At 38.6% G+C, this 115,343-nt stretch carries 116 protein-coding genes, 1 riboswitch and 2 other annotated features (2 of these 119 only partly in view); of the genes, 28 read left to right on the forward strand and 88 right to left on the reverse strand.

Annotated features, from left to right (window positions below):
* From LAV82_RS05515 to LAV82_RS05570, 12 genes are all read right to left on the reverse strand, one after another.
* Positions 1–495: the beginning of a glyceraldehyde-3-phosphate dehydrogenase gene (locus LAV82_RS05515; RefSeq protein WP_013059435.1), read on the reverse strand. The gene continues 537 nt to the left of window position 1, outside the view; 495 of the gene's 1,032 nt are visible here — the first part of the coding sequence; its start codon is at positions 493–495; its stop codon lies off the left edge, out of view.
* A 218-nt stretch (positions 496–713) separates the two neighbouring features.
* Complete coding sequence (coaE, locus tag LAV82_RS05520) at positions 714–1,310, reverse strand: dephospho-CoA kinase (protein WP_016765703.1); 597 nt, start codon at positions 1,308–1,310, stop codon at positions 714–716.
* A 23-nt stretch (positions 1,311–1,333) separates the two neighbouring features.
* Entirely contained in the window at positions 1,334–1,963 is a 630-nt protein-coding gene (gene ytaF / locus LAV82_RS05525; RefSeq protein WP_028410526.1) for a sporulation membrane protein YtaF, read from the reverse strand.
* Between the two features lie 60 nt (positions 1,964–2,023).
* Complete coding sequence (gene mutM / locus LAV82_RS05530; RefSeq protein ID WP_499715715.1) at positions 2,024–2,857, reverse strand: DNA-formamidopyrimidine glycosylase; 834 nt, start codon at positions 2,855–2,857, stop codon at positions 2,024–2,026.
* 21 nt (positions 2,858–2,878) lie between these two features.
* Positions 2,879–5,506 carry a DNA polymerase I gene (polA, locus tag LAV82_RS05535; RefSeq protein WP_211077223.1) on the reverse strand — a complete coding sequence of 876 codons (2,628 nt, stop codon included), beginning with the start codon at positions 5,504–5,506 and terminating at the stop codon, positions 2,879–2,881.
* Positions 5,507–5,834: 328 nt separating this feature from the next.
* Positions 5,835–7,607, reverse strand: coding sequence for a two-component system histidine kinase PnpS (pnpS, locus tag LAV82_RS05540; protein WP_499715716.1), 1,773 nt, complete (start codon positions 7,605–7,607; stop codon positions 5,835–5,837).
* Positions 7,600–8,316: a response regulator transcription factor gene (locus tag LAV82_RS05545; RefSeq protein ID WP_013085192.1), complete on the reverse strand. Its 717-nt coding sequence runs from the start codon at positions 8,314–8,316 to the stop codon at positions 7,600–7,602. Before LAV82_RS05545 ends, pnpS begins: the two co-directional genes overlap by 8 nt.
* Positions 8,317–8,494: 178 nt before the next feature.
* Positions 8,495–8,971 carry a MaoC family dehydratase gene (locus LAV82_RS05550; RefSeq protein WP_029320018.1) on the reverse strand — a complete coding sequence of 159 codons (477 nt, stop codon included), beginning with the start codon at positions 8,969–8,971 and terminating at the stop codon, positions 8,495–8,497.
* Between the two features lie 133 nt (positions 8,972–9,104).
* Positions 9,105–10,043 carry a malate dehydrogenase gene (mdh, locus tag LAV82_RS05555; protein ID WP_013059443.1) on the reverse strand — a complete coding sequence of 313 codons (939 nt, stop codon included), beginning with the start codon at positions 10,041–10,043 and terminating at the stop codon, positions 9,105–9,107.
* 28 nt (positions 10,044–10,071) lie between these two features.
* A complete protein-coding gene (icd, locus tag LAV82_RS05560) occupies positions 10,072–11,364 on the reverse strand; it encodes an NADP-dependent isocitrate dehydrogenase (protein WP_255255780.1) in 1,293 nt (430 codons plus the stop codon).
* Positions 11,365–11,439: 75 nt separating this feature from the next.
* Positions 11,440–12,558, reverse strand: a complete 1,119-nt coding sequence (citZ, locus tag LAV82_RS05565) for a citrate synthase (RefSeq protein WP_013059445.1) — start codon at positions 12,556–12,558, stop codon at positions 11,440–11,442.
* 360 nt (positions 12,559–12,918) lie between these two features.
* Complete coding sequence (locus tag LAV82_RS05570; RefSeq protein ID WP_013059446.1) at positions 12,919–13,380, reverse strand: DUF441 domain-containing protein; 462 nt, start codon at positions 13,378–13,380, stop codon at positions 12,919–12,921.
* 113 nt (positions 13,381–13,493) lie between these two features.
* Here LAV82_RS05570 and ytvI point away from each other — a divergent pair, with 113 nt between their 5' ends.
* A complete protein-coding gene (gene ytvI, locus LAV82_RS05575) occupies positions 13,494–14,603 on the forward strand; it encodes a sporulation integral membrane protein YtvI (protein ID WP_013059447.1) in 1,110 nt (369 codons plus the stop codon).
* 39 nt (positions 14,604–14,642) lie between these two features.
* Here the strand turns inward: ytvI and LAV82_RS05580 are convergent, their stop codons facing one another.
* From LAV82_RS05580 to dnaE, 7 genes are all read right to left on the reverse strand, one after another.
* On the reverse strand, positions 14,643–15,035 hold the full coding sequence (locus LAV82_RS05580; protein ID WP_035438703.1) for an FxsA family protein: 393 nt from the start codon (positions 15,033–15,035) through the stop codon (positions 14,643–14,645).
* Between the two features lie 79 nt (positions 15,036–15,114).
* Positions 15,115–16,875, reverse strand: coding sequence for a pyruvate kinase (gene pyk / locus LAV82_RS05585; RefSeq protein ID WP_499715717.1), 1,761 nt, complete (start codon positions 16,873–16,875; stop codon positions 15,115–15,117).
* Positions 16,876–17,354: 479 nt separating this feature from the next.
* Entirely contained in the window at positions 17,355–18,332 is a 978-nt protein-coding gene (accA, locus tag LAV82_RS05590) for an acetyl-CoA carboxylase carboxyl transferase subunit alpha (RefSeq protein WP_013059450.1), read from the reverse strand.
* Positions 18,326–19,207, reverse strand: a complete 882-nt coding sequence (gene accD, locus LAV82_RS05595; protein WP_013059451.1) for an acetyl-CoA carboxylase, carboxyltransferase subunit beta — start codon at positions 19,205–19,207, stop codon at positions 18,326–18,328. The genes accA and accD overlap by 7 nt, the downstream gene beginning before the upstream one ends.
* Before the next feature lie 227 nt (positions 19,208–19,434).
* Positions 19,435–20,037, reverse strand: a complete 603-nt coding sequence (locus LAV82_RS05600) for a FadR/GntR family transcriptional regulator (RefSeq protein WP_029320009.1) — start codon at positions 20,035–20,037, stop codon at positions 19,435–19,437.
* A gap of 79 nt (positions 20,038–20,116) precedes the next feature.
* On the reverse strand, positions 20,117–21,346 hold the full coding sequence (gene ystJ / locus LAV82_RS05605; RefSeq protein ID WP_013059453.1) for an NADP-dependent malic enzyme: 1,230 nt from the start codon (positions 21,344–21,346) through the stop codon (positions 20,117–20,119).
* A gap of 200 nt (positions 21,347–21,546) precedes the next feature.
* Complete coding sequence (gene dnaE / locus LAV82_RS05610; protein WP_499715718.1) at positions 21,547–24,903, reverse strand: DNA polymerase III subunit alpha; 3,357 nt, start codon at positions 24,901–24,903, stop codon at positions 21,547–21,549.
* A 141-nt stretch (positions 24,904–25,044) separates the two neighbouring features.
* Here dnaE and ytrH point away from each other — a divergent pair, with 141 nt between their 5' ends.
* Complete coding sequence (gene ytrH, locus LAV82_RS05615; protein ID WP_013059455.1) at positions 25,045–25,380, forward strand: sporulation membrane protein YtrH; 336 nt, start codon at positions 25,045–25,047, stop codon at positions 25,378–25,380.
* Positions 25,377–25,895 carry a sporulation membrane protein YtrI gene (gene ytrI, locus LAV82_RS05620; RefSeq protein ID WP_029320005.1) on the forward strand — a complete coding sequence of 173 codons (519 nt, stop codon included), beginning with the start codon at positions 25,377–25,379 and terminating at the stop codon, positions 25,893–25,895. Before ytrH ends, ytrI begins: the two co-directional genes overlap by 4 nt.
* Positions 25,896–25,933: 38 nt before the next feature.
* Here ytrI and LAV82_RS05625 read toward each other — a convergent pair whose 3' ends face one another.
* Complete coding sequence (locus LAV82_RS05625) at positions 25,934–26,872, reverse strand: DHH family phosphoesterase (protein ID WP_499715719.1); 939 nt, start codon at positions 26,870–26,872, stop codon at positions 25,934–25,936.
* Between the two features lie 251 nt (positions 26,873–27,123).
* Between LAV82_RS05625 and LAV82_RS05630 the strand changes: the two genes are divergently transcribed.
* Positions 27,124–27,420, forward strand: coding sequence for a YtpI family protein (locus LAV82_RS05630; RefSeq protein ID WP_013059458.1), 297 nt, complete (start codon positions 27,124–27,126; stop codon positions 27,418–27,420).
* A gap of 26 nt (positions 27,421–27,446) precedes the next feature.
* Here the strand turns inward: LAV82_RS05630 and LAV82_RS05635 are convergent, their stop codons facing one another.
* The 8 genes from LAV82_RS05635 to LAV82_RS05670 form a co-directional block, all read right to left on the reverse strand.
* Positions 27,447–28,763, reverse strand: a complete 1,317-nt coding sequence (locus LAV82_RS05635; protein ID WP_029320002.1) for a CBS domain-containing protein — start codon at positions 28,761–28,763, stop codon at positions 27,447–27,449.
* Between the two features lie 81 nt (positions 28,764–28,844).
* Positions 28,845–29,081 (reverse strand): hypothetical protein, encoded by a 237-nt coding sequence (locus LAV82_RS05640; protein WP_211077220.1) that lies wholly within the window; start codon positions 29,079–29,081, stop codon positions 28,845–28,847.
* A 98-nt stretch (positions 29,082–29,179) separates the two neighbouring features.
* Positions 29,180–29,359 carry a hypothetical protein gene (locus LAV82_RS05645; RefSeq protein ID WP_170960227.1) on the reverse strand — a complete coding sequence of 60 codons (180 nt, stop codon included), beginning with the start codon at positions 29,357–29,359 and terminating at the stop codon, positions 29,180–29,182.
* Between the two features lie 134 nt (positions 29,360–29,493).
* Positions 29,494–30,171, reverse strand: coding sequence for a metal-dependent hydrolase (locus tag LAV82_RS05650; RefSeq protein WP_013059461.1), 678 nt, complete (start codon positions 30,169–30,171; stop codon positions 29,494–29,496).
* 113 nt (positions 30,172–30,284) lie between these two features.
* On the reverse strand, positions 30,285–31,406 hold the full coding sequence (ald, locus tag LAV82_RS05655; protein ID WP_211077219.1) for an alanine dehydrogenase: 1,122 nt from the start codon (positions 31,404–31,406) through the stop codon (positions 30,285–30,287).
* A gap of 150 nt (positions 31,407–31,556) precedes the next feature.
* Positions 31,557–31,724 carry a hypothetical protein gene (locus tag LAV82_RS05660; protein WP_013059463.1) on the reverse strand — a complete coding sequence of 56 codons (168 nt, stop codon included), beginning with the start codon at positions 31,722–31,724 and terminating at the stop codon, positions 31,557–31,559.
* Positions 31,725–31,888: 164 nt separating this feature from the next.
* Positions 31,889–33,277, reverse strand: a complete 1,389-nt coding sequence (gene argH / locus LAV82_RS05665; RefSeq protein ID WP_013059464.1) for an argininosuccinate lyase — start codon at positions 33,275–33,277, stop codon at positions 31,889–31,891.
* On the reverse strand, positions 33,274–34,482 hold the full coding sequence (locus LAV82_RS05670) for an argininosuccinate synthase (protein ID WP_013059465.1): 1,209 nt from the start codon (positions 34,480–34,482) through the stop codon (positions 33,274–33,276). The genes argH and LAV82_RS05670 overlap by 4 nt, the downstream gene beginning before the upstream one ends.
* Positions 34,483–34,796: 314 nt before the next feature.
* Between LAV82_RS05670 and LAV82_RS05675 the strand changes: the two genes are divergently transcribed.
* Positions 34,797–35,111 (forward strand): hypothetical protein, encoded by a 315-nt coding sequence (locus LAV82_RS05675; protein WP_029319996.1) that lies wholly within the window; start codon positions 34,797–34,799, stop codon positions 35,109–35,111.
* Positions 35,112–35,136: 25 nt separating this feature from the next.
* On the opposite strand, the gene LAV82_RS05680 is transcribed toward LAV82_RS05675, so the two are convergent.
* From LAV82_RS05680 to sppA, 8 genes are all read right to left on the reverse strand, one after another.
* Complete coding sequence (locus LAV82_RS05680) at positions 35,137–35,979, reverse strand: EcsC family protein (RefSeq protein WP_029319993.1); 843 nt, start codon at positions 35,977–35,979, stop codon at positions 35,137–35,139.
* 231 nt (positions 35,980–36,210) lie between these two features.
* The gene (locus LAV82_RS05685) at positions 36,211–37,401 is read right to left on the reverse strand and encodes an acetate kinase (RefSeq protein WP_013059468.1); all 1,191 of its coding nucleotides are present in this window, start codon (positions 37,399–37,401) and stop codon (positions 36,211–36,213) included.
* Between the two features lie 196 nt (positions 37,402–37,597).
* The gene (locus LAV82_RS05690; protein ID WP_029319991.1) at positions 37,598–38,590 is read right to left on the reverse strand and encodes a class I SAM-dependent methyltransferase; all 993 of its coding nucleotides are present in this window, start codon (positions 38,588–38,590) and stop codon (positions 37,598–37,600) included.
* A 147-nt stretch (positions 38,591–38,737) separates the two neighbouring features.
* Complete coding sequence (tpx, locus tag LAV82_RS05695; RefSeq protein ID WP_013059470.1) at positions 38,738–39,232, reverse strand: thiol peroxidase; 495 nt, start codon at positions 39,230–39,232, stop codon at positions 38,738–38,740.
* 176 nt (positions 39,233–39,408) lie between these two features.
* Positions 39,409–39,876 carry a GerW family sporulation protein gene (gene ytfJ / locus LAV82_RS05700; protein ID WP_013059471.1) on the reverse strand — a complete coding sequence of 156 codons (468 nt, stop codon included), beginning with the start codon at positions 39,874–39,876 and terminating at the stop codon, positions 39,409–39,411.
* Positions 39,877–39,889: 13 nt separating this feature from the next.
* Complete coding sequence (locus tag LAV82_RS05705; protein WP_013059472.1) at positions 39,890–40,588, reverse strand: DUF2953 domain-containing protein; 699 nt, start codon at positions 40,586–40,588, stop codon at positions 39,890–39,892.
* A 328-nt stretch (positions 40,589–40,916) separates the two neighbouring features.
* Entirely contained in the window at positions 40,917–41,420 is a 504-nt protein-coding gene (locus tag LAV82_RS05710) for an RDD family protein (protein ID WP_013059473.1), read from the reverse strand.
* Between the two features lie 10 nt (positions 41,421–41,430).
* Positions 41,431–42,441 carry a signal peptide peptidase SppA gene (sppA, locus tag LAV82_RS05715; protein ID WP_013059474.1) on the reverse strand — a complete coding sequence of 337 codons (1,011 nt, stop codon included), beginning with the start codon at positions 42,439–42,441 and terminating at the stop codon, positions 41,431–41,433.
* Positions 42,442–42,590: 149 nt separating this feature from the next.
* Between sppA and LAV82_RS05720 the strand changes: the two genes are divergently transcribed.
* Entirely contained in the window at positions 42,591–43,391 is an 801-nt protein-coding gene (locus LAV82_RS05720; RefSeq protein WP_499715720.1) for an NAD kinase, read from the forward strand.
* Between the two features lie 23 nt (positions 43,392–43,414).
* On the opposite strand, the gene LAV82_RS05725 is transcribed toward LAV82_RS05720, so the two are convergent.
* The 5 genes from LAV82_RS05725 to ezrA all read right to left on the reverse strand — a co-directional run bounded on the left by LAV82_RS05725 (position 43,415) and on the right by ezrA (position 49,731).
* Complete coding sequence (locus tag LAV82_RS05725) at positions 43,415–45,007, reverse strand: amidohydrolase (RefSeq protein ID WP_063672769.1); 1,593 nt, start codon at positions 45,005–45,007, stop codon at positions 43,415–43,417.
* 123 nt (positions 45,008–45,130) lie between these two features.
* Positions 45,131–45,319: an alpha/beta-type small acid-soluble spore protein gene (locus tag LAV82_RS05730; RefSeq protein ID WP_013059477.1), complete on the reverse strand. Its 189-nt coding sequence runs from the start codon at positions 45,317–45,319 to the stop codon at positions 45,131–45,133.
* An 88-nt stretch (positions 45,320–45,407) separates the two neighbouring features.
* The gene (gene thiI / locus LAV82_RS05735) at positions 45,408–46,619 is read right to left on the reverse strand and encodes a tRNA uracil 4-sulfurtransferase ThiI (RefSeq protein WP_499715721.1); all 1,212 of its coding nucleotides are present in this window, start codon (positions 46,617–46,619) and stop codon (positions 45,408–45,410) included.
* A gap of 6 nt (positions 46,620–46,625) precedes the next feature.
* Entirely contained in the window at positions 46,626–47,768 is a 1,143-nt protein-coding gene (locus LAV82_RS05740; protein WP_211077214.1) for a cysteine desulfurase family protein, read from the reverse strand.
* 271 nt (positions 47,769–48,039) lie between these two features.
* The gene (ezrA, locus tag LAV82_RS05745; protein ID WP_013059480.1) at positions 48,040–49,731 is read right to left on the reverse strand and encodes a septation ring formation regulator EzrA; all 1,692 of its coding nucleotides are present in this window, start codon (positions 49,729–49,731) and stop codon (positions 48,040–48,042) included.
* 213 nt (positions 49,732–49,944) lie between these two features.
* On the opposite strand from ezrA, the gene hisJ reads away from it, so the two are divergent.
* A complete protein-coding gene (gene hisJ / locus LAV82_RS05750) occupies positions 49,945–50,739 on the forward strand; it encodes a histidinol-phosphatase HisJ (RefSeq protein ID WP_013059481.1) in 795 nt (264 codons plus the stop codon).
* Here the strand turns inward: hisJ and refZ are convergent.
* On the reverse strand, positions 50,731–51,378 hold the full coding sequence (refZ, locus tag LAV82_RS05755) for a forespore capture DNA-binding protein RefZ (protein ID WP_013059482.1): 648 nt from the start codon (positions 51,376–51,378) through the stop codon (positions 50,731–50,733). The genes hisJ and refZ overlap by 9 nt on opposite strands.
* Positions 51,379–51,595: 217 nt before the next feature.
* Between refZ and LAV82_RS05760 the strand changes: the two genes are divergently transcribed.
* Positions 51,596–52,075, forward strand: coding sequence for a free L-methionine (R)-S-oxide reductase MsrC (locus LAV82_RS05760; RefSeq protein WP_211077213.1), 480 nt, complete (start codon positions 51,596–51,598; stop codon positions 52,073–52,075).
* Between the two features lie 416 nt (positions 52,076–52,491).
* Positions 52,492–53,094 (forward strand): 30S ribosomal protein S4, encoded by a 603-nt coding sequence (gene rpsD, locus LAV82_RS05765; protein ID WP_013059485.1) that lies wholly within the window; start codon positions 52,492–52,494, stop codon positions 53,092–53,094.
* Between the two features lie 71 nt (positions 53,095–53,165).
* Here the strand turns inward: rpsD and tyrS are convergent, their stop codons facing one another.
* Together tyrS and acsA are read right to left on the reverse strand one after the other, a co-directional pair.
* Positions 53,166–54,425, reverse strand: a complete 1,260-nt coding sequence (gene tyrS / locus LAV82_RS05770) for a tyrosine--tRNA ligase (RefSeq protein WP_013085222.1) — start codon at positions 54,423–54,425, stop codon at positions 53,166–53,168.
* 75 nt (positions 54,426–54,500) lie between these two features.
* Positions 54,501–54,711 (reverse strand) — a binding site (T-box leader).
* 139 nt (positions 54,712–54,850) lie between these two features.
* Complete coding sequence (acsA, locus tag LAV82_RS05775; RefSeq protein WP_013059487.1) at positions 54,851–56,566, reverse strand: acetate--CoA ligase; 1,716 nt, start codon at positions 56,564–56,566, stop codon at positions 54,851–54,853.
* A gap of 284 nt (positions 56,567–56,850) precedes the next feature.
* Between acsA and LAV82_RS05780 the strand changes: the two genes are divergently transcribed.
* The 3 genes from LAV82_RS05780 to LAV82_RS05790 are packed head-to-tail and all read left to right on the forward strand — an operon-like array spanning position 56,851 to position 59,318.
* The gene (locus tag LAV82_RS05780) at positions 56,851–57,483 is read left to right on the forward strand and encodes a hypothetical protein (RefSeq protein WP_013059488.1); all 633 of its coding nucleotides are present in this window, start codon (positions 56,851–56,853) and stop codon (positions 57,481–57,483) included.
* A 30-nt stretch (positions 57,484–57,513) separates the two neighbouring features.
* Complete coding sequence (locus LAV82_RS05785; protein WP_211077211.1) at positions 57,514–58,155, forward strand: acetoin utilization AcuB family protein; 642 nt, start codon at positions 57,514–57,516, stop codon at positions 58,153–58,155.
* Complete coding sequence (locus LAV82_RS05790; protein ID WP_499715722.1) at positions 58,155–59,318, forward strand: acetoin utilization protein AcuC; 1,164 nt, start codon at positions 58,155–58,157, stop codon at positions 59,316–59,318. Before LAV82_RS05785 ends, LAV82_RS05790 begins: the two co-directional genes overlap by 1 nt.
* Positions 59,319–59,346: 28 nt before the next feature.
* On the opposite strand, the gene motS is transcribed toward LAV82_RS05790, so the two are convergent.
* The 8 genes from motS to LAV82_RS05830 all read right to left on the reverse strand — a co-directional run bounded on the left by motS (position 59,347) and on the right by LAV82_RS05830 (position 65,467).
* Complete coding sequence (motS, locus tag LAV82_RS05795; protein WP_029319972.1) at positions 59,347–60,003, reverse strand: flagellar motor protein MotS; 657 nt, start codon at positions 60,001–60,003, stop codon at positions 59,347–59,349.
* Complete coding sequence (gene motP / locus LAV82_RS05800; protein ID WP_499715723.1) at positions 59,993–60,796, reverse strand: flagellar motor protein MotP; 804 nt, start codon at positions 60,794–60,796, stop codon at positions 59,993–59,995. Before motP ends, motS begins: the two co-directional genes overlap by 11 nt.
* A 53-nt stretch (positions 60,797–60,849) precedes the next feature.
* Positions 60,850–61,848, reverse strand: a complete 999-nt coding sequence (gene ccpA / locus LAV82_RS05805; RefSeq protein WP_013059493.1) for a catabolite control protein A — start codon at positions 61,846–61,848, stop codon at positions 60,850–60,852.
* A 558-nt stretch (positions 61,849–62,406) separates the two neighbouring features.
* Complete coding sequence (locus LAV82_RS05810) at positions 62,407–63,483, reverse strand: bifunctional 3-deoxy-7-phosphoheptulonate synthase/chorismate mutase (protein ID WP_013059494.1); 1,077 nt, start codon at positions 63,481–63,483, stop codon at positions 62,407–62,409.
* Positions 63,484–63,723: 240 nt separating this feature from the next.
* On the reverse strand, positions 63,724–63,858 hold the full coding sequence (locus tag LAV82_RS05815; RefSeq protein WP_499715724.1) for a hypothetical protein: 135 nt from the start codon (positions 63,856–63,858) through the stop codon (positions 63,724–63,726).
* Between the two features lie 103 nt (positions 63,859–63,961).
* Positions 63,962–64,285 (reverse strand): bacillithiol system redox-active protein YtxJ, encoded by a 324-nt coding sequence (ytxJ, locus tag LAV82_RS05820; protein WP_013059495.1) that lies wholly within the window; start codon positions 64,283–64,285, stop codon positions 63,962–63,964.
* Positions 64,286–64,498: 213 nt separating this feature from the next.
* Positions 64,499–64,954 carry a YtxH domain-containing protein gene (locus LAV82_RS05825; protein ID WP_013059496.1) on the reverse strand — a complete coding sequence of 152 codons (456 nt, stop codon included), beginning with the start codon at positions 64,952–64,954 and terminating at the stop codon, positions 64,499–64,501.
* A gap of 27 nt (positions 64,955–64,981) precedes the next feature.
* Positions 64,982–65,467: a DUF948 domain-containing protein gene (locus tag LAV82_RS05830; protein ID WP_013059497.1), complete on the reverse strand. Its 486-nt coding sequence runs from the start codon at positions 65,465–65,467 to the stop codon at positions 64,982–64,984.
* Between the two features lie 281 nt (positions 65,468–65,748).
* Here LAV82_RS05830 and LAV82_RS05835 point away from each other — a divergent pair, with 281 nt between their 5' ends.
* Positions 65,749–66,864: an aminopeptidase gene (locus tag LAV82_RS05835; RefSeq protein ID WP_499715725.1), complete on the forward strand. Its 1,116-nt coding sequence runs from the start codon at positions 65,749–65,751 to the stop codon at positions 66,862–66,864.
* 41 nt (positions 66,865–66,905) lie between these two features.
* On the opposite strand, the gene murC is transcribed toward LAV82_RS05835, so the two are convergent.
* From murC to LAV82_RS05875, 8 genes are all read right to left on the reverse strand, one after another.
* Positions 66,906–68,207, reverse strand: a complete 1,302-nt coding sequence (murC, locus tag LAV82_RS05840; RefSeq protein WP_013059499.1) for a UDP-N-acetylmuramate--L-alanine ligase — start codon at positions 68,205–68,207, stop codon at positions 66,906–66,908.
* A 185-nt stretch (positions 68,208–68,392) separates the two neighbouring features.
* Positions 68,393–69,046, reverse strand: a complete 654-nt coding sequence (locus LAV82_RS05845) for a hypothetical protein (protein WP_013059500.1) — start codon at positions 69,044–69,046, stop codon at positions 68,393–68,395.
* Between the two features lie 338 nt (positions 69,047–69,384).
* Positions 69,385–72,495, reverse strand: coding sequence for a DNA translocase FtsK (locus LAV82_RS05850; protein ID WP_499715726.1), 3,111 nt, complete (start codon positions 72,493–72,495; stop codon positions 69,385–69,387).
* Between the two features lie 430 nt (positions 72,496–72,925).
* The gene (ytpR, locus tag LAV82_RS05855) at positions 72,926–73,531 is read right to left on the reverse strand and encodes a YtpR family tRNA-binding protein (protein WP_013059502.1); all 606 of its coding nucleotides are present in this window, start codon (positions 73,529–73,531) and stop codon (positions 72,926–72,928) included.
* Between the two features lie 2 nt (positions 73,532–73,533).
* Positions 73,534–74,337 carry a DUF1444 domain-containing protein gene (locus tag LAV82_RS05860; RefSeq protein WP_013059503.1) on the reverse strand — a complete coding sequence of 268 codons (804 nt, stop codon included), beginning with the start codon at positions 74,335–74,337 and terminating at the stop codon, positions 73,534–73,536.
* An 81-nt stretch (positions 74,338–74,418) separates the two neighbouring features.
* Positions 74,419–74,736, reverse strand: coding sequence for a thioredoxin family protein (locus LAV82_RS05865; protein WP_013059504.1), 318 nt, complete (start codon positions 74,734–74,736; stop codon positions 74,419–74,421).
* Positions 74,737–74,888: 152 nt separating this feature from the next.
* Positions 74,889–75,413, reverse strand: a complete 525-nt coding sequence (locus LAV82_RS05870) for a DUF84 family protein (protein WP_013059505.1) — start codon at positions 75,411–75,413, stop codon at positions 74,889–74,891.
* Between the two features lie 57 nt (positions 75,414–75,470).
* Positions 75,471–76,544, reverse strand: coding sequence for a M42 family metallopeptidase (locus tag LAV82_RS05875; RefSeq protein ID WP_193424084.1), 1,074 nt, complete (start codon positions 76,542–76,544; stop codon positions 75,471–75,473).
* Positions 76,545–76,696: 152 nt separating this feature from the next.
* On the opposite strand from LAV82_RS05875, the gene LAV82_RS05880 reads away from it, so the two are divergent.
* On the forward strand, positions 76,697–77,008 hold the full coding sequence (locus tag LAV82_RS05880) for a PepSY domain-containing protein (RefSeq protein ID WP_013059507.1): 312 nt from the start codon (positions 76,697–76,699) through the stop codon (positions 77,006–77,008).
* Here LAV82_RS05880 and LAV82_RS05885 read toward each other — a convergent pair.
* Positions 76,977–77,834: a YtnP family quorum-quenching lactonase gene (locus LAV82_RS05885; protein WP_499715727.1), complete on the reverse strand. Its 858-nt coding sequence runs from the start codon at positions 77,832–77,834 to the stop codon at positions 76,977–76,979. The two genes, LAV82_RS05880 and LAV82_RS05885, sit on opposite strands and share 32 nt — an antisense overlap.
* A 75-nt stretch (positions 77,835–77,909) precedes the next feature.
* The gene (gene trmB, locus LAV82_RS05890) at positions 77,910–78,560 is read right to left on the reverse strand and encodes a tRNA (guanosine(46)-N7)-methyltransferase TrmB (protein ID WP_499715728.1); all 651 of its coding nucleotides are present in this window, start codon (positions 78,558–78,560) and stop codon (positions 77,910–77,912) included.
* Between the two features lie 127 nt (positions 78,561–78,687).
* Here trmB and LAV82_RS05895 point away from each other — a divergent pair, with 127 nt between their 5' ends.
* On the forward strand, positions 78,688–78,966 hold the full coding sequence (locus LAV82_RS05895) for a YtzH-like family protein (protein ID WP_013059510.1): 279 nt from the start codon (positions 78,688–78,690) through the stop codon (positions 78,964–78,966).
* A gap of 6 nt (positions 78,967–78,972) precedes the next feature.
* Here LAV82_RS05895 and LAV82_RS05900 read toward each other — a convergent pair whose 3' ends face one another.
* The 4 genes from LAV82_RS05900 to thpR all read right to left on the reverse strand — a co-directional run bounded on the left by LAV82_RS05900 (position 78,973) and on the right by thpR (position 83,809).
* The gene (locus LAV82_RS05900) at positions 78,973–79,797 is read right to left on the reverse strand and encodes a phosphotransferase family protein (RefSeq protein WP_223269002.1); all 825 of its coding nucleotides are present in this window, start codon (positions 79,795–79,797) and stop codon (positions 78,973–78,975) included.
* A 161-nt stretch (positions 79,798–79,958) separates the two neighbouring features.
* Positions 79,959–82,100, reverse strand: coding sequence for a type I pullulanase (gene pulA, locus LAV82_RS05905; RefSeq protein ID WP_499715729.1), 2,142 nt, complete (start codon positions 82,098–82,100; stop codon positions 79,959–79,961).
* A 92-nt stretch (positions 82,101–82,192) separates the two neighbouring features.
* Entirely contained in the window at positions 82,193–83,119 is a 927-nt protein-coding gene (locus LAV82_RS05910) for a hypothetical protein (protein WP_146274129.1), read from the reverse strand.
* 135 nt (positions 83,120–83,254) lie between these two features.
* Positions 83,255–83,809: an RNA 2',3'-cyclic phosphodiesterase gene (gene thpR, locus LAV82_RS05915; RefSeq protein ID WP_211077616.1), complete on the reverse strand. Its 555-nt coding sequence runs from the start codon at positions 83,807–83,809 to the stop codon at positions 83,255–83,257.
* Positions 83,810–83,999: 190 nt separating this feature from the next.
* On the opposite strand from thpR, the gene cysK reads away from it, so the two are divergent.
* Positions 84,000–84,932, forward strand: a complete 933-nt coding sequence (gene cysK, locus LAV82_RS05920; protein ID WP_013059515.1) for a cysteine synthase A — start codon at positions 84,000–84,002, stop codon at positions 84,930–84,932.
* A 31-nt stretch (positions 84,933–84,963) separates the two neighbouring features.
* On the opposite strand, the gene pepV is transcribed toward cysK, so the two are convergent.
* The gene (gene pepV / locus LAV82_RS05925) at positions 84,964–86,367 is read right to left on the reverse strand and encodes a dipeptidase PepV (RefSeq protein ID WP_211077205.1); all 1,404 of its coding nucleotides are present in this window, start codon (positions 86,365–86,367) and stop codon (positions 84,964–84,966) included.
* Between the two features lie 408 nt (positions 86,368–86,775).
* Between pepV and LAV82_RS05930 the strand changes: the two genes are divergently transcribed.
* Positions 86,776–86,997 (forward strand): DeoR family transcriptional regulator, encoded by a 222-nt coding sequence (locus LAV82_RS05930; protein ID WP_013059517.1) that lies wholly within the window; start codon positions 86,776–86,778, stop codon positions 86,995–86,997.
* Between the two features lie 222 nt (positions 86,998–87,219).
* Here the strand turns inward: LAV82_RS05930 and LAV82_RS05935 are convergent, their stop codons facing one another.
* Both LAV82_RS05935 and LAV82_RS05940 read right to left on the reverse strand, forming a co-directional pair.
* A complete protein-coding gene (locus LAV82_RS05935) occupies positions 87,220–87,936 on the reverse strand; it encodes a pseudouridine synthase (RefSeq protein WP_013059518.1) in 717 nt (238 codons plus the stop codon).
* A 51-nt stretch (positions 87,937–87,987) separates the two neighbouring features.
* Positions 87,988–89,631, reverse strand: coding sequence for a putative polysaccharide biosynthesis protein (locus LAV82_RS05940; RefSeq protein ID WP_029319951.1), 1,644 nt, complete (start codon positions 89,629–89,631; stop codon positions 87,988–87,990).
* Positions 89,632–89,841: 210 nt separating this feature from the next.
* Between LAV82_RS05940 and LAV82_RS05945 the strand changes: the two genes are divergently transcribed.
* Positions 89,842–91,113, forward strand: a complete 1,272-nt coding sequence (locus LAV82_RS05945) for a BaiN/RdsA family NAD(P)/FAD-dependent oxidoreductase (protein WP_013059520.1) — start codon at positions 89,842–89,844, stop codon at positions 91,111–91,113.
* A gap of 4 nt (positions 91,114–91,117) precedes the next feature.
* Here the strand turns inward: LAV82_RS05945 and LAV82_RS05950 are convergent, their stop codons facing one another.
* The 8 genes from LAV82_RS05950 to LAV82_RS05985 all read right to left on the reverse strand — a co-directional run bounded on the left by LAV82_RS05950 (position 91,118) and on the right by LAV82_RS05985 (position 98,825).
* Positions 91,118–91,297 carry a sporulation protein Cse60 gene (locus LAV82_RS05950; RefSeq protein WP_013059521.1) on the reverse strand — a complete coding sequence of 60 codons (180 nt, stop codon included), beginning with the start codon at positions 91,295–91,297 and terminating at the stop codon, positions 91,118–91,120.
* A gap of 517 nt (positions 91,298–91,814) precedes the next feature.
* Positions 91,815–92,126 carry a rhodanese-like domain-containing protein gene (locus tag LAV82_RS05955; protein ID WP_013059522.1) on the reverse strand — a complete coding sequence of 104 codons (312 nt, stop codon included), beginning with the start codon at positions 92,124–92,126 and terminating at the stop codon, positions 91,815–91,817.
* 239 nt (positions 92,127–92,365) lie between these two features.
* The gene (gene leuS / locus LAV82_RS05960; protein ID WP_499715730.1) at positions 92,366–94,780 is read right to left on the reverse strand and encodes a leucine--tRNA ligase; all 2,415 of its coding nucleotides are present in this window, start codon (positions 94,778–94,780) and stop codon (positions 92,366–92,368) included.
* 64 nt (positions 94,781–94,844) lie between these two features.
* Positions 94,845–95,063: a binding site (T-box leader), on the reverse strand.
* A 242-nt stretch (positions 95,064–95,305) separates the two neighbouring features.
* The gene (locus LAV82_RS05965; RefSeq protein ID WP_029319942.1) at positions 95,306–95,503 is read right to left on the reverse strand and encodes a hypothetical protein; all 198 of its coding nucleotides are present in this window, start codon (positions 95,501–95,503) and stop codon (positions 95,306–95,308) included.
* Between the two features lie 64 nt (positions 95,504–95,567).
* Positions 95,568–96,890: a GntP family permease gene (locus LAV82_RS05970; RefSeq protein ID WP_029319940.1), complete on the reverse strand. Its 1,323-nt coding sequence runs from the start codon at positions 96,888–96,890 to the stop codon at positions 95,568–95,570.
* Between the two features lie 157 nt (positions 96,891–97,047).
* Positions 97,048–98,235 carry an MDR family MFS transporter gene (locus LAV82_RS05975; protein ID WP_029319939.1) on the reverse strand — a complete coding sequence of 396 codons (1,188 nt, stop codon included), beginning with the start codon at positions 98,233–98,235 and terminating at the stop codon, positions 97,048–97,050.
* Positions 98,236–98,393: 158 nt separating this feature from the next.
* Positions 98,394–98,549, reverse strand: a complete 156-nt coding sequence (locus tag LAV82_RS05980; protein ID WP_013059527.1) for a hypothetical protein — start codon at positions 98,547–98,549, stop codon at positions 98,394–98,396.
* A 12-nt stretch (positions 98,550–98,561) separates the two neighbouring features.
* The gene (locus tag LAV82_RS05985; RefSeq protein ID WP_013059528.1) at positions 98,562–98,825 is read right to left on the reverse strand and encodes a YtzC family protein; all 264 of its coding nucleotides are present in this window, start codon (positions 98,823–98,825) and stop codon (positions 98,562–98,564) included.
* 169 nt (positions 98,826–98,994) lie between these two features.
* Here LAV82_RS05985 and mnmL point away from each other — a divergent pair, with 169 nt between their 5' ends.
* Together mnmL and mnmM are read left to right on the forward strand one after the other, a co-directional pair.
* Positions 98,995–99,957 (forward strand): tRNA modification radical SAM protein MnmL/YtqA, encoded by a 963-nt coding sequence (gene mnmL, locus LAV82_RS05990; protein ID WP_499715731.1) that lies wholly within the window; start codon positions 98,995–98,997, stop codon positions 99,955–99,957.
* The gene (mnmM, locus tag LAV82_RS05995) at positions 99,954–100,523 is read left to right on the forward strand and encodes a tRNA 5-(aminomethyl)-2-thiouridylate-methyltransferase MnmM (protein ID WP_211077204.1); all 570 of its coding nucleotides are present in this window, start codon (positions 99,954–99,956) and stop codon (positions 100,521–100,523) included. The genes mnmL and mnmM overlap by 4 nt, the downstream gene beginning before the upstream one ends.
* A gap of 12 nt (positions 100,524–100,535) precedes the next feature.
* Here mnmM and tbcS read toward each other — a convergent pair whose 3' ends face one another.
* Both tbcS and LAV82_RS06005 read right to left on the reverse strand, forming a co-directional pair.
* Positions 100,536–101,594, reverse strand: coding sequence for a tetraprenyl-beta-curcumene synthase (gene tbcS, locus LAV82_RS06000; RefSeq protein WP_013059531.1), 1,059 nt, complete (start codon positions 101,592–101,594; stop codon positions 100,536–100,538).
* Positions 101,595–101,625: 31 nt separating this feature from the next.
* A complete protein-coding gene (locus LAV82_RS06005) occupies positions 101,626–102,402 on the reverse strand; it encodes an alpha/beta fold hydrolase (RefSeq protein WP_013059532.1) in 777 nt (258 codons plus the stop codon).
* 107 nt (positions 102,403–102,509) lie between these two features.
* Between LAV82_RS06005 and LAV82_RS06010 the strand changes: the two genes are divergently transcribed.
* From LAV82_RS06010 to LAV82_RS06020, 3 genes are all read left to right on the forward strand, one after another.
* A complete protein-coding gene (locus LAV82_RS06010) occupies positions 102,510–103,037 on the forward strand; it encodes a gamma carbonic anhydrase (protein WP_013059533.1) in 528 nt (175 codons plus the stop codon).
* Positions 103,038–103,228: 191 nt separating this feature from the next.
* Positions 103,229–103,753, forward strand: a complete 525-nt coding sequence (locus LAV82_RS06015; RefSeq protein ID WP_025601494.1) for a phosphatase PAP2 family protein — start codon at positions 103,229–103,231, stop codon at positions 103,751–103,753.
* 18 nt (positions 103,754–103,771) lie between these two features.
* Positions 103,772–104,917: a glycosyltransferase family 4 protein gene (locus tag LAV82_RS06020; RefSeq protein WP_013059535.1), complete on the forward strand. Its 1,146-nt coding sequence runs from the start codon at positions 103,772–103,774 to the stop codon at positions 104,915–104,917.
* 31 nt (positions 104,918–104,948) lie between these two features.
* Here LAV82_RS06020 and metK read toward each other — a convergent pair whose 3' ends face one another.
* A complete protein-coding gene (metK, locus tag LAV82_RS06025; RefSeq protein ID WP_013059536.1) occupies positions 104,949–106,151 on the reverse strand; it encodes a methionine adenosyltransferase in 1,203 nt (400 codons plus the stop codon).
* Between the two features lie 132 nt (positions 106,152–106,283).
* Positions 106,284–106,401: riboswitch (SAM riboswitch) on the reverse strand.
* Between the two features lie 374 nt (positions 106,402–106,775).
* Between metK and pckA the strand changes: the two genes are divergently transcribed.
* Positions 106,776–108,365: a phosphoenolpyruvate carboxykinase (ATP) gene (gene pckA / locus LAV82_RS06030; RefSeq protein ID WP_499715732.1), complete on the forward strand. Its 1,590-nt coding sequence runs from the start codon at positions 106,776–106,778 to the stop codon at positions 108,363–108,365.
* Between the two features lie 34 nt (positions 108,366–108,399).
* Here pckA and LAV82_RS06035 read toward each other — a convergent pair whose 3' ends face one another.
* Both LAV82_RS06035 and LAV82_RS06040 read right to left on the reverse strand, forming a co-directional pair.
* Positions 108,400–108,642, reverse strand: coding sequence for a DUF2584 domain-containing protein (locus LAV82_RS06035; RefSeq protein WP_013085261.1), 243 nt, complete (start codon positions 108,640–108,642; stop codon positions 108,400–108,402).
* A gap of 54 nt (positions 108,643–108,696) precedes the next feature.
* A complete protein-coding gene (locus tag LAV82_RS06040; protein WP_013085262.1) occupies positions 108,697–109,479 on the reverse strand; it encodes an alpha/beta hydrolase family protein in 783 nt (260 codons plus the stop codon).
* Between the two features lie 172 nt (positions 109,480–109,651).
* Between LAV82_RS06040 and LAV82_RS06045 the strand changes: the two genes are divergently transcribed.
* Genes LAV82_RS06045 through LAV82_RS06055 form a run of 3 tightly spaced genes read left to right on the forward strand, consistent with a single transcriptional unit; the run spans position 109,652 to position 112,215 of the window.
* Positions 109,652–110,650 carry an ABC transporter substrate-binding protein gene (locus LAV82_RS06045; protein ID WP_013085263.1) on the forward strand — a complete coding sequence of 333 codons (999 nt, stop codon included), beginning with the start codon at positions 109,652–109,654 and terminating at the stop codon, positions 110,648–110,650.
* Between the two features lies 1 nt (position 110,651).
* A complete protein-coding gene (locus LAV82_RS06050) occupies positions 110,652–111,422 on the forward strand; it encodes an ABC transporter ATP-binding protein (RefSeq protein ID WP_211077200.1) in 771 nt (256 codons plus the stop codon).
* The gene (locus LAV82_RS06055) at positions 111,409–112,215 is read left to right on the forward strand and encodes an ABC transporter permease (RefSeq protein WP_211077199.1); all 807 of its coding nucleotides are present in this window, start codon (positions 111,409–111,411) and stop codon (positions 112,213–112,215) included. Before LAV82_RS06050 ends, LAV82_RS06055 begins: the two co-directional genes overlap by 14 nt.
* Before the next feature lie 46 nt (positions 112,216–112,261).
* Here LAV82_RS06055 and ytkD read toward each other — a convergent pair whose 3' ends face one another.
* The 5 genes from ytkD to LAV82_RS06080 all read right to left on the reverse strand — a co-directional run bounded on the left by ytkD (position 112,262) and on the right by LAV82_RS06080 (position 114,826).
* Positions 112,262–112,732, reverse strand: coding sequence for an RNA deprotection pyrophosphohydrolase (ytkD, locus tag LAV82_RS06060; RefSeq protein WP_013059543.1), 471 nt, complete (start codon positions 112,730–112,732; stop codon positions 112,262–112,264).
* A gap of 104 nt (positions 112,733–112,836) precedes the next feature.
* Positions 112,837–113,157: a hydrolase gene (locus tag LAV82_RS06065; RefSeq protein ID WP_211077198.1), complete on the reverse strand. Its 321-nt coding sequence runs from the start codon at positions 113,155–113,157 to the stop codon at positions 112,837–112,839.
* A gap of 74 nt (positions 113,158–113,231) precedes the next feature.
* On the reverse strand, positions 113,232–113,657 hold the full coding sequence (locus tag LAV82_RS06070) for a phage holin family protein (RefSeq protein ID WP_013059545.1): 426 nt from the start codon (positions 113,655–113,657) through the stop codon (positions 113,232–113,234).
* A gap of 91 nt (positions 113,658–113,748) precedes the next feature.
* Positions 113,749–114,189, reverse strand: a complete 441-nt coding sequence (locus LAV82_RS06075; RefSeq protein ID WP_013085268.1) for a Dps family protein — start codon at positions 114,187–114,189, stop codon at positions 113,749–113,751.
* A gap of 163 nt (positions 114,190–114,352) precedes the next feature.
* Positions 114,353–114,826, reverse strand: coding sequence for an S-ribosylhomocysteine lyase (locus LAV82_RS06080; RefSeq protein WP_211077197.1), 474 nt, complete (start codon positions 114,824–114,826; stop codon positions 114,353–114,355).
* Between the two features lie 150 nt (positions 114,827–114,976).
* Between LAV82_RS06080 and yidD the strand changes: the two genes are divergently transcribed.
* Entirely contained in the window at positions 114,977–115,204 is a 228-nt protein-coding gene (yidD, locus tag LAV82_RS06085; protein ID WP_013059548.1) for a membrane protein insertion efficiency factor YidD, read from the forward strand.
* Positions 115,205–115,207: 3 nt separating this feature from the next.
* Here yidD and LAV82_RS06090 read toward each other — a convergent pair whose 3' ends face one another.
* Positions 115,208–115,343: the end of a beta-class carbonic anhydrase gene (locus tag LAV82_RS06090; protein ID WP_013085269.1), read on the reverse strand. The gene runs 437 nt beyond the window's last position; the window shows 136 of its 573 coding nt (coding positions 438–573); its start codon lies off the right edge, out of view — the gene reads right to left on this strand; its stop codon occupies positions 115,208–115,210.

The raw sequence follows: 115,343 nt of genomic DNA on the forward strand, positions 1-115,343 counted from the left end.
GTCTAGTACCTTGACAACTGGAGCTAGACAATTTGTCGTACAAGAGGCATTGGAAATAATGTTATGCTGATTCACATCAAACTCTCGTTCGTTTACGCCCATCACAATGGTGATATCTTCTTGTTTACCCGGTGCCGTTAAGACAACTTTTTTCGCACCTGCTTCAATATGTAACTGCGCTTTTTCTCTTGAATTAAATTTTCCCGTTGCTTCAACAACTAGATCAATCCCAAGCTCTTTCCAAGGCAAATTCAGCGGATCACGTGAATTTAATAGCTGAATTCTTTTACCGTTAACAATTAGCGCATCATCATCACATTTGACATCTCCATTAAATGGTCCGTGTATAGAGTCATATTTGATTAAATGTGCTAACGTTTCTGCTGGATAAGATGCATTTATTGCAATAATATCTAAATTTTCCTCTATAATCGCTGTGCGAAACACCATTCTTCCTATTCTCCCAAAACCATTAATGGCAATACGTGCTTTCATGGCTATACCCCTCTCTATATGTGTTATACTATTTAACTTTTTATATTGAATAGTATAACATAAATATTTAAAAAGTGAATAATATTAATTTTTTTTAATAAATTATTTTAATTAAGTTTTACTATATGTATATAGCGAGAACAGATATTTAACACATTCTTTTTTAGAAGCCCTTAAATATTCCCAATAAAAAAAGAGTGAATGCAATCATTCACTCTTTAATCTAGCCATAGGGCTAATATACTTAAAAGCTGTTGTTTTGTTTCCTCTACAGGACCGTTGTTATTGATCACCGCATCGGCTAAGGCTACTTTTTGAATCAAAGGCAGCTGTGCATGGATACGCGCATAGGCATCCTCCGCCGAGAGGTTATTACGCGACTTTAACCTTTCTAGCTGCACAGACTCATCGACATATACAACCACTACTTTATCCACTAAGTGTGTCAAATCGCTTTCAAACAGCAGCGGAATATCTAATACAACGGCTTCGTAACCTTCCTCTATATAGCTTTCCTTTTGAGAAAGCATTTCTTTTCTTACAGCAGGATGTACAATTGCATTCAACTTTTTACGTTCTTCCTCTTGATAAAACACAATTTCCCCTAAAGCCGCTCGATTGATCTCCGCGTTCTCGTGAAGAATAGAACGGCCGAACGTCTCGACAATTTGTTTGTATGCTTCTTTTCCTGGTTCTACGACTTCTTTTGCAATGTGATCAGCGTCGATTACTGGAATATTGATATCTCGTAGCATTCCGGTTACCGTGCTTTTTCCGCTTGCAATTCCGCCCGTTAATCCAATTACAATTGACATTGGTCTCTCCTTTATCCCTTTATTTAAAATCTAAAAATACCTAAAATAATGAGCAGAACTCCTGGTACAAACGAGAACATTTTCATCCATGATAAACGTGAAAAAACCTTGCCAAACTGTATGCCCGCACTTAAAAAAAGCGAACTCATAAGAGCTACAGCAATTGCTAGAGCATACGGCGAATAACCTAATAAAGCCGCTCCAAACCCTGCTCCAAATGCATCCAGAGATAATGCAATTCCAAGTATAAATGCTTCAATTCCATTGATGGAACCTGAATTATCTAAATCTGCTGCAATTGGCTTTTTCAATACGTTGATGACTAGGCCAATTGACTTAATTTCAATTTTCACTAATGTTTTTTCTTCTTTCACTCGAGATGAATCTGCCGGACAAAAAAACTGGTATAAAATCCACATCCCAAGCAGAACAAGAATACCTCCGCCTACTTTATTTAGTACATCCACTGAAAATAGATGCGTAAGTACTTTTCCTAAAAACATAGAAAACATTAAAGAAAATGCTGAGCAACATGAAATAATAAAAATGGATTTCAGCGGGATTTTCACCTTTCGAAGTCCGTATGTCAGGCCAACGCTAAAGCTGTCAAGACTTACGGCAAAAGCAAGAATAAGTAAAGAAAATGTTATCATGATGAGAGGACTCCTTTCCTTTCTGTCTATACGTAGTATATGAAAGGAGCCCATCCATTGTTATTTTTTAGCTAGCTGACAATTTGGGCAGATATGTGTTCCTCTACCGCCTACAACAAATTTTTCAATTGGAGTACCGCACATTTTACAGGATTCGCCTTTTCTTCCGTACACATAAAGCTGCTGCTGAAACATGCCTATTTGTCCCTGTGTGTTTACATACGTGCGAATTGTGCTGCCTCCTTGCTTCACAGCTTCTTGAAGAGTCGCTACAATTTCTTCGTACAATTTTTCATACTCTTCGTCTGTTAATTGGCTGGCCACTCGTTCAGGATGAATCCCTGCGCGAAACAGTGCTTCATCTACATAAATATTTCCAAGCCCAACCACGACATTTTGATCGAGTAAAACCGGCTTGATTTTTCGAGAGGTTTTGCCGATTCTCATTTTTAATTGACTAGGATTAAATGTTTCGTCAAACGGTTCAGGTCCAAGGCCAATAAGAGGAGGAAACAGATCTTCCTCTCCCTTTTTAAATAAGTGCATAGTACCAAACTTCCTTACATCTCGGTATCGCAATTCCGTTCCATCCGTGAAGTGAAAAAAGACGTGTACATGCTTATCTGGTTCTTCTGCATTCTCATGGAGAGCATATTTCCCTTCCATACGCAAATGAGAAACCATCGTATAATCATCGAGCACAATTTTCAAAAACTTACCTCTGCGTTCAACATCTCGAATGGTTTGTCCAACAAGCGCATCACAAAACTGTTCAACTTGTTCAGGACGTTTGATAATATTAGGCCATTTAACTGTTACACGCTCAATGGTCTTTCCACTGGCTAATTCAATTAACGTACGTCTGACGGTTTCAACTTCTGGTAATTCTGGCACGTTTGTCACATCCTTTTTCCACTACTTTGCTTCGTACCAAGTCTTTCCGTAAGAATAATCTACTTTCAACGGAACTTCTAGCTCTAAAGCGTTCTCCATTACTTCTGGTACGATTTTCTCTAAAATTTTAATTTCTTCTTCTGGGGCTTCAAAAATCAGCTCATCGTGTACTTGAAGCAGCAGCTTAGCCTGAAGATTTTCATCTTTTAAGCGCTTATCCATTTCAATCATTGCTTTTTTAATAATATCAGCTGCCGTCCCTTGGATAGGCGTATTCATAGCCGTACGCTCAGCAAAGCTGCGGAGGTTAAAGTTTCGGCTCGTGATTTCAGGCAAGTAACGTCGGCGGTGCAAGAGCGTTGTTACATATCCCTTTTCTTTTGCATCGCGTACAATCGTATCCATATACTCCTGTACACCAGGGAAGCTTTTTAAATAGCGTTCAATAAAAGTAGCCGCTGCTTTTCTTGTAATTCCTAAACTTTGCGATAAACCGTAATCACTGATGCCATAGACGATTCCAAAGTTAACTGCTTTAGCCTGGCGGCGCATATTCGACGTTACTTCTTCTCTTTCGACGTGGAACACATCCATCGCTGTTTTCGTATGAATATCTAAGTCATGCTTAAACGCATCGATTAGCTTTTCATCATCTGCAATATGAGCCAGTACGCGCAGCTCAATTTGTGAATAATCCGCCGCAAATATTAACCAATTAGGCTGTGAAGGCACAAACGCACCTCTTATTTTTTTACCTTCTTCAAGACGAATCGGGATGTTTTGCAGGTTAGGATCTACTGAGCTTAACCTCCCCGTTTGAGTTAACGTTTGATTAAAGCGGGTATGAACTTTTCCATCGCTTTCATGAATAACCTTTTTTAATCCTTCAATATACGTAGACTGTAATTTTCCTAGCTGACGGTATTGTAAAATCTCTGGGATAATATCATGGGTACTAGCTAATTGCTCTAATACATCGGCTGATGTGGAATAGCCTGTTTTTGTTTTCTTTATGACTGGAAGCTGCATTTTTTCAAAAAGAACAACTCCTAGCTGCTTTGGCGAATTAATATTGAATTCTTGTCCAGCGTATTCGTAGATTTTCGCTTCAATTTTTTCAAGCTGCTCTCGAAGATCTTCGCCCATTTCATCCAAACGCGCGCGGTCAATTTTCACCCCTTGATATTCCATATCAGCAAGGACAATGGCAAGAGGCATTTCAAGCTTCTCAAACAGCTCAAACTGTTCATTTTCAACCAATTCTTTTTCTAAAACTTCTTTTAAATAAGCTACGGCGGCTGCTTTTCTTATAACATGTTCAGCTAGCTGATCAGCTTCCGCAATGCTTCGCTTAGCTCCTTTTCCATACACAGCTTCATCTGATTGCACTTGATGGTATCCTTTTAATTTTGCAATTGTTGCTAGGTCATCATTTGCCTCAGCAGGATTCAAGATGTAAGAAGCAATCATTACATCATGTTCAATTCCTTTAATTTCATGCCCCGCCCATTTTAACGATACAATCGTACGTTTTCCATTAAACACCGTCTTTTTTACACGTCCATCTTCTAACCATGCTTTAAATTTAGAAGATGAAAGAGCTGTATCTTTATCAATAAAATAGTGGCCATTCTTGTTGCTGATTCCAAAACCGAGCAGCTGATTGTGATGGTAGTTTTCTTCATACCCTTCTACGATCAGAGCTGCTTCGCTTGTTAACATATCATCGTGAACTTCCTGCGCTATTTCAAACGTCAGTTCTTCAAAATCTGCTTCCTCTTCTGCTGATTCACCAAATTTAGCAAGCAGAGAATTAAACCCAAGCTCTTTAAATAATGAGATGACCTTTGAAGATTCAAACCCGTCATACTTTGCATCTTCTACAGATACTTCCAGAGGCGCTTCGCAATAAATAGTTGCAAGCTTTTTACTCATGATGGCTGATTCACGATTATCTTCTAGCTTTTCTTTTAATTTTTTACCGCTGACTTGATCGATAGATTTCAATACATTTTCAACCGTTTCGAACTCTTTTAATAGCTTTAAGGCTGTTTTTTCGCCGACTCCGGGCACGCCTGGGATATTATCCGAGCTGTCCCCCATAAGGCCCTTCATATCAATAATTTGTGCAGCCGTAATACCATACTTTTCATCAATGGCTGCAGGCGTATAGGAATCGACATCCGTAATTCCTTTTCTCGTAATATCTACGGTTACATGTTCTGACACAAGCTGAAGTAAATCTTTATCCCCGGAAATGACTTTTACGGCCATTCCTTTTTTTTCAGCTTGTTTTGAAAGCGTACCGATAATATCATCTGCTTCATAATCAGGCAGTTCATAGCGCTTAATCCCATATGCATCTAATAACTCACGAATAAAGGGAAACTGCTCTGAAAGTTCAGGAGGCGTCTTTTGTCTGCCTCCTTTGTATTCTGTAAATGTTTTGTGGCGAAACGTTGTTTTCCCTGCATCAAATGCCACAAGTAAATGCGTCGGCTTCTCTTCCTCTAAGATACGTGTCAGCATTGTAGTAAAGCCATATATGGCATTTGTATGTATTCCTTTATCATTGTTTAAAAGCGGCAAAGCAAAAAATGCACGGTAGGCAATACTATTCCCGTCAATTAATACTAGTTTTTGTGTCATTCATGTTCCTCCATTTCGCTCTCTTCTTATCTTACCTTTATTTTAACAAACAATAAGCTTTAAGGACAAAAAGTAATCTTGAGTTCAACGTTTTATTTTCATGTGGTGATAAGATCTGTACATCATAAAATAAAAACACCGCCTAGTTATTTTAGGCGGTGTAACATGTGAATGGATAGAAATTGTCAAAAAGAATCGGCGAAAATAGCACGGTTAAAGCTATTTTCGCCTTACACATTGGCTCCTTGGATGAAGGGGTTTCCATGAAAAATTGTATCAATTAATTATTAAGCTACATTAAATAAATTGTAAAAGGAACGTAAACATTTTACATCTGCAGCAAATACTTGTGCAGCTTCACTGAAAAAGTTGTCCCTTTATTGACTTCACTTTTCACTTCAATTTCCCCTCTATGAGCTTCAACAAGATGTTTAACAATTGCTAATCCAAGACCTGTTCCTCCGGAATTACGGCTTCTTGCCTTATCTACTCGGTAAAAGCGCTCAAAAATACGTGAAATTTCATCAGAATCAATACCGATACCTGTATCTTGAACATGAACCGTAATCGTTTCTTCTTCCTCTTCAAGCGAAACGTGAACAGTTCCTCCAGGCATTGTATACATGAGCGCATTGCCGATTAAGTTAACAAACACTTGCATAAGGCGCTGACTGTCACCATCAATCCACGCTTCTTCAGGAAGCGTATCTAACGTTAGCGTGATTTCTTTTTCAGTTGCTCGGTTTGATAGCACTGTCGTCACTTCGTAAAGAAGCGTATTCAAATCTACTGAATGAATGCTTAGTTTAAAGCCTTGCTGTTCAACTTTAGACAAATCTAAAAGATCTTGAATCAAGCTCTCCATGCGCTGACTTTCCGTTAAAATGATAGATAGAAACTGCTGGCGCAGCTGTGGATCTTCCATGGCACCGTCTAACAATGTCTCACTAAACCCTTTTATAGACGTAATAGGAGTTTTTAGTTCATGAGACACATTCGCTACAAAGTCACGGCGAACTTGTTCTAGTTTTTTTAGCTCGGTAATATCATGGAAAACAAGCACAATCCCTTTCCATTCATCATTTAAGCCAATAATCGGCGCTCCATAAACATCAAAATATCTTCGTTCAATATTTAAAGGCAGAACCACTTGTTTTCGAACCTTTACTTCCGTCATAAATATTTTTTCCACAAGCTTAATGATTTCTTTATGCTCAAATACCTCGTAATACAAATGATAAAGGAAGTCATCCGGATGTATATGAAACTGCTCTTTATAAGCTCGATTCACTAAGTTTATATAGCCTCGACTATCGATAAGAAGCATGCCGCTTCCCATATTTTCAATTAGCGTGCGCAGCCTGTCCTGCTGCATTTCTTGATTAGTGATAGACTCTTGCAGATTACGAGCAAGTGCGTTAATAGACTGACTCAGCATCCCTGTTTCATCTACATAATCTTCATATGTACGAGCTTTATAATTCCCTTTTGCAAGTTCCATAGCCACCTTGGTTGCCGATTCAATAGGACGGGTATAGCGTCCCATAATCTTTACACCTAAGAGTAAAATCACAATCAAAGCTAGACCTAAGCTTCCAATAAGAAGGCCCCAAATTTGCTGATTTACTTGTTTTAATGAATCAAATGATGTACTTAGCACAACAAATCCCTCTTGCTTACCTTCTATAATCAGCGGGATACCATAGTAATATAAGTCATAATCTTCTTTAATTTGATCAAAGCTTTTTTTACTGTTTAACTGCTTTTTTAATACTTGTTGGATTACGATACTTTTTTCGATTCTTTGCTGCTTGCTGCCTGGATTTGAGTCAATTAATATTTTTCCGTCTTTTTGAACGATAGTCGTTCTTACACTTAACGAATGGCTGATTTGATCAACTTTAGATTTTAAAGCAGGACTTGTGATACCTTCTTCGCTAATGTACATTTCTACAAGCTTTGCCTCTTTTTCCATTCGCTCTTGAAACGTCTGAAAATAAAAGTTTTTAAACAACTGTCCCAGCAGCAGGCCAAGACCTACTAATACAATAATAATAAGTACTAATAGAGCCAAAAGTAGCCTTGAACGAAATTTATTCATCTACCTTTGGTTCCTCCAGCTTATATCCTAATCCTCTAATCGTTTTTATATAAACAGGTTTTCGCGTATTGTGTTCAATTTTCTCACGCAAATGGCTGATGTGCACATCTACAATTCGCGTATCTCCGGCAAAATCATAATTCCACACTGCACTTAGCAGCTGATCACGAGTTAATACCCGTCCTTTGTATTTTGCCAAATATAATAACAACTCAAATTCTTTTGGAGTAAGCTCAAGCTGCTCTTGATTAAAGTAGGCCTCATAATGATCTGGAAGAATTTTTAAATCACCGATCATGATGCGCTCGCCATCTTCCTCTTGTTCATTTTCCTGAGCAATGATTTGTGTTCTGCGTAAAATGGCTTTTACACGTGCTACTACTTCTCGAGGGCTAAATGGTTTCGTCATGTAGTCATCTGCGCCAAGCTCTAGCCCTAATACTTTGTCAAACTCATCGTCTTTTGCAGTTAACATTAAAATAGGCGTCATCACTTTTTGCTGACGAAGCTTTTTACAAACTTCAATTCCATCCATCTTAGGAAGCATCAAGTCTAACACAATTAAATCCGGTTTTCCTTCTAGTGCCTTGTTGTATCCTTCTTCCCCGTCTTCAGCTGTTTCTACTGTAAAGCCAGCTTGTTGTAAATTATATTGTAATAATGTTGAAATTGATTGTTCATCATCTACGACTAATAATTTCTTACTCATATTAACGATATAAGCCTCCATCTAGTTAAATTAAACCGCAGCTTCATCCAAATGATATTATTTTCTATTTATCTTCTCTTATCATACAATGTTTTAGCCTCGTTCTCCAATACATTTCAACATTTTCAGAAAATATGATCAAACAGTTTCTTCTATATTTATAAATATTTAAGGCGTTTTAAAAATTTTCAAAGTCGTGTGTCTCTACTGATGGAAGTCTAAACGGCGGATACACAAGAAACCGCGCCGTTACTACTTTCTCTTTTTGCTCATTGACCGCTTCCACCTCAACCGTAACAGTTCTAGAAGAAACATCTACCTCTGTCACTTCAAATAAAAATTCAATCGTGCTATAATGATGAATCTTTTTGGGGAAGGCTACCGTATGTTCTGCAACGTGGCTTCCAGGTCCGGGCAAATACTTTGAAATGGCTGCTGTCATAATACCGGTAATCATAATACTTGGCACAATAGGTTTTTTAAAAGGGGTCTGAGATGCGTAATCATGCTGAATGTATAAAGGGTTAGAATCATTTGTCAGCCCTAAGTACAATAAGATATCCTTATCTTCAATTCGTTCCGTTAGCGTTAATTTTTCTCCAACTTTTATATCTTCAATACTTCGGCCTATTTTTTGTTTTTTACCTAATACCATCATCATTCCACCTTTTGTATAAAGTAATAGCTTTTCTTTATATACAAGAAAAATTCGAGGTTTCCCTCGAATTTTCCTTGTGACTATTGTTTGAATATTGATAAAAACCTATACTCAAACCTATTTTATTGTATTAAGCTAATACACCCATGACAGTTTTAACTGATTTTGCTGATTGATCTAACGCAGCTTTTTCAGAATCAGTCAGCTCTAATTCAATTACCTGCTCAATTCCTGCAGCTCCTAATACGGTTGGAACACCTAAGTAGATGCCGTTATAACCATATTCACCCTCTAGGTAAGCAATCGCTGGTAAAATACGACGCTGATCTTTTAAGATCGCTTCTGTCATTTCCACTAAGGAAGCAGCAGGCGCGTAGTATGCACTTCCGTTACCTAATAAGTTAACGATCTCGCCGCCGCCTTTGCGTGTTCTTTCAACAATTGCTTCAAGACGCGCTTTTGGAATAAGCGTTTCAAGAGGAATACCGCCAGCATATGAGTAGCGTACAAGAGGTACCATATCGTCGCCATGTCCACCAAGTACAAAACCTGTGATATCTTTTACTGAAATGTTTAACTCCTGCGCTACGAACGTACGGAAACGTGCAGAATCTAATACGCCTGATTGACCGATTACGCGGTTTTTAGGAAAACCAGATTCTTTAAATACTGTATACGTCATAGCATCTACCGGGTTTGTCAACACGATGATGTGACAGTTTGGCGAGTATTTAACAACTTCTTGAGTAACAGACTTCATGATTTTTTGGTTCGTTGTTACTAAATCATCGCGACTCATACCTGGCTTGCGCGCGATACCAGCTGTAATAATGACAATGTCAGAATCAGCTGTGTCTTCGTAGTTGGCTGTTCCTGTAATGTTAGCGTCAAAGCCTTGTACAGGACTTGCTTCTAACATATCCAGCGCTTTACCTTTAGCTGGATTTTCTAATTGCGGAATATCAACTAATACAACATCAGCTAATTCTTTTTGACCAATTAAAAAAGCAGTTGTAGCTCCTGTAAAGCCCGCTCCGATAACAGATACTTTTTTACGCATATTTGCCATTATAATTCCTCCCCTAAATGAATAGCTATTAAACTGTTACTTGTTTTCCTAGATTGCTAATTAATTCATCAGCAAACTCTGAACACTTCACTTCTGTTGCGCCGTCCATTAAACGTGCGAAATCATATGTTACTACTTTTGAAGCAATTGTTTTTTCCATTGATTTCATGATTAAATCCGCTGCTTCATTCCATCCAAGGTGTTCAAGCATTAACACACCTGATAATAATACAGAAGATGGGTTTACTTTATCTAAACCAGCATATTTAGGTGCTGTACCGTGAGTTGCTTCAAAGATAGCATGTCCAGTTTCGTAGTTGATATTTGCCCCTGGAGCAATTCCGATACCACCAACTTGTGCTGCTAATGCATCTGAAATGTAATCTCCATTTAAATTCATTGTTGCTACTACATCGAATTCACGTGGACGAGTTAAAATTTGTTGTAAGAAGATATCTGCAATTGAATCTTTTACAATAATTTTTCCTGCTGCTTCCGCTTCTGCTTGAGCTTTGTTTGCAGCCTGTGCACCTTCTTTTTCAACGATGCGGTCATATTGAGCCCAAGTAAATACTTTATCGCCGAATTCTTTTTCAGCTAGCTCATAGCCCCAATTTTTAAATGCGCCTTCTGTATATTTCATAATGTTACCTTTGTGTACAAGCGTAACAGACTTGCGGCCTTGTTCAATTGCATAGTTGATTGCTGCACGCACAAGACGCTCTGTTCCTTCAGAAGAAATAGGCTTAATACCTAATCCAGAAGTTTCAGGGAAACGGATTTTATTTACGCCTAATTCCGTTTGTAGGAATGAAACAAGCTTTTGTACTTCTTCAGAACCCTTCGCATATTCAATACCAGCATAAATATCTTCAGTATTTTCACGGAAGATAACCATATCTGTATCTTCAGGGCGCTTAATTGGAGAAGGTACGCCGTCAAAGTAGCGAACAGGACGTAAGCATGTGAATAAGTCTAATTCTTGACGCAATGCCACGTTTAGAGAACGAATTCCACCGCCTACTGGTGTTGTTAATGGTCCTTTGATTGCAATTATGTATTCGCGAATTGCATCTAACGTTTCTTCCGGTAACCATTCGCCAGTTTGATTAAATGCTTTTTCACCTGCTAATACTTCTTTCCAAACGATTTCTTTTTCACCATTGTATGCTTTTGCAACCGCTGCTTCTAATACGCGAGAAGCTGCTGCCCAGATATCCGGACCAATTCCGTCACCTTCGATAAATGGAATGATTGGGTTATTTGGTACGTTTAATACGCCGTTTGCTACAGAAATTTGTTCACCTTTTGTCATGAGAATGACCTCCTTAAAAAATTTGTCTACTTTCACTTATGGAAAAGTGCTCAACGAACGTGAGCACCTTCGTCACATTGTTTAGCTGCGCTCTTCAAGCGGAATGTACGTTTGTTTTCCAGGACCGATATAATCAGCTCTTGGACGAATCAAACGATTGTTTGAATACTGCTCTAAAATGTGAGCAATCCATCCTGATACGCGGCTTACGGCAAAGATCGGAGTAAATAGATCGTGATCAATCCCTAAGCTGTGGTATACAGAAGCTGAATAGAAATCAACGTTTGGCGGAAGCTTTTTCTCGCCTGTTACGATCTCTTCAATTTTCACTGACATATCGTATAGCGTTGTATCTCCTGCTTGTTTGGTAAGTTTTTCAGACATTTCTTTCAAGTGCTTGGCACGAGGATCACCCTGCTGATACACACGATGTCCAAATCCCATAATCTTTTCTTTTTTCGCGAGCTTTTCGCGAATATAAGGTTCCGCGTTTTCAACTGTTTGAATGTCAGACAACATTTTCATAACAGCTTCATTCGCTCCCCCGTGAAGAGGACCCTTTAACGCTCCAATAGCGGCTGTAATTCCTGAATAAATATCGGATAACGTTGCCACACAGACACGAGCTGTAAAAGTTGAAGCATTTAGCTCATGGTCAGCGTGTAAGACAAGTGCTTTATCAAATGCCTCTACTTGGATATCAGTTGGCTCTTCGCCGGTTAACATATATAAAAAGTTAGCGGCAATGCTATAGTTTTCGTTTGGTTCAATTGGCTCTAATCCGTTACGGACTCTTGAAAAAGCCGTTACCACCGTTGGTAATTGTGCTTGCAAACGAACAGCTTTGCGATAATTTGCTTCTTCATCCATTAAATCAGCTTCAGGATCGTACAACCCCAATAGTGATACGACTGTTCTTAAAGCTGCCATTGGATGAACATCTTTAATTGGATAAGTTTTGAAATGCTCTAAGACTTCTTGGGGTAATTTAGCGTTTTCTGCTAGTAATCTAGAAAACACAGATAATTCTTCTTTGTTAGGTAATTTTCCGTGCCATAGTAAATACACCACTTCTTCAAATGTTGCATAATTCGCTAAATCATCAATATTGTAGCCTTGATATGTTAAAGTGTCATCAATAATTGAACTTACTGCTGACGTTGTAGCGACTACCCCTTCTAGACCTCGAGTTGCTGTCATAAATCTCCACTCCTTTACAGAAAAAATTCCCCATACCTTTCTGTGTAAAACGTGAAAAACAAAATTGAGCCTCTGCTCAACTAGACATTAAATGATATACGAAGCGCCTCTTTTGAATATATATCTTGGAAGAACATTTCTTCACCCCACGTAAAGAAAATGCTTACATTTCCATTTGTTTCAATAACACACAAAATCAAAACATCTGCATGTGTCATTGCTTTGTTACAGCCCTATAGGTAAAACATACAATTGTATGTAAAAAGATGCGGCCTCAAAATATATTATAAACAATTATCTGACTTTTGTGAATCAAAAGAGAGAAGAAATTTTAAAAAAATTATTATTATACAAAAATTTCTACGAAAAAAGTTCAGTTAATTTCATAAATAAATAAGCGATTCCAGCACCGATTAACGGACCTACTGCTACCCCTTGAAACAGCGCCACAGCAAGAATTGTGCCAAAAACTAAAGCGGTCGTAATATGCGGATCATCTTCCAAGAGTGTAAGTCCATATTTAGCAATAATTGCCACAGCAATTCCGGCTCCTAGAGCAATCCAGGCATAAGAAGATTTCACGGCCTCTCCTAATTGTTTGAATCCTATGTCTCCTGTTGCAATTGGCACAAGAACGGCAATTGTAATAACCGTTACTCCAATATTAATTCCTTTTGATTGTAGAAACGGAAAAACCTTACCGTCTAACCCGATTAATTTTAAAATAAGTAAAAATGCAACTGCAATGATTAATGATTGATTTTTAGCCACTAATCCAATTACGAGTAAAACAGCTAAAAAAAGCATGGGTTGTGAGAACATTTTACTCATCCTTTCTTTTTTTATTGTGATAAATCTAAAGCGTATTACGTAAATATTTTATGAGTAGCTTTTTCTTTTGTTGACTATCGTTTACAAGGAGGCCTCTATTTATTGTGTACAAGCTTCATTTACATCGACTATTTCGCTTAGCTTGTGTGTTGACAATTATTGCAGCATCTATATTTCTTAGTTATTATGTCTCTTCTCTCATATATCCATTTATTATCGCCTGCTGCATCGCTTTTTTTATAAATCCTATGGTTAATCTATTTGAATTGAAGCTGCGCTTACCCCGCTACTTAGCTGTTTTACTGTCAATGGTTCTTATCTTCTCTCTTTTAGCCGGACTTATTACGTTACTTATCACAGAAATCATTGCAGGAAGTACGTATTTAGCGAAAGTTGTTCCCACAAATTTCAAAGAAGTGGTCATATTTATTGAAAATATTGCTACAGAACAAATACTTCCGTTTTATGAACGCATTACTTCTATGTTTAATAACTTAAATACCGGTCAGCAAGCAACTATTTTATCGAACATTAAAGGGGTAGGCAACCATATCGCTCAAACGGTGGGCGATTTTTTGCAAAATGTATTGCAAAGCATCCCAGTACTTTTATCCGTATTGCCTAATGCAGCTACTGTGATTATTTTTTCATTACTGGCTACTTTTTTTATTAGTAAAGATTGGTACAAGCTGATGGCTAAAAGCAGCGTGTTTATTCCTAAAAAAGTAAGGGAAAATGGACAGACAGTTGTTGTGGAGCTTAAAAATGCACTGTTTGGTTTTATTAAAGCCCAGCTTACGCTTATTTCGATTACCACAATCATCGTTCTTTTTGGTTTACTTGTTCTTAGGGTTGATTATGCTATTACAGTCGCTTTATTGATTGGCTTAGTAGATATTCTTCCTTACCTCGGAACAGGACTGGTTTTTGTTCCTTGGATGATTTATGCCTTTGCCACAGATAACGTGTCATTTGCTGTAGGGCTTTCGGTACTATATGCTGTAGTACTTGTGCAGCGACAAATTATGGAACCAAAAATTTTGTCATCAAGCATTGGTCTTGATCCTCTCGCTACATTAATTGCTTTATTTGTAGGATATCAATTGATTGGATTTTTCGGATTAATAGTTGGCCCTGTTATTCTTGTTATTCTAAAAACACTTCATACAACGGGGGTTTTTAAAGAAACGTGGCAATTTATTATAGGAAAATGAAAAAGTGTGTGAAAGAAGCTTCTTTCACACACTTTCTAGTTAACGAATAATCGTCATTCGATTACGTCCTTGAAAAAATCTTCTTAGCCACGTTAAAAGAAAAGGCTTAACGATTCTGCGTGTAAACGGCAGTAAAAAGATAAAGCCTACAACATCTGTCAAGAAGCCTGGAAACAGCAGAAACAGCCCGCCAAATAGTACACACATACCATCAAGGATTTCACCGCTTGGAACATGTCCCTGGCTCATCTGACGCTGTGCCTTTTGAAAAAGAGATGTTCCTTGTTTTTTCGCTAGAAACGCACCCATAAAACTGGTAGCAATAATCAGTAAAAATGTTGACATTACACCAATGAGATGACTTGAATAAATCAAAATCATTACCTCAACAGCAGGTACAATAAGAAGGAGCGGAAGAAGCTTCCTCACCATCATCACCTCTTCGCTTATTGAATTGCCTAAACAAAAAGAGAAGGATTACCCTTCTCTTTTTTCTATCATCTACGTGTTCTTACAGTACGCTTGCGTGTCCGTTGTATACGACACCACGTGAAGCATCAACTGTAATATCTTGATCTTCTGAGAATACGCTTGTTGCGTTTTCTACGCCTACAATGACAGGAATGCTTAAGTTTAACCCTACTACAGCTGCATGGCTTGTTAGACCGCCTTCTTCTGTAATAAGAGCTCCAGCTTTTTCGATTGCACTGATCATATCGCGATCTGTGCTGTTTGTAACAAGGATAGCACCTTCAGTCATTTTTGCATTTGCTTCTTCAGCAGTTTTAGCAATAACTACTTTACCAACTGCTGCTTTACGACCAATTCCTTGTCCTTTAGCAAGAACGTCACCTACAACTTGAACTTTCATTAAGTTCGTTGCACCTGATTCTCCAACTGGAACACCAGCTGTAATAACCACTAAGTCGCCGTGTGCTACAACGCCTGTTTTCACTGCGTCATTTACAGCGTGATCTAACATATCGTCAATTGTATTTACGCGCTCACCAACAACTGGTGTAACACCCCATACTAGAGACAGACGACGTGCAACAGAATCGTTTGCTGCAACAGCTACGATTGGAGATTGCGGACGATATTTAGAAACGATTTTCGCTGTATAACCACTTTCTGTTGGCGCTACGATTGCACTAGCGTTTAAGTTAAGCGCTGTGTGTACAACAGATTGTCCAATTGCATCTGTAATAGATGGGCCAACTTGCTTGCTGCGCTGTTGTAAAATCTCAGAGTAGTTTAGAGCTTGCTCAGCACGAGAAGCGATTGAATGCATTGTTTGTACAGCTTCAACTGGGTAAGAACCTGCAGCTGTTTCACCAGATAACATAATTGCATCTGTACCATCAAAGATAGCATTGGCAACGTCACTTGCTTCCGCACGAGTCGGGCGCGGGTTGCGTTGCATTGAATCAAGCATTTGTGTAGCTGTAATAACTGGTTTGCCAAGCGCATTACATTGTTTGATTAGATCTTTTTGTACTAATGGTACTTCTTCAGCAGGAATTTCTACTCCTAAGTCACCACGAGCAACCATTAAACCGTCTGAAACTTCAAGAATTTCCTTGATGTTATCTACGCCTTCTTGGTTTTCGATTTTTGAGATGATTTGAATGTGAGCTGCATTGTGTTTTTCTAGTAGTTCACGAATTTCTAATACATCAGATGCGCGACGCACAAAAGAAGCAGCGATAAAATCAATGCCTTGTTCGATACCGAATACAATATCGCTTGCATCTTTTTCAGTGATACCAGGAAGGTTTACACTTACGTTTGGCACGTTTACACCTTTTTTATTTTTTAATGTACCAGGGTTAAGTACTTTTGTTTTGATTTCACCATCAGTTTTATTGATGTCTAGTACTTCAAGACCGATTAAACCGTCATCTAAAAGGATTTTTGATCCTACGTGTACGTCATTGATTAGACCTGGATATGTAATTGAGAATTTTTCAGTTGTTCCCACTACTTCTGTCATAGAAACAATGATTTCAGAGCCTTCTTCTAACTCAATTGCACCATTTTCCATTGTATTTGTACGAATTTCAGGTCCTTTTGTATCAAGTAAGATACCTACTGTTTTACCTGTTTGTTTCGCAGCTTCACGAATGTTAACAATACGTGCACCGTGCTCTTCAAAGTCACCGTGAGAGAAGTTTAGACGACAAACGTTTAAGCCTGAGTTAATTAGTTCAACTAATTTTTCTACACTTTCACTCGCTGGTCCAATAGTACATACAATTTTAGTTTTACGCATTCAAATTTCCTCCTATATATTTACTATTTACTCTTTAGATAGGGCAAATAGCTATTTCTTTTACTAACCTTGTACTAGCAGGCTATGAACAAATATTTTGTTGCCCTGACTTGTTCACCTTGCTTTACGTGTAACTTATGAAATACCTACGTAGCGCTGAATCAAATAGCAAACAAATAAACAGCACTTTAACGATGAATTTCTTCATCGTTTGCTTCTTGTTTTACTATTCCCTGCAATTCATACAGCAATACTTGCTGCCTGATTTGTCTTATATATCTCACGTTTTAGAGAAAAGACAAACGCTCGCACAGCTGCTAGTAACCATAGGAAATTTTTTAAAAACACTCATTTTCTACTTTTACTTAAAGGTTTTTGCTGTCTATAAAATACCACGAAGAACTTGTAAACACAATAGAGAAGGGCTATACAAAGCGCACAAAAACGCGCACCCTTATTTTTCAAGAGTGCACGTTTCTTTATTTTATAGTAATGGCATCGTTTTCAGCTGCAAATTGTCCGATTTTTTTGTATTTTAAATAACGCTCTTCCACTAGCTCTTCTTTTGATAAATTCATCAGCTCTTTTAATGATTTCTTGATAATGCCCTCCATGTATCCAGCTTGTGCATCGATATCTCGGTGAGCTCCGCCTTTTACCTCTGAAACCATTTCATCTACAATACCCAGTTCTTTCAAATCTGGTGCTGTAATCTTCATCGTTTCAGCAGCTTTTTTCGCAAGAGAAGAATCTTTCCAAAGAATGGCTGCCGCTCCTTCTGGAGAAATAACTGAATACGTCGAGTTCTCAAGCATATGAAGGTGATTTCCTAAACCTAATGCCAAGGCTCCTCCGCTTCCTCCTTCTCCAATTACAATGCAAATAACAGGTACAGTTAAGCCAGCCATTTCGAAAAGATTTTTCGCAATAGCTTCGCTTTGTCCGCGCTCTTCTGCCGCTTTCCCTGGATAAGCTCCTTTTGTATCAATAAAGCAAATAATTGGGCGGTTAAATTTCTCCGCTTGCTTCATTAGACGCAGTGCTTTACGGTAGCCTTCAGGATGAGGCATACCAAAATTACGGCGAATATTTTCTTTCGTATCTTTACCTCTCTGATGTCCAATCACGGTAACAGGCACGCCATTAAACTTGGCAATTCCTCCTACGATTGCTTCATCATCTCCATAAAAGCGGTCTCCATGACACTCTAAAAAGTTTGTAAACAAGCGAGAAATATAATCGAGTGTTGTAGGACGCTCAGGATGACGAGCAATTTGAACACGGTTCCATGGGCTTAGATGATTGTAAATATCGTTTTCTACTTTTTCTAAGCGATTTTCTAACTTATCAATTTCGCTAGATAAATCCACTTCTGTATTTTTAGCAAACTCTTTAAGCTCTGCAATCTTGTTTCGCAACTCAACAATTGGACGTTCAAATTCTAATTCGCTTACCACTCGATGTCACCTCCTGCTACGTGTATATCTAAAATAGTTGTTAACGTTTCTTTTAAATCATGACGGTCAATAACTCCGTCTAGCTGACCATGCTTCAACAGAAATTCCGACGTCTGAAAATCTTCTGGAAGCTCTTCTCTAATTGTTTGTTCAATAATACGTCTTCCAGCAAAGCCAATTAACGCGCCCGGCTCGGCTAAATTATAATCACCTAACGAAGCAAAGCTTGCTGACACGCCTCCTGTGGTAGGATGTGTCATAATCGAAATGATTAAGCCGCCTTCATCACTGAACATTTTAAGAGCTGCGCTAGTTTTAGCCATTTGCATCAAGCTCAGAACACCTTCTTGCATACGTGCACCGCCTGAAGCTGTGAAAATAAGGAATGGAACATGCATTTCCTTCGCTTTTTCAATGGCGCGAGTAATTTTCTCGCCGACTACAGAGCCCATGCTTCCCATACGGAAGTGTGAATCCATAACAGCAACTACTACTTTAATGCCTTCAATATCTCCTTCACCCGTAACAATCGCTTCACTCAAATTAGTTTTCTCACGATCTTTTTCGAGCTTTTCAAGATAATCAGGGAACCCAAGAGGATTTTCTGACGTCATATCTTTGTCGTATTCAACAAACGTTCCGCTGTCGATTAAGCTTTCGATGCGCTCTGGTGCTGTCATTTGATGATGATATCCACAGTTTAAGCATACTTTTAAGTTTTTATTTAACTCTTTCGTATACATTATTTTTTTACACTTTTTACATTTGGTCATAATTCCTTCAGGTACATCTTGTCTCATATGCTCAGAAGGAATCGTAGCATATTTTCGTTTTTTTGGAGTTTTTGTGTTTTTTGTAAATAAATCTCGTAACAAGGTGTAACCTCCTTTTGGTTCTTTTCTTTATCATAAGAACCTTTATTCTTCCTCTTCTTCTACTATTTACAAGTTGTGAAAATCCGCCTCAAATACAAATCAAGTGACGGATAGACAAAAATTGGACGAATTGTTCGCTTCACTTTATTAGTTGCTATTTACTTTACTAGATGACTGTTTGATTTTGTGTAGAAAGATGGCATGTCTCTTTCGACAAATTCCTTCTTTCACACTTGTTTGTAGCACTGATGGTGAAGATTTAATACAGCTGCTTCATCTTTTTTAGCTAACGCCTCTACTAATTCACTTATCAGAGTGTCGCTTGGCGCTGAGTTTTGTTGAAAAGTTTGAGAAAAGCGGCAAATAATCAGCCAGATTCGGTGTAATAGCCGATTAGGCTGCAAAGAAAACAAATAGTCAAACAAGTTCTTCAAACAATCGTCATTCTGCTTTTGAATTGCTTTCGAAACATTGATTTCGTCCTGTTCCGCTAAAACAAAATACAAACAGCTCTTTTCAAGAATATATCTCGTCTGAATTAAATCTGATTTTGTTTTACCGTCTTGTACTAAAAAAGTAGCTAATAAATCAATAAATTGATGATCCCCTACTTCTTTAATAAACGTACCTTCACCTCTTCTAGTTTCAATCAACCCAATTAGCTCTAACGCTCTGAGCGCTTCTCGAACGGAAGAACGTCCTGCGCCTAACCGTTCAGAAAGCTCTCGTTCTGACGGGATTTTATCCCCCGTAGTTAAACGATCGTCTTCCATTAGCTGGCGAATTTGTTTTAGAATTTCTACATATACTTTTGAACGTTCATTCTTCAAGTTTACTACCACTCACTTTACATTACTTTAACAGGCATGCTTGAAGCATCATGCCTGTCAAAGAACAGTTGATGTAACCTTATTCAATAATCGCTAAGCGACGTGTATTTTCAGCTACGGCTTCTGGCTTTACTTTTATTCGGGCAACGCCTGTTTCCATAGCTGCTTTTGCAACAGCGGCGGCTACTGCCGGAGCCACTCGTGCATCAAATGGACCTGGAATCACATAGTCTGTATTCAAGTCCTCTTCCGTAATTAAATTAGCAATGGCCTCAACTGCAGCCATTTTCATTTTTTCATTAATATGAGTAGCACGTACATCTAGTGCACCTCGGAATATCCCCGGAAACGCTAAGACATTGTTCACTTGATTAGGAAAATCAGAACGTCCAGTGCCGATTACTTTCGCGCCAGCTTTTTTAGCTTCTTCTGGCATAATTTCAGGCACCGGATTTGCCATTGCAAAAATGATTGGATCTGGATTCATCTTTCCAATCATCTCCGGTGTGAGTGCTCCTTCAACCGAAACTCCAATAAATACGTCCGCTTCTTCTAACGCATCAGCTAACGTACCTTCTACTTTGCTTCGATTTGTATAGGCTGCAACTTCATCTTTTATACGGTTCATGCCGTGAGGACGCTTGTCATAAATCGTTCCTTTGGAATCACACATAATGATATCGCGCACTCCATAGCTGTATAATAATTTAATAATAGCAATGCCAGCAGCTCCTGCTCCATTCGCTACCACTTTGATTTGTGACATTTTTCTTCCTGTCAGCTTCAGGGCATTAAGAAGGCCCGCTACCGTAACAATAGCCGTCCCATGCTGATCATCATGAAAAACCGGGATATTTGTTTCCTTTTTCAACCGCTCTTCAATTTCAAAACAGTTAGGAGCCGCAATATCTTCTAAATTAACGCCTCCAAAAGTAGGTTCTAGCAATTTAACAGTTTCTATAATTTTGTCCACATCTGTCGTGTTTAAACAAATTGGGAATGCATCTACGCCGGCAAAACTTTTAAAAAGGACAGCTTTCCCTTCCATTACTGGCAGAGCAGCTTCAGGACCTATATTGCCCAAGCCCAATACGGCAGTGCCATCAGATACAACAGCTACCATATTTCCTTTCATCGTATATTCATATACATTGTTTACATCATCATATATTTCTTTGCAAGGTTCTGCTACACCAGGGGAATAAGCAAGGCTTAAATCCTCTGCGTTTCGAACAGGAATTTTGGACTTTGATTCTAGTTTACCTTTGTTAATGCGGTGCATATGCAATGCTTCTTCACGTAAAGACAATGAATTTCACTCCCAATAAACAAAATGATAACAAATACTGCGCCTGAACCATGTTCTTTCCCACACTCATATGATGTTATAAATCCAATTGCATTTCATTTCAAGAAAAACGCATCTAATTCGTATATTTCATAAAAAACGGTGGTCAGACCACTTTTTTAACTATTTTACCATATAACATCACATGAAATCTGTAAAGACTATATCTTCTTGAACACAACGTGCTTCTCTCCTAGCATTGCTTTTAAAGTTTTTATTAACTCGTCGCTTCGTTCAATAGAATAGTGAACGGGAAGCTTGACCAATTGACGTTCTGCCTCATAATAAATTTTCACGGGGATTTTCCCTCTATGAGACTGAAAGTGCTGGTAAATAGTATGAAGCAGCTTTTCTGTGCCTTGCTTTGTTTCTATACGTAAGTATAATTCTTCTGACGGTAGTTTTTGAACCGCCTCGCTAGCAGCTTCAGCACGTTGACAAACAATTTGCTGCTGCCCATTTCTTTCATCTATCTTTCCTTGTATCAGTAAAACCTTACCTTGTTCAAACAGCAGACGATTCTGCTCAAATACGCGGGGAAACGCAACAACTTCTCCTTCTCCACTTTCATCCGTGATACGTAAAAAGGCCATTTGCTCTCCTTTTTTCGTTCGAATGACGCGAATTTCCAACACAAATACTAAAAGAGAGACCACTTTTCCTGAAGCGTATTCTTTCATATCGTGAAGAGAAACAACAGAATAAAAGGAATTCAGTGCTTCATACTGAGAAGCAGGATGACTTGATAAATAAAAACCTAGCATATCTTTTTCATACTGAAGCCGATCTTCTATTTTCAGTTCCTCTTTTTCCATGTATTTAGGCTTTAACGAAAATTCATCTCCAAATCCAAAGTCATCATCTGGGAGTACCAAGCTTGCATGTTCAAACGCTACATCAATCGTTGCTAATAAAGTAGCTCGATTTTCTCCAAACTCATCAAAGCCTCCAGACAGAATCAAAGCTTCAAGCGCCTTTTTATTCACGGCTTTTTGTGAAACACGGGCACAAAAATCAAATAAGTCTTCAAATCTTTTTTTCTTTCGCTCTTCTGTTATTTCCTGCATAGCTGCTGCACCAATATGTTTAATCGCTGCAAGGCTATACCTTATACTTTCACCTTCTACGTTAAACGAATACATGCTCTTGTTAATAGAAGGCGGGAGAACTTGTATTTTTTTTCTTTTTAGTTCATTAATGTATTGAGCAATTTTCCCTTCGTTTCCAATAACGCTCGTTAGTAAAGCTGAAAAGAACTGTAGCGGGTAATGTGCTTTCAAATAAGCTAACTGATAGGCTACCATACTGTAAGCAACAGCATGACTTCGGTTGAAGCCATAATCAGCAAAACGCACAATAAGGTCATACACTCGATTAGCAACGGATAGGTCATATCCTTTCTTCTTGCTTCCTTGGATAAAATGAGCTCGTTCACGATCCAGCACTGCCCGTTCTTTTTTACTAACTGCTCTTCTCAACAAATCTGCTTCTCCGAGAGAAAAACCGGCCATTTTTGAAGCAATCTGCATAATTTGCTCTTGATACACGATAACGCCGTGCGTGGATTGTAAAATGTCTTTAAGCGTAGGATGATCATATATTACCTTCTCCACTCCATGCTTGCGCTTAATATAGGTTGGAATATTTTCCATCGGACCAGGTCTATACAGCGCGTTAACTGCTACAATATCTTCTAGCTCTGTAGGTTTTAATTGCTGAAGCACTCTTCTCATTCCATCTGACTCTAGCTGAAAAATACCGGTCGTATCCCCTTTACTCAGCAGTTCAAAAGTTTTCTGATCGTTAAATGGTATATGAGACAGTGACAGCTTTCGATTCATGTCCCGCTCAATTTTCTTTAAAATATGATCTAAAATGGTTAAGTTGCGCAAACCTAAAAAGTCCATTTTCAAAAGCCCAACGTCTTGCAGAGCTTCCATTGGATATTGAGTCAGATATACATCATCATGTCCTTCTTGTACAGCTACAGATTGCGTCAGCGGCTTCTCACTAATCACAACGCCTGCTGCATGCGTAGAAGTATGCCTTGGCAGTCCTTCTATCTTCATGGCAATGTTGTACCATTGTTTTCTGGCTTCATTTTCAGATAAATAGTCTTGAAGAACTCTTGAATCACGAAGAGCGCTTTTTAACGTTGTACCTGGTTTAGTTGGAATTGCTTTGGACATTTTGTTTAGCGCCTCTTGATCAAATCCCATCACTCTCCCTACATCACGTACGGCTGCTTTAGCTGCTAATGTTCCAAATGTAATGATTTGAGCTACATGCAGCGCTCCATATTTTTGAGCCACATACTGAATGACTTGATCTCGTTTGTTATCAGGAAAATCAATATCAATATCAGGCATCGAAATACGTTCAGGGTTTAAAAAGCGCTCAAATAAAAGCTGATGCTGAATTGGATCAACATTTGTAATTCGCAAGGCGTATGAGACCAGTGAGCCTGCCGCTGAACCACGGCCTGGGCCCGTTAAGATACCGTGTTCATGAGCATAATTCATAAAATCCCATACGATAAGAAAGTAATCACTAAAGCGCATATTTTCAATAATGTTCAGCTCATAATCCAAGCGTTCCTCGTATTGTTCCGTGATCACTTGAAATCTTTCTTGCAATCCTTTTTCGCAGAGAGTGCGCAAGTAGGCTGATGATGTAACAGACGGGGGAACAGGATATTTTGGAATGGACATTACGCCTAGAGAAATTTCGAGTTCGCATCGTCTTGCGATTTTTATACTTTCTTCTATTAAAAAATGCTGGTCATGAAAGAGATCTTCCATTTCGTCAGGTGATTTGAAATAGTACTCGCTGCTCTTACTTTTTACCTCTTCATCTTCATCGCTATGTAATTTCTCTCCGTCTCGAATAGCTGCTAAACACTCATATGCATCCCGATCTTCTTTTTTTAAATATTTCACTTGATTCGTCGCAACAAGCGGGATATTTTCTTCAGCAGCAAGTTCCGTTAACTGCTGATTTATAAAAACTTCATCCTGTCCGTGGCGCTGTATCGATATATACAAAGACTGCGAATATACTTTTTTAAAGAATTGAAGGACTTGCTTGGCATCTTGAAGTTTGTTTTCTGCTAGCAGGGTTTCAATCTCTCCAGTTACACCGGGTGTAATAGCAATCAACCCGCCGCTGTAATGATGGAGCCATTTTTTATTTACACCGTGTTTTTCCTTGGTTTGAACTAAACTGCTTAGTTTTAATAGATTTTCATATCCCTTATCATTTTCCGCTAACAAAACTAAAGGGTACGCTCGCTCGCTTTCTTCGTGTTCTAGGATTGATAATGTGAGCCCAATAATTGGCTTGATCCCCGCTTTCACGCAGGCTTTATAAAAAGGAATGACTCCGTACATCACGTTTTCATCAGTCAAAGCAATCGCTTCATAGTTCATTTTCTTAGCTGTTTCTACAAGTTCATGAATACGAACGGAACTGCTTAGTAAGCTATAAGAACTTTGAAGCTGCAAGTGAACAAAAGGCACAGGACTTCCCACCTTTCTTTAATTCTTTATTCTTATTATAAATTTTGTTGCCGGCGTAGACAAATTACATAACTCTGAGCGTTTGTCCATATATATGTAGGAAGCGTGATTCATTGATAAAATAGTAAAGGAGGACACGTCATGACAAAAGAGCCTTTTATGTCTCTTTTCATTTGGAGTTACTTCACTTCATTAGGTATTATTTTAGGCGGTTCATTAATTGGAGCATTTGCGGGGTTTTTAATCGGAAAATCTCCTTTATACGTCATGCATACCCTCAGCAATAGTTTGAAAATATGGGCAATTGTCGGAGCAATTGGAGGAACATTTGATACGTTTTACAGCTTTGAGCGAGGACTCTTTGAAGGAGCCACAAAAGATGTATTCAAACAAATCCTTTTAATTCTATCCGCTATGGGAGGAGCTCAGACCGGGGCTCTTATCATCAAGTGGTTAACTCAGGAGCATTTTGTATGAGGGTACCCAGCGAGCGAATGTTCAAGCGCTCCGACTGGCAGCGTTTTTTTGCCGGTATAGTCATTGGAGCAATTGTTAGCTGGGGGGTGTTTTTAACGATTTATGGCGTTTCAAGAGATAAAGAGCTAGAAGAAGTTCGAATTGCTAATGATAAGCTAGAAAAAGCAAATTTGCAAATTAGCGCATGGCAAGAAGATGTAAAAGCATTAAACAAGGAAATGAAGCAGCATTTGATTATTCAGAATGTGAAAGTAAAATTAGTAAACGGCAATCGTTATAAAGTAAACTCTGTGGTTGAATACAATATTCAAAAAAGCGTCGACGAAGAAGCACAGCACTTAATTGCCCAAGATATTGAAAGTGCGTATCGAAGCAGGGATATCTTAAAAAAAGCAATTGAAAATAAAAAATACGAATTCGATAAAACGATTTATGAAGTTGAAGTTCATCAAATTTATTTTTATACAACGCTTTCGATTGAAGTTCGAATTAAAAAGATGGAAAAAGTACTATAAAAAGCCGCTGATTTAAAATCAACGGCTTATTTTACAGATTACTCCTGACTGCAGAGCTCTTCTAAATCAAGTAGTAAAGGCTTTACTTCTTCCCATGAATAAATGGAAGCGCCGGACGCAAGAGGATGGCCTCCTCCGCTGTATTTTCTAGCAATTGTATTAATGACAAGCTCTTTTGAACGAAGGCGAACACGAATTTGATTTTCTTCCTCCACAAAAAACACCCACGTTTTTACTCCATCAATTTGCCCTAACGAACCGACTAGCTGAGAGGCATCAGCTGGTGTCACATCATATTTGCGAAGAATTTCATTTGGAATTTTCATATGAGCAACTCCTGCTGGAGACATCGTAAAGTTTTGCAGCACATATCCATGTAAGTGAGCGACGTTTTCTTTTGTTTTGTATAACTGATCATATACATCTTTAAAATTGAAACCATATTGAATCAATTCACTTGCATAGCAAAACGTTTTCGGCTTTGTATTTGGAAATAAAAATCGACCCGTATCTCCGACGATACCGCTGAAGATCAGCTTTGCTCCTTCATCATTCAGAGATAATCCTTTTTCTTTTCCTTCCAAGTAAAATTCATAAATCATTTCGCTTGTTGAAGAAGCAGACGTCTCAACCCAAAGCAAATCACCATAAGGAGTTTGGTTTGGATGGTGATCAATTTTAATGACCATTTTTCCATTTACGTAGCGCTGATCTGATACTCGTGCTTCATTAGCCGTATCACAAACGATGACAAGCGCATCCTTGTAGGTGTCATCAGCGATGTCATCCATACGGTATAAAAATTTTAATGACTCCGCTTCTTCTCCCGTTACGTATACCTTCTTCTCCGGAAAAGATGTTTTTAACAATTCTGCTAATCCGCACTGAGATCCGTATGCATCTGGATCTGGACGAATGTGCCGGTGAATAATGATGGTGTCAAACTGCTTAATAGCTTCTAATATTTGTGCTTTCATTTTCTCTCTCCTGTCAATACTGTTCTTGTTTTATGTACGCACCACGTGCACTTACACTTCCACAGAGCTGTATCCATATTATTTATTAAATCATATCTCTTCTCTTTTTTAAAAGAAGAATCAATCACTAGTAGAATTTTCTGTCATCGACCTGTAAAATAATAGATACTACTGTAAACACTTTCGACACTACGCATTACTAACATCTAGAAACATTACAGATAGAAATACACCGGACTGGAGGGGCGTCTGTGCCATTTTTTATGATTTTAATCGTTGTGTCCTTTGTTTTCTACATGTATTTAAAAGTAAAATACGTACGTTCGAAACGCCCAATGGAACGAAAATGGATTTCCGCTAAGTCGAGTATTTGTCTTGGCTCTTTTGTATTATTTTTTGGAATCAATCAATGGTTTATTTACGAAACAAGCCTTTCGCTTATCATCGGCATACTATTTGTATTATTCGGTTCAGGCAGCATATTAGCCGGTATCAAAGCTTACAAGTACTATCAGCCTTATGCAATAAAAGAAGCTGATCAAATGTAAAAGAAGCTGCAGAGCAGCTTCTTTTTTTATACTCTTTCCAATAACTGAGCCATCATCATCGCTTTCCCTACTACAACCCCGGCATTGTAGACTTCTACATCTAATTTAGCAAACTTCCGACCAAGTTCTAATAGCTTAGGACGAATTTCAATTACGCTTTCAATTTGCACTGGCTTAATAAAATAAACGGTGATGTTTTCAATAACCAAATCACCTTTTTTATATAAGCGAAGAACACGATTGGCGGCTTCCGTTACAATAGTAGTGAAAACTCCGTATGAAATAGTCCCCATATAATTCGTCATTTGCGGCGTTACTTCACAGCGATACACCGGTGCTTCTTTTGTCTCTTGTACATCCATAAATTGATTGGTTACAATGTCGTCAATGGTTTCTCCTACCTGCGGTTGACGCTGAATCATTTGCAGCGCCTTTAAAACATCTTGACGGCTGATAATGCCCTCTAGCCGGTGGTAATCATCCACTACAGGCAGCACTTCAATCCCTTCCCATACCATCATATGCGCAGAAGAAGCGACCGATGTTTTCCCATGAACCGTCATGGGATTTTTCGTCATTACTTTTTCAATTGAAGTAGAAAGGTCATATCCAATAACATCTTTTGAGGTGACCATACCGTAAACTTTCATATGCTGATCCACTACAGGAAAACGACTGTGGTGAGTCTTATCGTTACATTCATGCCATTTTTCAATCGTATCGGTTAACTGCAAGCTAACCGCTTCAGAGATAGGTGTTAAAATATCCTCTACAAGCACAATTTCTTTTTTTATCAGCTGATCATAAATGGCACGATTAATCATCGTTGCAACTGTAAACGTATCATAGCTCGTTGAAATAATAGGAAGCTTAAGATCATCGGCAAGCTTCTTAACCCATTCTTCCGTATCAAAGCCGCCCGTAATTAACACGGCTGCTCCTGCTTCAAGAGCTAATTCATGAGCGTTTACTCGATTTCCTACGATAAGAAGGTTTCCGGCCTCGGTATATCTCATCATAGCATCAAGCTTCATCGCTCCAATAACAAACTTGTTTAACGTTTTATGCAAACCTTCACGTCCGCCCAGCACTTGTCCATCCACGATGTTTACTACTTCAGCAAACGTGAGCTTTTCAATGTTTTCTTTCTTCTTTCGTTCAATTCGAATGGTCCCAACTCGTTCAATCGTTGAAACATATCCTTTATTTTCTGCGTCTTTTATTGCTCGGTACGCCGTGCCTTCACTGACATTCAGTTCTTTGGCAATTTGGCGCACTGAAATTTTTTCACCAATTGGAAGCGAATCGATATACTGTAAAATTTGCTCATGCTTTGTCGCCACGTGTACTTCACCCTTCTAAAACGTTTTTACGTTTCATATGTCTTTTCTTTTATTATACGGGGGAAGTGAAATGGATTCAATCTAACCTCTTTGACGCAAAGGCTTTCTCGCACTATTTTTTTGAATACCTGCCTTCTTGCGGCTCGGTGCATAAAGCAGTGATGACAAATTGCCTCCGGCTACAAAAAGAGCAAAGGTAAGCCAGCTTATACTAAAAATCCCTTGCAAACTCGAAGTTGTTAACACTAAGTGCGGCATTGCATAGTAAAGCATCACTCCGCATAATAAAAGCGATAAAATAACTCGATTTTTTTCCATAGCTCTCCCTCCTTATTATTACTATCGTATGCAGGGAAGTAAAAAAAGCAGAACGTTTCTTTACAAATAAAAAGAGATTAAGACATAACTGCATCGATTCAATCTAAAGACGAACAAATGTGAGACATGAGCTGAACCGCTTGTGACACCGCAGTTGATTTCCGTGCAAGACTTCGCTTTCCGCGGGCGGCCGGTGAGCCTCCTCGTCGCTTGCACTCCTGCGGGGTCTCACCTATTCCGCTTTTCCCGCAGGAGTCTTCGTCTTGCCCTCCAATCAACAGCTAGAAGCCGCTACATATATGAAACCTACGTTCACCATAACAATAAAAAAAGAACGAGTGATCGATATTATCGATTACTCGTTCTTTTTTAACTTTAACTGAAATCGTTTTGTCCCAGCCTCTATTTATGATTAAAGATCCAATCCTTCTCCAACTTTTAATACTTTTCCTTCAATACCAGATAAAGACTCAATAAATTGATGAGGATCTTGCTTAATTACAGGGAATGTATTGTAGTGAATTGGCACAACAAGCTTTGCCTGCACCCATTCCGCCGCGATAGCCGCATCTTCAGGTCCCATTGTAAAGTTATCTCCAATTGGAAGAAATGCTACGTCAGGCTCATGGCGACCAATTAACTTTAAATCAGAAAATAAAGCCGTATCTCCAGCATGATAAATTGTCTTTCCTTCAATCGTTAAAAGCAAACCAGCCGGCATTCCTGTATAAATAATTTTCTCATTATTTTCTGTATAACTTGAACCGTGGAAAGCTTGCGTCAATTTTACCGTGCCAAAATCAAATGTATAGGCTCCGCCTATGCTCATTGGATGTACGTTTAAGCCTTGCCAGCTAAGATATGTAGCTAATTCTGCTACTGCCACAACAAGTGCACCGCTGCGCTTAGCAATTTCAACCGTGTCGCCTACATGATCATTATGGCCATGAGTCAGTAAAATCACATCTGCTTTTACATCTTCAGCATTTAAATCTGTTAATTCATTTCCAGTGATAAACGGGTCAATTAAAATTGTTTTTCCTTTTGTTTCAATTTTAACAATAGAATGTCCATGGTAAGAAACGTGCATCATTTATTCTCTCCTTTTACACTAACCTTTTCTATATTCTACCCGTCCGTTTTGGTTACAAAACAAGTGAATACGCGGCTATCATATCACAAACTGCGCAAAAACATGCCTTATTATGCTTGCTCTAATAAAGTTGTTGCATCAGCGTAAGTGAGACCGTGTGCATCTGCTACAGCCGCGTAAGTGACAAACCCATTTAGGGTGTTGATGCCTTGAAGAAGGGAAGGGTTTTTTAAGCATGCTTTTTTATATCCCTGACTTGCTATTTGCAGAGCATAAGGCACCGTTACGTTGGTCAGTGCTAAGGTCGACGTGCGGGGAACAGCTCCTGGCATATTAGCAACAGCATAATGCAAGACCTCATGCTTCGAATAAGTCGGGTTATCGTGAGTGGTAATGCGATCAGTTGTTTCGAAAATCCCCCCTTGATCAATAGCAATATCAACTACAACGGATCCTTTTGACATCGTTTGAACCATTTCCTCGGTGACAAGCTTTGGCGCTTTAGCTCCCGGTATGAGAACCGCTCCTATCACTAAATCTGACTCTTTTACAGATTGTGCGATATTGTAGTGATTTGACATTAATGTCGTCACTTCTTTACCAAATAAATCATCAAGCTGGCGAAGGCGATCAGCGTTTAAATCAATTATTGTAACATCAGCCCCTAATCCGACCGCAATTTTAGCAGCATTGGTTCCTGCTACTCCTCCTCCAATAATTGTTACTTTTCCTCTTTGCACGCCTGGAACTCCACTTAATAAAATCCCTTTGCCACCTTTGGTTTTCTCCAAAAATTGAGCTCCAATCTGAGAAGACATTCTTCCTGCAACTTCGCTCATTGGCGTTAACAGAGGCAAGCTTTTGTTTGGAAGCTGTACAGTTTCATAAGCAATGCCTACCACCTTTTTATCAATCAATGCTTTCGTTAATGCTTCTTCAGCTGCCAAATGTAAATACGTAAACAAAATCAGTCCTTCACGAAAATATCCGTATTCTTCTGAAATCGGTTCTTTTACTTTCATAACCATTTCAACATCCCATGCTTCTTTTGCAGTATTTACGATAGAAGCTCCTGCATTTGTGTAATCTTCATCATGGAATCCAGAGCCTTCTCCTGCCTGTGTTTCAATATATACATCATGCCCACCGTTAACTAAAGCTGTAACACCAGCTGGAGTAATAGCCACGCGATTTTCATTGTTTTTTACTTCTTTCGGCACTCCAATTTTCACCTTTATCCCTCTTTTCTTATATCAGTGATTAACTGAAAAAAGAACGCCACACCAAATCCTTTAGAAAACCGGATTTACTATGACGTTACCTTTCGATAGAACTCAGCATAATCCTGCTTTTCTTAGTCTATATACAGTATATGCATCTAGTTATTCATATAGTTCGTTATCACTCTGTGCTTCTGGATTTTCGACTACAGAAGCCATAGCATCGCCAATGACGCCGCTTGAATAAGAATCCATCAGCTGTCTTGATGTCTCTTTTTCTCCTTCAAAATCATATTCATATACATGCTGCGGATGTTTTTTGTCTTTCATATGTCACTTCTCCTTTTTCACTCTATTTTCTTTACGAATGTGAACTTCACTTCATAATCCCTTACATGATCTTTTCTATTTTCTTCTTAAATGCTCTAGTTATACCATTTATCTCACATCAAAAAACGCCCGCAGATTTTTCTGCGGACGTTTTGATAACTTTTTTATATCGATGTTTTTTCGTGCAATTCATCTTTAGCTAGCTGAATTGCTTTTTTTACTTGTTCAAATCCTGTTCCTCCCGCGCTATTACGGCGATTAACAGCTGTTTTTGGACTTAATACATGATAGATGTCTTCCTCGAATAAATCTGACGCTTCCTTATATTGCTCAAGCGGCAAATCCATTAGGTAGATATTTTTCTGAATACAAACGAGAACCAGTTTCCCGACCACTTCATGTGCTTCACGAAACGGCATACCTTTTGAAGCAAGATAGTCAGCTAACTCCGTTGCATTTGAAAAATCTTGTTTCGTAGCTTTTTCCATAACATTTGTTTTTACTGTCATTGTTTCGATCATGCCAGCAAAAATGGTCAAACATCCTTCAATCGTTGTAACCGTATCGAACATGCCTTCTTTATCTTCTTGCAAGTCTTTGTTGTATGTTAAAGGCGTGCCTTTTAACACAGTCAATAGGCTAAATAAATGACCATATACTCGTCCTGTTTTACCACGAATTAACTCCGCCATATCAGGATTTTTCTTTTGAGGCATAATACTGCTGCCCGTTGCGTACGTATCATCCATTTCAATAAATTGAAATTCTTGACTAGACCATAAAATTAACTCTTCACAAAAACGAGATAAATGCATCATTAAAATAGAACTGTTGCTTAAAAACTCTAAAATAAAGTCACGATCGCTGACAGCATCCATACTGTTTTGATAAATCCCATTAAAGCCTAGAAGCTCAGCGCTATAATGACGATCAATTGGGAATGTTGTACCAGCTAAAGCTCCTGCTCCTAAAGGAGATAAATCAATACGCTTCAGCGATTCCGCATAACGTTCAGCATCGCGCTTGAACATTGAAACATAAGCCATTAAATGATGAGCAAAAGAAACCGGCTGCGCGCGCTGCAAATGTGTGTAGCCTGGAAAAATGGTTTCAACATGCTGATCTGCTTTTGTAAGCAATACATCTTCTAGATTTTCAATCAGCCCTACAATTTGCTGAACATGCTTTTTTAAATATAAGTGCATATCTGTAGCAACTTGATCATTACGGCTTCGACCCGTATGAAGCTTTCCTCCAACCGGACCAATTTCATCAATTAATAACTTTTCTAAATTTAAATGAATATCTTCATATTGAGCAGAAAATGTTAATTCTTTCTTCTTAGCTTTTTCAAGCAGTGTTTGAAGGCCTTTTTTAATTTGTGACGCTTCATCTCCAGAAAGAATACTGCATTTCTCAAGCATTGTTACATGTGCTAAACTGCCTTCAATATCTTCTTCTACAAGATGCTGATCAAATGAAATCGACGCACCGAACTCGTCAATCCATTGTTCAGGGCGTTTCGTAAAACGCCCTCCCCAAAGTTTGGTCATACCGTTGTCACCTTCTTTTGATTTACCATGCTGCTCACTTGTGTTGGAAGTCCCCATAATGAGATAAAACCAACTGCTGCATTGTGATCAAATTCATCTTCTTTTGTATATGTTGCAAGTTTTTCATTGTATAAAGAATTAGGAGATTTACGTCCCTCTACGATAGCATGCCCTTTAAATAGTTTTACTCTCACTGTTCCATTCACATATTGCTGCGTATCTTTTAAGAATGCAAGCAGTGAATTTGTTAATGGAGAGAACCATAAACCTTCATAGATAACTTCTGTTAATTTTTTCTCAATCACTGGTTTAAAGTGCGCTACTTCTTTCACTAATGTTAAATCTTCAAGCTCTTTGTGTGCTTTAATTAATGTCATAGCAGCTGGACACTCATATACTTCACGTGATTTAATTCCCACAAGACGGTTTTCTACATGATCAATACGTCCGACTCCGTGCTTACCTGCAATTTCATTCAATTCTAGAATTAACTGAGCTAGCGTGTAAGATTGACCGTTTAATGATACTGGAACACCTTCAACGAATTCAATTTCTACTACATCCGCTGTGTCCGGAGTGTTTTCAAGAGAAGCCGTTAGGTCATATGCTTCTTCAGGTGGAGCTGCCCAAGGATCTTCAAGAACGCCACACTCGTTACTTCTTCCCCACAAGTTTTGGTCAATTGAAAATGGGCTGTCTAAGTTAATTGGAATTGGAATATTCTTTTCTTTTGCATACTCGATTTCTTCTTCACGAGACCATTTCCAGTCACGAACAGGAGCTAAAACTTCTAAGTGTGGATTTAATGCTTTAATTGATACTTCGAAACGCACTTGGTCATTTCCTTTTCCCGTACATCCATGTGCGACAGCTACTGCATTTTCTTGTTCTGCTACTTCTACAAGCTTTTTAGCGATTAGCGGTCTAGATAGTGCAGATACTAATGGATATTTTCCTTCATATAATGTGTGTGCTTGAAGTGCTGCTAACGCAAATGTATTGGCATATTCTTCTTTTGCATCAATCACATATGATGATACCGCTCCAACTGTTAAGGCTTTTTCTTTAACGAATTTCAAATCTTTTCCTTCGCCTACATCTAAACAGCAAGCTACTACATCGTACCCTTTTTCCTGTAACCATTTAATTGCAACTGATGTATCTAAACCTCCGGAATATGCTAAAACAACTTTTGGATTACTCATTATCTATTCCTCCCACAAATTATATATATATTAATACAACCGTTTTAATTTTTATTCATTTAATCTACTATTACTTTAACAACTTTTTAATCTATTTTCAATAGTTATTCAAAAAAAAGTATATAAATTCACATTTATTTTAATTTAATAGGGTAAAATCTCTTAAAATACTGTAAAAATAGACATGGATGAATATTTCTTTCTTACACACTGTGTATATTTATATGCATAAATCAAGTATAAATGATTTATTTTTCATTTACAGTAGCTGTGGCTTTTGTCATTGTATAAAATGGAAGGGAAGAGGTGAAAAAATGGAGCGCTTTTTTACTTATGACAACAGACTCGGTATAAAAATTCCTGCTCTTGAAAGAGAATGGACATTCTATTCTGAAAAAGTTCAGCAGGATATCCTCCTAACATGGGAATCCATTCGGGGACAGATTCCAGACAAAATTCAATCTTTAGAAAAGAGTATTAATCAAAAACAAGCGGCGTTAGAAGATGAGACTAATTTTATCCGCTCTTGTGAATTAAATAGCGAGATAGGAGAACTTGCTTCTATTATTAATGATTTGTGGATTTGGTATCGAACAAATGAGGAAATATCAAAAAAAGTTCACGGATAGACAAAAAAACGAGTCTCATGAAAAATTAATGAGACTCGTTTTTCTTATCCAGCAAATAGCGGTATTGGTAAAAGCGCTTTGCATAATCTGTCACTTGTTTGGCCATTCGATAATTCATCCCTCCGCCAACCATCATACTCACAATTGGCAAACGATTATAAACTTTTCGCTTCGCAGCGAATATAGCTAGCGTTTTCCCGATTTGCACAACGATTTTTTGCAGCCACGTTTTATCTACAATTTGATCAACACCTTCATAAAAATACGGGTCAAATTCTTGGCTTAACTCACTCTTTAATTGATGCCACCCCTGAGCCTGAAGGTGTCTAGGTAACGTTGCTGCATGGAAAACTTTTAGCGTTAGCATAAGCTCTGAAGGAGTCTGGATATGATAGCCGTAGCTCATTGCTGCCTGTTGCACCGCTTGAATATTCATGCATAAAACAGCAGGTATATCAATACCGACTAGCAGCGATTGTCCGGTTCCTGAAAGTGCTCCTTGACTCAGCGCATACAATCGAAGCTTGGCCATTTGCTGTTCGCATATATAAGAAAGCTGATCTACTTGAAGGGAATTCATTTCTGACAGATCTGTGATATCCTCTTTGAATACACGGGCGGTTTCAATAATTCGTTTTGTCGCTTGAGTTTGCATTTCCGTACCTTGAATTAATGCAGTTAACTGAAAGAGTCCCTCATCAATTTTATGTAAATAGGTCTCACGAACAGAAGCTGGAATTAAGTTAAGCCCTTTTTCTAACCACTCTTCGTACAATAACTCCATCTCAGTTGCTTCTACACTCTGTAAGCTCTCTTCCCATTTATAGATTTCTTCTAAAAGCTGTTCTTCGCGATTCGTTAGTATCATCATGTCACCCTTTCAAGAAATAAGTAGTTTTATTTTTATTATAACAAATAATGCATCCGTTACATTTTGCTTCCTATATTATTTCTTTCTTCTATACGTTGTAAACCTTCTTTCAACCGTCAGCTACTTACGCTATATAAAAAAGCTGATTTCCTAACAAGGAAATCAGCTTTTCGTTAGTTTGCCTGACAATTTATGAGAATTCATGCATTGAAGAGGCAGTTTATGAACTTAAATATTCGCTAAACGAGTAACGTCACGTGCAATCATAACTTCTTCGTCTGTAGGAATAACCATAACTTTAACTGGAGAATGAGGGTAGCTAATAAATGCTTCTTCTCCTTGTACACTATTTAAAGCTGGATCCCAATAAACGCCCATAAACTCTAAACCGCGAAGAACGCGAGCACGTACAACATCACTGTTTTCTCCAATACCTGCTGTGAAGATGATTGCATCTACACCAGACATACGAGCAGCATAAGAACCGATATATTTATGAATACGGCTAGCAAATACTTCAAGTGCTGTTTCAGCGCGTTCATTGCCTTCAGCGCTTGCTTTGATTAGATCGCGTAGGTCACTAGAAATACCAGATACACCTAAAAGACCACTTTCTTTATTTAATACATTTAATACTTCGTCAGCAGTTTTTCCTGTTTTCTCCATAATAAATGGAATTAATGCAGGGTCAATGTTACCTGAACGAGTTCCCATTGCTACACCAGCTAATGGTGTGAAGCCCATTGATGTATCAATTGACTTGCCGCCTTCAATTGCAGCGATACTTGCACCGTTACCTAAGTGACAAGAAATTAAGCGTAATTGTTCGATTGGACGGCCAAGAAGCTCAGCTGCACGCTCAGAAACATATTTATGAGATGTGCCGTGGAAACCGTATTTACGAACGCCATACTTTTCATAGTACTCGTACGGTAAGCTGTACAAGAATGATTTTTCTGGCATTGTTTGATGGAATGCTGTATCGAAGACTGCTACAGCTGGAACATTTGGAAGAATATCTTGGAACGCTTTAATTCCCACAATGTTTGCTGGGTTGTGAAGCGGTGCTAAATCCGATAAAGCTTCAATTTCCGCTAGTGTTTCATCTGTGATTAAAACAGAATCAGCAAATTTCTCTCCGCCGTGTACTACACGGTGACCTACACCAGTGATTTCATCGTATGATTGAATGATGTTTTGAGAAAGTAACTTTTCAACTAAAATTTTAACTGCAACAGCATGGTCAGGGATTTCTGTAATATCCGTTTGTTTTTCACCATTTACCGAGATCGTGAAAACAGCGTTATCTAAACCAATTCGTTCTACTAAACCTTTTGTTAATACCGTCTCACTTGGCATTTCAAATAATTGAAACTTAAGTGAAGAACTGCCGGCGTTGATTGCCATGATTTTTGACATAAAAAAACAGCTCCTTCTTTATTATACGTGCATCATAAACATAACGAACAGAACATAAAAGTGTAATCTCTACAATATTCTATGCATTTCGACACGATTTCTATCCTTATTCATTTAATCATTCACGACAATAGATTTCAAGAGCTATACATCATGAAAACGCTACCGGAAAATATTCATTATTTTCGAAAAAGACTTACTTTTTATTAACGCTGAACCATTGGTCCATTTGAGCCATAATATCACTCATTGCTTCTCGATTACTGAACTTCGGCAAATTCACAAGCAGCGCTTGATCAGGCGCTGTTACCCCTTCTCCCTGCTTTTGAAGAATGATAATACTCTTAGCAGCCTGCTCTTGTTTGAACATTGAAAGCGGCAGCTGAACGATTCCTTGAACGATTGCTTCCTCTTTTAGCAACGGCTGTAATAAATGAGACTGTTCAGATTCGAACAAGTTATTTGGAATAAGGGCTACTACGTATCCTCCATCTTTTACATGACGCAAGCTTTGTTCAATAAATAAGTGATGAGCATAGGTGTGACCTTCTTCAGCTCTTACCTTATACTCTTTTGCCCCTTCGTCGTTTGGATAATAACCAACAGGAAGGTCACAGACAACTAAATCAACAGGATCAATAAAAAGCGGCTGTAAGCTGTCTTGGTTGAATAATTGAACGCCATGCTTCTGTAAATTTGCATTTACATATGTCAATTGAAGTAATAAATCGTCCACGTCTACACCGTATACGTGTTCAATTGACGCAGCGTGTGTATTTAAAATTGTTGTTAATAAGTTCCCTGCTCCTACTGCTGGATCTAAAAGCGTATATTTATCTTTTCCTGCCATGAACTTTCCAACTAGGTAGCTGACAAATAGTCCTACAGCATCAGGCGTCATTTGATGGTTAGGCTGAACTGCTTCTTTCATGCCTTTTAAAATAGCCAGCTGATACGCTTTTCGAATCGTTTCTTTTTCAAAATGATCAAGCGTGATTGAATCGTACTCTTTTTTCAAACGTTTTTTAGTTACCTCATCTAGCTCTTCTTGTAAAATAGTTCCTTGAAACAAATTTTCTCCCGTTTCAGCTACTGCTTCTAAATATACGCAGTTTAGTTCTTTTCTTAAAATAATAGCTGTTTGATCAATTACACCAAATAGCTTTTCCATACTAGCTAACTGACTCATGTTCTGCCTCCTGTGTAATGAAATAATATCTATATAAATGAGTAAACGTCCTATTTGGAACAACATATTTTATCATAAAAACTTCTTAAAACACAAAGAAGGCGAAAAACATTGTTTTCCGCCTTCTGCCGAAAGCCACTGACAATCTTACTTAGCTGTTTTAGCTGCTTCGATTGCTGCTTCGTAGTTCGGATGCTCAGTTACTTCTGGTAAGTACTCAACATACGTTACGTTGTCATTTGAGTCTACCACAAAGATTGAACGAGCTAATAAGCGTAATTCTTGAATAGCTACACCATATGCTTCTCCGAAAGATAAGTCGCGGTGGTCAGATAAAGTTTGAACATTATCAATGCCATTAGCACCACACCAGCGCTTTTGAGCAAACGGTAAATCTACGCTTACTGTTAATACTTTTACGTTATCTAATTTAGCTGCTTCTTCGTTGAAGCGGCGAGTTTGCGCATCACAAACTCCAGTATCAATAGAAGGAACTACACTGATTAGGCGAACAGAACCCTTTGTACTGTCAAGCGTTACTTCTGATAAATCATTTGCTAAAACAGTAAAGTTTGGAGCCTTGTCTCCAACCTTCACTTGATTTCCTAATAATGTTACATCGTTACCTTTAAATTTAGTCACGAATAATTCCTCCTTTAAATAAGTATGTACACTGTTCATATTAGCTTGTCTGTCTCTATATTGCAATTAAATGACATACAAAACATGGCACTCCAAGCTAGAAAACAAACCAAACAAAATAAGCTTTGCTTGCTTCTTTTACTATTCAAAGAAGCAAGCAAAGCTTTATTTTATACCTACAAATTAAAATCGTTTGCACTATCATGATGCTGATTTTGTTGATTATGATGATCCTGCTGATGATTGTTTCGTTTAAACATTTGCTGCACGCGTTCAATTGCTTGAGGTGCTGTATCTAAAATCTTTTCATATAAATGTGTACTTTCGTTAAGATGAAGCATTTTAATTCCGCTTCCACTCACAATTAAAAAGGCAATTGGCGTAATTGATACACCGCCACCGCTACCTCCGCCAAATGGATGACCTGATTCTTGCTGATGCTGTCCAGGAGAAGATGATGCATGCCCTTCTACTCCAAACTCGCTTCCGCCCGCTGCAAAACCAAAACCGACTTTTGAGACAGTTAAAATAACACTGCCATCAGGTGTTTCTACAGGATCCCCAATGATTGTATTAACATCAATCATTTCCTTTAAATTTTCCATAGCTGTCGACATTAAACTTTTAATTGGATGTTCTGCCATTAAGATAACCTCCTTATGTTTTCACAGAGTGTGTCTTGTTCTTATTTGACGACTTCCATCTTTTGCGACGCTTTTTGGACGTATGCCGCCAGTATCTCAAGGTCCGTAAACCTACTAGAATAGCTTGACCAACTCGAAAAGAAATTATGCACTCAAATACCGTTTCTGACCAAAGATGTTGAAATACAGGAGTAACGCTCATTACAGGCATATCTTTTAGTTTCATATAACGGCTGATTATACCAACTATGCCCCCCTTTGCAGACCATACAGCCCCGGTAAGTACACCTGTTAACGCAGCGTCACCTAAGCCGAAACGGCTGTGCCATCTAATATCACTTACCGTCACTTTCTGTAAGAAACGACGAAAAATTTTATGAAAACCGACTACCTGTTCAAGGAATTGCTTCGCATTTTCTAACATGCTTAGCCCGTCTTCTACAGAATAATCACTCCATGAATTCTCGTCTTCTTTTCCTTGATCACCCATTCCTTTCTTCTTTTCAACAAGCAAACGAGGAGAATCTTTTTTCACTTTCACTACCGGAATTTCATATGTATAGCGAATAAGACCAAACCAAGCCCTGAGTCTCACTCTGTAATAATCGTTATCTCGGACATGGTGAAGATCTACAAATAGCGTGATTTTTGTCCATACAATAAGTACAATAACAATTAAAAGTGCTAGCAATATCCATAAAAGCCATAGCACATCCTTCACTCCTTCTTAGCTTCACATTATCTCCAAAACACAGAATATTAAACCTTATGGAAACAATACAAAGAGGTTGAGATATGATATAACGAAATGAATCCAATCTCAAGACGAACAAATGGGATACATGAGCTGAACCGCTTGTGACACCGCAGTTGATTGGAGGGGAAGGCGAAGTCTTGCACGGAAATCAACTGATAGAAGAATCTAAACAAATGAAACCTGCGTTTACCATAACAAAAAAAAACGAACCACTAATCAAAAGTCTTGATCAGTGGTTCGTTTTTCACTTCGTCTAAAATCCTTTTATTCCAGCCCCTTTTTATTATCTGCTGATTGTACCTTCGTGTATGACGGTTGTATCTGCGTAGTAATCGTGTGCTCCTTGCTTCTTAGGTAAAAACGCCACTAATAAATATCCTAGTAAAAAAACCGTTTTAGAAATATAACGTCCAACTCCTTCACGAAACAGCACAACAGGCCAAGTTAACGTGGAGTCTTTCAGCGATACTACTTTAAGCCCAAACACCATCTTTCCAAGCGTTTGTCCAAAATACTTGGTCATTAAAACAAAATAACCATAAAAGATAATAACCGTTACAATCGTATAGGGAGAAAAAAATCCATCTCCTCGAGAAATACCTGCTAAATGGAAAATGGGCTTGATCAGCAGGGAGTTCAAGCTAGCTACCACAGCTAGATCTAAAAGATATGCCCAAAAGCGCATCCAAAAGCCTGCATAATGGAATTCACTACCTATTGGCGTACTTACCGCTGGCTCATGTTTTATATTGTCGTTTGATTCGGTTGAATGAGACTGATTTTCCATGTTCCCACCTCTATTCTGCATATAAATACATCAGACGCGGAGAGCTTGGCTGCGCAAATGTTTTTAACATTGCAGTGACTTGTTCATCTCCACCTATTACTTTTTGCATGCTCATTGAAAGCCAAGAAGGCAGTCCGAATCCTTGATTGTATTGAATTACTTGTGCACCTTTTAACTTATAATCTTTCTCCATTCCTGTTACCGCATCTTCAAAATAGCCTAGTTGATCGACCAGCTTCAGCTCTTTAGCCTGACGTCCATCGTACACTCGTCCATCTGCGATAGAGCGCACTTTTTCTTTAGACAAGTGACGTCCCTCAGAGATAACATTGACGAAACCATCGTACGAGTTGTCTACAAGTGTTTGCATAATTTCTTTTTCTTCTCCGGTCATTTCTCTTGTTGGAGACATAATATCTTTATGAGCCCCGCTTTTGATAACAACCGATTCTACTCCTAGTTTATCAGCCAGCTTGCCGTAGTTAACGCTTTGCATAATTACACCTAGTGAACCTGTTAAAGTATCCGGAATTGCATAGATTTTATTAGCAGCTGTTGAAATGTAATAGCCTCCTGAAGCAGCCATTGATCCCATTGAAATATACACTGGCTTTTTCGTTTCTTTCTTCAGCTCTTCAATTTTTTTATGTATTTCAGCACTTTCAACGACGCCGCCGCCCGGTGAATTCACCTTAATAATGACTCCTTTAACTGCCTTATCATTTTTTGCAGCCTCTAGCTGCTTTAAAAATGCTTGGTGGTTATAACCATTTTGGGACATAAGCGGAGAGGAACCACTTCCTGTATCTTGAATCGTTCCATTGACCTCTAGCACTGCAATTTTCTTAGCTGCATTCCCTTTTTCGATAACTGTTTCTGATAGTTCACTGTCGTCTCCTCCAAATATGCCTGCCAGACCGTCATCTTTTTCTTCTTTGACTGAAAAACCAATATTAACAATCGCAGAAAAAATGAATAAGCAGGCCGCAATTAAAAGAGCAATCCACCTTTTTTTGTTCATGAAAATCCTCCTTTTTAGGTGTCAGAATTAAAAGATTATTCTTTTAATTCCTAAAGCAATAATGCTATAATTATTGTAACAAACTTTTTTTAAAAAGTTTACTTTATCGCTAATATTTTACATATCAGACAAACAAGGGGGAACTATCTATGCCAAATCGTCGCAACGTTTATTTCTTTCATCCAAAAAACCAGGAAACAAAGGCGCTCGTAAGTCCACTTATTGAACTTGCAAAACAATATAACTTTCAAGTAGTAGACCATTTCGACAGCGCTAACATCATTGTAAGTATTGGCGGTGACGGAGCTTTCTTGCAGGCTGTCCGTCAATCTGGCTTTCGAGATGACTGCTTATATGCTGGTGTCACAACTTCAGATCAACTAAGCTTTTACTGCGATTTTCATATCGATGAAACGGATAAAATGATTGAAGCTATTACGACAGAAAATATAGAAGTACGTCGATTTCCCGTTTTACAAACTCAAATTGATCAAGGAACTTCTTTTTATTGCTTAAATGAATGTTCGATTCGATCAGGAGTTATAAAAACACTCAGTCTAGATGTTTTTATTAATGAAAATCACTTTGAAACATTCCGTGGGGATGGGATGATTATTTCAACACCAACAGGCAGTACGGCTTATAATAAATCGCTAAGTGGAGCCGTAGTTGATCCGTTAATTCCTTGTATGCAAGTCAGCGAATTGGCATCGTTAAATAATAATAACTATCGTACATTAGGATCTTCATTCATCCTAAGCGCTGAGCATACGCTCACTTTAAAACTATCCAATGACAACAACCACAGTCCAATTATTGGAATAGATAACGAAGCATTAAATGCACGTCAAGTTGATCAAGTTCAAATTCGTTTAAGCGACCGTCAAATTAAAACGGTTAAGCTGAAAGATAACTCTTTCTGGCAACGAGTTAAGCGTACATTTCTATAATAAAAAGCGCCCAAAGGCGCTTTTTATTTTTGATATACAATTTCTCCATTAATAGCAGTCATCTGCACCTGTACCCCTGGAATATCATCTGCAGGTATCTCAAACAGATCTCTTTCTAATATGGTAAAATCAGCTACATAGTCCTTTTGAATATATCCTTTTTTATGCTCTTGATGAATGGCCTGTGCGCTTCCTAATGTAAACAGCCGAACAGCTTCAAATACAGTGAGTCGCTCAGAAGGTATGTAAACGACCGAGCTGTTCGGAGAAGTTTTTCTAGAAACTGCTGCATGAATCGTTAACATGGGATTGATAGGTTCAATAGGCGCATCCGATCCGCCTGCACACATTACGCCCTCGTCCAATAACGTTTTCCACGCATAGCAATAGTCCAAATGCTCTTCTCCAATTTTTTCAATAACCCATGGAAAATCACTGGCTAAAAACCGAGGCTGGATATCCAGCACAACCGGGAGCTTTTTTACACGATGAACTAAATCTTTTCGTAGAATTTGCGCATGAATAATACGATCTCTTTGACCTGCTTGAGGAGGATATTGTTCGATGCTTTCTACTACATATTGAAACGCTAAATCACCAATTGCATGAATTGCAACCGTCATGCCCAATTCTCTTGCTTTTCTCACTAGCTGTTTTAATTCATCTAGTGATTGAATAGCTACACCTCTTGTAGAAGGGTCGCTTTTGTATGGAAAGCTTAAAAGAGCAGATTGACTGCCGAGAGAACCATCAGCAAAAATCTTCATTGGTCCTATTTCAATAAAAGCGGATGTGTCTTTCTTTTCTTCAACGTATGTATACATATCATCTACAGCTTCATGATGAACAAGTAAATGAGCACGAAACAGCTGCTTTTCTTTATGAATAACGTCTTGAAATGCTTGATATGCACGTAAAAAGCCTCCATAATAATTTAAATCTTCCGTATGTCCACCCGTCAATCCGTGCTGAACACAATCTTTAATGGCTACTGAAAGAGCTTGTCGAATGTATGCTTCTGATACTTGAGGAATATGAGCCGTTACTAATTCTTGCGCTTGATCAGCCAAAAAACCGGTAGGATTTCCCGCTTCATCCCTCTGGATAATACCTCCTTCCGGGTCGCGTGTTTCAGCTGTAATCCCGGCTATTTTAAGAGCAGTCCCGTTTACTACTAATCCGTGACGACAGACTCGCTTCAACATAATAGGATGTTCTGTTGAAAGTTGATCAAGATCTTGATACTGAATCAAAGAGGAATCTTCCCACTGATTTTCATCCCAACCTTCTCCAATTACCCATTCTCCTTTTGGTGTACTCTCTACTTTTTGCCGAACGCGCATCAGCACGTCTTCCCTAGAAGTAGCTTGAGACAAATCAAGCCTAAGGAGCTTTTCACCGTGACCAATTAAGTGAAGATGGCTATCTACAAAGCCCGGATACATTGGATATCCTTTGAGGTGTACTTCTTTGTTAATCTCAGCACCCCATTTGATTCTTAGATCTTCTTCTGCGCCTATATCTTCAATGAATCCTTTTTCAACATATACGCTTTCTACATGCTCACCTTCTTTTAGCATCGTATATATTTTGCCGCCGTAAAATAAAGTCCCCATCGCCAACATCTCCTTTACTTTATAAAGCTTGATCTTGTCTCTATTATACGTGACAAAACAAACAAGACAAAAGAGTGAGGTTTCCCCCACTCTTTTTAGCCATCATTATTTAGTTAATATGACTTATTTACCACCAAGTTGTTGCTCAGCCATTTGAACTAAGCGTTTAGTGATTTCTCCACCAACAGATCCGTTAGCGCGAGCTGTTGCTTCTGGTCCAAGATTTACACCGAATTCAGAAGCGATTTCGTATTTCATTTGGTCGATAGCAGCTGCTGAACCAGGAGCTACTAATTTGTTTGTGTTTGCCATGTGTTTTCACCTCCTTGTTGAATATAGATTGTGTCAAAACACATGGCATCATACATTATTTTTTTGGTAATTTTATGAAATTTACCTTTTAAAACAAATCTTCTACGCTGTCTGCGGTATTTGTAGCCGAAGAAGCTGTCATCTCAAGCGTTTCTACATTAATTACCGCTTCTTGAATTAATGTTTCAAAATCATAAAATTGTTCGTATCGATTTATTTTTTCACGCTTTGGCTTCGTTTTTGGTGAGCTTGGCGTAAAAATTGTACAGCAGTCTTCATACGGTCGATTCGAAATTTCATGTGTATCAATTTTGCGGGCAATTTCAACAATCTCCGTTTTATCCATTGTTACAAGCGGACGCAAAATTGGCGTATTAGTCACTTCATTAATCGCATACATGCTCTCAACCGTTTGACTAGCTACTTGCCCTAAGCTGTCGCCAGTTACGATAGCTAACGATTCATTTTTTTCACGAATAAGGTCCGTAATTCGAAGCATCATACGGCGTGTAGAGGTCATGGTATAATTCTCTGGAATTTGCTTTTGAATCGCTTGCTGTACAGCTGTAAACGGTACAATGTGAAGCTTTACTTTTTCGTGATAAGCCGTTAATTTTTGCGTTAAATCGATGACTTTTTGCTTAGAACGTTCACTTGTAAAAGGCGGACTGTAAAAATGAACCGCCTCTATTTCTAAACCGCGCTTCATGGCTAAGTATCCTGCAACCGGGCTGTCAATTCCTCCAGAAAGCATCAGCATCGCTTTTCCACTCGTACCAACTGGAAGACCTCCTGCTCCGCGATAATCAAAACATGTAATATAAGTTGCTTCACTTCTCACTTCTACTCGTACATTTACGCTTGGTTCTTTTACGTTTACCTTTAGATGCTCTGTATTTCGTAGAATATGACTTCCTACTGCATAATTTAATTCGTTTGTATCAAGAGGAAATTGTTTATACGCTCTCCGAGTAGATACTTTGAATGTTTTTCCTTCTATATCAAATTCTTTCATTGCTTCTAACGCTGCTTCTTGAATCGCTTCAAGCTCATTTTCAACTTTTAATGCTAAACTAAAGCTCTGAATACCAAAGATTTGCTGAAGACGTTCGATGATAGGCTCGTGATTTTCACCGTTTAAGTGAATATACATGCGGTCTCTTGTGTATTTTACGTGAATATTTTGGAATGCACTAAGAGCCGTTACGATATTTTTTCTTAGCTGGGCAACAAATTTTTTTCTATTTTGTCCTTTGGTTGAGATTTCTCCGTACCGAATTAAAATATGGTTATATATCATAATCATTTACCTCATTACTTTCTTTAGATCTTCAATTACTGTGAAAATAGCATTTACAATGGGCGTTACTTCATTATAATCATTTAAGCCTGACAAGCTTAATCGAATGGATTGATCTGCTTCTTCGTAATTTTTACCGATAGCTAAAAGCGTTTTGCTTGGCTTTTTTCGCTTTGATGAGCAAGCAGATGTAGTGGATACAAACACTCCTTTTTCTTCAAGAGCGTGAACAAAAACCTCACCTTTAATACCTTGTGCTGTAAAATTTATAATATGAGGTGCCGAATGCTCATTCGGCGTATTAATCGTGATTCTTTCGTGAGCAGAAAGTTTGTCCATCAGTTCTGCTTTTATTTTCCGCATTTTTTGCTGATTTTGAGCAGCATGTTCAAGTGTTAAACGGAGTGCTTTAGCAAATGCGACGATTCCCGGCACATTTTCCGTGCCTGATCGATGCTGCATTTCCTGAGAGCCTCCGCTAAGCAGCGGATGAAGCTGAACTCCATTTCGTTTATATAAAATTCCCGTCCCTTTTAAGCCGTGAATTTTGTGTCCTGATAATGTGCATAAATCAATTTTATGATCCGCTAAAGAAAGCGGAACCTTTCCAATCCCCTGCACATGATCGACGTGAAAAAGCACCTTGGAATAGTTCGTCAGCATCTGTCCAATTTCTTCAATTGGCTGAATGGTGCCAATCTCATTATTTACATGCATAACAGATACTAAAATGGTTTCATCCGTAATAGCTGATTCAATAGCCGCAGGTGATACAAAACCATTGGAATCTACCGAAACATACGTAACGTTAAATCCTAGGGATTCTAACTGCTTGAATGGTTCATGAACAGAATCATGTTCAATATTTGTCGTAATGATATGCTGACCTCGGCTTTTATATTGCATCGCTACGCCTTTAATAGCCAAATTATTCCCTTCCGTTCCTCCAGATGTAAAGATAATTTCATTTGACGATACGTGCAGCAATTCTGCTACTTGCTCACGCGAACGGCTCAACAAATTCTCCGCCTGTACGCCAAATTGATGGAGGGAGGATGGATTGCCATAATAAGTTGTAGCTACTTTGGTAAAAGATTGTATGACTTCATTATAGGGTTTTGTTGTAGCGCTATTATCTAAATAAATCAAGGATGCGCGCCCCCTTCTTCATTTTTTCGGAACAACGTATTATCATAACATACCTTGATACTTTTTTAAATTAGGTTTTGCCTTAGTAATCATAACAAGGATAGACGATCTTTTCAAAGCTATTTGCCACTTTATAAGCAAAGTCTCCCCTTGCTTATCCTAACAGTTGCTGCCGTATTTATAGACTATACCATTAGCATTGAAAGAGATACGAGATAGTATACAAAGAAAAGCATCATAAAAAAGCTCGTGTCCTTTGGACACGAGCTTTTTAACTCTGTGAAGATACAATACGCTGTATACGATCCAGCGCACCAGGATCTACTTGCTCAATAGCTGCAGATGCCTGTTTTAATGCTTCTTTGTATTCATAATGACGAAATGCTTCTTCTGCTTCTTCTAAAGACTGTGCAATTGAGTGATGAGTACTTCTATAACGGTTACCGTATTGAATCACTCTTTCAACGAGTCGCGCTTCTTCTAACATTGCCTCTGTTTCATCAAATGTATCCTGAACAAAACCAACAGCATCTTCAAGTAAAGATTGAACAGCTTGAATATTAAGCGGTTTTTCTTTCAGCTTAGCGGTTACTTCATTTAAGATATGAACCGTTTTTTCAAGCTGCACTTTATATTCTTCAGGAACACCAGGAAGGTTGCTTTTTTGAATAAGGCGTCGTGCTTCAATCAACTGAGATTTCAGTTCTTCTATTTTGTCCTTAGCTGAGAGCTCATCTTTGCGAAGAGCTTGTAGCATATCGCTATAGGATTCCTGAGATTCTTTTAATTGGTTAAGCTGTTTGGAAACGTCTTCGAGTTCTTCTTGGATCACACTGTAGGCTAAATTGTGCTCCGCCACCTTGTCCGAAATATTATAGTACAAGTTAGTCAATCGTTTTAGTTCGCGGTCCATTTTATAATATACGTCTAAATCGCGCTCTTTAAAATGATAGCTTTGCTGTACAAATAGCGTTTCTTCACGAAGTTCACGGTTTCGTTCTTGAAGCATACGAAGGAAGTTAGATACCGTATGAGATTCACGGTTCATTTTATGATAGGAGAAAACCTCATGCTCAAGTGAGTCATATAACTGCTCTAAGCGTTCGTTCACATCATCTAGTTTTGTAATCGCTTCTTCCACATATAATTCTTCAATATCTGCAATAATTTCAGCAGTTTCTTGTTTTAAAAGCTCTACCGTTTCTTCTACTTGCAGATGATCTAACACATAGCCCTGCTCACTCATTTCGCGGAACCCGTCAAGCAGTTCATTGAACTGAACAGGAAGAGTGGTCTGACACTCAACTAACACTTTTGGAATTTGTTCTAAATACGAATCAATAGCTGTTAAATCAGTTTTTAATTGAAGAACAATCTCACGTGCTTGAAGATAATTTCCGTTAATCGTCTCTTCCTCGTATTTTTTAAACTGCTCTTTAGATGTATTAATTGCGTATTCTAACGTTTTTTCAGCATTTCCATAGGAATACCGATGTGCGAGCAATTTTTTCTTCACATGGCGGTGAAGCTGATTTAATTCCTCAATATCATATCGATTATCTTGTTCGCTACCAATTAAATTTTGAAGTTCAGTAAGTATGTTTTCAATATCTATCTTGGTTTGTTCTAAGGCTTGATCAATATGTATAGATAACTGCTTCGCTTTTTTAAATCGGTATTTATCCGCTGCTTCTTCCGTTTCAAACAGTTCTTTATCAATTTTCGGGAGATTAGTTGATATAATTTCATCCCACTGCTCACGCCAACGTTCAAATAGCTCTTCAGTTTGACCTGTCATGTTCAATTCTTTTACTTTTGAAATTTCCTCTGCAACTGGCGTATTTGCTAATTCGACTTTGATCGTTTCCAGGCGATCAATTTCTTGATAAATCTTTTTACGTGAAAACATTCCGTACACAACTAATCCGATAATAAGTATGATTAGTGCTATAATGAATTCCATACTAAGCCCCCTTACAGTGCGTTCTACATGACAAGTTTCTTATTTATAAAAAGGGTGAATTTAATCCTTTAAATTTTTTTGCGTCAATGTTTTTATGATACCATGTAAAGTCCAACTTTTGAGCAAAAAATTAAATTTTTTTATACAAAATATTGGCATGAAGTCACTTTGTGTCGTTACAATGGAAAAAGAAGAAAAAAGGAGGCATTTTTTATGAAAGTTGACAAACATATTCATACTCCATTTTGCCCACACGGTTCACCTGATTCATTGCAACAATATGTTGAACAGGCGATTTCCCTGAACTTTGGGGAGATTTCGTTTACAGAGCATGCTCCATTACCAAAAAGCTTCAGTGATCCGACGCCTGATCGCGACAGCGGAATGGATCCTGACAAACTTGATCGCTACATTCAAAACGTACAGCAAGTTAAAAAAGAATTTGAGCGCGATATTCGTATTAATATCGGATTGGAAGTTGACTTTATTGAAGGATTTGAACACGAAACAACAGATTTCTTAAACGAATATGGTCCTTATCTCGATGACAGCATACTTTCTGTCCACTTCTTAAAACATGAAGAAGGATATGACTGCCTAGATTTTAGCGCTGACGTATTTGCACATATTGTACAGAAGTTTGGCAGCGTAAGCAAAGTATATGATAAGTATTACAACACGGTATTACGCTCTGTACAGGCCAATTTAGGCGTTTATAAGCCTAAGCGCATTGGTCATATGACACTCGTACATAAATTTCAAACTCGCTTTCCATATGAAGACACACTTTCCCCTATTATTTTATCAATACTCGATGAAATAAAAATGAAAGATCTGGCTTTGGATTATAATGGTGCAGGGTTGTTTAAGCCTTTGTGCAAGGAAGCGTATCCAGCTCCCTTTGTCGTAAAAGCAGCCCAACAGAAAAAAATCCCTCTCGTATATGGGTCAGACGCCCACTGTGCGAAGGATTTAGGCCAAGGCTATGGAGAGCTCCATTTAGGATAATTGAACGCGCAGTTTGTTTGTCCGTTCATATGGCAAACATACCGTTGTGTGCACCCATTGCTCAAGCTCAATCGCATATTGCTGAACAAAATACGGTTCGTGAGGCAATATATGAAGAACTTCACTTAGGTACTGAGGATGAAGATAAGGCATAGACAGCATGCCCTTAAGCTCAATGATTGTAAAGGAAACGTGCAGCTTCCGAAATTCCTTTTCTTTCATCCCTCTTTCAAGGATTGTTTTTAAGTAGTATTTTTCTTTGGTTAAATACGTAGTCATAACTTCTCGAATTAAAATCGTGTCAAGAGAGATTTCTCTATATACGAGCCGGGCAATATGCCTATTTTCGTGCTGGTAATGTAAGATAGCTCGAATCATCACGATCATACTTTCTGTTGAAGACAGCTTTTTCATTTCTTGGAATGCTTGCTCCAGTACCCCAATATAACCTTCAAAATAAGAAATCACTAAACTTTCAAGCAATCCTTCTTTGCTATGAAAATAATATGAAATATTCGCTACGTTCACTTTCGCTTTTCCTGCAATCTCGCGCACCGACGTACCATCAAAACCTTTTACGTTAAAAAGAGAAACAGCCGCATCAATAATTTTCTCTTTCGTTTTTGACTGTACAGCCATCTATCTACACCTCATTTCGATTTATTTTTACAAAACACATATGATTGCAAAATTGTGTAGAAATCGTTACAGTATTTAAAAAGGATTTTAGTAGCCTCTCTACATAATTCGTGATAGGCTTTTTAGTTCCTGTAATCTTTTATCGACAAAGTAGCGTTAAAACTGACGTTTCCTGATAAAAACTCATTAAATCTTATGTTGAATGGAGGAGAATACATTGTTTAATGTCGAAAACTACAGCGGCTCAAAACAAAAGAATTATGAATTAGTAATTAAGCAATTACGCGCCTTATCAGAAGGAGAAAGCAATACAATTGCTAATCTAGCAAATGCTTCAGCTTTACTAAATCAATTTTTAAATGAAGTAAACTGGGTAGGCTTTTATTTAATGGAAGACGGCGAGTTAGTACTTGGCCCTTTTCAGGGGCTGCCGGCTTGTGTTCGCATTCCACTTGGAAAAGGCGTATGCGGTACAGCAGCTCAAAATCAAAGAACAGAGCGAATTGAAGATGTTCATGCATTCCCTGGCCACATTGCATGTGATGCTGCTTCTCAATCTGAAATCGTTGTACCAATGGTGAAAGATGGTAAACTTTTAGGTGTTCTTGATATTGACAGTCCAATCAAAAATCGCTTTGATGAGATCGATCAACAGTATCTTGAAGAATTCGTCAAAGAACTCACTTCCTTTCTTTGAATATGAATAAGCAAAAAAACCGCTGCAAATCAGCGGTTTTTGCTTATTAAACAAACGTTTGATTAGCCCATCACCACCGTTTTCTTACGTTCTTTCTTCTTCTTTTATACTTCAAAAGAATATATCCTTTCTTTTACATTCTTTTAATCTTCAATCTTCCTTGACTTTATACGAGGAAACACCTATAATACTCGTTGTGTGAAATATTGCAGCTTATACAATCTTCTTTATGTTTTTTCATTTTGTTCCTCATTAAAAGATTGTTTTACAGAAGTAGCAATTCTTTTAACAAGATGGTGTATCGTGTAACTCTCTGCTGCTAGAGCGATGGTACATGAAAACAAAATGAGCATATCGCTAGAATGTGTCTGTTTTTGTTTTGCATAAAATAAAAACACAAACAAGGAGGAGTCATCATGGCTCGTTATACAGGTCCAAGTTGGAAAATCTCTCGTCGCTTAGGTCTTTCTCTAAGTGGTACAGGTAAAGAATTAGAAAAACGCCCTTACGCTCCAGGTCCACACGGCCCAGGTCAACGCAAGAAAATTTCTGAGTACGGTTTACAATTACAAGAAAAGCAAAAATTACGCCACATGTATGGTGTAACTGAGCGTCAATTCCGTAACTTATTCGTTGCTGCTGGTAAATTAACTGGTAAGCACGGTGAGAACTTCATGATTCTTTTAGAAGCTCGTCTTGATAACTTAGTATACCGTATGGGTCTTGCACGCACTCGTCGTCAAGCTCGTCAATTAGTTAACCACGGTCACGTTTTAGTTGACGGTAAACGCGTTGACATCCCATCTTACCGTGTACAACCTGGTCAAGTGATCGGTGTTCGCGAAAAATCTCGCAACCTTTCAATCGTGAAAGAAGCGCTTGAAGTTAACAACTTCGTACCAGACTACTTAACAGTAGACGCTGAGAAATTAGAAGGTACATTCACTCGCTTACCAGAGCGTTCTGAATTATCTGCTGAAATCAACGAAGCACTAATCGTAGAGTTCTACTCTCGTTAATAGTAAAAAGCCGTTCCTTATGGAGCGGCTTTTTTGCTGTCTATATATAAAAAAGGCCTTTCGGCCTTTTTTTATGCGTATTGAATAAGGGTATATTTTTTCTTGCCTCGACGAATCACTGTGAATTGACCTTCAATACGGTCTTCTGCACCTACTGTTTTTTGTAAATCTTGTTCACGCTCACCGTTTAAGTAAATCGCACCGTTTGAAATATCTTCACGTGCTTGACGTTTAGAAGGAGAAATTTTACTTTCTACAAGTAAATCAATTAAACCAATATCTTCACCTGTATGCGTGTAAGAAGGAACATCCTTGAATCCTTGCTTAATTTCTTCTGCTGTTAACTCTGAAATGCTTCCGCTAAATAAAGCTTGCGAAATACGAATTGCTTGCTCAAGAGCTTCTTCACCGTGTACAAGCGTAGTCATCGCTGCCGCTAGTGCTTTTTGTGCTTCGCGTTTTTCAGGAGCTTCTTTTGCAGAAGCTGCTAATTCATTAATTTCTTCGTGTGATAAGAATGTAAAGTATTTTAAATATTTTATAACATCACGATCATCTGTATTAATCCAGAATTGGTAGAATTCATACGGACTTGTTTTTTCAGGGTCTAACCAAATTGCTCCGCCTTCTGTTTTACCGAACTTCGTCCCGTCCGCTTTTGTTACAAGCGGAACTGTTAATCCAAATGCTTTTGCATCTTCTTCTGATTTACGAATTAATTCTAAGCCAGCCGTAATATTTCCCCATTGGTCGCTGCCGCCAATTTGAAGCTTACAGTTATATGTTTGGTATAAATTCAAGAAATCGTATGACTGTAAAATCATGTAGCTAAATTCCGTAAATGAAATGCCTGATTCGATACGAGATTGAACAGAATCCTTTGCCATCATATAGTTAATACCAAAGTTTTTACCGATATCTCGTAGGAATGTAATAACATCTAATGAGCCAATCCAGTCATAGTTATTTGCAATAACTGCTGCATTTTCACCTTCTTCGAAATCTAAGAAGCGTGAAAGCTGACCTTTAATACGCTCACTAAACATGGCAACCGTTTCTTTTTCATTTAACGTACGCTCTGCTTTTTTACCGCTTGGATCTCCAATAAGACCCGTACCTCCACCAACTAATGCAATTGGTTGGTGTCCAGCTTGTTGAAAGCGACGTAAAATTAAAACAGGAAGCATGTGGCCGATGTGAAGGCTGTCGGCTGTCGGATCGAATCCGCAGTACAAACGAACAGACTCTTTACTCAAAAGTTCACTTAAACCTTTTTCATCCGTTTGTTGGTTAATGAGCCCTCGAAACTCAAGATCTTGTAAAATATCCATGTTATATATTCTCTCCTTTATCTAATTGCTCGTTACAATTTGTTGAACAACATAAAAAACGCCCCTTCTTAAAAAAGAAGGGACGAAAATATCGCGGTACCACCCTATTTGGAAATAAATTATTTCCCACTTAAATGATGTAACGGTCTACCCGTCTTTTGCTACTGTAAGTTCACAAAAGATGCTCAAGGACGTATTTCATATTTGTCTATGTACTGATTTTCAGCAACCATCAGCTCTCTTAAACAGGGAGACAAGTATTACTTCTTCCTATCACTGCAGTTTATTTTATTTAAAAGTTTACACCCCACAATTATGAATGATTTCATTTTAAAATTCAAGTCCAAAAAAAAGTTCAAACAGCTGGCTGTTTGAACTTTATAAAAATCACTTATTTTCCCTACAAAGATTGAAACATTTACTCCTTAGTCTTCCATCGTTGACAAATCGCCCGTTGGCAAATCTAATTCCCACGCTTTTAAAACGCGACGCATAATTTTACCACTTCGTGTTTTAGGTAGCTTATCTTTAAACTCGATTTCACGCGGGGCTGCATGAGCAGCTAACCCTTTTTTCACAAATTGACGAATATCTTCAATCAGTTCATCTGAAGATTCATACCCATCTCTAAGTGCGATAAATGCTTTAATAATTTCCCCGCGCACAGGGTCAGGCTTACCAATAACACCCGCTTCTGCTACAGCAGGGTGTTCAACAAGCTTACTTTCTACTTCAAATGGACCCACGCGTTCTCCTGCCGTCATAATAACATCATCGATTCGGCCTTGGAACCAAAAATAACCGTCTTCATCCATATACGCCGAATCACCTGATACGTACCAATCACCTGGCATAAAATATGACTCATACTTTTCTTTGTTGTTCCAAATCGTATGCATCATAGATGGCCAGCCTTTTTTAATTGCTAAGTTACCCATTCGATAAGGTGGAAGCTCTTGTCCTTGATCGTCAACGATTGCTGCTTGTATACCTGGAATTGGTTTCCCCATAGATCCTGGCTTAATTTTCATAGACGGATAATTACAAATCGTCTGACCGCCAGTTTCAGTCATCCACCACGTATCATGAATACGTTTTTGGAACACCTTCATTCCCCAGCGTACCACTTCAGGATTTAACGGTTCTCCCACACTTAATACATGTCTGAGATTGCTTAAATCATAGCGTTTAACTAAGTCATCACCAGCACCCATTAGCATTCGAAAAGCTGTAGGTGCACTGTACCAAACCGTTACGCCAAAATCTTCAAGTGCTTGATACCATGCATCTGGACTAAATCGTCCTCCTACAATCACATTGGTTGCTCCAGCAAGCCAAGGACCAAAAATCCCATAAGAAGTCCCCGTTACCCAACCGGGATCTGCTGTACACCAATACACATCGTCATCTTTTAAGTCGAGTACCCACTTTGCAGTTTGATAGTGCTGAAGCATTGCGTTGTGAACATGAAGTACGCCTTTTGGTTTGCCAGTTGAACCTGATGTATAATGAAGCAGCATACCATCTGTTCTATCTACCCACTCAATTTCCACCTCTTTATTCGCCGCTTCTAATCGCTTCAGAAAATCTAGTTGAATGCCTTCTTCTTCTACATTTTCCCCTACAAGGAGAATGTGTTTTAAAGCTGGCAAATCTTTCACCGGAACGCGGCTCAGCAATTCAGGCGTTGTAATTAACACTTTTGCATCACTGTCTTGCAAACGATCTTTTACTGCACCTTCCATGAACGCTTCAAATAAAGGCCCAACAATAGCGCCAAGCTTTACCGCGCCTAACAACGCAAAATAAAGTTCCGGAGAGCGAGGCATAAAGATAAACACGCGATCTCCTTTTTCTACGTCTGTTTGTTTTAGCACGTTTGCGGCTTTGTTTGACCATTCTTTCATTTCTTTGAATGTATATTTTTCATTGCGCTGCGCATCTCGATAATAAAGCGCAACTTTATTTTTACGCGTAGAGTTTGCGTGCTTATCAATTGCTTCATAAGCTGCATTTAGTTTACCTGTTTCATGCCATGAAAATTCCTTCTCCACTTGTGACCAGTCAAAGGTTTGATACGTTTTATCATAGTCCTGTAAGTTGTATACCCCTTCAATTACAGGAAGCGCTTCCACCTTCATCACAAACTCCCCCTTATGTATAAAATTTACAAACCTATTATATAACAAAAATATACTTTTCACAATTTTATAAAAATTATTTGTCGGAATTGGGATAATAGTCTCCCTTGTTATATGACAACCTTTGTTATAGAAGTGTCGAATTAACAAGAATCTCTTTTAATTTTCTATTCTATATATTTTAAAAAACTCCTTTTCTTTTATTTAATTTTTTGAAAACGCTTTAATATAAAGTTTTTTTTGTATTATAATACAGATAAGACTGCTTGAAGGTGGTGATTCATGTGAAACATTCCCAAACATACAATATGAAAGAACTAAAAACCGCTGTCGGAGCAATTGTTATTGAAGGACCTGTCTCATCCAAGACCTTGCAACAACTTGATTTTCATGAGCAACTAACGGCCTTTCGTCCACCTGAACAGCAAAAAGAAGCATTGATCGAGATTGCCAACTTGCCTGAAGGTAGAATCATTATTGCTCGCCATCATCATACAATCATTGGTTATGTAACCTTTTTATATCCCGATCCTCTAGAACGATGGTCGGAAGGAAATATGGAGAATTTAATCGAATTAGGAGCTATAGAGGTAGCCGCTCCATTTCGCAGCTACGCTGTTGGTAAAAACTTGCTTATTGTATCTATGATGGATGATGCAATGGAAGATTATATTGTCATTACGACAGAATACTACTGGCATTGGGATTTAAAAGGAACAGGGCTAAATGTGTGGGATTACCGCAAAATTATGGAGAAAATGATGAATAAAGGCGGACTGACGTGGTTTGCCACAGATGATCCGGAGATTAGCTCCCACCCTGCTAATTGTTTGATGGTAAGAATCGGGAGCAGAGTACCTCAAGAAAGCATACAAGAATTTGATAGCCTGCGCTTTCGAAATCGCTTTATGTATTAAGCTGACCTTTAAGAAAAGGAGCTGTGTCTGATGATTGTTGAAGAGATGATGAAAACTGATCTCGTTACCTTAACCCCCGACCATACGATTGCTGAAGCTATGAAACTTTTAGATACACATAAGATTAGACATATTCCTATCGTTAATGACCTTCATCACGTAGTTGGCATCATTTCTGATCGAGACGTAAGAGATGCAAGTCCATCTATTTTAGATAATACTTATACATCTGCTCTTCTATCCGAACCCGTGCGGATGATTATGCAAAAAGAAGTCATTACAGCTCACCCTCTTGATTTTGTTGAAGAAATTGCAAGTATTTTTTATGAACATCAAATCGGTTGTATTCCCGTCACAAAAAACAAGCGGTTAGTAGGCATTGTTACCGAAAGAGATCTATTACATACGTTTATTCAGCTTACCGGCACCAATAAGCCAGGTTCACAAATTGAAATAAAAGTAGAAAATAAGGCTGGCGTGCTCGCTGAAGTTACATCCCTTTTTGGTTCAAAGAAAACAAACATCTTAAGCGTACTCGTCTACCCTGATGTAGATGAACGATATAAAATCCTTGTGCTTCGCATTCAAGCTATTAATCCATTGATTAGTATAAATACATTAAAAGAAAACGGCTATGAGGTGTTGTGGCCTAAATTACCGGAGATGACGTAATGACTAGTAATGCTGTATTTATTTATTCAGATGATATTCTTTCGTACAAATTCAGCAATAATCATCCGTTTAACCAGCTTCGTGTTCAACTAACATATGAACTGTTACGGGAATTTGGCGCTTTAGGCAATCAAGATATTGTATTACCGCGGATGGCATCTGATGAAGAACTTCAGCTTGTCCATGATACTAGCTATATTCAAGCGGTAAAATTAGCAGGAAGCGGCGAGCTTTCTGTTGAAAAAGCAGCAGATTTTGGTCTTGGAACAGAAGATACACCTATGTTTCCCAACATGCATGAAGCTAGTGCATTTTTAGTTGGGGGTACACTTACTGCTGTAGATTATGTGATGACTGGAAAAGCTAAGCATGCTCTAAATTTAGGAGGAGGATTGCACCACGGCTTTCGAGGAAAAGCTTCCGGCTTCTGTATTTATAACGATAGCGCGGTAGCCATCAAATATATGCAGCAAAAGTACAACGCGCGTGTTCTCTATGTCGATACAGATGCTCACCACGGTGACGGAGTGCAATGGACATTTTATGACGACCCTTCCGTTTGCACTCTTTCCATTCATGAAACGGGACGCTACTTGTTTCCAGGCACGGGAAACGTTAACGAACGCGGGCACGGTGAAGGCTATGGTTATTCATTTAATGTGCCTGTTGATGCTTATACGGAAGATGAGTCTTGGCTCGACGTTTATAAGACCTCTTTAAAAGAAGTAGCTGCTTTTTTTAAACCAGATGTTATCTTGACACAAAATGGAGCCGATTCTCATTATTACGATCCGCTCACTCATTTATGCGGCACCACGAAAATATACCGTGAAATTCCTAAAATTGCTCATGAAATTGCCCATGAATACTGTCAGGGAAGATGGATTGCGGTTGGCGGAGGAGGTTATGATATTTGGCGGGTTGTTCCTCGGGCTTGGTCATTTATTTGGCTTGAAATGATTGAACGAAAGGCAGAAGGCATGCTTCCTCTGTCATGGCTTGAAAAATGGACAAGAATATCGCCTCACCCCGTTTGCACAAAGTGGGATGATGAACCTAATATCTATCAGCCAATTCCAAGAAAACCAGAAATAACAGAAAAAAACGCTCAAACTCTTGAGCGCGCTCTTTATCCTATTCGTTCTCATACATCTCATTCTTAAAAAAGGCTATACAAGTGTATGGCCTTTTTCACTGTGCTTCGGGATCTGAAATAATAATTTCGACGCGCCTATTTTTTTGTAGATTGCCATTAGACGTGTTCGGAACAAGCGGCTTTGTATCTCCGTATCCAAGTGCTTCAAAGCGGTTAGCAGAAAGAGAAAAATGGTTCGTTAAATAACGTATGACGCCGCTAGCACGCGCTGCCGATAGTTCCCAATTAGATGGATAACGATAGGTGTGAATGGGTCGATTGTCGGTATGACCTTCTACTTTAATATCATTTGGAATAGTACTGAATAACCTTCCTAATTCATCCAGAAAAGGGGTACCTTTTTTCAAAATGTCGGCTTGTCCTGTTTCAAACAGCACCTGTTCTTGTAAAATAAGCACAACCCCGCGTTCATCTCGCTTAGCAGTAATGACATTCTGAAGCTTATTTTCCTTCAGGTAGTCCTGCACTTTCGCTAAAATGCTATCCAGCTTTTGAGACTGCTGGCTCTTTTCTACAGAAGCTAATGATCCACCGCTTGTAAGCGAATTGACAACGGTCTGAAACTTTTGATTATCCACGCTAGACATTGAAAATAGTAAAATAAAAAAAACTAATATTAACGTCACCAAATCAGCAAATGTTACCATCCATTTTGGCGACTGTGCCGAATACCTTTTTCTTCTACGCTTCACGAAAGTGTTCTCTCTTTTCTTCCAGCTTTCGTTTTTCAACAGGGGCAAATACTTTTAGCTTTGCTTGCACAAAGCGAGAATTTTGACCCGCCTGCAAGCCGATGACACCTTCAATAATCACTTCTTTAACAAAAAGCTCATGCTCCGTTTTACCAGCTAATTTAGCTGCGATTGGCTGAAAAAACAAGTTTGAAAGCAGCGCCCCGTAGAAAGTCGTTAAAAGAGCAATTGCCATGTTAGGCCCAAGCGATGAAGGGGTATTAAGGCTTTTAAGCATTAGCACTAGCCCAACGAGCGTCCCAATCATTCCCCAAGCGGGGGCATAATCGCCTGCTTTTTCAAACATACTTCGACCTCTCGCATGTCTTTCTTCCACTGCAGCTATTTCAGCTTCAAGCAGTTCTCGAATCATTTCCGGTTCTACTCTATCAATGGCTAGCAAAATACCTTTTTTCACAAATGAATCATCGATTTGTTCAAGCTCTGCTTCTAACGATAGAAGTCCTTCTCGACGCGCTTTTTCCGATAAATGTACAAATGTTCCTACAATTTCTTCTACGTTTATTTCTTTAGATTGAAACGCTTGTTTCCCTACTTTCCCCATATTTTTCAATTGTTTTAAAGGAAAGCTCACGCACAGCGTACCAAAAACGCCTCCCAGTACAATTAAAATCGATGGTACATCAATAAAAGCTAAAAAACCGCTCATTCCTCCACTTGAAATAACCCCAAACACAACCATAGAGATACCAATTAGTATCCCTATAGGTGTGAGCATATCAACTTTTTTCATATTCTATCTCCCCGTGTCTGAACTTTGGATTCGTTCTTATTCATTCACAGGTATTATTTTGTTGATTGTCTGAACTCGATGCGGTGAGGAAGCTGTACAATGCTGCTGTCTACCGTTTCTTTGTTCATGTATTTTGTTAAGAGACGCATCGCTACTGCACCAATATCATACATTGGCTGTACAACAGATGTTAACTGAGGACGAACCATTGTTGAAAGTCTTGTGTTATCAAAACCGATAACTTCTAGATCGTTTGGTACATTCAACCCGCGATCTTGTGCCCCGTGAATAACGCCTAATGCCATTTCATCCGTTCCAACGAAAATAGCAGTTGGCTTTTCATCTTCTTCTAATAGTTTTTCAACCGCTTCAATACCTGAATCGTACGTGTAGTCTCCTTCTACAATATAAGAATCACGTACAGGCAATCCGCTTTCAGTAAGAGCACGCTTGTACCCTTTTACTTTTTTCGCATGATTGATTGGTTCTTCTAACGTACCTGAAACGAATGCAATATTTTTATGACCGCTGTCAATTAGTGATTGCACTGCATCAAAAGCTGCTTGTTCATAATCAATAGTTACAGATGGGATTTGGTTAGTTGATTCGATTGATGCTGCAAGTACAACTGGAACCGGTGATTTTTTTAGCTCTTCTACGTGTTCTTCCGTTACATTCCCACTCATGAAGATGATTCCGTCTACTTGTTTACCAAGCATGTTATTTAAAAGGTGAAGTTCTTTATCTTGATTTTGATCGGAGTTACTTAAGATGATATTATATTTGTACATCGTTGCAATATCTTCGATTCCACGCGCTAATTCTGCATAGAAAATATTTGAAATATCAGGAATGATAACTCCTACTGTCGTTGTTTTTTTACTTGCTAGTCCACGCGCTACTGCGTTCGGACGATAGCCTAGTCTTTCAATTGTTTCTAATACTTTTTTTCTAGTTGATGGTTTTACATTTGGATTTCCGTTTACCACACGAGAAACCGTTGCCATCGACACGCTTGCTTCCCTTGCTACATCATAAATTGTTACGTTCACAACAAACACTCCTTATCGAAAAACATTTCGTTTATTTTATCCTTATTTCATTTCTTGTATTTACGTATATAAATCCATCTTCCTTTATAGAATGGCTATTTCTAGCTCCTTCACTCTTACATACAGCTTAGATACCCTGTATGCATCTAAATCATTCCTGTTATGCCCTTATTATTACGTGGCAAAGACAATTTTACCAGTTTATATGTAACAATGTAAAAGACGGTGTATATTAAGTAAATAAAAAAAGTGAATCGCGAATTTATATCATATGCAATCACAGAATGATAGCGAATATCTGTAACTACTATACGATACTATGTGCTTCATCGCAACGTATTTACCGCCTTTTTCCGACAAGTTTCACGAGAATTTCATAAATTCTTGTTTTTTGGATTTGCACTTATTCTTTCCTATTTTGACAAAAGTTATCGACTGTTTTCAAAATACGTGATAATTTCGCTTATCTTTATTATAACGAAAGGCAAACAAGCTTGAAACCATTAAGTGCCTCAAACTTGTCATAAAAGTATACGAATTTTTCATTTTTACGTTTTTTTATAAATTTAAGTTACATATAGGCTTTAGCTGCTTCATAAATTCTGTAAATTGCGGGATATCCATTTGCTGAGCTGAATCAGAAAGTGCTACCGCAGGATCTGGATGAACTTCTGCCATAATTCCATCTGCTCCAATGGCAAGAGCTGCTTTAGCCGTTGGAACAAGTAAATCTCGTCTTCCCGTTGAATGCGTGACGTCGACTAAAACAGGTAAATGAGTTTCTTGTTTTAAAATGGGAACAGCTGAAATATCCAGCGTATTTCGCGTTGCTCGCTCATACGTACGAATTCCTCGTTCACACAAAATCAGCTGATCATTTCCTTTTGAAACAATGTATTCAGCAGCATTAATAAACTCATCAATCGTAGCGGCTAAGCCTCGCTTTAATAAGACAGGCTTCTTCACCGCACCCGCTTCTTTTAACAGCTCAAAATTTTGCATATTACGAGCACCAATTTGAATCACATCTACGTATTCTACAGCTGTTTCAATATCAGCGGGGTCGACAATTTCACTAATAACGGCTAAATCGTATTCGTCAGCTACTCTTTTTAAAATTTGCAATCCTTCTAAGCCAAGGCCTTGAAAATCATAAGGAGATGTTCTTGGCTTGTAGGCTCCGCCTCTAAGCATCCGCACGCCCTGCTGCTTTACGGCTTTTGCTACGGCTGCTACTTGCTCATAGCTTTCAACGGAACAAGGTCCTGCTACAAAACGCTGAAGTCCGTCACCAATTGTTTCTCCTTTTACCGTAACAATTGTATTTTCCCGCTTCTTTTTACGGGATACAAGAAGTGCTTTACGATGATCATCTTCTTGAAGCTCTAAATGAGCTTTAAAAATCTCTTTGAAAATATGTTGAAGCGTAGACGTTTGAAACGGTCCTTCATTCTTGCTTAAAATCGCATCAAGCATTGCTCGTTCACGAACGGGATCAAACCGTTTGGTTGACTGCATTCCTTTTAACTTTCCTATTTCTTGAACAAGCTCGCCTCGCTCATTAATAAGCTTTAACAGTTTCATATTTACTTCGTCAATTTGAGATCGCAAATGCTGAAGATCTGAATTCGTCATGTACGTCCACCCTTTCACTGATTTTAAAAAATCCGTTTAGCAGGGTTACTACATAAGATGATAGATGATGGAGGATATATGTAAGGGGCTTCTCTGCTTTTATGTGCTAAACTACATCTATTGTACGAAAAAGCGGATGAAACCGCAATCAGCTTATAAAAAAAAGAGGTTGAGGCATAGCTAAATCGCTCCAATCTAAAGGCGAACAAATGGGATAAACAATCTATTATGGATTGCGTGTCATACCGCTGTTGATTTCTGTGCAAGACTTCGCTTTTCGCGGGCGGCCGCTGAGCCTCCTCGTCGCTTACGCTCCTGTGGGGTCTCACCTGTTTCGCTTTTCCCGCAGGAGTCTTCGTCTTGCCCTCCAATCAACCGCTAGAAGCAGCTCCATACAGTAAACCTACGTTCACCCCGCCAATGAAAAAATCCGAACGATTAATGTTCGGATTTTTCTTTTACTAAAATACTTTTTCGATTAGTGAGCTACGTTTTTCGCTAATTCGTCTTCGTTAATGTTCCAGTGAGAAGCATGCCACTTTACTTTTCCATCTTCAAACAGAAGCGCTTGAGGTGATTCATGCTTCACTTCATACGTCTCAGCAATATAGTTAGATACATCACGTGAATCTTGGACATGAAGATAATAAGAAGGAATGTCTTCATGACTAGAAGCAAATGCTGAAAATGCCTCATGACCAGCTGCACTAATTGGACACGTTGTACTGTGTTTTAAAAATAAAAAGCGATTGTTTTCCTTTACAACTTGTTCGAACTCTTCAACTGTTGAAATTTTTTTCATTTTTTTCACCCTTTCTGTACTTACTCTTAAGTTTACATGGTTTGACCGTTTCCATACAAAAAGAGTGCTCAGCTTTATGTATGATGCTCATAAATTCATTTATAAGGTGGGGGGGTTTCCTGCAATGAAACGATTATTTACTTGTTGTTATCCAACCTAAATTACATACAAAAAAAGCGTTCACCCTGTAGGGTAAACGCTTTTGATTCTTTATTATGGTCGTGGCACTGTGCTTTCCACTTCATCTAGTGCTTTTTGAGCTTCTGTTAGCTTTTGCTGAACGTCTTCGTTGCTTTGAGACTCAACTTCATCAGCAAGCACTTCTAAGCTTGTTGGCGGTAATGCTTCGTGTTCAGGATCTACTTTACGGAAGTTTTTCACCTTGTCCACTACTTGTGAAGATTGCTCAGACAGTGTTTGTGATAGACCAGCCGTTTTTTCTTTAGCCGTTTGAGCAAACCCTTGTCCTTTTTCAACAGCGCTGTTTTTCGCTTGCTCTGTTTTTAAACGAACGTAAGCTGCCTGCTCATTTAAATCAGAACGGAACTCTTTACCTGATTTTGGAGCAAGTAGTAATGCCGTTGCAGCTCCTACAACTCCTCCAATCACTGTTCCTACTAAAAAGCCTTTATTTGAAGTGTTGTTTGGTTTATTTGGTTTGTTTGACATATGCGTCTCCTCCTTTAAAGTTCATCCTTATGAAAATGAGCGTGAGCGTTGAACCGCTTTTTCTTTTACTTCAACAGGTACAGGCTCTGCGTCAACTTTTTTCTGTTTTCTTAATTTTATACGTTCCCATACGTCTAATGCAACATTGCTCCATTGAACAACTTGAGCAACAGTTTCTTTATTTTCTTCTACTTTCTCTGAAACGCTTGATGATACGCTTTTAATAGACTTATTTAGGTCTTGGATTGAGTCACCTACGCCTTTAACAGAATCCACCACTGTGTTCAGCGCTTCGGATTTACGCTGAATATCTTCAGCTAACAGATTAGTCTTATGTAAAAGTGCAGTTGTTTCGGCTGTGATTCCTGTCATTTGCTTTTCTACACCGTCTAAAGTACCTGCCACTGAATTTAATGTGTGCTGAACGGATTTCAATGTTTTGGACACGGAAACCACCAGGTAAAAAATCGCAATGGCAACAATAGCAGCGCTTAAATAAAGAATAATAACCATCTGTGCAAGGCACCTCCTATTTTCTTCTCTCTTGTTATAACTACTTTCCCAATTTTATAAACAATTAAACCTTCTACTCCCTATAGACTCTTTAACTTTACCATATTCTCTCTGCCTTTATTCAGAAAAAGGGAAGATTGTTACATTATTTCGCGATATATGAGTTATTTCCCTTCCTAAAGAAAAAAGGATTTTAAAGCATAAAAACAAACAAAATAAGCTCAGTGGGGTACAATAGAAAGTGAATCACCAATCATTGTTATTTTAAGGAGGCACTATTTATGAAAGACCCTAGAATTGCGACATTAGCTAAAAATTTAATTAATTATTCTGTTCGCCTTCAAAAAGGAGAAAAAGTATTAATCGAAAACTTTGGACTTCAGCGCGAACTTGTGACAGCACTTGTAGATGAAGCGTACAAGGCGGGTGGCTATCCATTTGTACTGCTAAAAGATCATTCGGTAGACCGCGCTCTTTTAAACGGTGCACAAGAAGAGCAGTTCAATATGATGGCAGACTTTGAAGCAAATGTGATGAAAGAAATGAATGCTTATATTGGCTTGCGTTCTGGTTCAAACATTTTTGAACAATCAGATGTTCCGGCAGATAAAATGAAAATCCAAGGAAATACGATCGGTAAAAAAGTACATAGAGAAATTCGCGTTCCAAAAACAAAATGGGTTGTTCTTCGCTATCCAAACGATTCAATGGCGCAGCTTGCTAAAATGAGTACAGAAGCATTTGAAGATTTTTATTTTGATGTATGTAACTTAGACTATGGCAAAATGAGCAAAGCGATGGATGCTTTAGTTGAGCTCATGAACCGTACGGACAAAGTGCGTTTAACAGGTGAGAATACAGACTTAACGTTCTCTATTAAAGATATTCCTGCAGTGAAGTGTGCCGGGGAAATGAATATTCCGGACGGTGAAGTATACACGGCTCCTGTACGTGATTCTGTAAACGGAACAATTTCTTACAACACTCCTTCTAACTATCAAGGCTTTACGTTTGAGAATGTATCCTTAACATTTAAAAACGGTAAGATTGTTGAAGCAACCGCTAATGATACAGAACGCATCAACGGCATTTTTGATACGGATGAAGGCGCACGTTTTGTTGGCGAATTTGCGATTGGCGTAAATCCATATATTCAACATCCAATGCAAGACATTTTATTTGATGAAAAAATTGACGGAAGTTTCCACTTCACTCCTGGCGAGTGCTACGAAGATGCGTATAATGGAAATAAGTCAAATATCCACTGGGATATGGTGATGATTCAGCGCCCAGAATACGGCGGCGGTGAGATTTATTTCGATGACGTGTTAATTCGTAAAGACGGGCTATTTATCATTGAGGAATTAAAAGCGTTAAATCCTGAAAATTTAAAATGAGTTTTGAAATAAAAAAAGGCACTCTCCTGAGTGCCTTTTTTTTATGATACGGTTTGCTGATATAGTTTTTCAAACTTTTGAATGTCTCCAGCACCCATAAATACTAATACAGCTTCATTATGGTCTTTTAACGATTCAATTGTTTCTTCATTAATTAATTCAGCTCCGCTGATTTTGCTTCGTAAATCTTCAATTGATAATTTACCTTGATGCTCACGAGCTGATCCAAAAATGTCACATAGATATACTTTATCAGCGTGCTGTAAGCTTGCTGCAAAATCCTCTAAGAACGTTTGTGTACGCGTAAAAGTATGCGGTTGGAAAACAGCCACAACTTCACGGTTTGGATACTTTTGACGAGCAGCTGAAATCGTTGCATTAATTTCCGTTGGATGGTGTGCATAATCATCGATTAGCACTTGTTTGCCAACGTTCTTTTCACTGAAACGACGCTTTACACCTTGATATGTTTTAAAACGCTCTTGCAGCACAGCAACGTCAATTTCTTCATAATGACAAAGTGCAATAACAGAAAGTGCATTTAAGATGTTATGGTCGCCATACCCTGGAATTTCAAATGATGCGTGGAATGTATTACGAACGAACACATCAAATGTTGTGCCTGTTGTGCTTTTTACGATATTACGTGCTTGGAAATCATTTTCTTCGCCTAATCCGTAATAAAGAACAGGTACCTTCGCTTGAATTTGCTGCAGATGTTCATCGTCACCACAGGCAATAATTCCTTTTTTGACTTGAAGTGCCATCTCTTGGAACGCGCTGAATACATCGTCGATATTGGCAAAATAATCAGGGTGATCAAAATCAATATTCGTCATAATTGCATAGTCTGGCGTATAAGATAAGAAGTGGCGGCGATATTCACATGCCTCAAACGCAAAATACTTGCTGTCTTTTACACCTTTACCCGTACCGTCTCCAATTAAATATGAAGTAGGTTCAGCTCCTTGAATCACATGCGCTAACATACCCGTTGTGGATGTTTTTCCGTGTGCTCCTGTTACGGCTACACTCGTATACTGTTTCATAAAGTCACCTAAGAAACGGTGATAGCGTACAAGCTTGACTCCTTCTTTTGAAGCTGCTTCTGCAATTTCTTCATGCGTATCAGGAAAAGCATTTCCTGCGATTACAGTCATGCCGTCTTTAATATTATTTTTATCAAATGGTAAAACAGGAATTCCCTGCTGTTCTAGTGCTTTTTGCGTAAAAATTTCTTTTTCAATATCCGATCCTTGAACTTGAAAGCCCATATCGTTTAGGATTTGCGCAAGCGCACTCATTCCTGTTCCTTTAATACCTACAAAATGGTAAACTGTCATATAAAGAACCTCCAACATTCGTCTATCTGTAAGACAGTATATGACGGTTATCTAGAATTGCTCTTACAAACGTATATAAATGTCGTTTGATTGCTGATTTCACGATAACATTCGTACATTATATCACGTCTTATAACATAACTCCATGACTCCATTTCTACTCTCTTGCCTTGCGAAACGGCCTTTTATTTTGGCTTCATCACATAGTATATAGCCTGCTGTTTTAAAAACGAGCGCCATGTCATTGCATTTTTTTTGTCATTATATTGCGTTACTAACTGTTCAATGCGTTGTTTATGTCCTAAAAAGAAAGAGTCAATTAACACGTCATATCCGATTGATTTTATTTTTCGAATCCAAATTACTTGTTGTTCCTCTAAATTTGCAAATCTTCCTCTTACATCTTTGATGATAACCTGCTCATTTGTCAATGGGGTATATCCTTTTAAGAAAAACGAATTAGGTACTTTAGACACAATAATTGGCTCTAGTACACTCGTCAAAAAAAAGGCTCCTTGAATCAAAAACGACTCTGTTTTCTGCTTCGCCTGATCAGCTAAAAAAAGCTGCAGCAGGGTTTTCCCCTGAATGGTTACATATTCAAATGCAAACCACTGAAAAAATAATTGTTCATGGGAATCAGACAGAGGCGCCTCATGAGGCAAGTTTACTAACTCTTTAAATAAATGTGAAGCCCGCACTTTTTCTCGTATATTCGTATAGCGGTTCACAAAAAAGAAATATTGATTGTAAAAGTCGCAAATAGCATTATCAGACTGAAGCTGCTTTTGTTCACGAATTTCATTAAAGTTAATCAGTTCATGATTTTCTTCTGTCATTACTCTTCACTCGTACTCTAATTATTTAGTTTGTCCTCTTTATACGCCTTCAGCTCATATGTTTCTGCTGGTGAGAAATGATAGCAAACTATCACATGCTAAAAAAGTAAAACACACATTATCCTTACATATAGTAAATCATTTTACTAGTTCTGACAAACCTTTTCCTTTTTTTCTTGATGGATTTCTTCCAAAATCTCTACTCAAATTCTGTATAAACGAACTTAAAGCAGAAAAACAAGAGGCCACGGATACAGTGACAGAGCGTTAGCTCACACAATGCTGTATTCTGCTGATTTTGCACAGCCTCTTTTTTAACCTACATGTAGAAAAACAGCTTAAAATGTAGAAGTGGCTGTTTGACTTTCCATTTCCTGAAGCTCGTTTTCGGTAATGAGCACATCTCTCGGCTTGCTTCCTCTTGCTTCTGAAATAATTCCTTGCTGCTCCATCATATCAATTAGGCGCGCTGCGCGATTGTACCCCATTCTGAAGCGTCTTTGCAGACTGGAAGTAGATGCACCGCCTTGATCTAGCACAAACTCGCATGCTTCATAGAAAAGCTCATCTTCTTCATTTGAAGCAAAGCTTTGCTGCTTTTTCAACAACTCTTCTTGATCAAATAAGTATGTTGGCTTCATTTGTTTTTTGACATGATCTACAACGCGGTCAATTTCTTCATCTGAAACAAAGTTCCCTTGAATTCGAACGCTTTTAGAAGAGCCGTTTTCAAGAAGCAGCATATCACCTTTACCTAGTAGCTTCTCTGCTCCCCCTGTGTCGATAATTGTACGTGAATCAACTTGCGAAGAAACAGAAAATGCAATACGCGTTGGCACATTCGCTTTAATTAAGCCTGTAATCACATCTACGGAAGGACGTTGCGTTGCAAGCAATAAGTGAATGCCACATGCTCTTGCCTTTTGTGCAATACGGCAAATAGCTTCCTCTACTTCCCCAGGAGATACCATCATTAAGTCGGCAAGTTCATCAATAATAATAACTAGATATGGCAGCTCCCCGCTTTTTTCATTATGTTCTTTTACACGTTCGTTGTATTTTGTAATATCACGTACGCCCGCATGTGCAAACAATTCATAACGGCGCTCCATTTCCTCTACTGCCCATTTTAAAGCTGTAGTAGCTGCTTTAGCATCCGTGATAACCGGGCTGACTAAATGCGGAATACCGTTGTAAGGAGCTAGCTCAACCATTTTAGGGTCAATTAACATAAGCTTGACTTCGTGCGGCGCAGCTTTATAAAGCAAGCTGACGATAATAGTATTAATACACACGCTTTTACCAGACCCTGTCGCTCCGGCAATCAAACCGTGAGGCATTTTATTCAAGTCAGTCACAACCGGCGTTCCTGAAATATCTAACCCTAACGCCACCGTTAAAGGAGAGTTATCTTTTCTAAAAGAAGGATGCCTCAAAATTTCACGAATTAACACCGGCTTACTTTGACGATTTGGCACTTCAATTCCAATCGTATTTTTCCCTGGAATTGGCGCTTCAATTCGGATATCACGCGCGGCTAGGCTCAGTTTAATATCATCTGTTAAATTCGTAATTTTGTTCACTTTCACACCGGGTTCAGGATGTACTTCAAATCTGGTCACGGTAGGACCTTGCGTGACGTTTACGACCTTAGCTCGAACGTTAAAGTTTTTTAATGTCATATCCAAAAGCTCACGCTGCTCATCCGCCCATTGATTATCTTCTTCAATAGCAGCTGGAGGAATGTTAAGCAAGTTCATTCCAGGAAATGCATAAGGAGAAGAAGCCTTTACATTTACAGGTTCTTCACCTTTTAACGAAGCCTGTGGAACCGCTTCTTTGGTTTTTTCACCGTGAACTTCTTCTTGCCTACTTACTTCCGTTTTTTTTTGCAGAGCTTCTGCCTCCTGCCTTTGGTATGAACCTTGAGACGGCTGACTTTTTTCTCGAGCGCTGTTATCCATCTTTGTGCGGTCTTTTTTCAGCATCATCACGTTAAAAGGCACTAATCGCTTACCGCCAGCTCGTTCAGCATTTCCTGGCTGTTCTGCAGGTACAAGAGGTTCTACAGCTGACTCTTGCTGTACTTGTTCTTGTAACTCTTGACTTTCCTGCATACTGCTCTCTTCCTCTTTTATCACCGAATTTTCAAGCTCTTGGTGAACAACAGCCGATGCCGCTTCTGGTTGCCATTCATCAGTTGCGGGTTGCGATGAATTTAAACTTTCAGAATTCAGCTCATGTTCTGCTTCCATATGAACACTGTTTGCTGGCTCTTCTAGAATGACGTCACTTTCTTTCTCAGCAGCTGGAGCTTCTTCTTTCTTTCTAGGCTTTAGTGCTTCTACTTCTACTTCTTCTGCTGCTTGTAAAAACACTGCGCTTTCGTTCATCAACGTTTCTGCTTCTACTTCTTCAGTCTCATTTCCTATCTCTTGTTGGAGAGAAACTGATGATTCAGACGGGCGCGGTTCCTCTGAAATTGTAACTTCTTCGGCCGCTGTCATACCTTTCGCTAAATCCCAGTCAAGAGTTCTCTCTTGTCCCACTAACGGTTCGACCGCGTGTGATTCTTCAAAAGTTGGCACCTCTTCCTGTTCTTTTACGGCTACTGAAGAACTTGGCTTTTCTTCAGGAAATGATAGCTTCTCTTTTTGATTTTCCTCATATTGCTTCCACTGAGCAAAACGCTGAGAAGACAGTTGCATCATTTCTTCTGTTTCTTGAATCGGTGCTTCTTCGGCTATAGGCTTAGAAACTGGTTTTCTTAACGGCTCTACAACAGCTGTATTCATCGCTCGTCGGTAAATTTCATCTTCAAACGCTGCTTTTGATAACTGTGTACTCGGAAGCTCATATTCTACTACTTCCTCACTTCCATTTTGTACAACATTAGAAGGCCGCTTATTAAACCCATAGACAGGTGAAGGAATTTCAGTCGGACGAAACGGACGTTTTCTTACTTGCGGAACCGCTTCTTTCTTTTCAGATACCGTTTTTAACGGCTGAGATACTGACTTAGGCTGCGTTAGCGCCGACTTGCGAGCAGGCTCTTGATAAAACGGAGCCGGTGCCTTTTTTGCTACAGGCCTTGGTTCATTTTTAGGAACTGCTACCTTTTTTGCTTCTCCCGTATCATCAATTAAAGGAAAACGAAACGTTCCTTTTGGATATTGATAAGCTACTTTTGTATGAACATCTTGCTGCTCTTCACTGTAACTCCGCTTTTGCGTTCTGGCCGAGTGTGGAACAGAAGGTTTTGGCGCTGCTTTCATCACTGGCTTTTGATGAACTGACTGCATTTGTTTAGGCTTAGGAGCCTTCTTTTTAGGAATTGTTTTTTCTCTATTTAAAGGGTATTCTTCCGTTGTATTTCCATGTTCGTCTACAACGATTTCTTTCACTTCGTATCCTAGTAAATAATCCATTACTTTTCGTACAAAACCCATTTTTATCACTCTTTCTATCAGACTATCTTACTTCGTTTAGCCTCTTACTACCGCAGTGCTGCGATATCTACAAAAAGCTATCCATGCATCCTTTATTTACCTTTGGCCTCAAAGTATTCTCTGAGATGGATATATATACTATCTTTTCATTTATCATTCTATCACGTATGCTTGAACTCTTACTATAAAATCTACTATTTTGCTTCCCTTATTTATACAGTAAAATTCCTCTTTGCAAAAATATTTTTTCGCGTCTAGTTAGCACTCATAATTAAACGCGAAAAAAGCCACTAGTATATACTAGTGGCTTTTAATTTTATCAAACCTTTTTAAGAATTGACAATTGCTTTTCAGCAACTGTAACGCTTTGAAATATACGTGTAAAAAAACATCATGCTTTTGCCCTATAAATCAGTATGGCACTCTGCTTTTATGCTTGAAAAGGTTGACCTACTTCATATTTATCTTCAAGTACTAAAATCCCTTTTTCTTGAGGAGCGTTCGGAAGCGCCAGCTCTTTAGCAGAGCAAATCATACCTGAAGAAGGTACACCGCGCAGCTCTGCATCTTTAATGATCATACCACTTGGCATAACCGCTCCTACTTTTGCTACCACGACTTTTTGACCTGCGTCTACATTTGGTGCTCCACACACAATTTGAAGTGTTTCTGTGCCAACATCTACTTTACAGATGTTCAGCTTATCTGCATTTGGATGCTTTTCTTTTTCTTGAACATATCCCACTACAAATTTAGGAGATAAATCCACTTCAAGTTTACCTTCAAAACCGCTTTCGCTAAGTACATGATTTACTTCTTCCACCATTTCTTCTGTTAATTCAAGAGAACCATTTCCCTCTACTTTTAACTTAGAAGAAGCATGAAAGATGTTATAGCCAGCTGTTGTATTTGATTTTTGATCAAAGATACGCACAACGTCGCCTTTTGTTTCAAACGTACGATTTTCAATTGCGATATCTTCTAGCTTGACGATTAACGTATCGCCGATACCTTCTTTATTATAAAAAAGATTCATAATTAGTCCCGTCCTTTACTTCGATTTTTTCCTAGAATAAAAATAGGTTCTAGCTCACCGTTTTCGTATAAAAATGAAAGAGCTGTGATGGGTACACGTCCACTTGCAAAAAAGCTCATGGTCATTTGCGCAAGAATATCATAACCCGTTTCGTTTTGGATATCAGCTAGAATCAGCACATCTTGATGAGGTACTGCTACAGCCATTGTGCCCGAAACACTAGAAGCAAAATCTTGCAAAAATGCCTCGTTAAGAATTCGGCTTGCATCGTATCCATCGTTCTGATTTACAAAATAAAAGTCATTGCCTGCTACCGTATCTTTTTTATGTGAAATCGGCAAAGAGCGAAGATTAAATTTAGCCATTTCCCGCACTGCGGATAGATCTAAATCTTCCTTACGAATTAGTTTCTCATCTAATAGACGATATGTATTGCCTAAATCAAGCGCATAATAAATGCGTGTTTCAGCTGTATGTTCATCATAAATCAACGGCACGTCTTCATTCGATTTATCTGGAAAAGACGTTGAGCGAATAACTGGATAAATGCGCTTTTCTTTTCCCGTTACCTGCTGTTCATCGTTCATAACACGAAGAGCTTCTTTTATATAATATACCATTTCATCTAGAGCCGCTTCCTTTTTTTCTTCCCATTTTGCAATTAGCCCAGGTAAAGAAATGGTTACACCTTTTTTCGTTTCCTGATGTTCAACGCGCAGCGTATCTTTTTCACGATCAAATAAAAATGACCAATCCGCACCCGTTAATCGCTCTTCTAGTAGTTTTCTCATCTTTTGACTATTCATTTTCGCCATATTTACGCCTCCTTTTCTCATTTTTATGTATGAAGACTGATAGCTGTAGATCGCTATCAGTCTTCACTTGATTTATGCATTTAAGCCGTTAATAAACTCTTCAATTTCTTCTTTTGTTTTACGATCTTTGCTGACAAAACGCCCTGTTTCTTCTCCGTTGCTGTAACCAACAAAGCTTGGAATTCCAAAGATGCTTAATTCTGCACAAAGATCAATAAAGTCGTCACGATCGACATAGTGAAATGTATACTCGCTATGATTGGCCTCAATTTCTGGAAGCACAGGCTCGATTACTCGGCAATCTGGGCACCAGTCTGCTGAAAACATCATGATATGTTTTCCTTCTTTAATGATTTCTTTGTATTGTTCAATTGTTTGCATTTTTTCCATTTTTCTTCCTCCACTTTTTCTTTGACTTTCGTATTTAAACGGCTAAAGCCCTATACATTATTTAATCCTTCTACATCAAAACATAGTATATGAGTTGTTGCAACTATCATACACTGATGCTTTTCTATTATAAAGGGTTACAAAGAAATTTCCTATTGAACAGCTTGATTTGTCCTAAAATCCAGCTGTCCTTTTAGCATTAAAACAACCTGATAAAACATAGCGGTCCGATCTAAATTTCCATTGGTGAAAATACCGATTGCTCCTTCTTTTTTTCGAATATTCTTTTGGTTTGTATACACTTCCATAGCTTCGGCTAATTCTTTTTTATCATGACGAAGCATACCGGCTACCGCTTCAGGAAGCCGAATACGAGCTCCTCCACCTAAAATCGGTTCAAGATCCTTAGAGGTAACAAGACTTCCCCAATTGCAAAGGAATAAGCCATGAGGTGTTTCCTGCACCCCTCCTTCAAGCCCAATACCAATATCAGCACCTGCCTCTTTGACAGCAGCACGCGCGCGGTTAACCGCTCCTTGGATGGTTTCTTCGTCAGAAAAAGGCTGTGGCGACACCCCAGACTGCACGGCTACCTCTACATATGTAAAAGTATCTCCAAATACTTTTTTTACTGCATTTACTTTTGTTGGATTTTTCGTTCCGATTGCAATTTTCATTTTTTCTCCTGTCATTATGAAACAAAGCAACCGCAAAAGCAGCTGCTTTGTTCTTTTTTATCCGTTTTGCTTAATCGTATCGAGCGTTGTTTGGTCTGTAGAACGTACAAGTTTGACTAGTAATTCTTTTGCGGCTGCATAGTCATCTACATGAATCATAGACGCATGAGTATGAATATAACGTGAACATACGCCGATTACCGCAGAAGGAACTCCATTATTAGAAGTATGAACGCGCCCTGCATCAGTACCTCCTGGAGAAACAAAGTATTGATAAGGGATGCTGTTTGTCTCAGCTGTATCTAAAATAAATTCTCTCATTCCTCTATGTGTGACCATCGTACGGTCAAAGATACGAAGTAATACGCCTTTTCCTAATTGTCCAAACGCATTTTTATCGCCTGATGTATCGTTAGCTGGACTAGCATCTAGTGCATAAAACAAATCCGGTTTAATCATATTCGCAGCTGATTGAGCACCGCGAAGCCCTACTTCTTCTTGCACAGTAGCTCCAGAATATAAGATATTTGGCAATTTTTCATTTTTTACTTCTTTTAATAATTCAATCGCAAGTCCGCACCCATAGCGGTTATCCCATGCTTTTGCCAGTATTTTCTTTTCATTTGCCATTGGCGTAAACGGACAAATCGGTACAATTTGATCGCCAGGACGAATGCCCATTTCTGCTACTTCCTGCTTGCTATCTGCGCCCACATCAATCATCATATTTTTAATGGCCATTGGCTTGTTGCGCTGTGATTCGTCTAATAAATGGGGAGGGATAGAAGCAATTACGCCGGTGATAGGACCTTTTTTGGTAACAACATGGACGCGTTGAGCTAGCAGTACTTGACTCCACCATCCTCCTAGAGTTTGAAAACGAAGCATTCCTTTATCTGTTACAGACGTAACCATAAATCCTACTTCGTCCATATGTCCTGCTACCATTACTTTAGGACCTTTTTCTTCATTATAGCGCACGCCGAATAAACTTCCTAACCCATCTTGAATGACTTCATCTACAAGGGGTTCAATTTGCGAGCGCATAAATGAACGTACTTGATGTTCGTTTCCAGCGGCACCTGGTAACTCCGTTAATGTTTTAAATAGAGATATCGTTTCATTGTTCATATATACTCTCCTTTATGTATCATTTTCTTTATTGTATCGAAAACCGGAAATAGTTGCTAGTTCTGTCCTTCTCTTCTATAACTCAACTTAACAAAGCATTCGACAATTTGATATAATGATGAAAACATATCCTTAAAAAGCAGGTGAATAACGTGAAATGGACTCAACTAATAGCAGGAGCTGCAGTCGGATTTGCAAGCGCTTATATTCTTCAAAAAAGAAAGTCGTCAATTTCCTCATCGGAAGCCCTTACGATTGTTAAAAGCGCTTTTAAACAAAATGGGGCAATCGACGGCTCATGGATTGAAACAACGACTAAAGTCATTCAAAAACATGGTCTCTCTTTTTATGGTTATACAGGTGGAATTATCAGAACACGTGATGCAAAACAGGAACATTACGAGTTTTTCATTGATAAAAAAAGCGGTTCTATTATTGAATTGACGCTGAATGCATCCGTTTAATTTCGTCAACTATTTCTCCTTTATTATCCCATTTTACAGCTCGATAAAAAGCATCATGATAAAAACTTAGCCAAGCTTGATTCTCATAGGCATAAGCTAGCCACTGCTGCTTTTGTTCAATCGAAGTCATTGGATAATCATCATATGCCATTACCCATAAGACATTTTGATGTGCATGTGTTGGCAAAAGATCGCCCATATGCACTAAGATGTCATTGTTTCCTTTTAATACAACTACAGCATGACCATCGCTGTGACCGCCGGTATGATGAGCCGTTACTCCAGGCACAATTTCATCTTTGTCGCTAAATGTTATTACTTGATGCTGAATAAATTCCCAATTTTGTTTCCAATACGTATTTTTAGAACGTATATTAGGATTTCTCATTTCATTCCACTCGATTTCACTAACAAAGATTCTTGCATTTGGAAAAGCAGAGGAAAAATGTCCGTTGCTACATTTTGTTAAGCCTGACACATGATCAAAGTGAAGATGCGTCATAATGACGTGAGTAATATCTTCGCACGTAAACCCTAACTTTTGTAAATCTTCAGCAATAAATGATTCTTCTGTTACACCAAAATGACGCTTTTTTTTCTCACCCAACATACCATTCCCTATGCCTGCATCAATTAACATGAGGTGTTTTTCAGTTTGAACGAGCAAAGGATCCGTCCTCATTGGAATTCGATTTCCTTCTGAGATAGGATACTTTTTTGTCCAAAGCTCTTTTGGAACAACACCGAACATTGCTCCCCCGTCTAAATGATTATTCCCTCCACGAAGCCATGTCACTTTTAATTCGCCTATTGTTAACGTTTCCATTTTACACCTCCATTATATTCCTTTTTATTTTATCACTATCTCCTTCTCTTTTTGAACAAAAAAAGACTGAGGAACTCAGTCTTTTTCGTTCAGGTATTTTACTTCACAGCGGTAAATGCGGCTGCCTTTTTGTGAAAATTTCTCTTCATATTCCGTCATAACATTGCCTTCAAAATCGCTTTTATGCAAATCTAAGCTAATGTATTTGAGTAGAAGCTCATATTCTGAAAAGCTTGTCAATGAATATTCAAATAGCCCTTGATTATCTGTTTTAAAGTGAATTTCTCCACCATCAACCAGCAGGTTTTCATACATGCTTAAGAACGTTTTGTATGTTAAACGGCGTTTGGCATGTCTCTTTTTTGGCCATGGATCAGAGAAATTGAGATAAACGCGATCCACGTCATTTTTTGCAAAAAACTCACTAAGATGGTTAGCATCTACATTCAACAGCTTTAAATTTGGAAGCTCTTCTTCAATCAAACGTTCTAGAGCACTTAAGATGACACTTTCATACATTTCAATTCCAATATAGTTGATATGCGGATTTTGTTTAGCCATCCCTACTAAAAATTGGCCTTTTCCTGTTCCTACTTCAATATGAAGAGGATTTTCGTTCCCAAAAACCTCTTTCCAGTTCCCTTTATACTCTGCTGGGTTTGGAACCACGTATTGGGGATTTTCAGCAATTTTATCTTTTGCCCAAGGTTTGTTTCGTAATCTCATGTTGCACCTCTTTAATGTATTTTGACGCATTGAAAATGTCGGTTATTCGAAACAACCGACATTCTCATGCATAATTGTGTTTAGATAGAAAAAAATAAGAGCATCATACGAGAAAGGATGATGCTTAATGCCTTTAAATGCCGAACACCAAATGAATATATTAAAAGATATTTTATCTAATCATCAAAGTGATTGCTGCGGAACGGTTGCGGAATGTGAACAGGTTGAACGTTTAATTCAATCAATGTTAGCAAAAGGATACGCTAGCACAGACGTACAAGCAACACTACAAAACGTGTATAAATACACGCAAGATGCAAAAAGTGCTGCTCATTTAGACGAACATATTCAAACCAATCAACAAAATTTATCACAATGGGTCCAAGAACTATCTACCTTGTCATAATCTTTGCTACTGTGCTTGAATGTCGTTGACGAGCAACATCCGAAGATATTCAAGCCAGTAATTCATTTCAGAACGTTCATTTTTCGAACGATGCCATTCAATGAATAAAATGGTTTGACTTATCACATACCACTTCATTCTCTTTTTCAGGTTCTCGGTTAGTTCAACCCCATAATGCTCAAGCCATTCTTCCCACTGAGATGGATTGATGTACCAATAAAGCAATAAACCTAAATCAATAGCAGGATCTGCAATCATCGCTCCGTCCCAGTCGATTAAATATAGCTGCGTATTCTCCCCAAGCATCCAGTTATTGTGGTTCACATCACAGTGGCACACAACATATTTATCTGTCTGAACGGACGGAAGCTCTGCTTGTAAATAACTGATTCCCTGCTCTACAATACTTTCTTTTTGAAGTCGCTCGTCCACATTCTCTACAATATCGGCTAGCACGTCTTCGGGAAGAAGCGGTGTTTTCCCCAACCTTTTCAACATATCTAATAACTCGTTTGAATGATGAATTTTACTAAGCAATTCTGTCACTCGACTCGAATTCATATCTTTTGGTTTTAATTCTCGACCATCTAGCCAGTGCTGAGCTGTGATCACATCTCCATTTTCCATTCGTCTTGTCCACACGAGCTTCGGTACAATTCCTTCAGCTGACAATACTGCTAAAAAAGGTGATGAATTACGCTTTAAAAAAAGCTTTCGGTCTTGAAATTTTGCAAAATAAGCTTCTCCTGTCGCTCCGCCAGCAGGAGTAATTTCCCATTCGCTTCCTAATATATCTTCCAACCAATTCACCTTCAATTTCAACACACACATTTCGTTTAAAAATTTCACTCAATAAAGCAATCTATTAAGACATCATGACGTTATTTTCTTAGTAAATAAAAAAGACGGCTATTGAGGATATGTATCAATAGCCATCCTTTATAAATATTATCTCCATCACACTTTTTTCGTCAAGTGGTTGAAGACAATAATTACGTTTGAAATAAAATAAGAACGCTAAGCTTTGAAACGTTTATAGCATTATCCTCTATAGTAGGATACCCATTTTTATATACTTTACAATGATCAAGTGCTATTTTCCATGGTCCTTCTGGCAAAACTACTTTTTCTTCCATTAGGCCTTGATTAAAAAACACAATAATATTCTTCCACGGACCGTAAGCCAATACGTTTGATAAGCAATAGCCAATAACGGATTGCGGCGTGTTTAGGAAAGAGACATGCTGCCTAATCGCTGAAGCATCTCCCAAGCGAAATGCACCGTGCTGTTTGCGAATACGAATCAGCTCTTGAACCCAATTCACATCAGGAGAAAATTTGATCCGTCGATTCCAATCAAGTGCATTAATATCATCGGGTGAATTATAGCTGTTCTCTACGCCTTGTTTAGTGCGGTAAAACTCTTGACCACTATGAAGAAACGGTATGCCTTGCGAAAGAAGTACAATAGCAGTAGCAAGGCGGTGACGACTTCTACGATTGTCTTCGTCTTCTTCTCCGTTTGAATTCGTTAACTTATCCCACAGCGTATGATTATCATGTGATTCAACGTAATTAACTGATTGTGCTGGATTTATAAATAAAGCCCGGCTGTCTTCTTTATCCAGAATGCTCCCCGCTATCACAGATTGCACGGTCTCTTTTTGATGAATATTTCCGCTGATAAAACCTTTTTCATATACATCAAACGTGCTTCCTTTTACAGAATCTCGAAAGCGATCATTAAAATAGCCGATTTGAGGCGTTTGGCGGGCATTCGCCATAATTGCTTTTTGATTATAGGGGAGAGGAGTGTTTAAATCCCAGCCTTCGCCAAACACCAAAATAGTAGAATCAATTTCATTTATTTTTTCCCGGATGATGTTCATCGTTTCTATATCTAAAATCCCCATGAGGTCAAAGCGAAACCCATCAACGTCGTACTCTTTTATCCAAAATAATACTGAATCGATAATAAACTTTTGCGCCATTTTCCGTTCAGAAGCAAAATCATTTCCTACTCCCGTACCGTTCGAAGGCATCCCAAACTCATCATGTCGAAAATAATAGCCCGGAACAATTTTTTCAAAAGGTGATTCCTCTCGTACAAATACGTGATTATAAACTACATCTATAATAACACGGAATCCCTGTTGATGAAGTGTTGATATTAATTGTTTCACTTCAGCAATACGAGTGGCGGGATTTGAAGGGTCAGCGGAGTAGCTTCCTTCTGGTACATTAAACAACAATGGATTATACCCCCAATTATAAGAAGCATGAGGATTTAATTCATCTACTCCGCCAAAGTCGTTAATAGGAAGAAATTCAAGGTGGGTCACTCCTAGCTCTTTTAAATAATGAAGACCTGTTGTTTTGCCTGGCTGCCCGCTTGATTCAGTAACAGCTAGGTACGTACCTTTTTTTTCTATCCCGCTTGAAGGATGAATAGAAAAATCGCGAACGTGCATTTCGTAAATAACGGCATCCGTTTGCTGAAGGAAAGGTGGCTTTTCATGGAGATGAACATAGGCTGTATGAAGATTTATCAGAACTCCGTATTCACTATTTGCTGTAGCTGCAACGGCATAAGGATCCACCGCTTCATTTGTCCCGCCGTTTACATCTATTAAAAATCGATAATAATACCCTTCTTTATCTAAGGGAAGTTTCTTTTCCCATACGCCTTTTCTTTGACGAGCCATGACGTACAGTTCTTCTTTCCCACTGTTTGCATGTATTAATTTTAAAACCACTGCTGATGCAGTCGGGGCCCAAATTTTTATCATAATATGATCTGAATAAAATGCTGCACCCAAATCATTTTGATTATAATAAAATCTCTCATCAAACTCTTTGGTTCGTATAACAGCTCCTACCTGCAGCGGAACTTTCTCCCCGTAATTATCACAGATAACGTACGACTGTCCAATTTCTATGCTACCTTCAACCTTGCCTTCATATTTGATAAAACCTTCTAATTCATGTACGTTTTCAATAGAGATGGTCTCATGCATTTGTGTACTTTTAATCACAAAAAAATCAATTTGACCTTCATGATAAGAAGTTGGAACTAAAAGAGTAATACGATCTATTTGATCTAAATAAGCTTGAAACTTATTATCACCAGTCATCCTTTTCTCCTCCTTATGCCAATTACCTCTTTAGTAGCATTATATGTAGCAAACGCAAAAACGAAAGCACTTTCATAGCGTGAATGTTCGTATTATTCACCTGCTTCGAATTCCCGGTCAAAATAAATACTCTGGCTGTGTTCGAGCAATACTTGAGCTGCCTTCATCTGCTTAAACTTTAAAGGTGCTTTAGATTTCCTAAGTTCATAAAACCACTCTTCGTACTTTCTAGCATCTACAAATTCAACCTGATAAGGCTCCGCAGCGTAATCAATGTATCCATTTCTGCTCAGCAATATTTTCTTTACGTTATGTTCAATATCGTGAGTACGATAGATGCTTCGGACAATTTGCTCCGTTCGATTTAACCCAATTAAAGGATTTAATATCTTTTTTTGATCTCTTCCTCTTAACTCTGTCCAAAAATTTTCTTTTGAATACTGAAAAACAGCGCTTTTATATGTTTCTATTAAACAAATACAGAGGGTTTCCGTTGGAGTAACAATAATGATATCTCCTTCTACCGGAGCTTTATTAATCATGAAAACAGGCTTGTACATCACGAGACACGTATCAGGAAAGCGCTGAATAAAATAACGGAGAGCTTCATCATGGTAATATTTACGATCTGCTTGTGAGAACTCAAATAAAGTGGATGTAGCCCATTTCATTTGAAGATCAAATACATTTTCTAAAAACAATATTTTCAAGTCTTCCGCTGTTTGTGGAAGAGTTGTAAACCTCAATAGCTCTTGATTTTCCACGCTATCGCTAGAGAACGCTTCTTCCACTTCACACGTTTCTTTTTTTCTTGTAAACCGCTCTTTTGCTTTTTGCAAAAATGAACGTTGAGCTTTTGTTTCTTCTTGTACAGGCGGTTCATGTAATAGCCCTTCTTCAAATAATTGCTTTACTTTCTTCCAATTATGCTTTTTTAAGTGATTAAACTGAGACGTGTAGTGATAAACGTCTTTTTCATAACGGGAAATATAATCTTGCACCTTAAGTAGCTGCGCCACGTTTACATCAATCCCCTAATTAAAATTCCTCTAAAACTTTGTTCGCCGATGATTTCTCTATTATCATCGGCGTTTTCTTTCCTTTGATAAGAGTGATTTTTAAATAGCCTCTCTCCATGCTTGTATGTTCATATGCTACTGTGACTGCAAGGAAAAAGATAGTATTTTTTTATATTTAGGTTTGCTAGCAGGATGAACTTCAAAAAGGGCAAACGAACTTACTTGAAACTGTTCTTCAATCGACGTTTGCTTTAACTGTTCTTCCAAAAGTCCGGCTTCCCCTCCCCACTTCTTTGCAATCGTAATATGAGGACGATAAGGACGTTTTTCGTATAAGGAGCTCAGTTCTTCCCATACGGCCTGTATATCCCTTTGCAGATTCATAAGATTATCATTTGGCCTAAGGCTTACATAAAGTACTCTAGGCTTGTTATACGCACCGAACACATCGTACTGACCTGTCTGCAGCGAAAAACTTGAATGACGGGAGGCTACTTCTTTTAAGCGCGTAATCAGCTTTTCCTTTTTGTCATCTAAAAACCCTAAAAATTGTAGCGTTATATGATAATCGTCAGGGTATGTCCATTGTTTGAAAGGAAAAGGTATTAATTCCTTTGCCCAATTTTCTGCCTGATGTGCAATGGATACAGGCACGTTGATTCCAATAAAATAATGTTTATCGCCTTTCATCAAATCGCTCCTTTTCTTTTTATTATCTTTCCCCAAGTGGTTATGTTCAAAAAGAGCTAGATCTATTTTAAAGGCTTTTTCGGATGAAATAGAGAGGTTTTTCTGAAAATTTGTCATGTGCTTAAAAAATAAGAATTTGTGTTATCATAGAAACAATACAGAGAATTTTTATAAGAAAAGGATGAGAAAAATGAAAGTTGTTAACAATATGGCTGATTTGATTGGCGAGACACCCCTTGTTAAGTTGAATCGTCTTCAACCTGCAGATGGAGCATCCGTTTACTTAAAACTAGAGTTTTTTAATCCAAGCCGTAGTGTAAAAGACCGTGCTGCTTTTAATATGATCGTGGAAGCTGAAAAAGCAGGCTTGCTCAATGAAAATTCTACTATTATTGAACCAACGAGCGGAAATACAGGTATTGGCTTAGCTATGAATGCAGCGGCAAGAGGTTATCGTTCTATTTTAGTCATGCCAGATACCATGACTCAAGAACGAATTAACTTGTTAAAAGCATATGGTGCTGAAGTTGTTCTAACACCGGGTGATGAGAAAATGCCTGGAGCAATCCGCAAAGCACAAGAACTTACAAAAGAAATTCCAAATGCATTTATGCCCATGCAGTTTGAAAATAATGCAAACCCTGACGCACATCGAAAAACGACTGCTAAAGAAATTATTGAGGCAATGAACGAGTTAGGCAAAGACCTATCTGCTTTTGTTGCTACTGCTGGAACAGGGGGAACGATTACAGGAACTGGTGAAGTCCTAAGAGAAAACTACCCAAATATGACCGTTCATGTTGTGGAACCAGCTGGGTCTCCTGTATTATCTGGAGGAAGACCTGGGAAGCACAAGCTTGTAGGAACAAGCCCTGGGTTTATTCCTGATACGCTTAATGTAGATGTTTACGATGAAATTTTAAAAATTAAAGATGAACAAGCCTACGATATTACACGACGCTTGGCTTCTGAAGAAGGAATTTTAGTCGGTCCTTCATCTGGCGCTGCGTGCTATGCTGCTATCGAGGTAGCCAAAAAATTATCTCCTGATCAAGTGGTCGTATGTATTGCTTGCGATACAGGTGAACGTTACTTATCAAGCGACCTGTTCTCATTTGAATAATAAAAAAGCGAACGCAAAGGCGTTCGCTTTTTTATTTAGCTAATTCGTAAATAGCCTGTGCATAAATAGCGGTTGCACGAAGTAAATCTTCAATTACCATGTACTCGTCTTTTTCGTGCGCTACTTCTTCACGGCCTGGGAAAAGAGGTCCAAATGCCACACCCGCTTCTAATGCTCTGGCATATGTTCCTCCTCCAATTGAAATAAGTGTAGGTTCTTCATTTGTTTGTTCTTGGTAAACCTTTTGAAGCGTTTGAATAAGCTCATGTTTTTGATCGACGTGATGCGGTTTAGAATCTGTAAAATGTTTGATGGTCATTTGATAAGATTCACTTTTTTCTTTAATCGTATCAATAATATCGTCAATATGAGCTGATACAGGATAGCGAATGTTTAAACCAAAGTGCCCCGCTTCTTCTTGATTGTAAGACATGATTCCAACATTTATCGTTAAATCACCCGTGACCTCATCTTTGCGATTTAAGCCCATTTTTTCTCCTAGTGCATCTTGGACTAAATACGCATTTGCATAACCTACAAACTGATTAGCTTGTTCATCAAGTTCTAATGTGTGTAAAAAGCGAAGAAGCGTAAGGCCAGCATTTTTCCCTTTATCAGGCACACTTCCATGTGCTGAAACGCCTTCTAAAGTAAGTTTGTATTCACCGCTCTTATCTGTTATTGAACCTTTTAAAGACTGATCCTTTAAAAATTGATTATATTTATTTTCAATATCCGTTTCACTATGGAATTCAAGAACAGCTGTTGCAAGATCAGGAACCATATTGTAGCGTCGCCCAGAGACAAATGATGTAAGCTGAACGCTTCCCTTTGTTCCTTCAATTGGCTGCTGGCGAATTTCTACATCTGTAATGCCTTTTTCAGCAAAAATGATAGGAAAATCCGCATCCGGCGCAAATCCCATAGTTGGCATCTCTTCATGGTTGAAGTAGTGGTCTACACATCTCCAGTCACTTTCTTCATCCGTTCCAATAATTATTCGAACCCGTTTAGATAGAGGAAGCCCTAAATCTTTCACAATTTTCATCGCATAATAAGCAGCCATCGTCGGGCCTTTATCATCGATTGCTCCTCTAGCAAAAATTTTCCCGTCTTTTATTTCACCGCCGTATGGATCAACCGACCACCCGTCTCCTTCAGGAACAACGTCTACGTGACAAAGAATGCCAAGAAGGTCTTTCCCTTCTCCTGCCTCAATATGACCAGCATATCCGTCTACGTTCTTGACGGAAAACCCGTCATTTTTTCCTTTATTTAAAAGAAAGTGAAGCGCTTGAGCAATTCCAGGTCCGAATGGCTCTTCTTGTTTTTCTGTGCTTGTCAAAACACTTTTAATTTGTAGAAAACGCTGCGTCTCAGCTAGAATTTCAGCTTCTCTTTTTTGAACTTCCTCTTTCCAATTAATTGCGGTCATCTGTTTGTCTCCTTTTCCTGCTTTTACAGATTGTATCTATCATTACTATTGGTAAATTTAACTTTATCATACCTTTATATAGAAAGAAATAATTGTCTCTTTCCTTTCATATCAAAGGTTTACAGAGTCAAAATTCCGGGAAATAATTTGTAGGCACAATCGATAAAAACGGATTCTATTTGTTTATTGTTTACATATACTATAAAAAATGTGCAAATAGAGGAAGGAGATGTTACGAAAGGATTACATATTTATATCATTTTTTGTAAATATTGTGTTAATTTGCGTTTTCTCTTTTATTTTTCTGTCGATTTTGTGTACAATAAGAATAAGGACTGAAATAGTGCTTGACATCTCAGAGTTATAAAGAAGTTGTGCCTTACGAAAAACGAATAAGGAAGTGGTTTTTTGAAACCTTCAACTAATCGAATGCTAACTCGTATCAAATCGGTCTATATGTTCATTTGTAAAAATGGAACAGTTACAACGCAAGAGCTCGTAGACGAATTTGGTATTACACCAAGAACCATTCAGCGTGACTTGAATGTGTTAGCATATAATGATTTAGTTCGCAGCCCAAGTCGCGGTACATGGACGACTACGCAAAAGAAGGTCAAGATGTCATCCTAGTAAGTTTATTTCAAGGGTAGTAAGTGATTTATATATAGAGATAAAATTCTACGCAGTAGAAAGTCCAGACTTGGACGAGTGCATAGTCCCCCGCTCCATTTGCACGTCAAGCAGAGTTGGTACTCGTTTAAGTGCTTTAACGTGAAATGTTTCACTTGTCTAACAAAGTGGACAAAAAAAGGAACCATTTTAGACTTAGGTTCCTTTTTCTTTCGCCTCTTCTTAGGCATTTGATTGTTGTAATAAAGCTAGTTCCTCTTCCGTTAACTCCCTATACTCTCCTAAATCTAACGACTCGTCTAATAGCAAAGCTCCCATAGATAAACGTTTTAAATACGTTACTTTTTTTCCTCTTGCTTCAAACATACGCTTCACTTGATGAAATTTCCCTTCAACGATCGTTAATTCAATTTCTGATTCCACACCGCTTGTTAGTATCTTTAACTCTGCTGATTTTGTTACATATCCATCATCAAGAGTGACACCTTGTCTAAATGCTTCAGCATCTTCTTCAGTCACCGGTGCATTAATTTTTGCAAAATATGTTTTAGGAACGTGTTTTTTAGGAGATAGCAGCTGATGTGCAAGCTGACCGTCATTCGTCAGCAGCAAGAGCCCTTCTGTATCTTTATCTAAACGCCCTACCGGAAATGGGTCATACACAGCATCGTCAAGTTCAAGTAAGTCCAAAACTGTTTCATGAAGAGAATCTTCTGTTGCTGATATGACGCCTTGCGGCTTATGAAGCATAAAGTAAACAAATTCTCGGTAAGAAACGGCTTCGCCATGCACAGTTATTTCTTGTTCATCTGGATTAACGTGGACCTTAGCATCTTTAACTGCTGTACCGTCTACCTTAACAGCTCCAGTCTTTAAAAGACCTTTAACTTCTTTTCGGCTTCCGTACCCAATGGTAGAAAGCAATTTATCCAAACGCATGTAATATCCTCCTCTTTTTTGAAAAGAAGATGACTCTAACGAGTCATCTTCTTAGGCACTGCGCTGTTTATTTCGGCGCAGTATCTTTCGTTCAATTGCACCTGTTACCCTCGCTCCCATTACTTTTTCAAGCAGGCTTGAACGATAGGTGATAATAAAGTAAATAATGCCGCCTACTGCTGCTCCTATAATCGTAATAACAGTGGCAGAGAATCGTCCTGGCGTTGTAAACAGACCAATCACTGCTGCGACAATTTTTACGCTGATTCCCATAATCGCAACAAAAATGAGAATAAGCACAGAGCGTTTTATAAACTCACTGTAGTTATATTTTGCGTGTTTTTGAATAAGCGCAAACATATAAACAAGAGATACGATATAGCCTAGTGCTGTCGCTAAAACTGAACCAATCTCGTGGAACATAAGAATAAATGGAACGTTCACGACAATTTTCACAATCAATCCAAATAATAGACTTAAAACAGCATATTTTTGTTTGTTGATTCCTTGTAAAATAGCTCCATTAACCGTAAAAAATGAGAACAATAAAGCTACCGGTGCATAGTAAAGCAAGACATTTCCACCCGCATCGGATGCATCTGTTCCAAAGAAAAACGTATAGGCTGGGCCAGCTAAAGCCATTAATCCTACAGATGCTGGCAGCACAAGAAACATAATCGTTTGATATGTTTGATCAATTTGCTTTTGCAGTACGTTATAATCTTTATTCACAAAGGAACGTGTAATCGTTGGTACAAGAGTCAAACCGAACGCAGTAGCTAATGAAACGGGAATCATCACAAGCTTTGGAACATAAGACTGAACAATTCCGTTCATTGACTCTGCTATTTCTTTTTGTCCAGCCGCTACCATCGCACGGTTAAATGTGAATTGGTCCACATACTGATAAAGCGGAATAGCCAAGCTGACAAAGACATATGGCAATGAATACGTAAGCAGCTCTTTAAAAATGGATACGGTTGAAATACGCGTAGGCGTTACCGTCTGCTCGTTCACCATTTTATCAAGATAAGGCTTTCGTTTTTTCCAATACCAAATTAATACAGCCAGTCCAGCAAGAGCTCCTACAAAAGCCCCCATCGTAGCAAATCCAACGGCTAATGCAAGACTTCCATGGACAACTTTGATGACGATATAGGTAGATGCCAATAAAAAGACAACCCGCACAAGCTGTTCAACTACTTGTGAAACAGCTGTTGGTCCCATAGACTGGTGACCTTGGAAAAATCCTCGCATTAAACTCATCATCGGTACTACAATTAACGCAACACTAACCATTCGCATAACCATTACTACATCTTCTAAGGAGTTATTTAAATCAGAACCTCCCAGTGTAATTCTAGACATAACAGGAGCTAACGAATATAAAAGTAAAAATGCAAGTATTCCTGTGACAAGCATTAATTTCATGCCGGCCCGGTACATTCTTCTACTCGTATAGTAATCACCGAGTGCATTATATTTTGATACAAATTTCGATACCGCCATTGGCATACCGGCTGTAGCAATACTTAAATAAATAGCATATTGGTTATATCCGTAACCAAACAGTGCTCCCCCTACGGTTCCAACAAGGATCGCAAATGGAAATAAATAAATCATTCCCAAGATTCGGGATACATAGGTGCCAAGCGTTAGCACAAAGGTCCCTCTTAACAATTTTGAATCAGACATACGTTTGCCTCCGATACTTAATGTTACATAATGATAATAATGATAGAATTGAAAAGAAGCAAGTGACAGTATACACTAAGAAAGGTCTTATACTCACTCGCACTCGTCAACAAACTAAAAAACAAAGACTATAGCCCATTTTATCCAATGTTGAGAGATTTGTCAGTGAACAAACTAAAATTTTTTAAGAATAGACAGGTTGGTGAAAGTATGATATATGATGTAGTCGTAATCGGAGGAGGACCTTCTGGTTTGATGGCATCGATTGCAGCTGGTGAGTCAGGTGCAAACGTATTATTAATTGATAAAGGCAATAAACTTGGACGAAAGCTTGCCATTTCTGGAGGCGGACGCTGTAATGTGACAAACCGTCTTCCCATTGATGAACTTATTAAACACATTCCAGGAAACGGACGCTTTTTATACAGTGCGTTTTCTGTTTTTAATAACGAAGATATCATCTCTTATTTTGAAGGCCTTGGAATTAAATTAAAAGAAGAAGATCACGGTCGTATGTTTCCGGTCAGCAATAAAGCGCAATCTGTTGTTGACGCATTAATTAGCGAACTTCACCGTCTTCGTGTGACGATTCGCACAAACACAGCCGTTAAACGCGTAAACTATGAGAATAACACGGTAAAAGAAGTTGTGCTTCAAAACGGGGAAGCAATCCAAACGAAAAGCGTTGTGATTGCAGTAGGTGGAAAATCAGTACCTCATACAGGTTCGACAGGAGACGGTTATCAATGGGCAAAAGATGCGGGGCATAAAATTACTGAACTTTACCCAACAGAAGTTCCTATTACATCTAGCGAACACTTTATTAAAACCAAAACGCTTCAAGGTCTATCGCTTCGCAATGTAGGACTAAGCGTGCTTAATAAAAAAGGCAAACCTGTCATTACTCATCAAATGGATATGATTTTCACTCACTTTGGCATCTCTGGCCCTGCCGCTCTTCGCTGCAGCCAATATGTTGTTAAAGAGTTAAAGAAACAAAAAAGCAACACTGTTCAAATGTCTCTTGATTTATTTCCTAGCCAAAACGAAGAAGATATTTTCCAACAATTAGTCAGAACAACAAAAGAAGAGCCGAAAAAAGCAATTAAAAATGTCTTAAAAGGTTTTGTATCTGAACGCTATCTATTGTTTTTACTCGAGCAAGCAGGCATTGATAGCCAAGCGCTAGCAGGACAGCTTCAGCATGAGAAACTGAGAGAATTTGCAAGACTGTGCAAACGATTTGAATTTGCTGTAAACGGCACGCTTTCTTTAGAAAAAGCATTCGTAACAGGAGGTGGCGTATCCGTTAAAGAAATTCACCCAAAAGAAATGTCTTCGAAATTTATGCAAGGCCTTTACTTCTGCGGGGAAATTCTTGATATCCACGGATATACTGGAGGATACAATATCACTTCTGCTCTTGTAACAGGCCGTTTGGCTGGCAGTAATGCAGGAGAATTTGCAACAAGCCTAGCATAATATGCTAGGCTTTATACATCACCATGGCTGAAAAACAGTACACCTGCTCATCACGATCAACATCCACTGTCACTTGGTATTTAATATCAACGACGTCTTCATCCTCTAATTTCCGTAAAAATCGATTCACCGCAAATTCTAAATCTTTTTCATGCTCTTTATCAAACATTTTTACTTGTATCACAGCTTCTACCACCTTGTCCTATCAAATTTGTTTCAATCAGAATGGACTGTTTCTCTTGATGATGGTTTTTGTACGGATTTTCAATCTCTTACTACCTCTATTTTTATGAGGGCTTTTATAGATTTAGTCATCATTTGTTTTCCTGCTATCATTTTAGTCGGATGGCAGAAGTTTCATTCAAAAAAGAGGTTGAGACATAACTAAATTAATTCAATCTAAAGACGAACAAATGGGATACATGAGCTGAACCGCTTGTAACACGGCAGTCGATTTCCTTGCAAGAATTCGCTTTCCGCGGGCGGCCGGTGAGCCTCCTCCTCGCTTGCGCTCCTGGGGGGCTCACCTGTTCCGCTTTTCTCGCAGGAGTCGTCGCCTTGCCTTCCAATCAACTGCTAGAAGAAACGAAACAAATAAAACCTATGTTCACCATAACAAAAAAAATGAACCACTAATCAAACATGTTGATCAATGGTTCATTTTTCACTTCAGCTAAGATACTTTTGTCTCAGCCTCTTTTTTATTTATTAACCGTTTTTCCTTCCCACTCTAACATACCGCCAGCCATATTTGTTACTTTATATCCTTGTTCTTGAAGGTAGTAACATACGTTTTCACTGCGGCGGCCCGAACGGCAAATGAAAATATATTCTTTGTCTTTATCGAAATAATCCACATTAGCTGGAATATCATTCATACGAATGTGTTTAGCAGTTGGAATCATTCCTTCTGCTACTTCTTCATCTTCGCGCACATCAACTAAATGAAGTTCTTCTCCATTTTCAACACGTTTTTGAAGTTCTTCAGGCGTAATTACTTTTACTTCTTCCATCTTCGTCATTCCTCTCTATTCTTTCATTCAGCTTGCTATCGCTATTGTAGCAAATTCAAATACCTTTATGCCACAAAATAAGAAAAGCTTAAGCAGCAAGCCTGCCTAAGCTTTTCCAATCGTAGTTAAAGATTTAACTAAGCGCCTGATGTTAACCCGAAAGGCGGACATCAGGCGCTTAGGTCTAGAACAGAACCCCTGACAGCTCTTTAGTCAGGAGTTCTGTTCTACATCAATACTTAATTAGCTACGATGTTTACTAATTTACCAGGCACAGCAATCACTTTGCGCACTGTCTTACCTTCAATGAACTCTTTAACATCTTCATTAGCCATTGCAATATCTTGAAGCTCTTCACGAGATGCCTCAGCAGGTACGTTTACTTTCGCACGTACTTTACCGTTAATTTGAACGACAATTTCCACTTCATCATCTACAAGTTTCGCTTCGTCAAACGCAGGCCAAGCCTCATATGAAATTGTATCTTCGTGACCTAGTTTGCTCCATAATTCCTCAGTCGTATGAGGACAAATTGGTGCTAATAGCTTCACAAATCCTTCTACGTATTGCTTTGGCAGCACGTCAACTTTGTATGCATCATTGATGAATACCATAAGCTGGGAGATACCTGTATTAAAACGGAGGCCTTCGTAATCTTCCGTTACTTTTTTCACCGTTTGGTGATACACGCGTTCAAGCGTAGTGTCATTGCTTTCTTGAACCTTGCTGCTTAATTCACCGTTATCGTCAACAAGTAAGCGCCATACACGATCTAAGAAACGGCGTGCACCATCAAGCCCTTTTGTTGACCAAGCGATTGATGCATCTAAAGGCCCCATGAACATTTCATAAAGGCGAAGCGTATCTGCTCCGTGGCTTTCTACGATCTCGTCTGGGTTTACAACGTTACCTTTTGACTTACTCATTTTTTCGTTGTTTTCTCCAAGAATCATACCTTGGTTAAACAGTTTTTGGAACGGCTCTTTTGTTGGAACTACGCCGATATCATATAAAAACTTATGCCAGAAACGAGCATATAATAAGTGAAGAACAGCGTGTTCAGCTCCACCGATATAAATATCAACCGGCAACCATTCTTTTAATTTATCTGCATCTGCTAACGCTTCACTGTTTGTCGGATCAATGTAGCGTAAGTAATACCAGCAGCTGCCTGCCCATTGAGGCATTGTATTTGTTTCGCGGCGCCCTTTTTTGCCTGTTTCCGGATCTACAACTTTCACCCAGTCATCAATGTTTGCTAACGGAGATTCACCTGTGCCTGACGGTTTGATTTCAGTCGTTTTTGGTAACACAAGCGGAAGCTGATCTTCAGGAACTGCAGTCGTTGTGCCATCTTCCCAGTGGATAACAGGAATTGGTTCACCCCAGTAGCGCTGACGACTGAATAACCAGTCACGCAGACGGTATGTTACTTGTTTTTCACCTTTTTCATTTGCTTGAAGCCACTGAATCATATTTGAAATTGCTTCTTCTTTATCTAAACCATTTAAGAAGTCTGAATTAACGTGCTCGCCGTCGCCTGTATAAGCTTCTTTTGAAACGTCTCCGCCCGCTACTACTTCTTTAATAGGCAGTTCAAATTTAACAGCAAATTCATAATCACGCTCATCATGAGCCGGAACAGCCATAATTGCACCGGTGCCATAGCTCATTAGAACATAGTCAGCAATCCAAATTGGCATTCTCTCGCCGTTTACAGGGTTAATTGCATAAGCACCAGTGAATACGCCAGTTTTGTCTTTGGCTAAGTCTGTACGTTCTAAATCGCTTTTGCTTTTAATTTGATCTAAATACGCTTCTACTGCTTCTTTTTGTTCGGCTGTTGTAATTTTTTCCACAAACGGATGTTCAGGTGCTAAAACGGCATACGTTGCCCCAAATAGCGTGTCAGGACGCGTTGTGAACACAGTAAACGTGTCGTCGTATCCATCGATTGTGAAGTGCACGTGAGCTCCTTCAGAGCGGCCAATCCAGTTGCGCTGCATTTCTTTAATACTTTCTGGCCAATCAAGCTCATCTAAATCTTCTAGTAAACGATCTGCATAAGCTGTGATTTTAAGCATCCACTGCTTCATTGGACGACGCTCAACCGGATGTCCCCCACGCTCACTTTTGCCGTCAATCACTTCTTCGTTCGCAAGTACTGTTCCTAGAGCAGGACACCAGTTAACAGCTACTTCATCCACATAAGCTAAGCCCTTTTTATATAGCTGTAAGAAAATCCACTGCGTCCATTTGTAGTAGTTTGGATCAGTTGTATTAATTTCTCGCTCCCAATCGTAAGAGAAACCTAACGATTTGATTTGACGACGGAAATTATTAATGTTAAGTTCAGTGAATTCAGCCGGGTCGTTTCCTGTATCTAATGCATACTGTTCAGCAGGTAGTCCGAATGCATCCCATCCCATCGGATGAAGTACATTGTATCCTTGCATACGCTTCATACGAGATAAAATATCCGTTGCTGTATAACCTTCTGGATGCCCAACGTGTAAACCAGCGCCAGATGGATAAGGGAACATATCTAATGCGTAAAACTTACGCTTTCCTTCATCTTCTGTTGTTCTAAATGTTTTATTTTCTTCCCAAACTTTTTGCCATTTTTGTTCGATCTTTTCATGATTAAAAGCCATACATAATCCTCCTTGTACGCTCCAGCTGTATTTAATTAAACTAAAAAACCCCTCATCCCTCAAACAAAGGGACGAGAGGTTGAATAAACTTCCCGCGGTACCACCCAAATTAGCACAATTATGTACTCACTCATTTTCCTTAACGCGGATAGACGGCAAATGTTACTTTACTTCACATTTACAACTCCAAGGTGAGTTCATGAACGCTCGTTTGCTGACTCGCACCAACCGTCAACTCTCTTAGCTCGCTTCGTTCACTACTATTCCTTATCATAGTTTTTACATCATACTACCTTGTATTGTAAATAATATGTTCGTAAACTGCAAGTTGTTCAACGGATTTTGTAAAAGTTTCTGCACTGCAGCACTGCTTTGTTGCTAAATCCTCTCTTTCATTCTTATATATGAACAACTTCTCCCAAAAACATACATCCACGGCCAAACAAAAAAGGATTGAGACATAATTAAATCAATCCAATTTAAAGACGAACAAATGGGATAAATGCGCTAGTATGAATCTCTTGGTTACACCACTGTTGATTTCCGTGCAAGACTTCTCTTTCCGCGGGCAGCCGATGAGCCTCCTCGTTGCTTACACTCATGCGGGGTCTCACCTATTTCAGGAGTCTTTGTCTTTGTCTTTCCCTCCACTCCACAGCTAGAAGCACCTAAACAAATGAAACCTACGTGCACCATAAACATGAAAAAATCCGAACGATTCATCGTTCGGATCTTCCTTCAACTAAAATACTTTTATTCCTGTCCCTGCTTCCTTTAGCTGCTATTATTAAATGCCCAATCCAAAAGAAAACAGGATAATCGCAAGTACAAGACCAACAAGCGGCACAATCACCGTCATTGCTGCAACTGATCCATACGCATCTTTATGAGTTTCTCCGCAAATAGAATTAATTGTTGTTACGACATAACCATTATGAGGCAAGGAATCTAATACTCCAGAGGAAATAGCTACTACGCGATGGAGAGCTTCTGGATTTACACCAGCATCTAGATAGTGAGGCGCTAAAATTGGCAAAGCAATCGCCTGACCTCCTGAAGCCGAACCTGTCATCCCCGCGATAACACTCACGGCAATAGCTCCCCCAATCAACGGACTTCCTGGAATATGCGTCATGGCATCTACAGCCACTCCAAACGCGGGAACAGCCTTAGCAACTCCTCCAAAACCTACGACAGCGGCTGTATTCCCAATAGCAATTAACGCACCCAGCGTTCCTTCTGAAGCTGCATTCCAAAATCCTTTAAAATGCTTTCGGTTCACAATATAAGTGACAATGATCCCGCTTAAAAGTGCGACAATCAACGCAGATTGCTGAAGTGGCTTATGAAGTGCAAAAGAAATAATGAGCACGACCACAAGCGGAAGCAAACTTAATAAAGGATTAGGAAGAGACTGATTTTCCGTTACTACTGGATCTTTCTCGCGTGATATAAAACGCTCTCCATTTTTAACTGCTTTTGAAATCAAGCGCTTTAACCACCAGTAGCCGAATACAGCCATCACTACTGCTACAACTAAACTAACTTCCCATCCTGCATACGGACTAGTCTTCAAATATTCAATTGGAATCCAGTTTTGGATTTCAGGCGACCCAGCTGAGGTCATCGTAAACGTAACTGAACCGAATGCTAAAGCAGCAGGGATAAACCGCCTCGGCAAATCGGCTTGTTTGAATAAGCTTAAAGCCATTGGATAGACAGAGAATGCTACTACAAACAGACTGACTCCTCCGTATGTTAAGACCGCACAGGCAAGGACAATCGCCAACACTGCTCTTTTCATTCCTAGTTTACTAACAATCCAGCGAGAAACACTATCAGCAGCCCCGCTGTCTTCCATCACTTTTCCAAAGACGGCGCCCAATAGAAACATTAAATACCAAGAAGCAATAAATCCTGTGAAACCAGACATGTAATTTCCAACAAAATTTGCTTCTCCTTCTTTCACCAGCTGCGGAAATAAAGGCATTCCGCTTGTTAACGCAACAACTAAAGCACTGAGCGGACCTGCTATAAATAAATTCATGCCTCTCATCGTTAGTACAATGAGCAGCAATAACCCTCCAATTAATCCAATCATACTAAGCATGTTCTAGCCCCCCATGAAGTCATATAATTAGAAAACGCTTACATATTTACAGGTATATACTCCTTTCTTTGCTTGTCACAACCCTTACTATATTATTAAAGGAATACTGAAGACATTCCTACGTTTATTTAACAGTCAAAAATAAAACCACCTCTATTTATTTAGAGATGGTTAATGAACGCTGACGTTTTTCTTTTAATTTATAATCGTATATCCATGTTGTACACATGCTGAATAGCAATAGCCCAATTAATAAATAGCACAGCGTAGACATATTAAACGCATCGAAAATAACGCCTCCAAAGAGAGGACCAATCATTTTACCTGCAGTAGCCATGCTGTTAACTACGCCTTGATAAAATCCCTCTTTTCCAGATGGAGCCAACTGACTTGCAACAGCTGGAATGGCTGGCCAAACGAACATTTCTCCAATTGTTAACACAACCATTGCTGTTAAGAACTGCGGAAATGTTGTAGCATTCACCACGATAACAAAAGAAGCCACAAAAATAACCGTTCCAATTAGGACCTGTACTTTTAACGTTTTTGCTACTTTTTGAATGATGGGTACGATCAAAGGCTGACCGACTACAATTAAAATCCCGTTAATCGTCCAAAGCAAACTGTAGCTAGAAAGAGGTATATTCAGCTCACGCGTATGCGTAGCAATCGTTGTTTGCCACTGAACATACGCAACCCAGCATAAGACATACCCCGTACATAAAATAAGAAGAGCAGTCAGCTTCGTTTTATGCCCAATGCTCCCTGCTTCATTAAGGACATTCGTTTGTCCAACGGTAACCGAAATATGACGATATGAAAAAATAGCAATAAGCAGAAAAATAACGTATAAAATTGTATTAGCTAAGAAAATATACGTAAATGAATAAGACGCTACAATGCCCCCTACCGCGGCGCCAATAGCTACTCCTGCATTTTGAGCAACGTACATCGCATTAAATGCTTTTCTTCCGCCTTGTGGCCAAACGGACCCTGCCATTGCATACATAGATGGAAACACAATACCAGATCCAAACCCTACAACAACCAAGAGAACAACGTATGTAGGCCAACCATGGAAAAACACGAGTCCCACTAATGCAATAAGAGTAATAATAATTCCTGATAAAATGGATTTATATCCTCCGATTTTGTCAAAAAGAGTTCCTCCAAGCAAATTTCCTACTACGCTTGCAGCAGAATTCAGCATAAGAACAACTCCTGCGACGGATAACGACTTTCCTAAATGTTCATTTATATAAATGGTATTGAGAGGCCATAAAAATGAAGCTCCCGTTACGTTTACAAGCATACCAATAATCAAAAACCAAAGTGATTTGGGCATTGATCTCCCCCCTATCTATTCGAATGCCAACGTACATTCTAGTCTTTTCTTAAAGGGTTCGCAATGCTTTTACATATAGACAATTTATTTGAAATTCGCTGACTATTTAAAAAGGTGATTTCACATGACAATATCATGCAAAATCACCTTTTTACCGCTTACTTTTGCTTCGAACGAACCGGTTGTGCACGCTTGCTGTTTCGTGCTTTTAATTCTTTTACTGGATCAAAATCTTTTCCTAGCTCAATGTCATTGCTGTTGATCCCGTTTTTTGTTTTTTGTTCCGGATTATTTTGATTTGAACGCGTTGCCATAAAATCCTCTCCTTAATGCTGAGTTGTGATCAATTTATTTTGCAGCTGCTGAACTTGCAGGCGCATGCGATATAGCTGCTCTCTTTGCTGTGCATTTGCACTGTGAGAAAACTCTTCAATTTCTTTATAAGCATTTTCTAATTTTTCCTGTGCTTTTGTATATTCAGTGTCGTTATAATGTTCTTGCTTCATGCCTTCCTGCAACTGGCCTTGTCCAAAGCGAATAGCATCTTCACACTGTTGCATAAGTTGATCCACTGCTTGACGAGTTGTCATTCTCTATTCCTCCTATTCGTTCATTTCTGTCTTATTTTGCGCAACTTTACTTCCCTTTACGACAAGAAGAACCTGTTAAATATAAGCATCCTTAAATTTGTTTGGCACTTTTTCACGTTTTTGATACAATTTGTTGATGTATATTGCATGTAAAAAGGAGGTTGCTGATTTGAATCAGACAAACCCGTTTCCGTATAAATCTGAAAACAAACGTTATCATACCTGGAATTACCACTTACGTAACCACTTTGGCCATAAGGTATTTAAAGTAGCCTTAGATGGAGGATTTGATTGTCCAAACAGAGATGGCACAGTAGCTCACGGCGGCTGTACGTTTTGCAGTGCTGCCGGTTCGGGGGATTTTGCCGGAAACAGAGCGGATGACCTTGTGATACAATTTAATGAAATCCGTGAAAAAATGCATCATAAATGGAAAGACGGAAAATACGTTGCTTACTTTCAAGCATTTACTAATACTCATGCTCCTGTCGAGGAGCTTCGTGAAAAATATGAAGCCGTCTTAAAGCTTCCCGGAGTTGTTGGGCTTTCTATCGCCACGCGCCCTGACTGTCTCCCCGACGATGTGGTGGAATACTTGGCTGAATTAAATGAACGAACTTATCTATGGGTAGAACTTGGACTGCAAACTGTTCATGAACGAACTTCACTGCTTATCAACCGGGCACACGATCATCAGTGCTATGTAGATGGCGTAGCAAAGCTCAGAAAACACGGTATTCGCGTTTGTTCTCACATCATTAATGGTTTGCCTTTAGAAACACCTGATATGATGATGGAAACGGTACGTGAAGTAGCAAAATTAGACGTTCAAGGAATTAAGATTCATCTGCTTCATTTACTAAAAGGAACTCCTATGGTCAAACAGTATGAAAAGGGCCTTGTTGAATTTCTTTCATTTGAAGAATATGTAAAGCTTGTATGCGATCAGCTCGAAGTAATCCCTCCTGAGATGATTGTTCATCGTATTACAGGCGATGGACCGATAGACCTCATGGTTGGACCGATGTGGAGCGTAAATAAGTGGAGCGTATTAAATGCCATTGATCAAGAGCTCGAACGTCGTCAAAGCTATCAAGGAAAATCTTATGAAAAAGAGTTGATGGAGAGATGAAAATAGAACGTATCCTGCCTTTTGCCCGCACATTGCTCATTAATGCTGTGGCTCAAGGAGATGTCGCGATTGATGCCACAGCAGGAAATGGACATGATACATTGTTCTTAGCTAACTTAGTCGGAGATACAGGTCATGTATATGGATTTGATATTCAACCTCAAGCCATTCAAGCAACTCAGCAGCGATTGACAGAACACCATGTAGAAAACAGAGTAACACTTATCCAAGAAAGCCATAGCAATATAAACATGCTTCCTCGTTCTATTAAAGGACGAGTCAAGGGCGCTGTCTTTAATTTAGGTTATTTACCAGGTGGAGATAAAGACATTGTCACCACTTCTGAAACAACAATCTCTGCAATTGAGCAGTTACTTGATTTGTTAGCAGCTGAAGGAGTGATTGTGCTCGTTATTTATCATGGACACGAACAAGGGAAACAAGAAAGAGACGATTTACTAACGTATGTCCAAAATCTTGATCAAAAAGACGTTCACGTTTTACAATATCGTTTCATGAATCAGCAAAACAACCCTCCCTTCATCATTGCTATTGAAAAAAGATAAGCCGCATATGGCTTATCTTTTTAACATTCGGTACAAGCGTCCGTTGATATAGAAAAAGTAGCTGAGGGCTCCCCCCGCTTTTATTAACCTACGTGCATTCACATGAACATGTTTTTGTGCCCGCACTTTTTGATCCGACAAATAAACGCCCAAGAGTCCTTTATAGATAAAGCAGTGAAAGTGATAATCCGGCAGTTTTTTAGCATATTCGTCCGCTTTTACGACAAAATGCAAAAAGCGATCCATCATTTGCTGATAATGAGGATAATAAAAACAAAAGTTCAAATCTCCTCCTGCTTTATCTTCTTCTTGGTCAATTAAATAATCGAGTAAAATATGTAAGCCTTGAATATAAGGAAAATATCCTGCTTTTATTTTCTGCGTCATTTCTTCGGTCATCTCTTCTTGAAAGCTATAAGCAACTAAACAAAAAATTCCTAACGTTGAACCAGAGCACGCTGAAAATTCATACCACTCCATTTCAGGAACACTGTGCCTGTGAGCATCGAACCAATTCTCTAATCGTGGAACTCTTTCCTTGATTTCAACATGCTTATGTATTTGCAAATCACAATAATAATTAGCTAGTTCTAATAAATGTGAAGAGACTATATGGTAATTACAAGCTTTTCGCAAGGACTGCTGACAAGTCTGGACAAGTCCGGCTAAGTATCCTCCGTCGTCTTTATCCGCTCGAAAACGATAGTAATCCCCAAGAGGTGCATGAGGAGTCAACGCATCTGGCATCGATTCATGTAAGGCGGCAAAATCTTTAGGGTCTAGCGAATTGCTGCGGTCACATAAGTTATCTAAGTAATCGCTGATTGTTTGGTAGGCAACAATAAATTTCACGCATTCAATCATGTTTTCTTTCGCTAAAATCGATAGGATACCGCCTCCTTCACAATGAAAAGTTTTTGTATCGATACTTGCCAATGCTTGAGTACGCAATTCTTTATTAGGAATCTCTTTTGCTCGTTCGCGCCAATGATTAAGCTCATGATGAACGACAGGAAACACTTCTCGATAAATTTTTCTCATTAATGAAATAGGATGAGACGGAATCTTCATTTATTTTCACCTCAATTTCTTACCGCACTTATTAAATGTGAAGATCGACAAAACTTTTCGCATATGTAAAAACGTATTCTCTTTCAGGCTCATTAAAGATTTCGTGATACAGCTGAGACCATTCTTTGTAGATTTTTTCACTTAGCTCTATTTCATCAAACCACTGCCTAACAATCAGCTTTTCAATAATTTTATCTTCTCCTGCCTGCATCACAAGAAGCGGGACATCAGGCAAACGATCGATATCTTTAAAAGCTAAGTTGACAGCTTGGATCAATTCCCGGTACCATCTTACAGAAACTTTTGTAACATACAGTGAGTCATTTTCATCTTCATCTCGAACTTCTTGGTTTCTTGTTGCTTTTTCAACAGTGAGACCTAAATCGAAAAGTTTGTTCGGCATGACTTTATTTAACCCTTTAGATAGCATATCTAAATAAGCCGGTACTTGCTCTTTTAATCCTAGACAAGGAGAGGAAAGAATCGCACCCCATATAGGGAGGTTTTTTGTCTGGAGCGTACGAATAACCGCCAGTCCTCCCATACTGTGACCTAACAGGAAAATAGGCAAATCATATTTTTGCGCTTCACGTACCCATTCTTCCACTTCATACACATATTCATCAAAGGATAGGATATGTCCTCTTCTTCTTGTTGTTAAGCCTTGGCCAGGAAGGTCTCCCATAATTACGTGCATTCCAACCGAACGCCACATCTCAATCAGCCAGCGATAGCGTCCGTGATGCTCCGCTGCTCCATGGACCATGACAATAACGCCTTTTGGATTTACTGCTTCCCATTTATGCATTTGAGTTACTCCTTCTTCCTTTTTTTGTTTACCTGCTTAAAAAACCTTTGTACACTTACATTAGAAGATTTACTACTTTTTTTCAACTAATAAAGGGAGATGATTTGATGATTTATCCGTATAAAGAAAAAATGCCTACCATTGCACCCAGCTGCTTCATCGCAGACTATGTCACGATTACTGGAGATGTCACCATTGGTGAAGAAAGCAGCATTTGGTTTAACACTGTTATTAGAGGAGATGTTTCACCTACGATTATTGGTAAACGAGTAAATATACAAGATCAATCAACACTCCATCAAAGCCCAAATGCTCCATTGCTTATTGAGGATGATGTGACAGTAGGACATCAAGTTATTTTACATAGCTCCATCATCCGCAAACGCGCGCTCATTGGCATGGGTTCTATTATTTTAGACGGTGCAGAAATTGGTGAAGGTGCTTTTGTCGGTGCTGGAAGCTTAGTGCCTCCCGGTAAAAAAATACCACCTAATACTCTCGCACTCGGCCGACCTGCTAAAGTGATCCGCACTCTGACAGAAGAGGATTTAAAAGATATGCAGCGCATTCGTACAGAATATGTAGAAAAAGGGCAGTATTATAAGTCTATTAAGAAATCTGATTCTTCATTATAAAGGAAACGTTCCCTCAGAAAGTCACACTGAGGGAATTTTTTTAGTATCTCCACAAACTCTCCAATCATGTTCTATTCTCTCCACAATTGTAAAGAAATTTCCATATTAATTTACATCGTTTTAGTACTGCCTCCACAATTAAAGATTAAACTGAATAATAAAGACGTATTTATTGAAAAGGGAGCGACTCTATGAAAGCCAAGTTAATTCAGTATGTATACGATGCCGAATGCCGATTATTCAAAAGCGTAAACCAACATTTTGATCGAAAGCACTTAAATAGATTTTTACGTTTACTAACTCACGCCGGAGGAGCCACTTTTACCATTGTGATAGCGTGCTTGCTTCTATTTCTGTATCCTTCATCCGTCGCTTACGCTTGTGCGTTTTCTCTAGCCGTTAGTCATATTCCAGTCGCCATTGCTAAAAAACTATATCCGAGAAAACGACCTTATATTCAATTAAAACATACAAAAGTGTTAGAAAATCCATTAAAAGATCATTCATTTCCATCTGGGCATACAACAGCTATTTTTTCGTTGGTTACCCCTCTTATGATTGTTTATCCAGCCTTCGCTGCTGTTCTTTTGCCTCTTGCAGTAATGGTAGGAATTTCAAGAATTTATCTTGGCCTGCACTATCCGACAGATGTCATGGTAGGTCTGATACTGGGCATCTTTTCGGGTGCTGTTTCACTGAACATATTTTTAACTTAATTGATAGGAGGAGTACTAATGAGAATTGCTTTATTTACGGATACATTTGCTCCAGAAGTTAACGGAGCTGCTAAAACACTTTATCAGTTTACTCAGTACGTCAAATCAAAGCAAATTCCCATCCAGGTATTTGCTCCTGAATTTGCTCATGATCAGTCATTTTCAACGTATGTTCACCGTTCGCCCAGCATGCCGTTTTTCCTTTATCCAAACAGCCGCTTTTCATTGCCAAACGTTCTAAAAATTAAAAAGCAGCTGCAGGCATTCAATCCTTCTATTATTCATTTGGCCACTCCTTTTACAATGGGGCTTTGCGGCTCCTATTACGGGAAAAGATTAGGTGTTCCTCTTGTCGGCTCTTATCATACCAATTTTGATGATTATTTATCTCACTATGAACTTGAAAAAATGCGTGTACCACTGCAAAAATATATGAAATGGTTTTATAAACCTGTACAAAAAATATTCGCTCCCTCTGAAGTGACCAAACAGCAGCTAGAAGAACAAGGGTTTCACAACGTAGATATTTGGTCGCGAGGAGTAAATCATAAATTATTTCATCCCCACTATGACCGCTTTGATATTCGTATTAAATATAATATAAAAAAACCCTACATTTTAACGTATGTAGGAAGATTAGCTAAAGAAAAAAACGCTGATTTTTTAATAAAAATCGCACGATCTCTACCTGATCATATCCGCCATCAAATTCACTGGGTTATTGTGGGAGACGGCCCTTTAAAAGAACAAATGCAGCAGCAAGCATCTGAGCATATGACATTTACAGGCTTCCTTGAAGGTAAGCAACTTGCTCATATCTATTCATCATCTGATTTGTTTGTTTTTCCTTCAGAAACAGAAACCTTCGGAAATGTTGTACTGGAATCTCTTGCTTCTGGAACTCCTGTAGTGGCAGCAAATGCAGGAGGAGTTAAACAGATGGTTCAGCACGGGCGAAACGGCTACCTTTGCAAACCTCACTCCTTAGAAGAATTCAGTTCGGCTATTACAGATTTACTCGATGATTTGCATCAGCGTCTTCACTTTGGCCATGCAGCGAGACAATACGCTCTTACTCAATCATGGGACGCCATTTTTCAGCATTTGCTTTCAGAATATGAAAGTGTCGTAGAAAAATCTGCTGCAGGTATTCAATGGGCATAAAAAAATCTCCGTTTTCACGGAGATTTTTTTATTATTTAGCTAAAGCTTGAGTTTTTAATGCTTCCGCTTTGTCTGTGAACTCCCAAGGAAGCTCCACATCCGTACGACCAAAGTGGCCGTAAGCTGCTGTTTGCTTATAAATTGGGCGACGTAAATCAAGCATTTTAATGATGCCTGCTGGACGTAGGTCAAAGTTTTTGCGTACTACGTCTACTAGTACTTCTTCAGAAACTTTTCCTGTACCGAATGTATCAATTGAAATAGATACTGGTTGTGCAACACCAATTGCATATGCTAGTTGTACTTCACATTTATCGGCAAGATCAGCTGCTACAATGTTTTTCGCAACATAACGAGCTGCATAAGCTGCTGAACGGTCTACTTTTGTTGCGTCCTTACCAGAGAATGCACCGCCGCCGTGACGAGCATATCCGCCGTAAGTATCAACGATAATTTTACGACCAGTTAAACCAGCATCTCCTTGAGGACCGCCGATTACGAAACGTCCTGTTGGGTTAATGAAATACTTTGTATTTTCATCAATTAACTCGTTTGGAACAACTGGATTAATAACATATTCTTTTAAGTTACGTTGAATTTGCTCTAACGTTACTTCTGGGTGATGCTGGGTTGAAATAACAATTGTATCGATGCGAACAGGTTTGTTGTTTTCATCATATTCAACTGTTACTTGTGTTTTACCATCCGGGCGAAGGTAAGGAAGAATTTCTTCTTTACGTACTTCTGTTAGACGGCGAGCAAGTTTATGAGCTAATGAAATTGGAAGAGGCATTAATTCTTTTGTTTCGTTACATGCATAACCAAACATTAACCCTTGGTCTCCAGCTCCGATTGCTTCGATTTCTTCATCTGACATTTGACCTTCACGTGCTTCTAACGCTTGGTCTACACCAGCAGCGATATCAGCTGACTGCTCGTCGATAGATGTTAATACTGCACAAGTTTCAGCATCAAATCCGTATTTTGCACGAGTATAGCCAATTCCTTTAATTGTTTCACGAACTGTTTTAGGAATATCCACGTAAGTAGAAGTTGTAATTTCACCACTTACTAAAACTAAACCAGTTGTTACGCTTGTTTCACAAGCAACACGAGCATTTGGATCCTTTGCTAGGATAGCATCAAGAATTGAGTCAGAAATTTGGTCACAAATTTTATCGGGATGTCCCTCTGTAACAGATTCTGACGTGAACAGACGACGTTGTGTTGACATCAGTTTTCCTCCTTATAAATACGATACATTGTGATACGGTACTCATTCCCTTATTTTCACTACACGTTAAAAAATATAAAAAAACCTTTCCTTGTATCGAGGAAAGGTATCAAATTCTACATAAGCCTTTCACTCTTATCGATCAAGGTTGTGCCCTTGCATCAGGTTAGCACCTTATCGTCTACACAAAAAAATGACGATGGTTGCTGGGTTTCATAGGGCCTGTCCCTCCACCAGCTCGGGATAAGAGAGTATCCGTTCAAGGACATATAATACATGAAAAAGCGCTTCACTGTCAACAACATTCAAATGGAAATCATCTCTTTATGTTTGAATGTGTTTTAATGTAACATACTCAAATTCCGAAATAGTACATCTTATTAAGAATCATCACTAAGTTTAGTTAATAAGACAGATCAAAATGAGGCTTTCACTTAAAATAGCTTCACTTTTTTTGCTCCTATCACATATACATGTGTCTAAAATAGGTATAACGTACATTTTTTTATAATACACAAACATTTTTAGTTAAATAGTATAGAATAATTAAATAAATGTGTTATACTAATTATAAATTTCAAACATTAATGAATAAATAATAGCTAAAAAAGGAAGGTAGTGCACATGAGTACTGTTGATATGTCTATCGAATTAAATGGTTTGCTTCAATTAAAAACAACAAAACACCAATTATCTGTTCCACAACTTGTTGAAAAAATTCTAGCTCGACGCGAAGGAACGCTGACTTCTACAGGTGCTGTGTCAGTCGAAACCGGAAAATATACAGGTCGCTCTCCTTTAGATAAATTTATTGTAAGCGATGCTGTGTCTTCAAAAACGGTTGAATGGGGACCTGTCAATCAGCCAATTTCTGCTCAGCGATTCGATGCGCTATACAAAAAAGTCTTAACCCACTTAAAGAAGCAGGATGAACTTTTTGTTTTTAATGGATATGCTGGAGCTGATAAAAAGTATCAGTTACCAATTCAAGTAGTTAATGAATTTGCATGGCATAACCTATTCGCTCAGCAGTTATTCATTCGCCCTTCAGCCGAACAAAAAACAAATGATGATATGAAGCCGTTTACAATTGTAGCAGCTCCAACGTTCAAAGCTGATCCTGAAACAGACGGGACGAATTCTGAAACCTTCATTATTCTTTCGTTAGAGCGACGCATTGTGCTAATTGGAGGAACTGAATACGCTGGTGAAATGAAAAAATCTATTTTCTCAGTGATGAACTTCTTGCTTCCTCAAAACAATATTCTATCCATGCACTGTTCTGCCAACGTAGGAGAAGAAGGTGACGTTGCATTATTCTTTGGTTTATCTGGAACGGGTAAAACAACGCTTTCTGCTGATGCAAACCGTCGTTTAATCGGAGATGACGAGCACGGTTGGTCAAGCTCTGGTGTATTTAATATTGAAGGAGGATGCTACGCGAAGTGCATTCAGCTTTCCGAAGAAAAAGAACCGCAAATTTTCAATGCAATTCGCTTCGGCGCCGTACTGGAAAATGTAGTGTTAAATCAAAATACGAAAGTAGCAGATTACAATGATAATAGTTTAACAGAGAATACTCGTGCCGCTTATTCAATTGACTCTATTGATAATACGGTATTGCCAAGCGTTGCTGGGCACCCTACAGCTATTGTCTTTTTAACTGCTGATGCTTTCGGCGTCTTGCCTCCAATCAGCAAGCTTACAAAAGAACAAGCGATGTACCATTTTCTGAGCGGATACACTAGTAAGTTAGCTGGAACAGAGCGCGGCGTAACATCGCCACAGGCTACTTTCTCTACATGCTTTGGTGAGCCTTTCTTACCTCTTGCTCCAACAACTTATGCAGAAATGCTAGGAAAGAAAATCGATGAACATAATGTAAATGTCTACCTTGTAAATACTGGATGGACCGGTGGTGAATACGGCGTCGGCGAACGAATGAAGTTAAGTTACACTCGAGCTATGGTTCAAGCAGCTCTTGAAGGAGAACTAGCTAATACCGAAACAGTAACAGACGCTATTTTTGGTTTATCGATTCCAACTCATGTTCCGGGAGTTCCTGATGAAGTGCTTCAGCCTTCTAAAGCATGGAACGATGCAACAGCTTATAATCAAAAAGCAACTGAGCTTGCTGCTAAATTCAAAGCTAATTTCAAGCGTTTTAATGATGTGGCATCTGATATTTCAACATTAGGCGGACCTAGGGTCTAATAAAAAACCGATCGTCTTAGAGACGATCGGTTTTTTAGTTAGTCGAATGTAATTTTGTCAGTTCATATGTGACAATGGTTTTTTCCTGCTCCATTTCTACCTTACGCACAACAGCAGTTCCAATACATTCTCCAGTTTTCGTTTTGTGAATGTTTAATGGAATATCTAACGGATACAAGCGATATCCTTTTTTCTCAATTTGAAAAATGTTATCCGTTACACGTTTTTCGTTGCCTTTTGTCACAATCATTGTATTTAATTCTAGCGGCATCCCCATTTTTTCTCACTCCTCACTGTTATTCTACTTGTTTTCTCTATCGTAGCATATCTTTTATTGCGCTTTCATCCACTTCGTTAACTTCTTCACCGTTTCTCGGTTTTCTTTTGGTGGAAAAGCATGTGGAAAGTTTTCGAAGTACCAGCTGGTAACTTTTTTATTGGACTTCTTTAATTTAGATTCGAGCTGATAGGAATGATCAATCGATACGTTTTTATCTTCTAAACCATGAATAAGCAAGACCGGCGGCTCGACGAGATGAGCACGATGCAAAGGTGTCCTCCATTCATATCTTTCAGGATATTTAGAAGGAGTTCCTCCAATCACTCGCTTCATCATTCTTCTTAAATCTTCTCTTTCTTCATATGTCAGCACCATATCCGTGACACCTCCCCATAACACAAGAGAGCGGCTGTCGTTTTTTTCAATGGCTGTGAGTAAAGCCATCACTCCCCCTCTTGAAAACCCAAAAATATGAATGCGGTCACGGTGGACGTTAGGGAGCTGTTTCAATAAATCGTAAGCAGCAAAAGCATCGTAACGATCATCTCCTGCAAAATCTTCGTTTCCTTCGCCTCCTTGATTTCCCCTATAGAACGGAGCCATCACAATAAAACCTTGAGAAGCAAATTGAATGAGTCGAGCAGGACGAACCGTTCCTACGTTCTTAATACCTCCTCTTAAGTATAAAAAGCCGTCATACATTCCTTTTTCTTTTGGCTCTGCGAGCATTCCTTTAATCTTAAGCCCTTGACATGCATATGTAATCACCCACAGCGCCACGCGAGGGTTTGATGATGGGAAACGCTGTTTATGAAGAATTGTTCCATCTTTCATTTTTTTCCTCCATTCTTTATATGACTGGTATATTTTTTCCCGCCACGGTGGACTTTCAATCGTTGGCTAATACTTCTTTGATTTTCCACATAGTTATGTAGGCACTCACCTTCTTCTACTTTCTTACATACATTATCATAAAATATTTTATTCTTTTAAGGAGGTTTGCTTTATGAAACCAATCAAATGGCTCTTTTCTTTGCTTGCTATTATGATTTTACTCATCCCAATAATTAGCTGCGGCAAAACAACATCTGTACAGACGGTTCGTGTCGGCGAAGTAACTCGCTCTATCTTTTATGCTCCCCAGTACGTTGCTATTTCAAAAGGCTTTTTTGAAGAAGAAGGACTAAAGGTAGATTTAAAAACAACGTGGGGCGGAGATAAGACAATGACGTCACTTTTATCTGACGGCATCGACGTCGCCTTAGTCGGCTCGGAAACTTCAATCTACGTATATGCACAGGGGTCTAGTGATCCCGTCATCAACTTTGCACAACTAACCCAAACCGACGGAACATTTCTAGTATCGCGTAAAAAGGTCGATCAATTCTCATGGGATCAGCTTAAAGGCAAAACGTTTCTTGGTCAACGTAAAGGCGGCATGCCGCAAATGGTAGGGGAATATGTGTTGAAACAGCATAATATTGATCCTAAAAAAGATGTAAAACTCGTTCAAAACATTGATTTTGCTAACGTTGCGAATGCTTTTGCTTCTGGTACTGGAGATTATGTTCAATTATTTGAGCCAACGGCTAGTATTTTAGAGCAACAAGGAAAAGGACATATCGTTGCTTCCTTCGGAAAAGAATCAGGAACAGTTCCTTATACAACATTTATGGCCAAAGAAAGCTATTTAAAAGATAACCCTGAAGCAGCGGCTAAATTTACTCGAGCTATTTACAAAGCACAAAAATGGGTGAATACACATAGCACAGATGAAATTGCCGAAGTGGTTGCACCGTATTTCGAAGATACTCCTAAAGAAACGCTGAAAACTGTTATTGACCGCTATAAATCTCAAAAATCCTTTGCAACTAACCCTTTATTAGATCAAAAAGAGTGGGATCATTTACAAAAAATCATGGACGAATCTGGAGAACTTCCAAGACACATCGATCACAACAAGCTAGTCAACACAAAATTCGCAAAAGATGCAATGAGTGAGTAATATGACAAAACTTCACATTCAAGATGTTCAGCATATGTATCTTACGACAAAGTCTGCTACCACTGCACTTGAACATATTAATTTGTCTATTGAAGAAGGAGAATTTGTTTCCTTTCTCGGCCCAAGCGGATGTGGAAAAACGACGCTTCTATCGATTATTGCCGGCTTGATTGAACCAACGTCCGGCTCTGTCACAATAGACGGTGAAAATATCGGAACATCAGTCCCAAACATCGGTTATATGCTTCAACAAGATTATTTGTTTCCGTGGAAAACCATTAAAGAAAATATTTTACTTGGTCTTGAAATTCGCGGCCAGCTAACAGATAAAACAGAGAGTAAAGCACTGTTACTCCTAAAAGAAATCGGTTTACAGGGCGTAGATAGCCTATATCCGCACCAGTTATCCGGAGGCATGAGACAACGCGTCGCTTTAGTTCGAACACTTGCTATTGACCCCGCTATTTTACTCTTAGACGAACCTTTTTCAGCACTCGATTTTCAAACAAAACTCAAGCTTGAAGAACTTGTCTCCAAAACGCTGATGACCTATCAAAAAACGGCCGTTTTGGTCACGCACGATATCGGCGAAGCCATTGCTATGAGCAGCCGAATCTTTTTATTCTCAGCCAAGCCGGGGAAAATCGCAAAAACATTTACGGTTCCTTCTATTTTACGAACCCTTTCTCCGTTTGAAGCACGCCAGCACCCTGTCTATAACGATTTATTTATGGACATATGGAAGGAGCTTGATCAACTTGAAACCCACTAGCTCCCTAAATACTCTTCACGAAAGCTACCTTCGCAAGGTTCGCGGCGAAAAACGATTAGTACTGAGCGTACAGATGGTCATTTTCTTAGCCTTTTTTAGCTTCTGGGAACTGGCTTCTCGTTTAAAGTGGATTGACCCTTTAATTTTCAGTTCCCCTACTAAAGTATGGCATTTATTTTTAATTAAACTTGCCGACGGCTCGCTGGCAGCACATATTGGTTTTACATTATTTGAAACGGTTCTTGGCTTCATTTTAGGCACATTACTAGGTATTTTACTTGCAACGGCCCTTTGGTATTCAACGAGGCTTGCAAACATATTAGACCCTTACCTCGTTATTTTAAACGCCATGCCAAAAGTAGCGCTGGGCCCTATTTTAATTGTAGCGATCGGTCCAGGATTTTTCTCAATCTTAACGATGGGGGCGATTATATCCGTTATTATTACATCCATCGTCGTTTACACAGCATTTAAAGAAGTTGATCCAAACTATATTAAATTACTAAAAAGCTTTGGGGCAACGAAAACCCGCTGTTTTAAAGAAGCCATTTTGCCAGCTTCCATGCCCGCTATTATTTCCACATTTAAAGTAAATGTCGGCTTATCTTGGGTAGGAGTCATCGTAGGAGAATTTTTAGTTTCTTCGAAAGGGCTTGGATATATGATTATTTATGGTTTCCAAGTCTTCAACTTTACTCTTGTTCTTCTCAGCTTATTATTAATTGCCATTTTCGCTACGATTATGTATCAAGGCGTTGCTTATTTAGAAAAGAAATTGATCCGACGCTCATAAAAAATCCCCCCGTACAAACGGGGGGATTTTCATTGATAGGATACTTTTACAAAAATGTTCGCTTTACATATTTCATTACATATTGTAAAACATTATCTTTCATGATGAAGCTGTATGCATCATCTTGTTGAATGCCCGAAGGTAGTTCATCAATCATTACGGGACCATCCGTTTCCATGTAGTCTTCTTTTTTAATTACATTTCCAATAGTAGCAAAATAAATGTTTTTAATAATGGTCTTTCCTTTACTTACTACTTTATATTGCCCAATATAAGTTAAAGAAGAGACTTCTCCGCCTGTTTCTTCAAATACTTCTCGAACCGCTGCTTCTTCTGGTACTTCATTGCCTTCTAGTTTTCCTCCGGGAAATTCTAAACCTCGTTTTGAGTGATTCGTTAGCAACCATTGATTTTCATACCTGCATACGACCCAAACATGACGTGGAGTTTTCGAGAATGGATTTTTTTCAAATGATAAAAATACTTGATTATGATATGCATCCTTAAATGTGTACATGGTCGACTCAAACTCCATTTGATTTTTCCCTTATTTTATCATACATTACGGCCATACCTGATAAGAAAAGTATGCTTGTACTTTTTTTCTTTGCTTTTTACCCCTTATTCCATTCTATCTGAAGATAAAATATTCATCTGTTTGATATGTGATTTTGTTTCATTGTCTCCCAGCTGATAAAGCATGGTATATATTTCAACTGTCGTTTTATCGTACATATCATTTTGAGAATCATGATGATATTCCAGATATGGAATATGTGATCGCCAAAAGCTTGACCAATCGCTTGAAGCACGCTGATCTAAATACGTTCTCAGCTTCTCCACTTCTTCATCTGTTGCTTCAATCGCATAATTCCAATCTGAAGCAGTATTTGACTGATTGATTTCTCCTGAACTCAGAGATATATAATATTTTTTTGTCATGAAAGATATTCAGCTCCTTCTTTCTAGTGCCAACTTATCTTTCTTATTTGTATCTTATTCTTTTTTTATACACTCTACGATTTAAAGCGGTCTTTTAAAATCGCTATTGCTTTTTTTAACGGCTCTGGAATTGGAATTCCTACAATTCCTGCATTTTCTGTAATTGAAATCATTTCGTTTAAAATATAGAACAAAATAGCTCCATCTCGAATAATATGACCGTTTTCCCAGAATACAGAATCGATAAAGTTTGCTACAGCAATCATGGCAAAAATAAAAATCTTTTTGGCAATTCCTTTAAAACCTACTTTGCTAGATAAACGTTTATTTATAAAAGCTGCAATTGTACCCGTCAAGTAATCCATTGCCACTAATGCTACTAAAGCCATTAGTAAATAGTCCCACTCTCCAAATAAAAAAAAAGCCAGTGAACCTAAACTTGAGATTATCAAGACAGCAAGCTTCTGCATATCCACTTTTTTCACCCTTTCAGCAGTCATAAGCAGTCATATCCCTACAGTATATGCCAGTGAAAAAAAAGTGTTCGTCCATCTTATCATAAAAAAACCTGCGAGTACTCGCAGGTTTTAATTACTTGCCTAGGAATGATTTTAACATCCACGTATGCTTCTCTAAGCTTTGATGAATGGCTAACAGCATGTCTCCTGTTGTTTCGTCGCCCGCTTCACCGGCTGCGTCCATTCCTTCTTTTAATTCAGCAGTTAGCGTATCAAAATCGCTTACTAAAGAAGCGACCATATCTTTAGCCGTTTCGCTTCCATCCGCTTCTTTAATAGAAGAAAGTTCTAACGATTCTTTCATTGTTGCCACAGGTTTTCCTTCTAATGCTAAAAGGCGTTCTGCAAGGTCATCAATAATTGTAGCTGTTTCCGTATACAGCTCTTCAAACTTTTCATGAAGAGTGAAGAATTGTTCACCTTTTACGTACCAGTGAAAGTTATGAAGTTTTATGTACATTACACTAAAATTCGCTACTTGTTTATTAACGATTTCATTTACATTTACTGCCATGTTTTTCGCTCCTTTGTGAACTCTTTGTATAATATAGTTGTACCCTTTTTTAGTTGATTAAAACATTTTTTTCATAAAAAGAGACATTTCCCTTTCTTTAGACTTAGAGAAACTTCTTCATCTTTTTTCAAATAAAATAAGCAGCCCAGCGGACTGCTTATTTTTAGCCAAATACTTTTTCTAAATCTTCTTTGTCCTGTTCTAGCCAGAACTTCATCAAACGTTTTGCTCCTTCTAAATCGTGAAGTTTCGCTTGACCGCACTGCTTTTCGTTTGCTGCTGGAATTTCAGTAATGTTAATTGCATCTTTTAACGTATCGTCTAACAAATCAATAATTTCACGTACAGTCGGCTCACCGCTCACTACTAAGTAGTACCCTGTTTGACATCCCATAGGCGAAATATCAATAATATCAAAGTGCTCGTATTTTTCTACATGAGTACGAATATTAAAAGCTAATAAATGCTCTAGCGTATGAATAACGTCCGGCTTCATTGCTTGTTTGTTTGGCTGGCAAAAACGAATATCAAATTTATTTACAACGCCGTCGCTTCCCACTTTGTGAACACCGCAGTGTCTTACGTAAGGTGCTTTAACCGCATTATGATCTAGCTCAAAACTTTCTACTGATGGCATAATACCACTCCTTTTTTCTTCTTTCACCTATCATAACATGCAATTCCGATATATTTCATCCATTTAATAACCTTTATTTCTTTTAGTTGCTTTTTATTCCTTCTATCCCTTATAGTATGAGCAAACACGAAAGAAAGAACGTGATAATAAATGATTGCAAAGCTTTTGCTTTTACTTATAAAAGGATATCAAAAAGGAATTTCACCTTTTCTTCCGGCAAGGTGCCGGTTTTACCCTACTTGCTCCCAGTACGGAGTTGAATCCATTAAACGCTTTGGTGCCGTAAAGGGATCTTATTTGACTGTAAAACGCATTTTAAAATGCCACCCGTTCCATCCGGGTGGCATCGATGAAGTACCTGAGAAAAAATCACACTAAGCTTTAGTTGTTTTCGATTGCTTCATACCCATTTACAACAACATCTAGCTTTCCTGTATTTGGATCAATAACTAGTCCATGTACAGGAGTATCTTTTGAAAATAGAGGATGATTACGGATTGTCTCTACACTATGCTGA

It is taken from the genome of Bacillus sp. ILBB4, from assembly GCF_035064545.1.
In the GTDB taxonomy this organism is placed as follows: Bacteria; Bacillota; Bacilli; order Bacillales; family Bacillaceae_H; genus Priestia.

What these genes read in the sequence shown, in the direction of transcription:
- coaE (WP_016765703.1), bottom strand. Translation starts at nt 1,310, where the DNA reads ATGTCAATTGTAATTGGATTAACGGGCGGAATTGCAAGCGGAAAAAGC.
- ytaF (WP_028410526.1), bottom strand. Translation starts at nt 1,963, where the DNA reads ATGATAACATTTTCTTTACTTATTCTTGCTTTTGCCGTAAGTCTTGAC.
- polA (WP_211077223.1), bottom strand. Translation starts at nt 5,506, where the DNA reads ATGACACAAAAACTAGTATTAATTGACGGGAATAGTATTGCCTACCGT.
- pnpS (WP_499715716.1), bottom strand. Translation starts at nt 7,607, where the DNA reads ATGAATAAATTTCGTTCAAGGCTACTTTTGGCTCTATTAGTACTTATT.
- LAV82_RS05545 (WP_013085192.1), bottom strand. Translation starts at nt 8,316, where the DNA reads ATGAGTAAGAAATTATTAGTCGTAGATGATGAACAATCAATTTCAACA.
- LAV82_RS05550 (WP_029320018.1), bottom strand. Translation starts at nt 8,971, where the DNA reads ATGGTATTAGGTAAAAAACAAAAAATAGGCCGAAGTATTGAAGATATA.
- mdh (WP_013059443.1), bottom strand. Translation starts at nt 10,043, where the DNA reads ATGGCAAATATGCGTAAAAAAGTATCTGTTATCGGAGCGGGCTTTACA.
- citZ (WP_013059445.1), bottom strand. Translation starts at nt 12,558, where the DNA reads ATGACAGCAACTCGAGGTCTAGAAGGGGTAGTCGCTACAACGTCAGCA.
- LAV82_RS05570 (WP_013059446.1), bottom strand. Translation starts at nt 13,380, where the DNA reads ATGTTCTCACAACCCATGCTTTTTTTAGCTGTTTTACTCGTAATTGGA.
- LAV82_RS05580 (WP_035438703.1), bottom strand. Translation starts at nt 15,035, where the DNA reads ATGGTGAGGAAGCTTCTTCCGCTCCTTCTTATTGTACCTGCTGTTGAG.
- pyk (WP_499715717.1), bottom strand. Translation starts at nt 16,875, where the DNA reads ATGCGTAAAACTAAAATTGTATGTACTATTGGACCAGCGAGTGAAAGT.
- ytrH (WP_013059455.1), top strand. Translation starts at nt 25,045, where the DNA reads ATGACAAAAGAGCCTTTTATGTCTCTTTTCATTTGGAGTTACTTCACT.
- ytrI (WP_029320005.1), top strand. Translation starts at nt 25,377, where the DNA reads ATGAGGGTACCCAGCGAGCGAATGTTCAAGCGCTCCGACTGGCAGCGT.
- LAV82_RS05625 (WP_499715719.1), bottom strand. Translation starts at nt 26,872, where the DNA reads ATGAAAGCACAAATATTAGAAGCTATTAAGCAGTTTGACACCATCATT.
- LAV82_RS05640 (WP_211077220.1), bottom strand. Translation starts at nt 29,081, where the DNA reads ATGGAAAAAAATCGAGTTATTTTATCGCTTTTATTATGCGGAGTGATG.
- LAV82_RS05650 (WP_013059461.1), bottom strand. Translation starts at nt 30,171, where the DNA reads ATGCACGTTTCTTACCATGGACATTCTATTGTTAAAATTGAAACAAAA.
- LAV82_RS05660 (WP_013059463.1), bottom strand. Translation starts at nt 31,724, where the DNA reads ATGAAAGACAAAAAACATCCGCAGCATGTATATGAATATGATTTTGAA.
- argH (WP_013059464.1), bottom strand. Translation starts at nt 33,277, where the DNA reads ATGACCAAACTTTGGGGAGGGCGTTTTACGAAACGCCCTGAACAATGG.
- LAV82_RS05670 (WP_013059465.1), bottom strand. Translation starts at nt 34,482, where the DNA reads ATGAGTAATCCAAAAGTTGTTTTAGCATATTCCGGAGGTTTAGATACA.
- LAV82_RS05675 (WP_029319996.1), top strand. Translation starts at nt 34,797, where the DNA reads ATGGAGCGCTTTTTTACTTATGACAACAGACTCGGTATAAAAATTCCT.
- LAV82_RS05680 (WP_029319993.1), bottom strand. Translation starts at nt 35,979, where the DNA reads ATGATACTAACGAATCGCGAAGAACAGCTTTTAGAAGAAATCTATAAA.
- LAV82_RS05685 (WP_013059468.1), bottom strand. Translation starts at nt 37,401, where the DNA reads ATGTCAAAAATCATGGCAATCAACGCCGGCAGTTCTTCACTTAAGTTT.
- LAV82_RS05690 (WP_029319991.1), bottom strand. Translation starts at nt 38,590, where the DNA reads ATGAGTCAGTTAGCTAGTATGGAAAAGCTATTTGGTGTAATTGATCAA.
- ytfJ (WP_013059471.1), bottom strand. Translation starts at nt 39,876, where the DNA reads ATGGCAGAACATCCAATTAAAAGTTTAATGTCGACAGCTATGGAAAAT.
- LAV82_RS05710 (WP_013059473.1), bottom strand. Translation starts at nt 41,420, where the DNA reads ATGGAAAATCAGTCTCATTCAACCGAATCAAACGACAATATAAAACAT.
- sppA (WP_013059474.1), bottom strand. Translation starts at nt 42,441, where the DNA reads ATGAACAAAAAAAGGTGGATTGCTCTTTTAATTGCGGCCTGCTTATTC.
- LAV82_RS05720 (WP_499715720.1), top strand. Translation starts at nt 42,591, where the DNA reads ATGCCAAATCGTCGCAACGTTTATTTCTTTCATCCAAAAAACCAGGAA.
- LAV82_RS05725 (WP_063672769.1), bottom strand. Translation starts at nt 45,007, where the DNA reads ATGGGGACTTTATTTTACGGCGGCAAAATATATACGATGCTAAAAGAA.
- LAV82_RS05730 (WP_013059477.1), bottom strand. Translation starts at nt 45,319, where the DNA reads ATGGCAAACACAAACAAATTAGTAGCTCCTGGTTCAGCAGCTGCTATC.
- thiI (WP_499715721.1), bottom strand. Translation starts at nt 46,619, where the DNA reads ATGATATATAACCATATTTTAATTCGGTACGGAGAAATCTCAACCAAA.
- ezrA (WP_013059480.1), bottom strand. Translation starts at nt 49,731, where the DNA reads ATGGAATTCATTATAGCACTAATCATACTTATTATCGGATTAGTTGTG.
- hisJ (WP_013059481.1), top strand. Translation starts at nt 49,945, where the DNA reads ATGAAAGTTGACAAACATATTCATACTCCATTTTGCCCACACGGTTCA.
- refZ (WP_013059482.1), bottom strand. Translation starts at nt 51,378, where the DNA reads ATGGCTGTACAGTCAAAAACGAAAGAGAAAATTATTGATGCGGCTGTT.
- rpsD (WP_013059485.1), top strand. Translation starts at nt 52,492, where the DNA reads ATGGCTCGTTATACAGGTCCAAGTTGGAAAATCTCTCGTCGCTTAGGT.
- tyrS (WP_013085222.1), bottom strand. Translation starts at nt 54,425, where the DNA reads ATGGATATTTTACAAGATCTTGAGTTTCGAGGGCTCATTAACCAACAA.
- acsA (WP_013059487.1), bottom strand. Translation starts at nt 56,566, where the DNA reads ATGAAGGTGGAAGCGCTTCCTGTAATTGAAGGGGTATACAACTTACAG.
- LAV82_RS05785 (WP_211077211.1), top strand. Translation starts at nt 57,514, where the DNA reads ATGATTGTTGAAGAGATGATGAAAACTGATCTCGTTACCTTAACCCCC.
- LAV82_RS05790 (WP_499715722.1), top strand. Translation starts at nt 58,155, where the DNA reads ATGACTAGTAATGCTGTATTTATTTATTCAGATGATATTCTTTCGTAC.
- motP (WP_499715723.1), bottom strand. Translation starts at nt 60,796, where the DNA reads ATGAAAAAAGTTGATATGCTCACACCTATAGGGATACTAATTGGTATC.
- LAV82_RS05810 (WP_013059494.1), bottom strand. Translation starts at nt 63,483, where the DNA reads ATGACGAATTCAGATCTTCAGCATTTGCGATCTCAAATTGACGAAGTA.
- ytxJ (WP_013059495.1), bottom strand. Translation starts at nt 64,285, where the DNA reads ATGAAAAAAATTTCAACAGTTGAAGAGTTCGAACAAGTTGTAAAGGAA.
- LAV82_RS05825 (WP_013059496.1), bottom strand. Translation starts at nt 64,954, where the DNA reads ATGTCAAACAAACCAAATAAACCAAACAACACTTCAAATAAAGGCTTT.
- LAV82_RS05830 (WP_013059497.1), bottom strand. Translation starts at nt 65,467, where the DNA reads ATGGTTATTATTCTTTATTTAAGCGCTGCTATTGTTGCCATTGCGATT.
- LAV82_RS05835 (WP_499715725.1), top strand. Translation starts at nt 65,749, where the DNA reads ATGAAAGACCCTAGAATTGCGACATTAGCTAAAAATTTAATTAATTAT.
- murC (WP_013059499.1), bottom strand. Translation starts at nt 68,207, where the DNA reads ATGACAGTTTACCATTTTGTAGGTATTAAAGGAACAGGAATGAGTGCG.
- LAV82_RS05845 (WP_013059500.1), bottom strand. Translation starts at nt 69,046, where the DNA reads ATGACAGAAGAAAATCATGAACTGATTAACTTTAATGAAATTCGTGAA.
- LAV82_RS05850 (WP_499715726.1), bottom strand. Translation starts at nt 72,495, where the DNA reads ATGGGTTTTGTACGAAAAGTAATGGATTATTTACTAGGATACGAAGTG.
- ytpR (WP_013059502.1), bottom strand. Translation starts at nt 73,531, where the DNA reads ATGAATCTTTTTTATAATAAAGAAGGTATCGGCGATACGTTAATCGTC.
- LAV82_RS05860 (WP_013059503.1), bottom strand. Translation starts at nt 74,337, where the DNA reads ATGAATAGTCAAAAGATGAGAAAACTACTAGAAGAGCGATTAACGGGT.
- LAV82_RS05865 (WP_013059504.1), bottom strand. Translation starts at nt 74,736, where the DNA reads ATGGAAAAAATGCAAACAATTGAACAATACAAAGAAATCATTAAAGAA.
- LAV82_RS05870 (WP_013059505.1), bottom strand. Translation starts at nt 75,413, where the DNA reads ATGAAAATTGCAATCGGAACGAAAAATCCAACAAAAGTAAATGCAGTA.
- LAV82_RS05875 (WP_193424084.1), bottom strand. Translation starts at nt 76,544, where the DNA reads ATGAACAATGAAACGATATCTCTATTTAAAACATTAACGGAGTTACCA.
- LAV82_RS05885 (WP_499715727.1), bottom strand. Translation starts at nt 77,834, where the DNA reads ATGGAAACGTTAACAATAGGCGAATTAAAAGTGACATGGCTTCGTGGA.
- trmB (WP_499715728.1), bottom strand. Translation starts at nt 78,560, where the DNA reads ATGAGATTACGAAACAAACCTTGGGCAAAAGATAAAATTGCTGAAAAT.
- LAV82_RS05895 (WP_013059510.1), top strand. Translation starts at nt 78,688, where the DNA reads ATGCCTTTAAATGCCGAACACCAAATGAATATATTAAAAGATATTTTA.
- LAV82_RS05900 (WP_223269002.1), bottom strand. Translation starts at nt 79,797, where the DNA reads ATGTGTGTGTTGAAATTGAAGGTGAATTGGTTGGAAGATATATTAGGA.
- pulA (WP_499715729.1), bottom strand. Translation starts at nt 82,100, where the DNA reads ATGACTGGTGATAATAAGTTTCAAGCTTATTTAGATCAAATAGATCGT.
- thpR (WP_211077616.1), bottom strand. Translation starts at nt 83,809, where the DNA reads ATGAAAGGCGATAAACATTATTTTATTGGAATCAACGTGCCTGTATCC.
- cysK (WP_013059515.1), top strand. Translation starts at nt 84,000, where the DNA reads ATGAAAGTTGTTAACAATATGGCTGATTTGATTGGCGAGACACCCCTT.
- pepV (WP_211077205.1), bottom strand. Translation starts at nt 86,367, where the DNA reads ATGACCGCAATTAATTGGAAAGAGGAAGTTCAAAAAAGAGAAGCTGAA.
- LAV82_RS05935 (WP_013059518.1), bottom strand. Translation starts at nt 87,936, where the DNA reads ATGCGTTTGGATAAATTGCTTTCTACCATTGGGTACGGAAGCCGAAAA.
- LAV82_RS05940 (WP_029319951.1), bottom strand. Translation starts at nt 89,631, where the DNA reads ATGTCTGATTCAAAATTGTTAAGAGGGACCTTTGTGCTAACGCTTGGC.
- LAV82_RS05945 (WP_013059520.1), top strand. Translation starts at nt 89,842, where the DNA reads ATGATATATGATGTAGTCGTAATCGGAGGAGGACCTTCTGGTTTGATG.
- LAV82_RS05955 (WP_013059522.1), bottom strand. Translation starts at nt 92,126, where the DNA reads ATGGAAGAAGTAAAAGTAATTACGCCTGAAGAACTTCAAAAACGTGTT.
- leuS (WP_499715730.1), bottom strand. Translation starts at nt 94,780, where the DNA reads ATGGCTTTTAATCATGAAAAGATCGAACAAAAATGGCAAAAAGTTTGG.
- LAV82_RS05965 (WP_029319942.1), bottom strand. Translation starts at nt 95,503, where the DNA reads ATGAATCGTTCGGATTTTTTCATGTTTATGGTGCACGTAGGTTTCATT.
- LAV82_RS05970 (WP_029319940.1), bottom strand. Translation starts at nt 96,890, where the DNA reads ATGCTTAGTATGATTGGATTAATTGGAGGGTTATTGCTGCTCATTGTA.
- LAV82_RS05975 (WP_029319939.1), bottom strand. Translation starts at nt 98,235, where the DNA reads ATGCCCAAATCACTTTGGTTTTTGATTATTGGTATGCTTGTAAACGTA.
- LAV82_RS05980 (WP_013059527.1), bottom strand. Translation starts at nt 98,549, where the DNA reads ATGGCAACGCGTTCAAATCAAAATAATCCGGAACAAAAAACAAAAAAC.
- LAV82_RS05985 (WP_013059528.1), bottom strand. Translation starts at nt 98,825, where the DNA reads ATGACAACTCGTCAAGCAGTGGATCAACTTATGCAACAGTGTGAAGAT.
- mnmM (WP_211077204.1), top strand. Translation starts at nt 99,954, where the DNA reads ATGAAAATAGAACGTATCCTGCCTTTTGCCCGCACATTGCTCATTAAT.
- tbcS (WP_013059531.1), bottom strand. Translation starts at nt 101,594, where the DNA reads ATGAAGATTCCGTCTCATCCTATTTCATTAATGAGAAAAATTTATCGA.
- LAV82_RS06005 (WP_013059532.1), bottom strand. Translation starts at nt 102,402, where the DNA reads ATGCATAAATGGGAAGCAGTAAATCCAAAAGGCGTTATTGTCATGGTC.
- LAV82_RS06010 (WP_013059533.1), top strand. Translation starts at nt 102,510, where the DNA reads ATGATTTATCCGTATAAAGAAAAAATGCCTACCATTGCACCCAGCTGC.
- LAV82_RS06015 (WP_025601494.1), top strand. Translation starts at nt 103,229, where the DNA reads ATGAAAGCCAAGTTAATTCAGTATGTATACGATGCCGAATGCCGATTA.
- LAV82_RS06020 (WP_013059535.1), top strand. Translation starts at nt 103,772, where the DNA reads ATGAGAATTGCTTTATTTACGGATACATTTGCTCCAGAAGTTAACGGA.
- metK (WP_013059536.1), bottom strand. Translation starts at nt 106,151, where the DNA reads ATGTCAACACAACGTCGTCTGTTCACGTCAGAATCTGTTACAGAGGGA.
- pckA (WP_499715732.1), top strand. Translation starts at nt 106,776, where the DNA reads ATGAGTACTGTTGATATGTCTATCGAATTAAATGGTTTGCTTCAATTA.
- LAV82_RS06035 (WP_013085261.1), bottom strand. Translation starts at nt 108,642, where the DNA reads ATGGGGATGCCGCTAGAATTAAATACAATGATTGTGACAAAAGGCAAC.
- LAV82_RS06040 (WP_013085262.1), bottom strand. Translation starts at nt 109,479, where the DNA reads ATGAAAGATGGAACAATTCTTCATAAACAGCGTTTCCCATCATCAAAC.
- LAV82_RS06045 (WP_013085263.1), top strand. Translation starts at nt 109,652, where the DNA reads ATGAAACCAATCAAATGGCTCTTTTCTTTGCTTGCTATTATGATTTTA.
- LAV82_RS06050 (WP_211077200.1), top strand. Translation starts at nt 110,652, where the DNA reads ATGACAAAACTTCACATTCAAGATGTTCAGCATATGTATCTTACGACA.
- ytkD (WP_013059543.1), bottom strand. Translation starts at nt 112,732, where the DNA reads ATGTACACATTTAAGGATGCATATCATAATCAAGTATTTTTATCATTT.
- LAV82_RS06065 (WP_211077198.1), bottom strand. Translation starts at nt 113,157, where the DNA reads ATGACAAAAAAATATTATATATCTCTGAGTTCAGGAGAAATCAATCAG.
- LAV82_RS06070 (WP_013059545.1), bottom strand. Translation starts at nt 113,657, where the DNA reads ATGACTGCTGAAAGGGTGAAAAAAGTGGATATGCAGAAGCTTGCTGTC.
- LAV82_RS06075 (WP_013085268.1), bottom strand. Translation starts at nt 114,189, where the DNA reads ATGGCAGTAAATGTAAATGAAATCGTTAATAAACAAGTAGCGAATTTT.
- LAV82_RS06080 (WP_211077197.1), bottom strand. Translation starts at nt 114,826, where the DNA reads ATGCCATCAGTAGAAAGTTTTGAGCTAGATCATAATGCGGTTAAAGCA.
- yidD (WP_013059548.1), top strand. Translation starts at nt 114,977, where the DNA reads ATGATTGCAAAGCTTTTGCTTTTACTTATAAAAGGATATCAAAAAGGA.